Genomic DNA, 113,015 nt, shown 5'->3' on the forward strand with positions numbered 1-113,015 from the left:
GGAGCTGGCCAAGCTCATCAAGATCAAGCCGGGTGACCGCTTCTCGGCTGAAAAGCTGCAAGCCACCACCAAGGCGATCGTCGACAAGCTCGGCGAATACGGCTATGCGTTCGCCACCGTCAATGCGCAGCCGCAGATCGATCAGGCCAACCACAAGGTCGACCTCACGCTGCAAGTCGACCCGAGCCGCCGCGTCTACGTGCGCCGCATCAATGTGGTCGGCAACACGCGTACGCGTGACGAAGTGGTGCGCCGCGAAATGCGCCAGCTCGAAAGCTCGTGGTTCGATTCGAACCGCCTCGCGCTGTCGAAAGACCGGATCAACCGTCTCGGCTACTTCACGGATGTGGACGTGACCACGGTGCCGGTCGAAGGCACGCCGGACCAGGTCGACGTCGACGTCAAGGTGGCCGAAAAGCCGACCGGCGCGATCACGCTGGGCGCGGGCTTCTCGTCGACCGACAAGGTGGTGCTCTCGGCAGGCGTGTCGCAAGACAACGTGTTCGGTTCGGGTACGAGCCTCGCGGTGAACGTCAATACCGCCAAGACGTACCGTACCTTGACGGTCACGCAGGTCGACCCGTACTTCACGGTCGACGGCATCAAGCGCATTACCGACGTCTACTACCGCACGTATCAGCCGTTGTACTACTCGACGGATTCGAGCTTCAAGATCGTCACGGTCGGTGGCGACCTGAAGTTCGGTATTCCGTTCTCCGAAGTCGACACGGTGTACTTCGGTGCCGGCCTCGAGCAGAACCAGCTGGATATCGACGCGAACACGCCGCAGAGTTATATCGACTACGTGAACGAGTTCGGCCGTGTGTCGAACAACGTGCCGATCACGGTGGGCTGGTCGCGCGACGCGCGTGACAGCGCGCTGGTGCCGAGCCGCGGTTACTTCACGCAGGCGAACGCTGAATACGGCACGCCGATCGGCGGCACGCAGTACTACAAGGCCGACATCAACGCGCAGTACTATTATTCGTTTGCGCGCGGCTTCGTGCTGGGCTTCAACTTCCAGGGCGGTTACGGTAACGGCCTCGGCGGCAAGCCTTATCCGATTTTCAAGAACTACTATGCGGGTGGTATCGGTTCGGTACGGGGCTACGAGCCGAGCTCGCTGGGTCCGCGCGACGCCAAGACGAACGACCCGATCGGCGGCTCGAAGCTGCTGGTGGGTAACATCGAGTTGACGTTCCCGTTGCCGGGCACGGGCTACGACCGCACGCTGCGTGTCTTCACGTTCCTCGACGCCGGTAACGTCTGGGGTACGGAAGGCAACAGTATCGGCGCCAACGGCCTGCGTTACGGCTACGGTGTCGGTCTCGCGTGGATCTCGCCGATCGGCCCGCTCAAGCTCAGCTTGGGTTTCCCGCTGGTCAAGCATGAAGGTGACCAGTATCAGAAATTCCAGTTCCAGATCGGGACGGCATTCTGATCCGGCGGCGGACGGTTCCCGGCGGCCGGCCCGGCCAAACTACAGTATCGAGAGGATGACTTTGCTAACCGGTATGTTTTCGAAACGTGTGGCGTGCGCGCTGGCGCTGGCAATGACCTTGGGTGTCGGGGTTGCCCATGGGCAGGAGGCCAGGATCGCGGCGGTGAATTCCGACCGTATCCTGCGCGAATCCGCTGCCGCGAAGGCTGCGCAGGTCAAGCTCGAGGCCGAGTTCGCCAAGCGTGACAAGGACCTTGCCGACATGGCGCAGAAGCTGAAGTCGATGTCCGATTCCCTCGACAAGAACGGCGCGTCCATGTCGCCGGCCGATCGCGCGCAGAAGCAGCGTGATCTGTCGCAGCTGGACACGGACTTCCAGCGCAAGCAACGCGAGTTTCGTGAAGATCTGAACCAGCGCCGCAACGAAGAGCTGGCGGCGGTGCTCGACCGCGCCAACAAGGTGATCAAGCAGATCGCCGAGGCGCAGCACTATGACCTGATCGTCCAGGAAGCGGTGTACGTGAGCCCGCGCATCGACATCACCGATCAGGTGCTCAAGGCGCTGGCGGCGTCGGGTAACTGAACGGGGCTGACGGGCTGAGTGGTCCGGAGCAGGTAGACACAGGAGACAGGATAGGCATGGCATTTACGCTCGAGGACATCGTCCAACGGTTCGGCGGTGAAGTAGTCGGAGACGGTTCGCAGCGCGTCGGCGGTCTCGCGCCGCTCGACCAGGCAGGCCCGGACCAGTTGGCGTTCCTCGCCAATCCGAAGTACCTGTCGCAGGTCGAAACGACCCGTGCGGGCGCGGTGTTGATCAACGCCGACGACCTCGCCAAGCTCGCCTCCCGCGAGAATCGTAACTTCATCGTTACGCCGAATCCGTACGCTTACTTCGCGCGCGTCGCGCAAACCTTCATCGACCTCGCGGCACCCAAGGCGGCGCCCGGCGTGCATCCGAGCGCGACCATCGACCCGTCGGCACAGATCGCCGCAAGCGCGGTGATCGGCCCGCACGTCACGGTGGAAGCGGGCGCGGTGATCGGCGAAAACGTGCGGCTCGACGCCAATGTCGTGATCGGCCGTGGCACGCGCATCGGCGCGGGCTCGCATCTTTATCCCAATGTCGCGGTGTACCACGGTTGCAAGCTCGGCGAGCGCGTGATCGTGCACGCGGGCGCGGTGATCGGCTCGGACGGTTTCGGCTTCGCGCCGGATTTCGTCGGCGAGGGTGAGGCGCGTACCGGCAGCTGGGTGAAGATTCCGCAGGTCGGCGGCGTGTCGATCGCGGCAGATGTCGAAATCGGCGCGAACACCACCATCGACCGTGGCGCCATGGCCGACACGATCATCGAAGAGTGCGTGAAGATCGACAACCTCGTGCAGATCGGCCACAACTGCAAGGTCGGCGCCTATACGGTGATCGCCGGCTGCGCGGGCATCGCGGGCAGCACCACGATCGGGCGTCATTGCATGATCGGCGGCGCGGTCGGGATTGCCGGGCACGTCACGCTGGCCGACTATGTGATCGTCACGGCGAAGTCGGGCGTCTCGAAGTCGCTGCTCAAGCCTGGTATGTACACCAGTGCCTTCCCGGCCGTGAACCATGCAGACTGGAACAAGAGCGCGGCGTTGCTGCGCAATATCGACAAACTCCGCGATCGTATCAAGGCGCTTGAAAACGCCGCGGCAGAGAAGCAAGACAGCCCCGTGGCCAACGCAGCAAGCAAGGCCGCAGGCGACAAAGTCTGAAAATCTTAAGGCAACTGGCTAGGCATTTCGCAGGGCAACCTGCCGGCTCCGCGTAAAATGGCGGGCAAGCATCAGGAAGCAAAGTCGGTTGCCGTGACCGGGTGGCGCGGCCGCCGGGTCACGGCGAGCGCCGGCAGCACGCGTTACCAACCCACCTGCACCAGCATCCGCAGTCATCACCGCGCAGTCAATGCGTGAGCAGAAACACCATGAGCACCGAAAAAATCAATCTCGACATTCATAAGATTCTCACGCTGCTGCCACATCGTTACCCGATCCTGCTGGTCGACCGGGTGCTCGAACTCGAGCCGCACAAGAGCATCAAAGCGTTGAAGAACGTGTCGATCAACGAACCGTATTTCCAGGGTCATTTCCCGACCCGTCCGGTGATGCCGGGCGTGTTGATTCTCGAAGCGCTCGCGCAAACGGCGGCGCTGCTGACGTTTTCGGAAGAGCCGAGCGACCCGTCGAACACGCTGTATCTGTTCGTCGGCATCGACAACGCGCGCTTCAAGCGCGTGGTGGAACCGGGCGATCAGCTGATCCTGAACTGCACGTTCGAACGTCACATGCGCGGTATCTGGAAGTTCAAGGCGCGCGCCGAAGTGGATGGCGCGGTCGCGGCGGAAGCCGACCTGATGTGCGCGGTGCGGCACACGGACAAGGACGCTTAACGCGCTTAGCGCTTAAACCAGCGTCCGGGCGGTCGGCGGCGTCATGCGCGCGCCGCCCGCCCGCCAGATGCCCATCCAGACAACGCAACAGAATCAGAAGCGAGGACGCATGAGCAGGATTCATCCCACTGCGATCGTCGAACCGGGCGCACAACTCGACGAATCCGTCGAAGTCGGACCGTATGCCGTGATCGGCGCACATGTGACGATCGGCGCGCGGACCACGGTCGGTTCGCACAGCGTGATCGAAGGTCACACCACACTCGGCGAAGACAACCGGATCGGCCACTATGCATCGGTTGGCGGCCGTCCGCAGGACATGAAGTACAAGGACGAGCCGACCCGGCTCGTGATCGGCAACCGCAACACGATCCGCGAGTTCACCACGATCCACACCGGCACGGTGCAGGACGCGGGCGTCACCACGCTTGGCGACGACAACTGGATCATGGCCTACGTGCACATCGGGCACGATTGCCACGTCGGCAACAACGTCATTCTGTCGAGCAACGCGCAGATGGCCGGCCACGTCACGATCGGCGACCACGCGATCATCGGCGGCATGTCGGGCGTGCATCAGTTCGTGCGCATCGGCGCGTATTCCATGCTGGGCGGCGCTTCAGCGCTGGTGCAGGACATTCCGCCGTTCGTGATTGCCGCGGGCAACAAGGCCGAGCCGCACGGCATCAATGTGGAAGGGTTGCGCCGCCGCGGTTTCTCGCCGGACGCGATCTCGGCGCTACGCGCGGCGTATCGCGTGTTGTACAAGAACGGCCTGTCGCTGGAAGAGGCGAAGGTGCAGTTGCGCGAACTCGCGTCCGCGGGCGGCGATGGCGATGCGCCGGTGCAGACGCTGCTCGCGTTCGTCGAAGCGTCGCAACGCGGCATCATCCGCTAACCGATGGCATTGCAACCCAGTCCATTGCGCGTCGCGATGGTGGCCGGCGAGCCGTCCGGCGACCTGCTGGCGGCCTCGCTGCTCGACGGCCTCGCGAGCCGTCTGCCTGCCGGCACCCAGTACTACGGGATCGGCGGCCCGCGCATGATCGCCACGGGCTTCGACGCTCACTTCCCGATGGAAAAGCTGTCGGTGCGCGGCTATGTCGAGGCACTGAAGCACATTCCCGGCATCCTCGGCATTCGCAACGAACTGAAACGGCAACTGCTGGCCGAGCCGCCGTCGGTGTTCGTCGGCGTGGATGCGCCCGATTTCAACTTCGGGCTCGAACATCCGTTGCGCGATGCGGGGATTCCAACCGTTCACTTCGTGTGCCCGTCCATCTGGGCGTGGCGCGGCGGCCGTATCAAGAAGATCGCCAAGGCGGTCGACCACATGCTGTGCGTGTTCCCGTTCGAAACGGCGCTGCTGGAGAAGGCGGGCGTCGCGGCATCGTACGTGGGCCATCCGCTCGCGGACGAAATTCCGCTCGTACCGGACACGCTCGGCGCGCGCCGGACGCTGGGTCTGGCGGAAGATGGTCCGATCATCGCCGTGCTGCCGGGCAGCCGGCGCTCCGAGATCGACCTGATCGGCCCGACGTTCTTCGCCGCGATGGAAATGATGCAGCACCAGGAGCCGAGTCTGCGCTTCGTGATGCCGGCGGCCACGCCGGCGTTGCGCGAGATGCTGCGGCCGCTGGTCGATTCGCACCCCGGCCTCGTGCTGACGATTACCGACGGCCAGGCGCAGCTCGCCATGACCGCGGCCGACGCGATCCTCGTGAAGAGCGGTACCGTGACGCTCGAAGCGGCGCTGCTGAAAAAGCCGATGGTGATCTCGTACAAGGTGCCCTGGCTGACCGGTCAGATCATGCGCCGCCAGGGCTATCTGCCGTACGTCGGCCTGCCGAATATCCTGGCGGGGCGCTTCGTGGTGCCGGAGATCCTGCAGCATTTCGCCACGCCGCAGGCGCTGGCCGAAGCCACGCTGAAACAGTTGCGCGACGAGACCAACCGGCGCACGCTGACGGAAATCTTCACGGAGATGCATCACGTGCTGAAGCAGAATACCGCGCAGCGCGCGGCGGAAGTCGTGGCGAGCGTCATCGAAAAGCGGAAGGCGCGGCCGTGACCATGGCACGCGCACCTCGCCGCAAAACCGTCGCGGGAGCGGCGGCGCAACAGGTCGGCCTGAACTTCGAGACGCCGGACGACGTTGTCTGCGGTGTCGACGAAGCAGGGCGCGGCCCGCTGGCCGGCCCGGTCGTGGCCGCGGCGGTGATCTTCGACCCGTCCAGGCCGATGATTCGCGGCCTCGACGACTCCAAAGCGCTGAGCGCGAAAAAGCGCGACGAACTGTACGACAAGATCATCGACCGGGCGCTGGCTTACTGCGTCGCGTCGGCATCGGTCGAAGAAATCGATTCGCTCAATATCCTGCACGCCACCATGCTGGCCATGAAGCGCGCCGTGGAAGGCCTGTCCGTTGTGCCGACGCTTGTGAAGATCGACGGCAATCGCTGTCCGACGCTGAGCGTGCGCAGTGAAGCGGTGATCGGCGGCGACGCGCTGATCAAAAGCATCTCGGCGGCGTCGATTCTCGCCAAGGTCACGCGTGACCGGATGCTGCTCGAATTGCATCAGACGTATCCCGTCTACGGCTTCAACGCGCATGCCGGTTACGGCACGCCGCAGCATCTCGCGGCGCTGCGCGAGCATGGGCCTTGCGAGCATCATCGGCGCTCGTTCGCGCCGGTGCGTGAAGCGCATCTGCGCTTCGGCACGGGCGTGCCGCTACCGTCGGGTGAAGTGATCGTCGTGTCCGAAGTCATGTTCGACGACGACGCCTTCGGCGAACACCGCGCCAGCGCCGCCTGAACGTCATACGAGCGCCCCGTGAGCGCCGCGTATACCCCACCCTTTCCTTATTCTCACTGTCTTCGCTGCCTGTGAAAGCCATCACCTCGCGGGACAATCCGCTCTACAAGCGCCTGAAGGCATTGGCCGGCTCGACGCATCAACAGCGCAAGAGCGGCCACGCGCTGCTCGAAGGGTTTCATCTCGCGAGCGCGTATCTCGACGTCGCCGGGCAACCGGAAATGTGCATCGTCACCGACGGCGCGCTGCGCCACGACGAAGCGCAGGCGATCGTCTCGCGCATCGAAGATCATCGTCTCGTGACGCTGCCGGACGCGTTGTTCGGGCAGTTGTCGAATGTCGTGCACGGCGTGGGCATTCTGCTGCTGGTCGAGAAGCTCGACTCGCCGCTGCCCGACACGGTCGCGCAAACCTGCCTCGTGCTTGACGGCGTGCAGGACGCCGGCAATGTCGGCTCGATTCTGCGCAGCGCGGCGGCCGCGGGCATTCAACAGGTGTTCTGCGCGCCGGGCACGGCGTACGCGTGGTCGTCGAAAGTCTTGCGCTCGGGCATGGGCGCGCACTTCCTGCTGCAGATTCACGAAGATGTGGAAGCGCAGGGGTTGATCGAGCGTCTCGCGGTGCCGATCGTGATCACGGATTCGCACGGCGCCGAGGCGATCTACGATTGCGATCTGAGCGGACCGCTCGCGTGGGTATTCGGCAACGAAGGGGCGGGCGTCTCGCCGATCTGGCGCGATGCGGTTTCGTTGCGGGTGACGATTCCTCAGCCGGGCGGCATGGAGTCGTTAAACGTGGCGGCCGCGGCCGCCGTGTGCGTGTTCGAGCAGTGCCGGCAGCAGCGCGGCCGTAGTTGACACGAAAGACACGCGCGTTGCCGCGCGTGTCTCTGCTTCAAGCCGGCGGGCCCACATCAAGCCTCACGCGCGGGCTCAATAAGAAGGCCGGTCCAGCTTGATTTCCTGCAGAATCGTCGTCGCGATCTCTTCGATCGACTTGTGCGTCGACGACAACCACTTGATCCCTTCACGCCGCATCATCGCTTCGGCTTCGTTGATTTCATAACGGCAATTCTCCGGCGCGGCGTACTTGCTGCCGGGCCGGCGCTCGTTGCGAATCTCGGAAAGCCGCTGCGGATCGATCGACAAACCGAACATCTTCTGCCGATGCGCGAGTAGCGGCGTAGGCAATTTGCCGCGTTCGAAATCTTCCGGAATCAGCGGATAGTTGGCCGCTTTCACGCCATACTGCATGGCCAGATAGAGGCTCGTTGGCGTCTTGCCGCTGCGCGATACGCCGACCAGAATCACGTCGGCGTCGGCCAGATTGCGGTTCGATTGACCGTCGTCGTGAGCGAGCGAGAAATTGATCGCCTCGATCCGGTTCTTGTACTCCTCGGTGTCCGCGTTCTGGTGGCCGCGACCCATCGCGTGGCTCGACTTCAGTTCCAGTTCCTGTTCGAGCGGCTCGACGAACGTCTGAAACATGTCCAGCACGAGCGCATTCGAGCCTTTGACGATCTGATTCGACGCGCTGTCCACCAGCGTCGTGAAGACGATCGGACGGCGGCCGTCCTGCAGGATCGCTTCGTTGATCTTTTCTAGCGTGGCATAGGCCTTTTCCGTCGAGTCGACGAAGGGCACGCGAACCAGGCGGAATTTCTGGTCGAACTGGGAGAGGATCGAATGCGCGAAGGTTTCGGCAGTGATCCCGGTACCGTCGGAGACGATGAATACGGTGGGCGGCATCAGTGGGGCTGGGGAACGTGAGCGGAAAAAAGCGCTCGAAAGAAACATCGCTATGTCGACGACGCTGCCCGGTGGCTAACCGGAGACTGCAGCGGCACTCGACCAGCGCGCCGTGGGCACCGCAACTGCGCCCGGATGGCGGCGGGGCCTCGCAAAAGCCCGTCGGCCGGTCCGGGGCGCGATTCGAGGCGCAATTCTCGTCCGACTGTCACATTTTGAGAGTCGGCACGGTAGAATAGCGGCAACCTGTTGGATAAGCAATTGCAGGCGATTGGCGTCTAACTCACCGCGAACCGTCGTTCAACGCCTCGCTTTTGGCCGGTATTTTAGTCGCCAAGTTGCGGCGAACGTGGTGGATCGCTCGGTAAATTCGTCCATTCGCCTTCTTCGTCGCACATCGGGCGTTTCTGGCAATTTGCAGCGATTGCTTCTCCAACAGGTTGTGCAAGACGCGAGGTCACGCTTCCAATGGGCGTCTCGCGTTCGAGCCCACTTGCACAGCCGTGAATTTCTTTCACACTTAGGGGCTTGTATGACTAACGCAGTTACCGTCGCAAAGGATAAGGCGTATGTAGTTCCGTTTGAGCAGTTGCGGATGACCGACGTGGAAATCGTCGGTGGCAAGAACGCGTCGCTTGGCGAGATGATCAGTCAGCTCGCCGAAGCCGGCGTGCGCGTGCCGACCGGTTTCGCCACCACGGCGCTGGCTTTCCGCGACTTCCTGCATCACAACAACCTGACCGAACGCATCGCCAAACGTCTCGAGACGCTCGACGTCGACGACGTGAAGTCGCTCGCCGAAGCGGGCAAGGAAATCCGTCAATGGATCGTCGACGCGCCGATGCAGCCGCAGCTCGAGGCGGACATCCGCGCGGGTTTCGACACCCTGCAAAACAGCTCGCCTGAAGAGCTGTCGTTCGCCGTGCGTTCCTCGGCGACGGCGGAAGACTTGCCGGACGCATCGTTCGCGGGTCAGCAGGAAAGCTACCTCAACGTGGTCGGCGTCGAAGACGTGCTCGATCGCATGAAGCACGTGTTCGCGTCGCTGTACAACGACCGCGCTATCTCCTATCGCGTCCACAAGGGCTTCACTCACGCTGAAGTCGCGTTGTCGGCGGGCGTGCAGCGCATGGTGCGCTCGGACGTCGGCGCGGCGGGCGTGATGTTCACGCTGGACACCGAGTCGGGCTTCAAGGACGCTGTCTTCATCACGTCGAGCTATGGCCTCGGGGAAACCGTGGTGCAAGGCGCGGTGAATCCGGACGAGTTCTACGTCTACAAGACCACGCTCGAACAAGGCAAGTACCCGATCATCCGCCGCTCGATCGGCTCGAAGCTGATCAAGATGGAATTCACCAAGGCGGGGGAAGCCGGCCGCGTGAAGACCGTCGACGTGGCGCACGAGCAGCGCAACCGCTTCTCGATCACGGACGAAGACGTGATCGAGCTGGCCAAATATGCCGTCATCATCGAAAAACACTACGAGCGTCCGATGGACATCGAGTGGGGCAAGGACGGCCGCGACGGCAAGATCTTCATTCTGCAGGCGCGTCCGGAAACGGTGAAGAGCCAGGCCGCGGGCAAGGCCGAGCAGCGCTTCAAGCTGAAGGGTCAATCGAACGTGCTGGCCACTGGCCGCGCAATCGGTCAGAAGATCGGCGCGGGTCCGGTGCGCGTGATTCACGATCCGTCGGAAATGGACCGTGTGCAGCCGGGCGACGTGCTGGTCGCCGACATGACCGACCCGAACTGGGAGCCGGTCATGAAGCGCGCTTCGGCGATCGTCACGAACCGTGGCGGGCGCACCTGCCACGCGGCGATCATCGCGCGTGAACTGGGCGTGCCGGCGGTGGTCGGCTGCGGCGACGCGACCGACGTGCTGAAGGAAGGCGCGCTGGTCACGGTATCGTGCGCGGAAGGCGACGAAGGCAAGATCTACGACGGCCTGCTCGAAACCGAAATCACCGAAGTGCAGCGCGGCGAACTGCCGGAGATTCCGGTGAAGATCATGATGAACGTCGGCAACCCGCAGCTGGCCTTCGACTTCTCGCAACTGCCGAACGCAGGCGTGGGTCTGGCGCGGCTCGAGTTCATCATCAACAACAACATCGGCGTTCACCCGAAGGCGATTCTCGAGTACCCGAACATCGATCAGGACCTGAAGAAGGCCGTCGAAAGCGTCGCTCGCGGTCACGCATCGCCGCGCGCCTTCTACGTCGACAAGCTGACCGAAGGCATCGCCACGATCGCGGCGGCGTTCTATCCGAAGCCCGTGATCGTGCGTCTGTCGGACTTCAAGTCGAACGAGTACAAGAAGCTGATCGGCGGTTCGCGTTACGAGCCGGATGAAGAAAACCCGATGCTGGGTTTCCGTGGCGCGTCGCGCTACATCGCCGACGACTTCGCCGAAGCGTTCCAGATGGAATGCATCGCGCTGAAGAAAGTGCGCGAAGAGATGGGCCTCGACAACGTCGAGATCATGGTGCCGTTCGTGCGTACGCTGAAGCAGGCGGAGCGCGTGGTCGGGCTGCTGGCGAAGTACGGCCTGAAGCGCGGCGAAAATGGCCTGCGCCTGATCATGATGTGCGAAGTGCCGTCGAACGCGATTCTCGCCGAGGAATTCCTGCAATTCTTCGACGGCTTCTCGATCGGCTCGAACGACCTGACGCAGCTCACGCTCGGCCTCGACCGCGATTCCGGCATGGAACTGCTGGCGGTGGATTTCGACGAACGCGACCCGGCGGTCAAGTTCCTGTTGAAGCGCGCGATCGACACGTGTCTGCGACTGGACAAGTACGTCGGTATCTGCGGCCAGGGCCCGTCGGATCATCCGGATTTTGCGCAATGGCTGACCGATGAAGGCATCAAGTCGATCTCGCTGAACCCGGATACGATCATCGAGACGTGGCAGCAACTGGCGAAGTCGGCGAAGCAGTAAGGCGAACGGCATGCCGCTTTCTAAGCGGCATGCATAACGTGCGATGCGGCAGGTCAAGCGCGCGTCGAATGCACGTGAAACCGTGCTGCATCGTCCGTTGAAATGCGCTCGCTTCGTGCTATAAACACCCCGGTAGATCCGGGGTGTTTTGCTTTGTGGAGGTCGACGTGGCGCCAGGTGGACTGTTCTGGTGGATCGGGGCGGGTGTGCTGGTCGTGCTGGAGTTGCTCAGCGGCACTTTCTATCTGCTGATGATCGCGTTGGGCTGCGTGGCGGCCGCGATTGCGCACCTCGCGGGCGCCAGAGCGGACGTGCAGTTCGCGGTCGCGGCCGTGGTGGCGCTGGCGGCGGTCCTGCTGCTCAGACGTTCTCGGTTTGGCCGCAGAACGCGCAAGGAGGCATCGCGCAACCCGGACGTCAATCTCGACATCGGTCAAACGCTCATCGTGCCGGCGTGGCACGAGCGCCGGGCGCGCGCCGACTATCGCGGCGCGGCATGGGACGTCGAACTGGCCGCGGGCGAGCCGGAAGACGCGCCGCTCTACGAAATTACGGAACTGCGCGGCAGCTGCCTCGTCGTGGTGGCGGCGCGTCATTCAAACACCCGGGCCACCGCGGCCTGAGCATTCGCACATCACACACATCACAAACAACTATTCGAACTACGGACCGGAGGGTAGTAATGGATTCGACCATCGTCGGGGCGGTGCTTCTGATCATCGTGATCGTCTTGGCGGCGCAGATCATCAAGATCGTGCCGCAGCAGCATGCGTGGGTCCTGGAGCGGCTCGGGCGCTATCACCGTACGCTGACGCCAGGTTTGAGCTTCGCGTTTCCGTTCGTCGACCGGATCGCGTATAAGCACATCCTCAAGGAAATTCCGCTCGAGGTGCCGAGCCAGGTCTGTATCACGCGCGACAACACGCAGTTGCAGGTGGATGGCGTGCTGTACTTTCAGGTTACCGATCCGATGAAGGCGTCGTACGGGTCGAGCAACTTTGTCTTCGCCATCACGCAGTTGTCGCAAACCACGCTGCGCTCGGTGATCGGCAAGCTCGAACTCGACAAGACTTTCGAGGAGCGCGACTTCATCAACCACAGCATCGTGTCGTCGCTCGATCAAGCTGCGACGAACTGGGGTGTGAAGGTGCTGCGCTACGAGATCAAGGACCTGACGCCGCCCAAGGAAATCCTCCACGCCATGCAGGCGCAGATCACCGCCGAGCGCGAAAAGCGAGCGCTGATTGCCGCGTCGGAAGGGCGCAAGCAGGAGCAGATCAATATCGCATCCGGCGGCCGTGAGGCGGCGATCCAGAAGTCCGAGGGCGAGCGGCAGGCGGCGATCAATCAGGCGCAAGGTCAGGCGTCGGCGATTCTGGCCGTGGCCGAGGCCAACTCGCAGGCGATTCAGAAGATCGCGGCCGCGATCCAGTCGAACGGCGGGATGGAAGCCGTGAACCTCAAGGTGGCCGAACAATACGTGAACGCTTTCGGCAATCTGGCGAAGCAGGGCACCACGCTGATCGTGCCGGGCAATCTCGCGGACATGAGTTCGATGATCGCGTCGGCGCTGACTATCGTGAACAAAGGGAAGGGCGCGACTGAGGTGCGTTGAACGCGCTGAATGCTGCGACTGCGCTTTGACCTGCTGAATAGAGAAATGGCCCGCGGACAGTGCGGGCCATTTTCATTTGAACGCTTGGCGGGCCCGGTTGCGCGCCGCTTGCTATCCGGTCAGGGCGTTAGCGGCAACCGAAGCGTGGCATATCCGCACGCCCCCCGCCGCCAATCACGCCAATCCGCCGATCAGCTCGGCGAGCGCATCAAACGCGCCTTTTCACGTTCCCAATCGCGTTTCTTCTCTGTCTCGCGCTTGTCGTGCTGCTTCTTACCCTTGGCGAGACCAATCTCGCATTTGACACGGCCGCCCTTGTAGTGAAAATTCAGCGGCACGAGCGTGTAGCCGCGCTGCTCGACCTTGCCGATCAGTTTGCTGATCTCTTCGCTATGCAGCAGCAGCTTGCGCGTGCGCACCGGGTCGGGGTTGATATGGGTCGAGGCTTCGGGCAACGGGCTGATGTGCGTGCCGATCAGGAACAGTTCGTTATTCTTGATAACGACGTAACCTTCCTTGATCTGGCCGCGCCCGGCGCGCAGCGCCTTGACCTCCCATCCTTCGAGCACGAGCCCTGCTTCATAGCGTTCTTCGACCGAGTAGTCGTAGAAGGCTTTTCTGTTGTCGATGATGCTCATGAATGGAAAGTGCCCAACTCGTTTAAAATCACGATTTTAGCAAAGCGGGGCGAGGAAAGCCCGCTGCGCTCGTCCACCCTTGCCACGCGCTGTTCAATTTATGGCAGATGTCCAGAAAACCGTGTTGATCCGCCATTCGGCGGAACAGATGTTCGACCTCGTCACCGACGTCGCCGATTACCCCAACTTCCTGCCTTGGTGCGGGGGAGTCGAAATCCGCCGCCGGGACGAAACCGGTATGGAGGCGAAGATCGATATCAACTTCAAGGGCATCAAGCAGCACTTCGCCACGCGCAACAGCATGGAGCGGCCCACGCGCATCGACATGGAGTTCGCGGACGGCCCGTTTCGCAAGTTCACCGGTTTCTGGCGTTTTACGCCATTGCGCGCCGACGCCTGCAAGATCGAATTCGCGCTGCACTACGAATTCACCAACATCATCCTCGAGAAGATCATTGGACCGGTGTTCAACCACATCGCCAATACCTTCGTCGAATCGTTCGTGAAGCGCGCCGATCAGCGCTACGGTAAGGCATGAGCGCGCGCTTGTCGATTGAAGTCTGCTATGCGTCGGCTGGCGAGCAGGCGTTGATTGGCGTGGAACTGCCCGCAGGCGCCACGCTGCAGCAGGCGCTGGACGCGAGCGGCATCTTGCGGCGTTTCCCGCAGATCGATCTGGGCACGCAGAAAGTGGGCGTGTTCGGCAAGCTCAAGCCGCTCGACACGGTGCTGGCCGACCACGATCGGGTGGAGATTTACCGGCCGCTGCTGGTCGATCCGAAGGTGTCGCGTCAGCGGCGCGTCGAGAAGACCCGCAAGGCGGGCTCGATCGAAGGGCGTCGCTGGCAGAACAAGGATTCGCGGTAGGCGGCTCTTTGCGTGGCCAGGCAAGGCAGCTGCCACGAACTGCTTCTGTCAAGCCTCAGTCGAGCCGCGTCCACGCTCACGAACTGCGCCGTCAATCCTGACACAAGCCACGTCCCAGCCCACGTTCCGCGTCATGGCGCCGACACTTGCGGCTTTTTCTTCAACCGTGCGACCGTGGACGTGTCGTCGTCCGCATGCTGGCGCACCGACCAGCAGACGCCAGCCACCAGCAGCAGAATTGCCGCCAGTTCCAGCGGACGCGGCAGTCGCTGGTCATAAATGAACGCATAAAGCAGCGCGAAAAGCGTCTCGAACACGATCATCTGGCCGGAGAGCGTCAGCGGCAGCCGTTTCGATGCGGCATTCCACAGCCCGTTGCCGAGCCACGACGCGCCGATCGCGAGCCCGAGATTGAGCATCCAGAAGGTGTGCCAGCGGCCGTCGGCCAGTTCGCCTTGCGGGCCGCCCGCCGGCAGCACGGCGATCACGAGCCACAGCGCCGCGCCGAGCGCGCCCGTCACCACGCCCCACAGAACCGACCACTCATTGCCGCTGAAATGCGTCTGACGCCGCAAGTAGCGGGCGTTTTCGACCGCGAACCACGTCCAGCATCCGAGCGCGCCGACCGCGCAGGCCAGTCCGATCAGCTTGGTGACGACGCTCACCGGCGTGCTGTCCGCCACCGTAAACACATCGATGTTGATGCAGGCGATGCCCGCCATCACCATCGTCAGCGGCCAGGCGAGGCGGGCGAGGGGCACCGCGCCGTGATCGCGCCGGCCCAGCAGCGTCACCGTGACGGGCAGCACGCCGACGATCAGCGAGGCCGGCGCGATGCCGATCAGGTGCACGGCCGCCGTCAGCAGGAGGTAATAGAGGAGGTTGCCGGCCAAAGCCAGTTTCACCAGCGCGCCGAGATCCTCGCGGGTCAGGCGTTTGACGAGCGAGCGCGCCATCGGCAGCGCGGCGGCCAGCGAGACGATGCCGTACATCGTGTAGCGGCCCGCGCTCAGAAGCAGCGGTGAAAAGTCCGGCAGCACGCGCGGCACCAGAAAAACCATGCCCCATAAGGCCCCGGCCATTACTCCATATGCCACACCGCGCTGCATCGACTGCCCCTGCAAAATAACTGGAATGGTCGGCAGAATAGCCGGTTGGCGGGCCGGGCGTCTTGTTCGATTCTGCATTCCGGTGGTTTTTGTGCGCTTTGAGCACGCGTTTTCATGTGCTCAACAGAGTTCGCGCGCTCGGCCGGCGGACCGTGCGCCGACGCGAATGAGCGGGATTTCGGGCCGCCGACACCCCGCTGTGCCCGAACGCGCAAACGAAACCGGATCGAACCCGAGGCGAACAGCCAAGCGAAATCCAGGGGCCCGATGGCGCGAAAAAAACCGCCCGAAATTCGCTAAGCTGCTGTTCGTGCAGTGAAAACCAGGGAGGTATCGCGTATAATTCGCTTTTGCGCCTATAGGATTTGCCATGCGTCTGATCCAAACAGCACTCACGTTCGATGACGTGCTCCTCGTCCCGGCTTTCTCCGATGTTCTGCCGCGCGACACCAGCCTCAAGACCCGGCTGACCCGCAACATCTCCCTGAATATGCCGCTCGTGTCCGCCGCCATGGATACCGTCACCGAAGCACGCCTCGCCATTGCGATGGCGCAAATGGGTGGCGTGGGCATCATCCACAAGAATCTCACCGCGGCCGAACAGGCGCGTGAAGTGGCCAAGGTCAAGCGCTTCGAATCGGGCGTCGTGCGTGATCCGATCACGGTGCCGCCGCAGATGAAGGTGCGCGACGTGATCGCGCTGTCGCAGCAGCATGGCATTTCGGGCTTCCCGGTCGTCGAAGGCGCGCAACTGATCGGCATCGTCACGAACCGCGACCTGCGCTTCGAAGAGCGTCTGGACGAGCCGGTGCGCAACATCATGACGCCGCGCGAGCGCCTCGTTACCGTCAAGGAAGGCACGCCGCTCGCCGAAGCCAAGGCGCTGATGCACAGCCACCGGCTGGAGCGCGTGCTGGTCATCAACGACGCGTTCGAACTGCGCGGCCTGATGACCGTCAAGGACATCACCAAGCAGACCGAACACCCGGACGCGTGTAAAGACGAACATGGCAAGCTGCGCGCGGGCGCGGCGGTCGGCGTCGGCGCGGACAATGAAGAGCGCGTCGAACTGCTGGTGCAGGCGGGCGTCGACGTGATCGTCGTCGATACCGCGCACGGCCATAGCCAGGGCGTGCTCGAGCGAGTCAAGTGGGTCAAGCAGAACTTCCCGCACGTCGAAGTGATCGGCGGCAATATCGCCACCGCGGCGGCCGCGAAGGCGCTCGTCGAATACGGCGCGGACGGCGTGAAGGTCGGTATCGGCCCGGGCTCGATCTGCACCACGCGGATCGTCGCCGGCGTGGGCGTGCCGCAAGTCACCGCGATCTCCAACGTTTCCGAAGCGCTGAAGGGCACGGGCGTGCCGGTCATCGCCGACGGCGGCGTGCGCTTCTCGGGCGACGTCAGCAAGGCGCTGGCAGCCGGCGCGAATGCCGTGATGATGGGCAGCATGTTCGCCGGCACCGAAGAAGCGCCGGGCGACGTGTTCCTGTATCAGGGCCGCCAGTACAAGTCTTACCGTGGCATGGGCTCGGTCGGCGCGATGAAGGACGGCGCGGCGGACCGCTACTTCCAGGACAACTCCGCGAACATCGACAAGCTGGTGCCGGAAGGTATCGAAGGCCGCGTCGCCTACAAGGGTTCGGTCAACGCGATCCTGTTCCAGCTGATCGGCGGCGTGCGCGCCAGCATGGGCTACTGCGGCTGCCGCACCATCGCCGAGATGAACGACAAGGCCGAGTTCGTGCAGATCACGGGCGCGGGCTTGCGCGAGTCGCATGTGCATGATGTGCAAATCACCAAGGAAGCGCCCAACTACCACGTGGACTAAACGCCAATGAAGCCATTGCTGCGCGCTGTACTCATCCTCGATGCCTTGCTGTTGCTTGCGTTCGGCCTGCTGTTTTTGCTGACGCCGTGGACTTCGCTGTACAACGCGCTGCTTCTGGTGCAAACCCAGCCGGCTCTGGTCGGCCAGGGGTTTGGCGTGGCGCTGATCGGGCTCGCATGGCTGGCCTTTCACGCGTCGATCGACGGCGCGCTTACTTCCACGGTCGCCAAGGTGGTCGGTCATGTGAACTGGCTGACCGGCGTGCTGATGCTGATCTGGCTGCTCGGTCTGCACACGCCGGCGCTGACTGGTTTCGGGCAGATCGTCGCGGTGCTGACAGGCGTGGTGCTGCTGGTGATCGGCCTGGGTGGTGTGCGTTTGTCGGGCGCGGTGCGGCGGCGTGAAAGAGTGCGGCTCGCTGAAGCCGTCGCCGCCGAGCGTGCCGACAGGCAGGCGGCCAAAGACGCCGCGAAAGACGCGGCCAACCGGCGCGAGCCGGGCCATGTCACAGCGGGCTTCCCGGTCTATCACGCTGAGCCGGTCGTCGAGCCCGTCGTGCCGGTTACGCGGCCCGTCAGTGCCACAAGTCCTGTTGCAGGGGCACCGCTTCATCCGGTAGTCGACGAAGCCAGTCTGACGCCGTCCGAACGCGCAGCGCGGGCGCAAGCCGCGGCCGCGCGAGACGAAGCCCGCAACGGCGCGGCCGACGCGCCTGGCGCGCCCCGGCCGCCGTTTCATGGCTGACGCGTTGCGCGCCACGCCGTCCGCCGAAGCATTCGGATCTGGTTTGCGTGCGCCGCGGGCAAGAGCCTGCGGCGCCGCTCGCGCCAACACGCTGCATCGTTACGCTTCATGCTCGATCGTCCCCACGTGGACCGCTTTGAATTCAACGCCGCGCCCCGCGCGCGGCATTCCGTATCCGCTCACTTTTGACTCCGTCCGCTGCCATGCATGACAAGATCCTGATCCTCGACTTCGGTTCGCAAGTCACCCAACTGATTGCACGTCGCGTTCGCGAAGCCAACGTGTATTCGGAAATTCATCCGTACGACGTGGATGCGTCGTTCATTCGCGACTTCGCGCCGAAGGGCGTGATCCTCTCCGGCGGCCCGAGTTCGGTCACCGAAACGGATACGCCGCGCGTGCCGCAAGCCGTGTTCGAACTCGGCGTGCCGGTGCTCGGCATCTGCTACGGCATGCAGGCCATGGCCGAGCAGCTCGGCGGCAAGGTCGATATCGGCCACCTGCGTGAGTTCGGTTACGCCGAAGTGCGCGCGCGCAATCACACGAGCCTGCTCGAAGGCATCAGCGACTTCACCACGCCGGAAGGTCACGGCATGCTGAAGGTGTGGATGAGCCACGGCGACAAGGTGCTGGAAATGCCGCCGGGCTTCGCGCTGATGGCGTCCACGGAATCGTGCCCGATCGCGGCGATGGCCGACGAAACGCGCCATTTCTACGGCCTGCAATGGCACCCGGAAGTCACGCACACCGTGCAGGGCCGAGCCATGCTCGAGCGCTTCGTGCTGCAGATCTGCAAAGCGCAGCCGGATTGGGAAATGGGCCACTACATCGACGAAGCCGTCGCGAAGATTCGCGAGCAGGTCGGTAAAGAGCACGTGATTCTGGGCCTGTCGGGCGGCGTGGATTCGTCGGTGGCGGCGGCGCTCCTGCATCGCGCGATCGGCGATCAACTGACCTGCGTATTCGTCGATCATGGCTTGTTGCGCCTGAACGAAGCCGAGCAGGTAATGGCGACCTTCGCTGACCACCTTGGCGTGAAGGTGATTCACGTCGACGCAAGCGAAGTGTTCCTGCGCAAGCTGGCCGGTGTGACCGATCCGGAAGCGAAGCGCAAGATCATCGGCGCGGAATTCGTCGAAGTGTTCCAGACCGAAGCCGGCAAGCTGACCGATGCGAAGTGGCTGGCACAAGGCACGATCTATCCGGACGTGATCGAATCGGCCGGCAAGGGCAAGAAAGCCACGCAGACCATCAAGAGCCACCACAACGTGGGCGGCCTGCCTGAGACGCTGAATCTGAAGCTGCTCGAACCGCTGCGCGAACTGTTCAAGGACGAAGTGCGCGAACTCGGCGTCAAGCTCGGTTTGCCGCCGGCCATGGTGTACCGCCACCCGTTCCCGGGTCCGGGTCTGGGCGTGCGGATTCTCGGCGAAGTGAAGCGCGATTTCGCGGACCTGTTGCGCCGCGCGGACGCGATTTTCATCGAGACGCTGCGTACCTTCATCGATAAGGAAACCGGCAAGTCCTGGTACGATCTGACGAGCCAGGCGTTCGCGGTGTTTCTGCCGGTGAAGAGTGTCGGCGTGATGGGCGACGGGCGGACTTATGAGTACGTGGTCGCGTTGCGTGCCGTGCAGACGCTGGACTTCATGACCGCGCATTGGGCGCATCTGCCGCATGAACTGCTGGGGCATGTGTCGAACCGGATCATCAATGAAGTGCGCGGGATTAATCGAGTTGTGTATGACATCTCGGGTAAGCCGCCTGCGACGATCGAGTGGGAATGATTTAGACTGCTACGCAAAGGCAAAGCCAGCGCGCATCCATTCGATGCGCGCTGGCTTTCCTGTTTCAGCGGATCAATCAGATCGCCCAGCCTCCGTCGACTGCCACCTCGGCGCCTGTCATGAAGGCGCTTTCATCGCTAGCCAGGAAGCAAACGATAGCCGCCACCTCCTCGGCGGTGCCATGCCGCTTTAACGGCGCCGCGTCTGCGCCGAAACGATTCGTCTCGTCGCTGTTGGCCTTGAGCATATCTGTAGCGATAAACCCGGGGTGGACCGAGTTCACGCGAATGCCATGAGGCGCCAGTTCCGCAGCCGCGACCTTGGTCATTCCCCGCACCGCCCACTTGGTAGCGCCGTAGGCAATCGCATTGGCAAAGCCGCGCAGCCCGGCGCTCGACGAGATGTTCACGATGGAACCGCCGCCGCTTCTTTTCATCGGCTCGATGGCATGCTTCATGCCAAGCAGCGTCCCTAACTGATTGACGCGGAATGTCTTCTCCGCTAACTCTGGCGTCGTTTCGGCGATTGCGGCGGGTACATAGATACCCGCGTTGTTCACCAGCACGTCGCATCGGCCGAACGCGCGCTCGACTTCCTTGAAGAGCGCTCGCCACGAGTCTTCGCGCGTCACGTCGTGCGTGACATAGATGGCTCGTTTGCCCATCTTCGCGGCGAGCGCCTCACCTTCCGCGGACAACACGTCGTTCAATACGACATTGGCACCTTCGTCGAAGAAGCGCTGCGCTTCCGCGGCGCCCTGGCCGCGCGCCGAACCCGTTACGACCACCGTTTTTCCTTCGAATCTCGCCATCGTCAAATCTCCGGTTTGTTGCGCTGCATGCCTTGCATGAAACGGAATGGATTGGCTCAGTACCGGTCATCCGGAGCATGTCTAAGCCATGGATAGCGCTCTGTGTCAGCGCCCGCGTAATCGGGATCGAGGTAGATAAAGCAGCGCTGAATTCTGAAGTCGCGGATTTCAAAGACATCGCACCAACGGCCCGCATGCGAAGTGCCGGCTCGCCACGAAACGCCGTTCTTCAGCTTGCCGCGCGAGGCCGCTTCGACGACGACTGTATCGCCCTGCTGTACAACGTTGGCGTAGGTGACGTCGTGCGCGATTTCGGCAATGATGCCCATGAGGTCGCCAAAGAGGGTAGCGATCTGCTCTCGTCCACGCGCAATGCCCCACTTCGGGAAATAAACCTCCGCGTGTTCGTCGAATAGATCGAGAACATTGTCGCCGCGGTCCATTCGCTTGAAGTACTCAAGGGCAATCGCTTTGCGTTGCTCGTCGTTCATCGATTGAATTTGCATCTTGTCTCCATGGTTAAGGGGCGCGTCGAGACCGACGTGTGACCATGCTGGCCTCGACGTGTACTGAAAAGCAGATAGAAGGCGCGCCGGGACCGTGCCGGCTCCAAGGCTAGGCTTGGGTCGCTTCCGTCAGGAGCGCTTTATTCGGTTCGAGATGGGCGGTATTCGCGGCGCGATAGGCAAACGCGAGGATCGGACCAAGTGTTCCGCCGCCCGCCCAGTAGGCGCGCGCAGATGCGGACGCCACGCAATTCCCCACGCCGTACAGGCCAGGTATCGGTGCGCCGCTATCGTTGAGAACCTGGCCGTCACTGTTGGTCAAAGGACCGCCTTTCGTGTCCAGCGTGCCGCCGGTTACCAACGCCGCGTAGTAGGGCCCACTGTCCGCGAGCGGGAACATCGTCGGGTTTGGTGAGGCAGACTCGTTTTGGACAGCGCCGTTGAACATTTTTTCTACAAGGCGGTCACCGCGGCGAAAATCGGTGTCCACCCCTTCGCGGGCGAATCGGTTGAAGCGCTGAATGGTGTCCCGCAGATTCACCAGAAAATCGTCGGCAAGGCATAATTGGCCGGTGAGACGTTCGAAGGTCTCGAGTCGCCGGGCGAGCGCATCGGCGAGTTCCTCCAACGTATTGCCACTGATCAGATGCCCCTCTTGAGCCGCGTCGGGCCGGATCAGGCAGCCGTACTCCGTGCTTGCGCTATGGTCCTGGCTGCGCTGATCCCAGATGGCGACGAGAACCAGGTTCGGATATTCAGCAAGCTGCGCGTCCCACTCGAAGAACTTTTGCGCCAGTTCGTTGTAGGCGAGTTTCTCGTTGACCACCCGCTTTCCTTGTTTATTCACCCACAGCATCGAATCGCCGCCAACGGAAAACGTGCCCGTAAAATCATCGCGGCCAGCGACCAGGCGATCGAGTGACACCGGGCACATCCAGGCATAGTTCATGTTGCGCAACTGTGCGCGCAGGGGGCTCGCGATGTGAATGAAATCGCCTTCATTCGAGCGCGCGGCACAGCCACCGAATAGCGGCGCATGCAGGAAATTTTTCCGCAGGTCGTTGTTGTGTGTGAACCCGCCGGTCGCGAAGATGACCGCCTTCCGCGCGCCGAGGCGGACGTCGTTGCCTTCGACATCCGTGGCTTCGATACCGACTACTTCTTCGGCCTCGTTGAGAATCACGCGCTGCACACGCAGACCGGTGCGAACGTCGACGCCGTCGCGCTGGGCGGCAGCGTGCATGGATTGAATTGCCACCTTGCCGCCGTCGGACATCGACTCGCACGCGCCCGCGGGTATCAGCACTCGGCCTTGCGGCGCGGTGTTCTCTGGAAGCTCGGCCCAGTAGTCTGTGACACCGGGCAAATGCCGGTACTCGAGAGCGCCGCGCGCGTGGAGCAACTCAGCAGCAGGTGATGCGCTGTCATAGATTGCGCTGAAGGCTTCATATTCCCATGCATCGAGTCCGAGATTGGCATCCTCCGGATCATAGTGTTCGGGGCGGGCGAGGCGCGCCATGTAACGCAGGCAGTCCTCCTTGCGATCTTCGATTCCCGCTTCGCGCATCGGCCGGTTGTTGGGCACCCAGTACCAGAAAGCGGCTTTTTTCGCGGTTCCGCCCACGGTTCTGTCCTTCTCGACGAGCGCAACAGAATTGCCGAGCCAGCGGGAAAAGAGGGCGGTGGGAAATCCGCCTCCGCCGGCTCCGACGACAATGACGTCGAATATCGCGTCAAAGGCTTCAATTGAATGGCTGGCCAGCCGGTGTGTTGATGCGGGAGCCGCGCTCGCGCGGGATGCCCATCGCTCTGCGTTTTGCATTGTCTTCCTCCTTGTTTTTCGTTGCCTACTCCGTCGAAGCCCGTACGGCGGCTCGCGTGAGACAAATATATATAAAACAGAAAAATATACAATAATATAAAAACTATCGAGATGATAGGAATCGCGTCAAATGGGAGCGTGTTGTTCACGTCCGGCGCGAGCGCTGCTGCGCGCTAGGAGCGACGTACGCCGGTAGCGCGCTGAAGCGCAGTGCAGCTGCATGTCGCCGGCATAGCGACGGCGACATCTGCGAATCAGGAGGAGAGTGGAACGAGAAGACGCCTTACCGGCACGGCCGGCGCGGTGCTTGCCGTGCCTTTGTCGTTGGGGGCATTTGAACGGTGGAGGCGATGCGCAGAGAGTCTGTTGCAAGCGGATTGGCGCGCAGCGTTAGCGGCTTAAGCGCCGGCGCGACACGTTGCCGGTGAATCCACCTGCAATTCACGAATGGTCATGAACGGGCTTGCTACCCGGCTCCTTGATAGCGCGAATGTCATGCGTTTCATTCGGCCGGGATGAGTTGGGTTGGGTCAGGCAGCGCTGTTCAAGCAAAGCCGAGCGAGCGGTTCACACGGACGACGCGTTCTATTTCACAGCATCACGCAGTAGACCGCGCGCGCGCCCGACCTCGCGCTGTGCCTTCGCTCTTCGCGGCGTTGCCGCTAGCAATGTCCTCGAGCACCAGCTCAGTCGTGGCGGCGAAGTGCTGACGCAGCAGTTCGCACGCCCGGTCGGCGTCACGCGCGAGCACAGCTTTTACGATGTCCTCGTGCTCTTGCGCGAAATTGCGTGAAGCCGCGTGAGGGGCCTGGATCGACTGATGCCGGTAGCGGGTCGTCTGGATGCGCAGGGTCGCGGCAAAACGCTTGAGCCACTTTGATCTGCATCCTTCCAGCAGGGTGGAGTGAAACTTGTCGTGCGCGAGATCCCATGCCGGGTTGACGCGTTCTGGATTTCCGATAATGGGCGGTAGGCTGTTCACCTGGTGATAGGCCGCTAGCAACGCACCTTCCCATTCGAGGTTTCCACTCTCGATCGCGTCACGAAGGGCGTCGCATTCGATACGCTGCCGCACTGCCGTAATGTCTTCCAGGTCCGCGCGAGAAATTTTCGTTACGCGAAATCCGCGCTGGTCCTCGGCTTCAACGAATCCGCTCATTGCCAGTCGTGAAACTGCTTCACGCAGCGGAATCGCGCCAGCCTGGTAACGGTCCGCCAGTTCACGGATCTTCAGCTTCGAGCCAGGCGGCAGCACGCCGGTCACGATGTCCTGGAGAATCGTTTCGGCCAGCACAGATGCCATGGTTCGGCCAGTAGAGCCCGGCATGTCAAACATATCGTCCACAGAATCCTCCCGGCTGCACCACTATAGGTATCGAGAAATTATATCCAGTGTCAGGGTTAACATGCAAAGACGAAAATATATATATTTATTAAATTTGTATCAAACGTTGCGAGGCAACGAACGAACTCTTGAACCACCGTGGAGCCGTAATGAGATACGTACACTTTTCGCCCGATGGGCACCAACGTCTGCTGGGCGTGTTGCAGGGATCGACGATCACCTCTTTGGGTCACGCAACGCTTGAGGAGCTGCTGGCGTCGGGAACGAACCTGACGGCATATGCGAAGGCCGGAATTGTCAAAGGCACGGAGTATTCTGCTGACACCGTGAGGTGGCTGCCGCCTCTTGCTCGTCCGGGTAAGATCGTTTGCGTTGGCCTGAACTATGCGGACCACACTAAAGAAAGCCATTTCGAGCCGCAGAGCTACCCAACGTTGTTTCCCCGCTTTGATAGCAGTTTGATCGGACATCTGGCACCCATGATCCGTCCCCTCGTATCCGATTCGTTGGACTTCGAAGGCGAAATGGCCGTGATTCTTGGCGGCGGCGGTCGCCATATTCCAAAGGCCCGAGCCTTGGAATGCGTGGCGGGATATTCGATCTTCAACGACGGTTCGATCCGCGAGTACCAGTTCAAGGCGCCCCAGTGGACTGTGGGAAAGAATTTTGACGGCACTGGCGCTTTCGGGCCCACATTCGTGACCGCCGATGAGTTGCCCGCAGGCGGCGCGGGACTCAAACTGGAGACCCGGCTAAACGGGAAGGTCGTGCAGGCGGCCAACACGAGCGACCTGGTATTCGACGTGGCGACACTCATTGCGATCATCAGCGAGGCCATCACGCTTGCGCCGGGCGATGTCATCGTGACTGGCACGCCGGCCGGTGTTGGTTGGGCAAGAGAGCCGAAACTGATTATGCGCGACGGCGACGTCTGCGAGGTTGAAATCGAAGGGCTCGGTGTACTGAAGAATACTGTGCAAGACGAAAAGCCGGCGGACTGACAGCACGGCATAAGAGATCGGAGGAACTATGAGACAAATTCGCGTCCCCGTATTCGTTGTTGGCGCGGGCCCCGCAGGACTGACAACCGCCGCGCTGCTGGCGAAATACGGCGTGGAGGTGCTCGCTATTACCCGCTACCCTGGCACCGCACACTCGCCGCGCGCACACATAACAAATCAGCGTACCGTCGAAGTGTTTCGCGACCTTGGCATCGAAGATCGCGTGCGCGCGCTTTCCACGTCGAACAAGTTGATGACCAACAACGTTTGGGCAACGAGTTTCACTGGAACTGAACTCGGCCGCCTTCAAACCTGGGGGACGGGAGAACAGCGAAAGGCTGACTATGAGATGGCCAGTCCGTCCGAGATGTGCAACGCGCCGCAGCATTTGCTGGAACCGGCAATATTGACGGCCGCACGCGAATTCGGCGCGAAGGTTCTCTTCAATACCGAACTCGTATCGATACGTCAGACCGAGGAGGCTGTGTTTTCCCGCGTGGTTGATCGGCTAACGGGAGAGGAAATAGAGGTCATTTCAGAATACGCGGTAGGCGCTGACGGCGCACAGAGCCTGGTAGTCAAAGATATCGGCTTCGAACTCGAAGGAGAGATGGGGCTCGGTTACGCATTGAATTGCTGGCTTGAGGTCGATCTCAGTCAATACTGTGCACACCGTCCTGGGGTGCTGTACTGGATGTATCAGCCCGGCTGTGACTATTGGGTGGGAAGCGGGGTGTGGATCTGCGTGCGCCCGTGGAACGAATGGGTGATGGTATCGATGTATAACCCCGCCGACGGGGAACCGGATCTCAGTGAGGACGCGATCATCCGGAGGGCTCGCGCGACGATTGGCGACCCGGATATTCCGGTGCGTGTGAAGGCGGTATCGAAGTGGACGATTAACCGCATGGTCGCGCGCCAGATGGTGAAGGGACGTGTCGCAATCGCGGGTGATGCGGCGCACCGCCATCCGCCCGCCAACGGGCTCGGATCGAATACATCAGTGCAGGACGCATTCAATCTGGCTTGGAAGCTCGCCTTGATCGTCAAGGGACAAGCGGCTCCTTCGCTGCTGCAGACATACTCCGATGAGCGACAACCCGTGGCCGAGCAAGTGGTGAACCGGGCGATCAGGTCGATGACGGATATGTTGCCCATTTCACAGGCTTTGGGCTTCCGCGATGGCCAGGGAGCCGACGAAGGGTGGGCTTCACTGGACGAGCTTTTCTCCAATACGTCCGTGGGCCGCACGCGCAGGAAGCAATTGGCCTCGGCGATCGATCTGCAAAATTACCAATTCAACTGCCACGGCGTCGAATTGGGTCAGCGGTATACCTCCGCCGCGGTCGTGCGAGACGGCGCCCGCTTTCCCGAGCCAAGCCGGGACGCGGAACTGTATTATCACGCGACCACCACACCCGGCGCGTATACACCCCACGCGTGGATTCAACACGAGGGCAGGCGCGTCTCTACGCTTGACCTCGTCGGGCAAGGCTCCTTTGCGCTCTTGACGGGCATGGGCGGCCAACCCTGGGTCGAAGCACTCCGACAGGTCAGCAACGAATTCGGTATTTTCGTGAATGGGTGGGTCATCGCTCACGGCTCATCGACCATCGACGCTTATGGGCGCTGGGGAGAACTCCGGGAAATCGAGGACGGTGGTTGCGTGGTGGTTCGGCCGGACCGGTTTGTCGCGTATCGGGCCAATGATCTCGTCGCCGACCCATTAGGAACATTGCGGCGGGTATTCGCGCAGATACTCGGCCGGGAGCCGCAAAGCATGTCTGCCACGACGTCGCATAGCGCTACAGCTTCGACTCTTGCCGGGAGAGAATGACATGACCGCTTCAACTGTAAGCGTAGGAACAGCCGGCATACACTCGGTCGATCACTTCGCGCTCGAAGTTCCTCGACTCGACGAGGCGAGAGAATTCCTTACGGCCTTTGGATTCCGGGTACAGGAGGAGGAAGGTCAGTTGCTGCTGCGCACTGCCGGCAGTGCCCATGTGTGGGCGCGGATTTTTGCCGGCACGCGTAAGCGATTGGCCTATTTGTCTCTGAACTGCTTCGCCGATGACTTCTCGAAGATCCGCGCGCAGATCATCGAAGCGGGCGGACAAGAAGCGACACCTCGAATTGAGTCCGCCAAACATGAAGGGTTCTGGTTTGAAGACCCGGACGGCAATCTGTTACAGCTCAAGGCAGGGCCCAAGACGTCGCCAAATTTCAAGCCGCCTCGTGACGCTGAACCCGCGCTGCCTCGGCTACGCGGCGCAGTCGCCCGCGAGAACGCAGAGCCGGTTCAGCCGTTACGGCTTGCGCACGTCGTGATGTTCACCCCGGACATTCGTCGCACGGTCAGTTTCTATGAGCGTTCGGTTGGGGTGCGTCTGTCCGATGGCTCGGAAGGTATCGTCGCTTTCATGCACGCGCCTCACGGCAGCGACCACCATATGATCGCGTTTGTTCAGGGGGCGGCAAAGGGTTGGCATCACAGCGCATGGGACGTTCCCGACGTCAACCATGTCGGACTCGGCCAAATGCAGATGCAGCGCGCTGGATACCGCGACGGTTGGGGCGTGGGCCGGCACGTGCTCGGCTCCAACTACTTTCACTACGTGCGAGACCCGTGGGGTTCATTCTGGGAGTATTCGGCCGATATCGACTTTATCGCCCCTGGCGGCCAATGGGCCGGCGGCAATCATCCGCCTGATGATTCACTCTATCTATGGGGGCCCGACGTGCCGGGCTACTTCTTCGAGAACACTGAAGACGGAGTCTGCGCATGAGCAAAGTCATTATCACCTGCGCCATAACCGGAGCGATCCATACTCCGTCGATGTCGCCTTATCTGCCTGTTACGCCGGACGAGATCGCGCAGAGCGCCATTGAAGCAGCCCAGGCTGGAGCGGCGATCGTCCACTTACACGCGCGCGATCCCCTCGATGGCCGTCCATCCCAGGCACCGGAGTTGTTTCGCCGGTTCGTGCCCGCCATTAAGGAAGCCTCGGATGCGGTCATCAATATCACCACGGGCGGGGCGCCTACGATGACGGTCGAGGAGCGGCTGCAACCGGCACTTGAGTTGCGGCCCGAATTGGCGTCGCTCAACATGGGTTCAATGAACTTCGGGTTGTACGAAATGCTCGGGCGCTTCAAAGACAAGCTTAAATATGACTGGGAGCGCCCATATCTGGAAGGAAGCGACGATCGCATCTTCAAGAATACATTCAAGGATATCGCCTACATCCTGCAATCGTGTAGCGAGAACGAAACCCGGTTCGAGATTGAGTGCTACGACATTGGCCATCTTTATACGGCCGCGCACTTTCTCGACAGGGCGCTCGTTAAGTCACCCCTTCTCATACAGTCCGTATTTGGTCTACGCGGTGGCATTGGCGCACATGTCGAGGATCTCATGCATATGCGCCGTACGGCTGATCGATTGTTCGGGAAAGATTATGTCTGGTCTGTGCTCGGGGCCGGGCGTAGCCAGATGCCGCTCGCGGCGATTTCTGCCTCTGTCGGCGGAAACGTGCGTGTCGGACTCGAGGATTCTCTTTGGGATGGCCCCGGCAAGCTCGCAAGTAGCAACGCGACGCAGGTAAGGCGCGTTCGCACCATCATTGAAGCCCTGTCGCTTCAAGTGGCGACGCCCGATGAGGCTCGCGCCATGCTGAATCTCAAGGGACGCCATAGCGTCGGCTTCTAAAGAGACGTGTCTGCGATGCTTCGGCGTTGCCTGTGCCAGGGCAATGCCGGAGCTATTTCTGGTGTCGCGAGTAGAGATTCCCGCAGAGGCAATAGTCCGCATCGTTCGGAATGCGGATGGTCTCGTCTTCCACATCGATTCGATTGGTATTGCGACGGGCGCAGAGCCAGATACTCGGCCGGCGCTCTAGTGGCCACGACGAGTGACGTCGTTCTAAAGATCGTCGTCACTCCCGGAACCTGGACTCAAATGCACTCAGTCCAGCGTGGCTCGAGCGAGAAATGGGGCGAGGAGTTCCCGGGCGATCTCCGGCGTCACGACCTCGGAGGGTGCGAGCTTCTCGTAGGTGTAGCTCTCCGGGTCGTCGTAGATACGCTCCGCGATGAGCTTCGGCTTCGGCTCGTTCGTGTACGTGAAGATCTGGAAGAGGTGATGCGTCATCAGGTAGTGCGCCGCGGGGTCGGCGTCGATGCCGTGGTCCTTCAGGCACACGCCGGGCACGACGTGAGTCCATACGGCTTCCGTCGTGACGCCGTAGTCGTCGACGCCCATGTTCATGGTTCGTGCGCCCATCACGTTCTGGCGTGTTTCAGCGGCTTCGCGATAGAAACCTTCGACGGCCACCTTGCCCGTCAGGACGTGCATCTGGCGCCGGTCGCCAACGCGATACATCGGTTCCTCGACGGTGAGTTCAGGAACGATGATTTGATCCCAGTATCCCGCCACTTCCAGCAGCAAATGGCGCAAGTAGTTCTTTAACATGGCCCGATGATGCGGATTAGTCGTCTTGTGGAGAAATGCTTCGACTTCTCGGGGCCATTGGGTTACGTCGAACTTTGCGGGGACGTGCATCAACGTCAGCGCATCCGTTGTGGGCATTTCTCGGCCTGGCGCCGCCAGGGTGGCATATTTCATGACTAGCTCCTATGGGTTGCCCGTGGGTCTTCGGCCGGCGTCGTCGTACAGCGACAAGGGCGCAATGGATTCTGCCGTACCGTCGAATCTGATCGGTCGAGGTCACGAACGCAACGGCTACGTCGGCCTGTCAGAGACCAGTGATCGTGATTGAACTCGTTTCAAGTGATAGGAAGTATGGTTGCGCGCTGCATCCGCGTCCAACGATGAATACTGACATCGTGATCTCAAAGTCAGATCACGACGCCTCACTCCGGGTTGGCTGCCGGGCTTTTGTGCAGCGCAACCCTCACATTCAATATTGCGTCGTTGCCAGTGAGTGCCTCCCGAGTCTCGCGGCGAAAGTCTGGTCTTCGAGCGACGATCACCAACGCAGATCAAGCGCCCAATTTTTATCATTAGACAGTGATCGCGACCTCTCCGATAGTTTGTCGAAGCCACGTGCAAGGAACTTGGACGTGCAACCATTCCCGGAGACTGCCATGCAAATTCAACCAATGACAGACGAGCAGCGCAAAGCTATCGCGATAGAGTTCTTCAGACGCGTAGATCGTGGGGGCGACGTTCTTGAACTATTTGATGAGAAGGCCGAATTCTATTTTCCGAAATGGGGCGTCGCTCATGGTCGTGGAGAGATTGCCCAGTTTCTCGAAGACCTGAGCGGGATTCTCGCTGAGATTTCGCACGACATGGCCTATGCGAATTTTGTTCAGCAAGGCGATCGGGTGGTGGTCGAAGCCACGTCGTCCGGGAAGCTAAAGAGTGGCGCGGGGTGGCGTGCAGGGACCACACATGCCGGGCGATGGTGTGACGTATTAGAAATTCGCGACTTCCGGATTCAGCGCTGCTTCGTCTATCTTGATCCCGACTACGCGGGGGCCGACACGGAACGCTATCCATGGCTCGATGGCGAGCCCACGAGCCGATACTGAAGAGTGCTTGCTCTTGTCACGGGCTGCACGCTATCGAGGCTGGACGGTGCAAGCGCTGCAGTTTGCTATTTTCAACCGAGACGGAGGCAAGCTGGTTTGGCCTTAAGCACTTGACACGACGCTCGGAAGGCTATATTTCTCGACAGATACCATTCGGGAAGTCGATAAATGCTCGACGGCGTATCCATGGATCAGCTGCGTACTTTCATCGCTGCCGCGGACGAAGGAAGCTTCTCTGCGGCAGGACGCAAGCTTCGCAGGACACAGTCCGTGGTGAGCCAGACGCTCGCCAATCTGGAAAGCCAGATCAATGTGTCGTTGTTCGACCGCAGCGGTCGCTATCCGCGACTGACGGAGCAAGGTGCCGTATTGCTGTCACAGGCGCGGCTCGTCGTCGGCGGCATGGATGGTTTCAAGTCGACGGCGCGAGCAATCGCAGAAGGACTTGAACCGGAGCTTTCCGTCGTGGTGGACGTCATGTATCCGATGGACTCACTCACGGTGGCGGTTGGAGAATTCCGCGACGCGTTTCCTCACACTCCATTGCGGTTATATGTCGAAGCTTTGGGTGCGGTAGTGCAGCGAGTGCTGGAGCGCACGTGCAGGCTCGGCATTAGTGGTTCCATGCCGGCCGTGCCCGAAACGGTTGATGCCGAGAAGCTGCTCGATGTGCCGATGGTCACCGTTGCCGCTCCGAAACATCCGCTGGCATCGCTTAAGAGAGTGATCCGATCGCGCGAGTTAGAAGAGCATGTGCAGCTTGTACTGACGGATCGCACGCCGCTGACCGATGGGAAGTCGTTCGGGGTCTTCTCTCCGCAGATCTGGCGGTTATCGGATCTGGGCGCAAAGCATGCGTTTTTACGAGCGGGCCTCGGATGGGGACACATGCCTACGGCGATGGTGCATCCCGATCTGGCTTCAGGCGATCTGGTACCGCTGCGAATCGAAAACTTTCAACCCCGAACGCCGCCGATCGCCATGTATGCGATCTATCGCAGAGATACACCGCCGGGCCCTGCAGGCCGTTGGTTCCTCGGTCGACTAAAGCAAACCTCAAACGAAGACTGACGGTCGCGGCCGGGTGACGCCTCTTTATCACGGTTGTATTCCATCCAGGAACTCCACAAGCAGCGCGTTCACCATCTCAGGCGCTTCCTCTCATGAAGCCGCCCATTGACAAACCACCCAATACGGCCCGGTACTTCGAACTCAGAAAGTTCATCTGACGCCTGGACATTGTGTGGTCGATCGCATCTGCAAACCGCCGTGCGGAGATGTCCGTCGCAGGGAACCCATAAGTCAACACGATGGGTTCCATTAAAATATATAGGCTTCCGTTGGGGTAGGTCAGCATCTAACCTTCGGTCATGTCATCCTCAAAAGGAAATTGTCATGGCGAATGTGTCTGATCTACTGGAAGCGGACAATCCCGTTGTCCGGCCGGCTAGTCTTCCGCGCGCCATTGTGGCGCGTACTCAGGGGCGCCGCCACGGGCCGGTCACGCGCATCGTCAGTCCCGCCGAACTGGGCGAACTGATCAAGCCGTTCGTGTTCCTGGACTACTTCGATTTCACGCCGTCGAGCGACGCACTGTTTCCAATGCATCCGCATTCGGGTATCGCGACGATCACGGTCCTGCTCTCTGGCAACCTGAGCTACGAAGACACAACGGGCGCGTCGGGCGTGTTGTCCGCGGGCAGCGTTGAATGGATGAACGCGGGCAACGGCATCTGGCACGACGCCAGTCCCGCGGACCTCGAGCGCTTTCATGGTTACCAGATGTGGGTGGCATTGCCGCGCGAAGTCGAGAATGGGGAACCGCAAACCCAATATCTTCCCGCGCAGGCCATCCCGCGTGTCGGTCCTGCGCGCGTCATTCTCGGCAGCTACAGGGACACACACAGCCCGGTATTGTCTCCTGATGGAATCAACTATCTGCATGTACGGCTCAGGGCAGGCGAGCAATGGCGCTATGTGCCGCCCGCAGGACATACCGTGGCCTGGACCCATGTGCATCGGGGCGCGCTTTGCGTCGCCGGTGAGCGTCTGCGTAGCGAGCTCGCGGTCTTCGCCGAGTCCGAAGACGCTCTCGACTTCACCGCGGACACCGACTCCGAATTCATTTTCGCGTCCGCGGTAAAACACCCGCATGAGCTGGTGCTCGGCTACTACTCGGTGCACACATCAGAGGCCGCGCTGCAAGCGGGAGAAGCCCAGATCGCACGAATTGGCGAACAGCTTCGATTTCGCGGCCGCATCCGGTAGTCACCCAAGCAGTCCCCTTGGCATTCCTCTCTTTTTCTTAAACTTAAGGCATTCGTTATGAACTCAACCTCTGCAAATTCTTACCCGACTCTTCCGCTGATTGGGCGCATCCTCATCGCTGCCATCTTTCTCGTGAGCGGCCTTAGCAAACTCGCAGCGCCGGGAGCGACCATCGGCTACATCGGGTCGCTGGGATTGCCAGTGCCGCTACTCGGCTATCTCGGCTCGATGGCGCTTGAGCTGGTTGGCAGCGTTCTGCTGATCGTCGGCTATCGGACGAGACTCGTTGCCGTGCTGCTGGCCGTGTATTCGATTATTACCGCACTCATCTTCCACCACGCGCTTGGCGACCAGAACCAGATGTTCCACTTTCTCAAGAACGTCGCGATGGCCGGCGGTTTGATTCAGGTCGCGGCTTATGGTGCAGGCGCATTCAGCTTTGATAACCGTCGCGAACTGCCGGTGGCGGGTACCGCACAGTAACGACGCTCGGGGCGGCCCCGGGTCGTCGCGGTAATACATCTGTAGCACCCCTGCGGCGCCATGACGGTCCGCTTCATCACCCAAAGGAGATTGCGATGGCCAAGGTACTGGTTCTCTACTATTCGTCGTACGGGCATATCGAGCAGATGGCTGAGGCCGTCGCGCAGGGCGCCCGCAGTGCGGGCGCGCAGGTCGACGTCAAGCGCGTACCGGAAACGGTGCCTGAGGAGGTCGCCAAAGGCGCGCATTTCAAGCTCGACCAGGCCGCTCCGATCGCAACCGTCGCCGACCTCGAGAACTACGACGCGATCGTTGTGGGTACCGGCACCCGTTATGGTCGCATGTCGTCCCAGATGGCCGCGTTCCTCGATCAGACCGGTGGTTTGTGGATGCGTGGGGCACTTAACGGCAAGGTTGGTGGCGCCTTCGCGTCGACTGCCACTCAGCACGGCGGGCAGGAAACCACGCTTTTTTCGATCATCACGAACCTGATGCATCTCGGCATGGTTATCGTTGGCCTGCCTTATAGCCATCAAGGGCAGATGAACATGAGCGAGATCGTCGGCGGCGCGCCTTATGGCGCAACCACCGTCGCTTCTGGCGACGGGTCGCGTCAGCCGAGTGAAATCGATCTGGCCGGCGCACGCCACCAAGGCGAACTGGTGGCGAAGACGGCGGCGAAGCTGTTCGGCTAACGCTTTTCCTGGCAAGTCTTTGAATGAGCCACGCATTATCGCCCGACGAAACACGACAATATATCGTTATGCTAATGAAGAGTCCTATCAAGGATTGCGTGTGAGGAATCACCGTGGTCGCGAATAGCGCGTTGAGCCTGGCCGGTGGCAAGTTGCGTGATCGGCCAGATGCTGGTGGTCGACGGAAGGATGATCATTTGTGGCCTCGAGTTGCCGTGACCGGCCCCTGGAGTTGTGGACTGAAAACACTCGCATTTCAACTGTTCTGGAGCATCACATGACCCGTAGCAACCCAAGCGAAGAAGCAAAGGCTGTAGTTCGCCGCAATACCGAAGAGGTACAAGGCGGCGGTAACTTCGACGTATTCGAAGAACTGTTCGCGGACGACTTCGTCGACCACACGCCACAGCCGAACTGCACGCCAGATAAGAATGGCGCACGCGGCCTCTATCACGCGCTGCGTGCCGCGTTCCCCGACTTCCACGCGAATATCCATTGGCAGGTTGCCGACGGCGATCTGGTGACAACCTACAAGACGTATCACGGCACACACGAAGGCACGTTCCTCGGCGTGCCGCCCACCGGTCGAAAGATCCATTTTGAAACAGTCGACGCGATGCGCGTGCGCAACGGCAAGATCGCGGAGCACTGGGGTGTTGCCAACCTTTTCTCGGTGATGCAGCAACTCGGTGCTTTTCCTGCAGGCGAGACGAAGGCGTGAAGAACCGGCTGTGCCTACGTAGCGTCGTCATGATGCCCGCTACGCACCGCTAGACTGTCGGTTCAGTACATACAGCTAAGTTAGCGTATTTATAAGGATACCAAATTGAGCGATATTCTTAAGGACAAGGTCGTGCTGGTCACCGGTGCGGCTAGCGGAATTGGCCGGGCCATTGCGATTAGTGCAGCGCGGCATGGAGCGAAGGCAGTGATCGTCTCAGACGTCACTGAAATCCCGCACGAGGGCGGCAGACCGACCACCGCCGAGATTGAAGAACTGGGTGTGCGCACGCGGTTCCAGCGCACCGACGTGACGCAGCACGGTGAAGTCGACGCGCTGGTCGATGCGTCGGCTGAGTTCGGTGGAGTCGACGTGATGGTTTGCAACGCCGGCATCACGCTGCGCGAGGACGGTCCCGAGGTCGCCGAGAGCGACTACCGGAGGCTAATGGCGGTCAATCTCGACGGCGTGCTTTTCGGTGCGCAAGCGGCGGCGCGTCAGATGAAGGCGCGCGGCAAGCCAGGCAGCATCGTGTTGATGGCGAGCATGGGCGGTATCGCGGGCGCCGGAATGACGGTCGCTTACTCCACCAGCAAGGGTGGCGTCGTGCTGATGGCGAAGGCTCTCGCAGATGCACTCGGGCCTGACGGTATCCGCGTCAACGCGGTTTGCCCCGGCACGATCGACACGCATTTGCTGCGCACCAATCCCGGCATTGCCGCAGCCTCGGAAGGCTTTCGGCAACGCACTCCGCTGCGCCGTCTTGGGAAGCCGTCCGAAATTGGCGACGCCGTTGCGTGGCTCGGTTCGGACATGTCGAGCTATGTGGCCGGCATTGCGTTGCTTGTTGATGGCGGCCTGCTCTCGGTCATCTGATAAGTCACCGCGACTGTACATGTACGGTCGTTTAATCAGGAGTTACCTATGAAAGCTATACGTGCCTACGCCTATGGCGGGCCCGAGCGTTTGACGCTGGAAGATATCCCTGACCCCGTCCCGGGCGAGGGCGAAGTGTTGATCGACGTCGCGGCGAGCGGCGTCAACCCGGTCGATTGGAAAATTCTGGAGGGCAGGATGAAAGCCTTCCTGCCGCTGCCACTGCCTTATACACCGGGCGTCGAAGTGTCGGGAAAGATTTCTGCGCTTGGCGCCGGGGTCAAGGACTTTGCTGTGGGAGACGAAGTCTTCGGTTTCATCGGTATCGTCGGCGGCTATGCCACCAAAGTGGTTGCCTCTGCTGACCGCCTGGCTTCAGTGCCGAAAAAGCTCTCGCTGCTTGAAGCTGCAGGGGTGCCAGCGGCCGCTTTGACGGCATGGCAGGCGTTGCACGAGCACGCCGGTGTCAAGCCGGGTCAGCGCGTGCTGATTCACGGCGCCGCGGGCGGAGTGGGCAGCATGGCGGTGCAGTTGGCCAGAATCGCCGGCGCGGAGGTAATCGGAACAGCGTCGTCCGGCAATCTCGAGTACGTCAGACAGCTGGGTGCGATGCAGGTCGTCGACTACCGGAGCGAGAGCTTCGAAGAGAGCGTGTCGGCCGTGGACATCGTCCTGGATCTGGTTGGCGGCGAAACGCAGGATCGTTCCTGGTCGTTGTTAAAAGCTGGCGGCATCCTGGTGTCGCCGGTCAGCCCGCCAGACGCCGAGCGTGCCAGGTCAAGAGGTGTGGTAGGGAAGCATTTCGCCACCCGATCCGACGGCAAGCAGTTGGCTGCGATCGCAGCACACTTTGACTCCGGCGAAATCATGGTCGACGTCGAGACGGTCTTTCCGCTGTCGCGTGCCGCCGATGCGTTGCAAAAGAACCTGACCGGTCATGCGCGCGGCAAACTCGTGCTCGACGCGGCTCGCTAATCCCGCTTGGCCGCTCTACGGAAGCACGGCTACCGTCAATTGCCCGGCGGGCCGCCGTCTATTGGCCACGGTTCATCTCGTGGGGAAAGCGCCTGAAAGCGCGGACCTTCGATGGGACTTTCGCAACCTTATGTCGCTCTCTCATCATGGACCTGCGTAGACTTCGGTATTTCACGGCGGTTGCCGAAGAGCTGCATTTCGGCCGGGCCGCACAGCGTATGCACGTCGTGCAGTCAGCGGTGAGCCATCAGGTGAAACTGCTTGAAGAAGAGCTCGGATTTTCGCTGCTGGAGCGTTCACGCCACAACGTCAGGCTCACGGTTCCCGGCGAGATATTTTTACCTGAAGCACGCGATCTGCTGCGTCGGGCCGATGAAGCGATGCGCCGCGCCCGTGAGTCGGCCGATGGTACGGTCGGGCGGCTGGCGATCGGCTTCGTTGATAACGTACTGTGGTCCATACTGCCGCCGATACTCCGAGACTTTCGCCAGCGGTGGCCACAGGTCGAATTGACGCTGCATCCGCTCGATCGAAGCGCGCAAATCGAGGCGATTCGGACGTCAGCCATCGATATAGGGATCATGCCCTCGCCGTCGCCAGGCCATGCTCTCAAGTCTGCAAAACTTGCCACGGGCCCTTTGGTGGCGGCCATCCCGCAGGGTCATCCGCTCGCCGCACGGCCGACGCTTTCAATCGTCGAACTAGCGAACGAGCCGTTTGTTCTGTTTCCCCGCAAAATGAACAGCAGGATTCTGGAAATCATCGTTGCGTGCTGCGCTTCGGCCGGGTTTGCGCCTCGAATCGTCCAGGAGGCCGAACAGCTCCACACTCTGCTCGCGCTCGTTAGCGCGGGCCTGGGCGTTACGCTGGTGCCTCAGTGGGTTGCGCGGGTCCAGCAACCCGACGTCGTCTACATCCCTCTTGACGAACTGCTCACGCCTTATGAGCTGATCGTCGCATGGAATTCCAACACGGACAATCCGGCGGTCGCGAACTTTCGTGAGATCTCAGCCGGAATCGCCGGTCAGATGCTTCTCCAACCACAGGACCGATAGATCGTATCGGCCCTTTCTCCGAGTTTTGAATGCGGGTGATTAGCTATCGAGATCGCGTAGTTATTTTTAATCGTTAGACAGCGATCACCGCAACCCCGATAGTTTGCAGCAATGCGAAACGCAAACACGGAGGCAACAAAGTTCTGAAGCCTCCCCACGATTGACGCTTCGGTTCTGGCTTGAACCATCGGCGACAAAAGATTCTAAACCCTTAGATACCGGCATCTTGCAATGTTGGGGGGAATTCTTACGCCCGAAATTGAAGAATGTGGCGATGGTGTGCCTAAGTCATCAAGCAGGAGCGTAACTGATCCAATTTTCTTTTGAGGAAAATGGATTTCTAAATTCGTAGTGGTACTAAATAAAAAAGTTGACCACAGCTTCCGCGCGACGGAGAGTTCCCGCTAAAAAAAACGAAATACACGGGGATGCAAAGAGTTTCGAAATGGCAATTCTAAACGGAGGGGACTTTTGATGAAGAGGCAGATGTTCGCCGGCCTGGTGGCCGGGACGTTTGCGGTTTGTGGGCATGCCGAATCGAGTGTAACGCTCTATGGCATTCTCGACACCGCAATCGAGTTCACCAACCATTGGCCTGTCAATCCCGGCCAGTCGGGGACGAGCGGTGATCGCTGGTCAATGGCCGATGGGGCTCGCTCGGGTGGCTCACGCTGGGGTCTGACTGGCAATGAGGACCTTGGAGGCGGTCTGAAGGCGGAATTCCAGGTGGAAAGCGGGTTTCTGGTTCCTAACGGCGCTCTGATGCAGGAATTTTTTGGCCGTAGCGCGTGGGTGGGTCTGACATCGCCGAAGGCTGGCACACTTCGCTTTGGTCGGCAATACACATCGCTCGTGGATGCGCTTTACCCGTCGTCGCCGACGGACCTCTCGGGAACTTACGAGCCGGTCGTTGCGGAAGTGGGCTCCAATCTTTGGGAGAGCAATGTCGTCAAATACAAAAACTCTTTCGGACCAGTGACGCTGACGGGGCACTACTCCTTTAGCAATCTTGCAGGGCAGTTCTCGAATGGTTCGGGTTACGGCGGTGCGGCCGCATACGATAACGGCACACTCTCCGTAAGCTTGGGATATGACAACCTTCATCGTTCTGAGGGGATTGGCAGTAACTATGCGCGGTTCGAAAAGGCGGCTATCGGTATTACCTATTCGACCGCCGCGCTGAAGTTCATGGGGGGATACCGGTACGGAAAGAACGATCCGCTCGCCGGGTACGCCGCACGCGACGATTACTTCTGGGTGGCTACGCGCTACCTGTTCGCGGTCGACAAGATACTGACCCTTGCGTACTACTACGACCGCATTCAGACGGCGACCGGAGCGAATGGCGAGGTGACGAGGCCGGCCAGCCCGCAGCAAATTATGGCCATCGGCGATTACCTGTTATCGAAGCGCACCGACTTGTACGTCGTGGTGGGTTATTCGCGTCACTCAGCGCTTAACTTCGACTCATACAACGGCACGTCTGCAGCCTACCGGACGGCGTCCGCCGACAGCAGTCAGACCGGTGTGCAGATCGGCGTGCGGCATTCGTTCTAAGGCGAAAAGACGTCAGACCGGCCGCTTGACGAATGGCGGTCTGTATCGGGAAGGCGTTGCTGTGGCGGTGCCTCCCTAATGGACGGTATCGCCATTTGACTCGCGAGTTGATGGGTGAATCCAGGCAGGTCTCAAACATCTCCAACAAAGTGAAAAGCAAAATGAGAGCAATCGTACGATTTGGATTGGTGGCCGCGTTGTCAGCTGCCATCGCACCGTTGGCGGCATTTGCACAGGACGGTAACAACGGTGCAGCGGTCGCGTCGGCGGCTGCGGGCAGCGCATCGAGCGCAAAATCGATCAGGGCCGCTAATCGCAAGCTCGCCAAAAATGTGCGAACTGCAATGGCGAAGGCAAAGGGGATCGACATGACGCAGTTGTTCGTCTACGCGAAGGCTGGCGCGATAACGTTGTCTGGTTCTGTGCCGAAGAGTGATCAGGTGGATCGCGCTGGAGAGATCGCCAGGAGCGTGCCTGGCGTCTCTTCAGTCGACAATCGGCTCAGTGTATATGCGATAGAGCGGTAATCGCAGACCGGCCGTTGCTTGGCGCGCACCTGCCTTGGCTTTAAATGTCCGTAGTCCGACTATTGCGCGTCCGCCGAAACTCCCGGCTGGCCAGATTGCGATGAGCCGCTGGTCGACGGACCATAGTTGCTGGATGTTGCTTGCACAGCGACTTTCTGCCGGGCGACCTGAGCCTCCGCAGCCTGAAGGTTCGCGGGGTAGTAAGGACCGGTGGAGGCGCCCTTAAAACCGGCGGCCTCGAGTTGACCGAGTTCTGCACGCACCTGAGCACGTGTGACAGGCGGCGAAGATTGCTGGGCGAAGGACAGAACCGGAACGGCCAGAGCGGATGCGGCGATTAGCAGATTGATGAAGGGTTTCATGGAGGCAGTCTGGATGTTTTGGTTTAGCGCTGTAGACGTCCGTGTCTGCAGTCAGTGATCGTAGTGTAATAGGGGTTACCACTACCGCGCATCATTTCTTGCCGGGAAAGATCGTTGCGGTTTCGGCGCAAATCGAACGTCCCCGATAGGCCAATCCGGATCCTCCGTGTCAAACGGATATTAAAGATAGTTCGCATTACATAATTAGGATAGGGAGTGCGAGTTCGACCCGTTTGACTGGTAATCACTTATCGAGATCAGGCGGTCGATTTTTATCGTTGGACAGTGATCACGGCCGAGTCGATAGTTAGTAACAGCACAAAATCGAGTAGGAGACGAAGATGATCGATGTACTTTCGGCGGCGGGCATAGCCGCTCACGCATATCACAAGGGCGCGTCCAAATTCGCGAGCCGCTTTGACGGGATCTTGTGCGAAGTGGATCGCCAGTCGTCGCGTGTTGTTGATCCGGCGTCAGGCGATCCCGACTATAGGAGCGCATCGGGCAGATTCGACGCTGTTGTTGCCGACAAGTTGCTTCACGCGCAAATGCCGGCGTTCGTACGTGCGATGCCGTCCAACCAGAAGGACTTCCAATGAACATCACCCCTCCGCTGGCGCCCTCAACGGTAGCGCAGTCTCATGCTGAGTCGTCGAAAAGCTATGAATGGAAGGCTGTCACGCTGATGGCTCTCGGCATGGGCCTGGTCGGCATAGATCGCTTCCTGATTGTGCCGTTGATGCCGGTACTGATGCGCGATTTGAAGCTCGACTACCAGGACCTTGGGCATATCACGGGAGCATTGGCGCTCGCATGGGGCTTGTCTGCACTGCTGACGGGCAATCTCTCGGACAGGATCGGCTTCAAGAGAGTCATCGTACCGGCCATGGTCGGATTTTCGTTGCTGGCAGGTCTCGGTGGCCTGGCGACGGGGGTCGGCAGCCTGATTGCCATCCGCGCTTTCATGGGGGTAGCCGAAGGTGCCTTCACGCCTGCTAGCATCATTGCAACGATGGATGCGTCGCCACCGAGCCGGCACGGACGCAACGTCGGGATCCAGCAAATGATGCCGGCTCTGCTCGGGCTTGGTCTCACCCCGATCGTGGTGACGCAACTGCTCAAGGTGATGAGCTGGCCTTGGATTTTCCTGCTTGTAGCATTTCCGGGTCTCGTTGTAGCGTTCCTCGCGCAACGGGTATTGCGCCGACCGTCGCCGACTGAAATTGCGAAGCACACGGCGACGCACGATACTGGCCAGCATCGCTGGTATGAGGTATTTCGCTATCGCAATGTACCGCTTGGCATCATCTGTATGCTGTGCTGGCTCGCTTGCCAGATCGTCATTGCTGCGCTGTTCCCCAATTATCTCGTGGACTATCTGCATCTCGACATGCAGCAGATGGGTTTCATTCTTTCGTCGCTAGGCTTCGGCGGGGCGATCGGCGCTCTCGTGCTGCCGGCCCTTTCGGACCGCGTCGGCCGCAAGCCCGTCATGCTGCTTTCAACGGCGGGCGTATTTCTGTCGCTGTGGATTTTCCTGCGAACGGGGGCGGCGCCGGTTCCGTTGTTCATCTGCCTGATGATCGCTATGGGTTGTCTGTACAGCCTGATCACGCTGACCGTCGGTCCGGTCGCGGCGGAAGCCGTGCCGGTCCAGTTGATGTCCACGGCATCGGGCATGATCATCGGTATTGGTGAGGTCTTTGGCGGTGGTGTGGCACCTGCGTATGCCGGTTATCTGGCCAAGCATTTCGGCATCGAGCATGCGGTGACCATGCCGCTTTGGACAATCTGCGCTGGAGCCATTGCAGTCGCAGCGTTGAAGGAAACAGCTCCTGCGCGGATTTTCAATAAACGTGGAATCGATCCGGAAGAGAACGAGGGAAATGATGCCCGCCAACTCTGAAAAGATGAGTGTGATAGCGACGCCGGAGCGCGAGGCTTTCTACGAACGGATCGGCCAGAAGAACCTCGCGCCGCTATGGACGTCGCTGAATGAATTGATTACGCCCGAACCACGGAGCAAATGCGTGCCGGCTCACTGGCGTTTCGCGGACGTCCGCGCGGCCATGATGGAGGCGGGCGACATCATCACCGCAAAAGAAGCCGAACGGCGCGTGCTCGTGCTAGAGAACCCCGGCCTGCGTGGTGAATCGAAGATCACAACCGATCTGTATGCGGGGGTGCAACTGGTCCTTCCCGGTGAGGTCGCACCCGCGCACCGTCACGCGCAGACGGCGCTTCGTTTTGTGATGGAAGGCGGTGGCGCTCACACATCGGTGAATGGCGAACGCACAATGATGAACGAAGGGGATTTCATCATCACGCCGCCGATGGCGTGGCACGATCATGGCAATGAAAGCGACAGCCCGATTTTCTGGCTGGATGGTCTGGACATACCGGTGGTGAAGTTTGTGAACGCGTCGTTTGCCGAGCATCTCGGGGAGGACGAGCAACCAATTACGCGCCCCGTCGGCGACAGTGACGTCCGCTATGGGGCCAATCTGCTTCCGGTAGACCATCGTCCTGGCGGTGGAACCTCGCCGATCTTCAACTATCCTTATACACGGACACGCGAAGCGCTTGAGCGGATGCGCCGCGCGAACGCGTGGGATCCCTGTCATGGGTTGAAGATGAGATACGTCAACCCAAACAACGGAAAGTATGCGATGGCGACGATGGCTACCTTCATGCAGTTGCTGCCCAAAGGGTTTTCGACGGAGGCGTACCGTTCAACTGATGCGACAGTCTTTGTGCCTATCGAAGGGCGAGGCCGCAGTCGGATTGGAAACGACATCTCCGTGGAGTGGAGCAAGCGGGATATCTTTGTCGTCCCGTCCTGGCATCACGTGCGGCACGAAGCAGGCGAGGACAGCGTCTTGTTCTCTTTTTCCGACCGGCCCATACAGGAGGCGCTTTATCTGTTCAGAGAGGAAAGGGGCGCAGCCTGAATCGCCTCAGGCGAGAGTGCGTCGCGACGCGACAATGCCAGGTGTTTGTTAGCGATGCAGCTAGACCCGCCCTGCTAAAGATCGGCTGCGGATAGCTCTACCCGCTCCCCAGTCGCCGGCAACGTTTTTTGCTGGACTGCCTGCAATATTCGCAGTCTGCCGAGTTCGAAAGCGAGCGTCAGTTGCCTCGGAGTCTCGCTCGCAGCTCCGAGCTTTTCACGAACCGTTTCGGCAGGCAAGGCAAAGGCACAATATCCCCAGCCGAAGCCATAGGCGGAAAACCACATAGCCGCGTCGCGGGAAATGATAGGTGAGGTTAGGGCGGTACCGGGATGGTCCATGACAATATCCGTCATTTCGACAAGCGGAGCCTTATTCTCGCATGGCGTCGGTTTGTCGGTACGAAACCGCTTGAGACGCCGGGTCGCCAGCCGGTGGCTGCTCGGCGATGATTCGGCGTGGCCGCCAGCCGTCCTCCCTAAGCCTCCATGAATCGCGTGCTGATACATACCTTCGATATAAATGTCCATGCGTCTCGAGAACAAATAGACGGCTTGCACGTTGACCTGATTCCATTTCGGATCGGTGCCGTACGCGGTGTTCTTGCCATTACCGACGTGACCGTCGGTAATGGCGTCGCATGTGCGCGGTTTTGCAACAAAAGCTTTCCGCCGGCGAAATCGATATTGCCCTCGTCAAACGCGAGCCTGACAGTGGCGACTGCTTCGCATCGTGGCCGGAGACACTCGTGTGGGTGCGCGGTCGCGACGCTGATTGCAGAAACTGGATTCGGAGGAGCCTTTTGCGCCGGCGCTTTTCCCAGAAGGATGCATCTACCGGAAGCGCGCGATTCGCAGCTTCGACAAGGCAAAGCGCGCGTGGCGAGTCGCGTTCGGCAGTCAAAGGCTCACTGCGATTCAGGCTGCCGTTGCCGGAGGTTTGGCGATCTCGGTGTCACCCAAGTCGGCGGTTTTACCCGAGCATCGAATATGCTCTGATATGCCGTCAGTGCCACCAACAGAACTTGCGCTGGTCGGCGCAGGCGACGTGCTCGACACTGTACAGCAGGATCTGGTCGACTTTTTGATGAAGAAGGTTAGACGGGCATAACCTTGCTTACGATTGCGATCCGGCGCAAAGCGAGTCGTGGATACGTGCAGTGTTGAAATGTGCCAACCATACTCTTGCACCGGAGGTTGGGCAGGCGACACCGGACATACAGGAGGCCGGAACATATCAAAGCCGGAGTCATATGTCCGGTGCCCACCGCGAACCCTCTACAGATCTGTCGGCTGATTTCCCGTCGACGGGCGCATCCCGCTACTTTACCTGGCGTGCCGCCGAAATAATTGCAGCAGCGACCTCTTGAGGTTTCGACAGCATCGGTACGTGACTCGCATCGACATCGACGGCAGTCGCACCGATTTGTTTCGCCAATTTCATCTGGAAGTCGGTAGGGACTATACGGTCCTTCATCGAGACAACATACCAGGACGGCTTGTCATGCCACGCGGCGTGACCAATCTTTTCGGCGAGACAGCCCGAATACCACGGCCCCTGTGTCGCAGCGAGTAGAAGCGCTTGCGCGTGGGAGACATCGGGCGCGAAGTCTTCGACCATCGCCTTATCGGACAGCGTCAGGAAACCGGCAGCGTCCTGGTGCAGCTCGGCCGCCCACGAAGGCGCCGGCAGCCCTTTCTGAATGTCGTTGGCGGATTGTTCGCTGTCGGGTGCAAACGCTGCAACGTACACGAGCGCTTTGACCTTGTCGTTGTTACCCGCCTGCGTGATGACGGAGCCGGCCCACGAGTGGCCAACCAGCACCACCGGACCGTTTTGCCGGTCTATCGCGCGAGTCGTTGCCGAAACGTCATCGCCCAGTGATGTCAGTGGGTTTTGCACGGACGTCACGTGGAGGCCTTTTGCTTCGAGGAGAGGAATGACTTTATTCCAGCTCGAGCCATCCGCGAAAGCGCCGTGTACCAGGACAACGTTCTTGCCTGCAAGATCAGGATCGGACGCGGCCTGCGCAGTGGCGGCGGATATCAGACCAGCGGCGACGACGAGTAACGACAACCCTTGCTTGATCAGCGTATTCAAAATGGTGCCTCGTTAAAAAGTAAGAATGTAGGCGGCGTTACGTGGTCGAGAGTCACCTTTCTTCAGGCGAGGTGATGCGCCACATGCGCCGCGCAATATTTCATTTGCCGACTGAAACGGAAGCCGCCCGCGCAAGCGCCATTGCCTGCTCGCGTGCAGCCTGTCTTGCCGCGTAATCGACTTCAGGACCAAGGAGTGTTTTCTCGACCACAATCGATTTAACGTCGCTCACGCCGACGGATCGCAGCCACGCTTCCATGAACGGCCGCTGAAAATCGAACGAATGAGCGGGTGTGCTCGAGCCCACTGAATAGTCGAGGCCCCTCGCATAAATGACCACCGCCTTCTTGTCTTTCAGCAAGCCCTGTAGCCCACGCTCATCGAACGAGAACAGGATGCCGCGCTGCGACACGACGTCGATGAAATGCTTGAGCTTGTAGGGAATGGAAAAATTCCATAGCGGCACGGAGAACAGCAACGTATCCGCGTCGTGCAATCGCTGCGCGAGTTCTCGGATGTTCGTCCACGCCTGCTGCTGGTCTTCGCTGAGCGGTGTGCCGCTCAGGTCCGCATATTTGGCATCGAGCGCGTCGCCGTCGAACTCCGGCATCTCCACCGACCACAGATCCAGCACGTCGATCCGATGACCCGGATGAGCGTCGCGATAAGCATCCAGATACGCGCGTGCGACGTCGAGGGAGGCAGACCGCTTCTTACGTGGCGACGATTCGATATGCAGCAAGGTAGGCATGGGACTACTCCATGTGGGTTGGGAGTCGCCATCACAACATATTTCGATTCAAAATATAAACGAAGTATCATCGCCATATTCAGTTTGGTTTGCACTATATAAGCGAGGACCCCCATGTTCGATACCGTCCTGCTGCGATCCTTCGTGGCCGTGGTCCAGGAGGGCGGCTTCACGCTCGCCGCTGCCCGTCTCAATCTGACGCAGTCTGCCGTCAGCGCGCATCTGCGGCGTCTGGAAAAACAGACCGGCCGCGATCTGCTCGCGCGTACCACGCGCTCGGTCACGCTCACGGCCGACGGCGAACTGCTGCTGGGTTACGCGCGGGCGATCCTGGCACTCAACCATGATGCGCAGGCGCAGCTTTCGCGCGCACCGAGCGAGGGCGCGATCCGTGTCGGCCTTTCCGAAGACCTCGCCAACGTCAGGTTGATGAATGTCATGCAGACGTTCGCGGTGCGCTACCCGCGCATTGCGTTCAGCGTCAGGGTTGGCATTCCTGGCGAACTGCTGCACGCAATGGATCAGGCCGAACTGGACTTGGTGATTGGCGGTCGCTGCGAGGGTGCCCGTTCTGGACGCGTGCTCTGGCGCGAGCCACTCGTGTGGGCCGGTGCGGAATGGGCGTCGCTTACGCCTGGCGCTCCGGTGCCGCTTGCGGTGCTGCCAGAACCGTGTCCGTATCGGGAGGCTGCACTGGCCGCGCTCGCCCGCGCGGGCATCGACTACCGGATTGCGCTGGTGTGTTCGAGCGGCGCCGGTCTATGTGCCGCGGCGCAGGCCGGCTTTGCGGTGACGCCGGTCGTGCAGACGCAACTCGTACACGGCTTGCACGTAGTCCCGCCTGATGCAGGCTTGCCTTCACTGCCTGATGTCGAGTTCACGATTTTCACTGCGGCGGGTGCAGCCGCGCCCCTCGCCGACGAATTGGGAAACGCCATCGCGCTGGCATTCGCGAATAAGGGATGACGCGTAGCGAGCGCCAGGTGATCTGTCAAAGACCGAGAATCGAAACTTCCTCGGTCCACGCTAACCCATGAATCATGCGGCCGCGACCGGATTTGTTCCGCGCACGAAAAATAGTTTGTCCATGGCGGGTATTTGCTCGAAGCATAAATACACCTAGATTAGGCACGCATCGGAGCCGCCGGCCCGGTGGGCAAGAGAGCCCAATCCAAACTTCGAGGTTTGAATGAGCGCATCGCAAAAGGTCGTAGTCGTGACGGGTGCATCGCAAGGTATTGGTGCAGAGACCGTCAAAGCATTCCGCAAGCTGGACTATCGCATCGTCGCAACGGCACGCAGCATCAAGCCGTCGGACGACCCCGGCATTCTGACCGTGGCGGGTGACATCGCTGACCCGGCGACGGCGCATCGCGTCATTACGGAAGGTGTGGCGCGCTTCGGCCGCATCGACACGCTGATCAACAACGCCGGTATCTTCATCGCAAAGCCGTTCACGGGTTATACCGCTGAAGACTACGCTGCGATGACGGGTGTGAATCTGAACGGTTTCTTTTACATCACGCAGTTGGCGATCGCTGAAATGGAGAAGAACAAAAGCGGCCATGTGGTCAGCATCACGACCAGTCTCGTCGATCATGCCATCAACGGTGTGCCGTCGGTGCTGGCATCGCTGACGAAAGGCGGTCTGAACGCGGCCACGAAGTCGCTTGCAATCGAATACGCGAAGCGCGGCATCCGCGCGAACGCGGTTGCACCCGGCATTATGAAGTCGCCGATGCATGCGCCCGAAACGCACGCGGCACTCGGCGCACTCCACCCGGTGGGCCACATGGGCGAGATGAGCGATATCGTGAACGCGATCCTGTATCTGGATGCGGCGCCGTTCGTGACGGGCGAAATCCTGCACGTGGACGGCGGTCAGAGCGCTGGTCACTGAAGCATCGTCGGGCGCTACAGGTTGCGCCCGTTAACTGACTTATCGATAAGGAGTTGGCAATGTCGATCGAAAATGTTCTCTACCGTGCTCACGCAGAGGCTACTGGAGGCCGCGAAGGGCGCGCCGTGGCGCCTGAAAGTGGACTGGACCTGAAGCTGACGAGGCCGAAGGGGTTGGGCGGAAAGGGCGAGAAGGGCACAAACCCCGAAGAGCTTTTTGCGGCCGGTTATAGCGCATGCTTTATCGGTGCGATGCAATTCGTTGCTGCGCGCGACAAAATTGCTATCCCTACTGATGTGTCGGTGAACGGAATAGTGGGCATCGGACCGATCCCCAATGGCTTCGGCATCGAAGTCGAGTTGAAGATATCGTTACCGGGCATGGCACGAGAAGCGGCTCAGGACTTCATCAACAGGGCCCATATTGTGTGCCCTTATTCGAACGCAACGCGGAACAACATAGACGTGACGCTTACGCTCGTCTAAGCCGCAATTGTGTTCGATGATCTTCGGAACGCCCTGGCGATTGACGGCCTGCAGGACCGTTGATTCCGATGTACCTCGCGCCGGGCAGTCTTGAGTCGAGGTGCGACGTCTTTAGAGAGAAAAGCCGGGTGCGGTTGCCCAGCGTATCGCAACGCGCGCCATTGCCTTGCATTTCGTAGACGAGCGGTCTAATATCAGTGGGATGGATACGCATACCGCACCGCGCCGCAGAGGGCGCCCGCCGAAAGAACTCGCAGGCTATAGCGAAACCCGAGAGCTTCTCGTGCGCGCTGGGGTCGTTGCGCTCACGGAAAAAGGCTTCTCTGCAACCGGACTCGACGAAATCTTGCGCAGCGTGAACGTGCCAAAGGGATCGTTCTATCACTACTTCGGGAGCAAGGAAGCGTTCGGCCTCGAATTGATCGACCGCTACGCGATGTATTTCGCGAGAAAGCTCGATCAGTTCCTCGCGGACGAATCTATATCGCCCCTGAAGCGCTTGCAGGATTTCGTCTCGGACGCAGAGGCAGGGATGGGGCGTTACGGCTTTCGGCGTGGGTGTCTCGTGGGCAATCTCGGACAAGAAATGGCCGTACTCCCGGAAGCTCATCGTGTACGGCTGCGCGAGGTTTTTGCCGATTGGGAAGCCCGCACAACGAAGTGCCTGATGGAAGCGCAGGCTGCGGGTGAGATTGCGGAAGGGGCCGATTGCTCGCAACTTGCCGCATTTTTTTGGATAGGCTGGGAGGGCGCGGTGTTGAGGGCGAAGCTCGAAGGCGGGCCTGAAGCGTTGCGTACTTTTGCGAACGTTTTTTTCGCTGCGCTCGGTTAGGCGGCTTTTTTTCTGTTTTTATAGACGATCGGTCTAATTTAGATGGGCAGCGCTGGAAGCCGCTCGTGTGGACAAATAGGATGCACATGCAAAGTACGACATTTGACTTTATTGTGATTGGCGCCGGCTCCGCGGGCAGCCTGCTCGCGAATCGTCTGAGCGCCGACAAAACCAGAAATGTCCTTCTGGTCGAGGCGGGCGGCACCGATGACTACATGTGGATCCATATCCCTGTCGGCTATCTATATTGCGTCGACAATCCGCGCACGGACTGGCAATTCCGCACTGAGCCGGACAAAGGCCTCAACGGCCGGCAGATTCTTTATCCACGTGGCAAAACGTTGGGTGGTTGCTCCAGTATCAACGGGATGATCTACATGCGTGGCCAGGCTCGCGATTACGATCATTGGGCGGACCTGACGGGCGATCCGGAATGGAATTGGAGCAGCTCATTGAAGGACTTCAAGGCTCACGAAGACTTCTACAAACTCGATCCGAAGCAACGTGACCTGCTGAACAGCCGTGTCGACGCGATCGCAAAGGCTCACGGAAGCGGTGGCGAGTGGCGTGTCGAAAAGCAGCGTCTTAAGTGGGAAATCCTCGATGCGTTCGCCAAAGCGGCGGAGCAGGCGGGCATTCCTATCATCGACGATTTCAACACTGGTGATAATTTCGGCGTCAGCTACTTCGACGTCACGCAGAAAGACGGCTGGCGCTGGAATACCTCGAAGGCGTTCCTGCGTCCGATCAAACACCGGCCGAATCTCACGACGTGGACCAACTCCCATGTGAAGAAGCTCAGGATCGACCGTGACAAACACGGTGTGCTGCGTTGCACCGGTGTGGAACTTGTTCGCGATGGCGAACTCGTGTCGGTGAGCGCCGCGCGCGAAGTGGTGCTCAGCGCTGGTGCGATCGGTTCGCCGCATATTCTGCAGCACTCGGGCATTGGGCCGGCGTCTCTGTTGAAAAAACACGGCATCGATATTGTCCAGCACACACCGGGCGTCGGTGCGAACTTGCAGGATCACCTTCAGATTCGCGCGGTCTACCAGGTTGAAAACTGCGAGACGCTGAACGTTCTTGCGTCGAGCATGGTCGGCAAGGCGAAGATCGGCCTCGAATATGCGCTGCGCCGCTCGGGTCCGATGAGCATGGCGCCCTCTCAGCTCGGGGCCTTTACCCGGAGCGATCCGTCAAGGGAGCACGCCAACATCGAGTATCACGTGCAGCCGCTGAGTCTCGACGCTTTCGGGCAGCCGCTGCACACATTCCCGGCGTTCACCGCCAGTGTGGCCAATGTGAACCCCACAAGCCGGGGCACGGTGCATATCAGGAGCGGTAACTTCGAGGATGCGCCGGCCATTGCGCCGAATTACCTCAGCACGGAAGACGATCGCAAAGTCGCCGTCGACAGCCTCCGCTTGACGCGACGCATCGCGAGCCAGGCGGCCCTCGCGGAATACAGGCCGCAAGAGTACAAGCCGGGTCCGCAGTACGAATCGGATGCTGAACTCACGAAACTGGCCGGTGACATCGCCACCACGATCTTCCACCCCGTGGGTACTGTGCAGATGGGCACGTTCGCGGATCCGAATGTTGTCGTCGACAGCCATCTTCGCGTGCGCGGCGTTGCGGGACTTCGGGTGGTGGACGCGAGCGTGATGCCGACGATCACCAGCGGCAATACGAGCGCTCCTACGATGATGATCGCAGAGAAAGCTTCGCGCTGGATTCAGCAAGGCGTTTGACTCTATTCAACCAGGAATTGGCTATGACTGAGAACAAAACCGGGGTGAAGAAGCGCTTACCCCTCGAAGGAATCACGGTGATCGATTTCTCGCGTGTGCTGTCAGGACCGTACTGCGCGATGACGCTTGCTGACCTCGGAGCACGCGTCATCAAAATAGAGCGTGTGGGCACGGGAGACGATACTCGGGCGTTCGGTCCGTTCGTCGACGACGAATCGGCGTACTTCATGTGCTTCAACCGCGGAAAGGAGAGCATTGCGCTCGACTTCAAGTCTCCGCGTGACCGCGAACTGCTCGGCCGATTGCTGGACAAGGCTGACGTGGTGGTCGAAAACTTCCGGCCCGGGGTGATGGATCGGCTCGGCTACGGCGCAGAGCAATTGGCGAGGACGCATCCGCACATCGTCTACGCATCGATTTCGGGCTTTGGCCACACCGGCCCGTTCAAGGATCTGCCCGGTTACGACACCGTCGTGCAGGCCATGGGCGGAGTCATGAGTCTGACGGGGTGGCCCGACAGTCAGCCCGCACGGGTTGGCACAGCCTTCGGGGACCTCGGTGCAGCACTATTCGCCGTGATAGGCATCCTGGCGGGGCTCTACAAGCGCTCCAGAGATGCACAAGGCACGCACGTGGACATCGCGATGCTGGATTGCCAGGCCGCGTTGATGGAAACGGCGTTTGCCCGGTTCGATGTCGAAAAGAAGGTGCCTACGAGGACTGGCGACGCCCACCCGTCACTCGCACCGTTCGAAAGCTTTGCTGCCCAGGATGGGCGATTCATCATCGCCGCAGGCAACGATCAGCTTTTTCTTTTGATGGCAGACGCCCTGGGCGTGCCGGAAGTGGCCTTCGCCCCGTTGTTCCTGACGAACGATCTCCGCGTGCAAAACCGGCCCGCCATGATCGAGGCCATTGAGCGGGTAACCCGCTCCGCACCGGTCAGTGTCTGGCTCGACAAGCTGAACGAGGCCGGCGTGCCCTGTGCTCCGATCAACACGATCGACAAGGTCTTCGATCATCCGCAACTTCAGGCGCGCAATATGTTCATCCACGTCCAGGGTAAGTCCGAGCGGAAAGTGAAAACCGCCGGCAATCCGATCAAGATGAATACCTCACCCGACGAGGACGTCACGGTGGTCAGGAGAGCGCCGGCAGTTGACGAGCATCGCGAAGCGATTCTGGCTGAACTGATGGCTTCGTCGGGCGCCTACGCGTCGCAGGCTGAATCCGAATCAGGCGTCGATGAAATGAAGCGCTCCACGAGCCTTGCTGCATGACGCCGCAATTTTGAACTGACAGGTGAATATATGAAGACCGACGTTTCAGCAGTGCAGGAAGCATCCGCCAAGCAAACCAAGATGCAAGTGATCGAACCGAACGTGGGACCTGCTGTCGCAGGCGCGAATGCAGATGCCGTGGGAGCGGTGTCGGAAAACGGTGTGTACGAAACCATCAAGATCGATCGAAGGGAGCGCGTCGGCCTGATCACGCTCTACCGCCCGAAGAACCTTAACGCGCTCAATGTTCAGATGTCGCGCGAGGTGCTCGCGGCGCTTATTGCGTTCGATCATGACGATGGAATCGGCGCGATCGTGATAACAGGCAATGCGCGCGCATTTGCAGCTGGGGCGGACATCGAGGAAATGGTCGACAAGTCCTTCGCCGACTGGCACGCCAAAGACCTGTTCGCCGAATGGGATCGCATTCGAACCATTTCAAAGCCGGTCATCGCGGCTGTTGGCGGCTACGCACTCGGCGGCGGTTGCGAACTGGCGATGGCCTGCGATTTCATCATTGCGGCCCATGATGCCCAATTCGGCCAACCGGAGATCAAGCTCGGGATTCCGCCTGGTATTGGCGGTTCGCAGCGCTTGACACGTGCAGTCGGAAAGTCGCTTGCGATGGATCTGATTCTTACTGGCCGGAATTTGGCCGCTAATGAGGCATTTGCAGCCGGCCTCGTTGCGCGCGTTGTTCCGTCGGCCGATTTGCTGCAAACCGCGCTCGAGACAGCGCATACCATCGCAGGTTATAACCTGCCTGCCGTACGGCTTGCCAAGGAGGCGGTCAATCGTGCATTCGAGACACCGCTGAGCGAGGGTGTGCTGCACGAGCGTCGGCTTTTTCAGGCCGCCTTCGCCACCGAAGGTCAAAAGGAAGGCATGTACGCGTTCCTGGCCAAGCGCGCTCCTGTCTTCCGCCATCGATAAGCCACGACTTATCGTCAGTAATGGGCAGAGCGCGACGCAAATGCCTCGTTTAGAGTGATGCGCTCTCGCCCGACGAATTCGTCGTTTTGAAATCACCGCCGGTTTGACGGACCCGTTGTGGAAAAAAACGGTGTACCTTCGTTGCTGTCTATATATCCTGCGCGGCCGCGATTGCGTCTTCCAGCATCTGAGTACCGATCAGTGCACCGTGGATTCCGATAACACTCGCAATCTCGATGACCTCCATGATTTCCTCCGCGGTTGCACCGTGACGAAGTGCATTGCGCATGTGAATCCTGATACCCGGCTCGTAAAGATGGGTGGCGGCGACATCGAGCGCGCAAAGCACAAGCTCCTTGATTTTCGGTTCGAGAACTCCGTTCTGCCACGGAACCGACGAAAATTCGAGGTACGCCTCGAAGAAATCCGGATCGAGTTCCAGCGCATCGTCCCAGATGCGATCCCAAGGCCCCTGTACTTCGGTAAAGCGTCGCTTCAATGTTTGCCTGCGGCTATCCGCAGACACTGTCCGCTCGCGGAGACCATCTTCCTCAAGCACTTCTGCGAGGATGGGCATGGCAACATTGAAAGCGTGAATACCGATCGTACTGGTCAGCTCGAGCACTTCCATCAGTTCTTCACGTGTGGCACCAAAATCCACCGCCGCCTTCAGATGCATCTGGATGCCGGGAGCGAAGAGATGGGTCGAGGACGCATTCACGGCGATATAGATGAACTCCTTGACCTTGTCCTCCAGGTGGTTGTGTCGCAGTGGCACCGCTGACAGGTTAAGGTACGCATGCAGAAAATCACAGTCGACACGAAGAATACTTTCCCATTGCGGAGCCCACGTACTCCGCACGCGGATGAACTCGTCCTTGATCGATTGCTGTTTGTGGGTAAGTGTCATTGCTTCTCCGTTAGAGATATGTACAGGGGAAACTAACCATTAGAGCATCACGCATACAGTCAGGAGCATGATTGACGTCATACGCTCGCACTGTCCGGAGCGATTGACAAGCGAAGGGAAAATATACGGCTATCTGATTGATAGATAACGCTACGCCGGCAACGAACGAGACGACCCATCTGTGGTCCCGCACAAAGTTTGTGGGGCGCAACCGTCAATGGGTGATCGGGATAGCTCACAAAAAAAGCGCACTTCCGAGAATGTGCGCCGCGACAAAAGAAGGGCAGGGTAGGGTAGGAGGAACGTCCCTTCATGCCGCAAAAAGACCTATTACCCGATGGCCGAGGCGAACTGGCCAGCGACCATGGAATGTTTCATCAGGAACGGACAAATACGATCAGACGGTCACGGTCGATATGTCGTGCCACAGCTTGGCCACGATCACAAAGGAGCCGTTGACATACGCCCAGTTCAAGTGATCGATGAAAACCTTGTCGTGGATGCGCAGGTGAACTTTGGTGACTGCAATGTCGGTCGACAGAAAGTCTACCGAGATCAACGCATCGTCACGCCTTTGGCCTTTACTCATTGGCGACACACGTTCAGCGATGACCTCCCGGTAGTCGGCAAAGGGGACGACAGTCAGTTTTCCGTCGTCCGTGTCGAACAAGCTGCAACTCGTGTGGAAAACCCGATCAAACTTGTCCAGATCGCATTCGTGCAGTGCCTGAAAATATAGCTCGACGGCTTGGGCAAGTTCGGGCATTTTCTCGATAGACATGTTGATGTTCCTTATGGTTTGCAGGTATTAAGCGAATGCCTGACTGTGGTGATAGAGGCCAGAAATGACATCCGCTTGGGTCATCATCCCAACTAGCCGGCCTTGAGAGTCAACAACGGGTATGTGGTGATGTCCGTGCTTTGCGAACATCGGAACAACGGTCATCAGTAACGTCTTGGCTTCGACCGTTTCCGGTCTTGCTGTCATCAAACTATCGACCCGCGTCTCCTGGCTGGGAACGGTCCAGGGACCGAGACACGAATTGCAGGCCTCGGCAAGGCTGACAGTCTCTACGCGTCCGTAGACATCCGCCCACGTGACGATGCCAATAACCTGTTTCGATCCATCGGTTACTGGAAGAGCTTTAATGCGATGTCTGAGTAAAATGTCACGAGCTTCATTCAACGAGGTTTTTGCTGGAATACAGACGGCGGGACGTGACATAACGTCGCCACATGTCAGTTCGCCGAAGCTACGAGCGTAAGCCAACATCTGTGCTTCCTCCAGCAACGAGGCAAGATCATCGGTTCCTATATCCAGGAGTTCTCCGCGTCGACGTACGGCAGACTCCAGGTCAACACGCGAGATCTCTCGGCGCGACCGATCGACATCATTGATGACGGTGCCCTTGTGGCTAGCATGCGGATAACGGTGACCAGTGAGCGCGTGATAGATAATCGCACACACCAGCATGATCAACGATTGCACCGCTACTGGCGCGAACACGAAGCCATATCCAAGGGAGTGAATGCCGGGCCCTCCCAGCACGGCGGTGAGGGCGACGGCACCAGAAGGTGGGTGCATGCATCTAAGCGAAAACATCGCACATAGCGCGATGGGGACTGCGGCAGCTGCAGCGAGCACCTGGTCAGAAATAGATTGCGAACATGCGACGCCAATCGTGGCGGAAATCAAATTTCCGCCAATAAAGGACCATGGTTGAGCGATTGGACTTGCCGGCACGGCGAAGAGCAAGACCGCCGATGCCCCCATGGGCGCAACCAGGAATGGAACCAATACGCCGCTCTGAGTGAAGCTGCGCATGGTTAGCGCGGTGACCGTAATGCCGATCGATACCCCCACGCACGAACGAATGCGTTCAGACCAGTTGACAGAGATGGGTGACGGAACGAAGCGGCTGAGCCAATGGATCATGCGATATTCCCAGGCCTGCCGGAGCGTAGCGGCTTGCATTCCTGCGCGTCACCGTTCATGCGTGCAGATCGTGACGAACAGACGAGGAGCGCTTTGCCCACGTTGGGTCCAGCTTCTATCGAACCTGCGATGCTGATAATTTGCGAATCGTAAGCTCGTTGCCTTCGAGTTTGAATACCCACGATAGGCAAACACTCTTTCCCGGCGAGAACAAGTTAGGCGTGCAGTGAGCGGTCCCGCCGGGCGGCTAGCTGCCGATCGATTCCGCCGGAACTCCGCAGGAACTGTCGGTTATCTGTTTACGTGATACCCCTATCGCCATAAACCGCCTATGCGTATTGGAAACGTTGCTAAGCTGTTTCCTGCGCGATATGTCAACAATCTCAATGTAAGAACGTCGCTATATGGTTTGTCTGACCTTCGATGGATTTGTCGGCAATGATGGCAGCCTTCGGATCTTTACAGCCACGAAAGTTCCAGTCAGGGGATGTTTGCTTTGTGAAATTTATCAGCGAGGTAGGCGATGGATCAGCTATACATGTTGCGAGCATTCGTTGCAGTCGCACAGCATAGAAGCTTTAGTAAGGCGGCTGCATCGTTGGGCGTGACCACGGGCTCGATCTCCAAAGCTATCGCCAAGCTCGAAGAGAGCATCCAGACGCTGATCCTGCATAGAACAACCCGATCTGTTTCAGTGACAGATGCGGCACAGTCGTACTATCTGAGTTGCTGCCGTCTCCTCGAAGAACTTGACGAAGCGAATCGTCGGATCGCGCAAGAACGGGAAATCGATAGTGGAAGGTTACGACTCGTTGTGCACCCGATGCTGGTGAACAAAACCTTCTCGCGACTTTTGTCCGACTATCAAGCAATCGCTCCCAACGTGAATCTCATGGTTTCCGTTCGGGAAGAAGCGGTGAACCTGTATGACGGCCACTTCGATATGGCGATTCTTCCGCCTCACCTAGTGGAGCAGTCTGGGGTAATTCGCCGTACGTTGTCCAGGTCGCGGCACATTTTTGTCGCCGCACCAGGATATCTTGAACGATGCGGGACACCCGAAGCCGCTTCGGATCTGGCTAGCCATTTCCTTCTGTTGGACCCTGCGTCTAAACAGAAGGGCACGAATTTCATCGATCTTCTGGAAACAGGAAAACGAATGAGTGTGCTGCCGATGTCGTCCATGGACGGTAACGAGGTGCTGCTTCGGGCAGCGGCACTTACGGGAACCGGCATTGCGACCATATCCGAAGCTATGGTTCGTGAAGACATTGCCGCGGGGCATCTCACGCACATCTTACCGCAGTGCTCCACGTCAGAAAGCGGCGCGGAGGTATGTCTTTTCTACTCGCACCGGGAATTGCTTCCTGTGAGACTGAGGACCTTCGTCGATTTCTGCATTGATTTCTTCCGCTCGCTTCCCGGACCTATCCCTAATGCGATGGTGGCAATTTCACAGCGCCTGGACCGTGACGTAGATCATGCGCTAACAACGGTCTGAAGCCTGGGTGAAAGGGCGTCGCATTGCGTTACGCCATTCGTCATTTTCAGTGATCGATAGGATGCCGTCATGGAAATGCGTCAGTTGAGAATCTTCTGTGCTGTGGCCGAAGAGGGCAGCTTCACTGCGGCGGCGGACAAAGTGCACACCGTGCAGTCCAATGTCACCATGCGGGTGAAAGAGCTCGAGGCTGAGTTGAGTCAGCAACTGTTCATTCGGCAAAAGAGTGGCGTGGTGCTCACGTCGGCCGGACAGACTTTCCTCGGCTACGCACGCCGCATTCTGCAGCTCACGGAGGAGAGTCGCAATGCGCTGATGGATACTGCAACGCCCGCCGGGCACCTTCGACTCGGATCGATGGAAACGACGGCTGCGATACGACTGCCCCAGGTGCTGACGAAATACCGGGCAAAGCATCCCCAGGTCAAGTTATCTCTGTTGACGGGCACCACCGTCGAATTGATCAAGGCCATCGAAAGTTATCGTCTCGATGGCGCGTTCGTGGGCGGGTTTCACGAGAACACAGGTCTGTCCCAGGAGGAGGCGTTCGAAGAAGAACTGGTCCTGGTGAGCAGTTGTGAGTTTGACTCGCTGGCAGCGCTTATCCGCGTCATGCCTCAACAAACGGTGCTTGTTTTCCGGACGGGATGCTTTTACCGCTCTACACTCGAGCATTGGTTTCATCAGGGCGGGCTGGTTCCCAATCAGGTGATGGAACTGGGAACGCTTGATGGCATCCTGTCATGTGTCGCTGCGGGCATAGGCGTTACGTTGTTGCCGAAGACTGTCGTCGAAAGCTATGTATCTCGGCAGACGATCCGCTAGCATCGGCTGCCGCCCGAGATCGCAAATGTCAAGACCGTTTTCATTCGTAGGAGTGACACCTTGATCACCCCAGCATTGACCGCTTTCATTAGTCTGGCGCGAGATCAGTTCATCCGGGTAAACGAAGATACGAAAATCGTCGTGGAAAGAGTCGCGCCAGCGAAACATGCCGCTACCAACGCGCCGAAGCTCAACGTTCACTAGGGATCACGCGATTGCGCCGGCGGCCCAGCGTGTGAGGGGTAAGCGCCGCGATAACGAGGGGTAGCACGGCGTGCCTCTGCATGTCCGGGGTCGGCTATACAGACGCATACTCACCGACAGACGGTACGCTCAGAAGTGGTTGCTGATGCGATTCCGTGTGCGGCGAGTATGTTGACTGAAAGGCCGCTGCGGTTAGATCGCATTGCCTGCATCATGACAAAGTGGCGCCAATGCGTGGTGGTCGCTTGCATCATCGCCCCGCATTTCCGGGGCTGCGGATGACACAGGTAGCCCTTGGATGAGTTCAGCTACCCGTTCTGCCGCAGAGACGACACTGCCGATCTTTCCAACACCCTGTCCAGCGTAAAGCGACAGTTTCTGTGCCATCCGCGGCTTGTCAATCACGCGTGCTCCGCCGCCGATGAAGCGCAGCAAGTTCCATTTATCGCGATTTGGAATCACTCGGTGCGGGGTGCCGTACTTCCAGCCGAATGAGTAGCCCGTCCGATACTCAGTATCGTCCACGGTGGCTTCCACGATCTTTTGCTTGTAGAGCGGATGTGCGTTCGACTCGTGGCTTGCCACGAACGCCGTACCTACGAGGACACCCGCGGCGCCGAGCCCCATTGCGGCCTTGACGTCGTCGCGATTGGTGATGCCTCCTGCCGCCAGGACCGGCCGTCCTTGGGCGATTTTGCAAATCGCCGGTAGCAGCGACATCAGGCCAATGGTGCCCCGGTTGAGGTGGCCACCGCTCTCGCTTCCCTGCGCCACGATCATATCCGCCCCGCGCTCGATTGCCATTTCGGCGAGTTCGACTGTGCCAACCTGCACCGAGACCACCAGCCCGGCATCCTTGGCACGGGGAATCATCTCGACATAGTCCTCGGCGTAGAACAGCGAAAGCAGCCGCGGCTTCTCCCTGAGGATCACCTGAAACTGCGCTTCGAATACCTCAGGACCACCGAACGACGGAACGAGGTTGACTCCGAAGGGCATGTCTGTCAGTTCCCTTGTTTCCCGTATCCATTTGAGCAGGGCCAGCGGCGGCAGTCGCAGGCCGCCGAGCGTACCCATTCCGCCGGCATTCGCCACCGCGGCGACAAGCTTGGGGCCAGAAATTGCCGCCATACCCGCGAGAAAGATGGGGTACCTGACGCCGCAGAGTCGAGTGACCTCGCCCACGGCAAAATCCGATTTGACTTCGCGCATGGCTTCAAAGCTCCACGTGTTTTCCGATCATTCGTTTTAGGGCGTCATTCCGTAAAACCAGGTGATTCTTGAGCGCGCCGAAAATATGCAGCGCCAAGCCTAGGAGAAAGGCTGTCGCGCCGACGTTGAAAAGGATATCGACAACTCGCTTGACCTGCGCGTTGGGTTCAATGAGAGCAGGTATCGCGAATCCGCCTGGCAGACCAATACCTTCACCTGCGGCCGACTTTGAAAGCCATGCGGCGATCGGAAGCAGAACCATCGCCAAGGCTAGGGAAACTGCCACGGATCTGCTGACGATCACCTCAATGGGGTTCGGCGTGCCGACGGGCAGGGGATGATAGGAAGACATCCGCGCCCCGAATCGATAGATCGAGATGACGAACAATATGGTGCCGAGCAGGTTTTGGATCCGCGTCAAGCCCGCCCTTTGCACCTCGCCGGCTGTTTGGGATATGGCGATGTCGAAGCCGATAATCGAGAGTAGCAGAGCGGCCACGAGCCAATGCAGCGCGATAGTGACGGGTGAGAACCCGAGGCCATTGTCCCGCAGTTTCATACCTACCTCCTTGCGTGTGTTTTCAGACGACGGTCGGGCCATGAAGAGGGCTGACACCGGCAGGTCAAGGTCAGCCTTCAAGGCAGGCGCCAGCCGAAATCCAAGTGGGTTGCCGCTTCGGATGCGCCCGACATCGTCTGCGCACCAATCAGGCATTGGCCGTGACTGTACGACTCGATGTTAGCGATGGTGGTAAGGAGGAGTTGATGGGCGAGGTTCATTGGCTTATCCCCGCAATAGTCGTTGCGCTGGCCTGCCCGAGTTTGCAACCGGTGCATCGAATAGCCAGTTGAATCCGCACCGAATACCGGCCGCTGCAGTTGTTTCCATCAGTTTGTCTCCGTCCATGGAAGGTTTTTGATGCGTAGTCCCATCAGGAGATTGCTTGGTCCACCTCCCGGGCTGCAGCTTTCTGTTTCTTGAACGATATATGGACCGTTCAATCACTTCAAATGATGATTTGTGATGGTTGAAATCTCTTTTAGTGAATTGGGTCGGATGAGCAAACGGGTGATCGCCCAAGTCAGAGAAGTTTGGAGGAATCCAGAACATCTGGCGGTCATTTCCAAACAGTGCTTGCCATGTCTACACATATCCGGGTGGGAACCAGAATCGTGCATCCATGCTGAACCCAAGTAGAGAAGACATCATCTTTGCGACCTCCCATGACATTCTCTATTTACCAGATGTAAAAGGTGTTGTTCATGCCTTGGCCTTTATTCAGCGTCGTCGAAAACCTTATAGTTCCTACTGGAGGCTGTGGGTTGGCATGGGTCGGATGTGTCGACCGCAGACATAGTTTTGTCGGCGTCCGTTGAGACAGATCGCGCTTGCCGGAGCGTATTCCAGCTGTATCCCTCGTTGCAGACTCTTGCAATGCTACGCAGTTCCTCGAGGCCAAACCCGAGCGATTCGGCAGCGAATAATTCGAATGCCAACTACCTCCTGGCTGAACAAGGAAACTTCCATGACGTTGAAAGACGGTGCACCACCCGGCGTCCGTGTCGCGCCTGAAGATTACGAAACCGTTGAGGCAGGTCAACGCACCCAGATTGAGCGGCGTCGGTATCAGATGTATCCCCGTTTGACCGCAACCCGGATAGCCAAGGCGGCTCGCTTCGGGACGACGGAACATTGGAAAGCCGGCGACGTCATGTTTCGCGCCGGAGAGCAGAGCGACGGCATGAGGATCTTGACTCGTGGAACCGTGCATTTGATCGTACGAAACGGATTTGGGCAGTCGCGGCTTTTTCAGGAGGTTGGTGAGGGGCACTTTCTCGGAGAGACGGCCACACTCAGCGGCAAGCCATACCTCGTTGACGCGATTGCCATCACGGACGTTGATGCGTTCCTGATCGCGCCTGAGCGGCTCCGGGCGCTTCTGATTGCCGAAGCTCAACTCGGCTCGGAGATCATGCGCGCGTTCATTCTTCGGCGCGTCGGATTGATTCAGGATGGTAGTGGCCCGATCCTGATCGGATCTTCGACTGACGCGAGACTCATCGTTCTCGCAAATCTGCTGAGGCGCGCCAATCATCCACATCGGATCCTCGATCCGGCCACGGACGATGAGGCTCGCGATTTCCTTTCGAAGACACAGTGCGTAGAAAGACAGATGCCGCTAGCCGTACTGGTTGACGGCTCTATCCTGCACAATCCCGATGAAACGCTTCTCGCGTCGAAGCTCGGTCTGCTGCTCGGCTTCGATGAAGCCGGCACGTACGACACCGTCATTGTCGGTGCGGGTCCAGCCGGACTCGCTGCGGCCGTGTACGCCGCGTCAGAAGGACTTTCCGTGCTCGTTTTCGACTCAAAGGGCTTTGGTGGACAGGCCGGCGCAAGTACCAGGATCGAAAATTATTTCGGGTTTCCAACCGGCATCTCCGGTCATGTTCTGGTTAGCCGCGCATATGAGCAGGCTGTTAAATTTGGCGCGGAAATAGTCATACCGACCGAGGTGGAAAAGCTGCATTGCGCCGAATCGCCCTTCATGATCGAACTCAGGGACGGTCGTTGCGCCCACGCGAAGACGGTCGTTATAGCATCCGGTGCTGCCTATCGCCGCCCTCAAATCACGGGCCTCAATGAGTCCGAGATTCGCGGCGTCTACTATTGGGCGTCATCGATCGAGGGTCGTCTCTGTCAGGGTTCGGAAATCGTACTCGTGGGAGGAGGGAATTCTGCTGGACAGGCAATCGTCTTCCTGGCGAGCTATGCAGCACATGTCCATGTGCTGATTCGACGCGAGAGCTTGCACGAAACGATGTCGAGATATTTGATCGATCGCGTGAGCTCGTTCGCCAACGTGACGATTCATAGCAACTCTGCCATCGAATCTGTCGCATCAGACGAGGACGGCGTGACGGAGGTTCATTTTTGTTCGGACGGAAATCACACACGAATCCCGACTCGCCATCTCTTTCTCTTCACCGGCGCCGACCCTGCCACCGGCTGGTTGCGTGGATGCGGAGTGGAGGTTGATGACAAAGGTTTCGTTATTACCGACCGCACGGGTTCGACGGAGTCAACGACGGCCAATTTCGCATTTCAGACGAGTGTTCCGGGCGTTTTTGCAATCGGCGACGTGCGTTCGACTTCGATTAAGCGTGTCACGTCCGCCGTCGGGGAAGGTGCCGGCGTAGTGGCCGAAATACATTCGCTATTGACGGCCCAACGTTGAGGCAGTGCCCGATCGCGCCTCCCGACGTAATCGCGTGCGACACGACCCTGTGTAGACGGTCAATACGGTGTGCGTCATGTTTTCCCACCGATGTACGCGTCATCCTTTTTTGCGTGTGCTTCGTTTCCGTGCTGACGATCTGTGTGACTGAAATACGGTCATATCGTACAGGATGCGTTTGAGGATCTCGTCAGCTGCCTTGGAAAGAGGACGCCCGTTGCGCACGAGGACTCTGGCTTGCGCGGACGAAAACAGCGGATGGTCGACCGTTCTAGAAACCAAGGTTCCTGCCTCGAGCTCGGCGCGGGCAGCAAACTTGGTTGCGAAAATGACGCCACGTCCCGTCTTCGCGAACCTGATCAGCACACGCAGGGAATTAACAGTGAGTACTGGCGCGAGACGCAGATTCTCCGCGAAAGCGAGGGCCTGCATGAGCTGACCGAGACCGAAGGACACCGGCATGAGACCGATCGGATAAGAAAGTGCATGATGGACAGAGATCGGTGTTCGGGTATCGCCCTGTGACAGTGGATGATCTCTTGCGGCGAGTACGACGACGGGCTCCGGGGCGCTTGCAAGGTATCGGGTGTGTGGGGAGTTGGGCGGGTTGTACGCTATCCCGATGTGCGCGATGTCTTCTTCGACTTCTCTTACCACCTCGTTGACCGGTGCCACATTCATTACGACATCCAGCTTCGGGTACTGCGCCGAGAAACTGTTCAGCACTTCGTCCAGGAAGTCATCGACGAAGCCTTCGCTGATGGAGATCCGAACCTGACCTCGCTGCAACCCACGCAACTCATCTAGCCTGTCCTGAAGATGCTCCTGCTGTGCCTGGCAGGCTCTCCAGTATTCCAGCAACTGATGTGCCGCCTCGGTTGGTGCCACACCGCGGGATTGCCTTTCGAACAGGACCATCCCGACTTCATCTTCCAGCAGCTTGATCTGCCGCGTAATGACCGACGGCGCCGTGTTGACGCTGTCGGCGGCGCTGCGAATTGAGCCGTGGGTCAGCACTTCGTGAAAATAACGAAGCCTGCGTTGGTTTATTTCCCGCATGGCGTAAATCCCCGTGTTGCTCAAAAGACAACGATAGCGGTCCACGGTTGCTCTTGCAACCAGGTTTTTCTTGGGTAACGATGCAGACACCAGAACCGCCGGATCCGCTATCGAAACTGGAGCGAATTGATGTCTACACTGTCTTCCGCTGCGCTCTCGCATGGCAAGCGAGCTGTTTATCGTCGCATAGACTTGCATGTGTTACCGCTATTGGTGTGCTGCTATCTCTTCGCCTATCTTGATCGGATCAATATCGGCTTCGCGAAGCTACAGATGCAATCCGACATCGGAATCAGCGACGCGGCGTTCGGGGTCGGTGCAGGGATTTTCTTTCTGGGGTACATGCTCTTTGAAATCCCGAGCAACCTGCTGCTTCCTCGCCTCGGAGCGCGCAAAACGCTCAGCCGAATCATGGTGCTATGGGGACTCACATCCGCTGCCATGATGTTTGTTCACGATGTGCATTCGTTCTACATTCTGCGGTTCATGCTCGGAGTCTTCGAAGCCGGTTTCGCGCCGGGAATGGTCTTTTATCTGACATGTTGGTACCCACAGGCGCGGATGGCGCAGGTGATGGCTTTCGTGATGGCGGCCGCGCCTCTCGGTGGGATTGTCGGGGCACCTTTGTCGACAGGGATCATGGCCTTGCTTTCGGGTGCGCACGGGCTTGCTGGTTGGCAATGGATGTTTCTCCTCGAGGGCTTGCCCTGCGTTGTCCTCGGAGTCGTTACGTTCTTCTGTCTGGACGATCGCATTGAATCGGCGCGATGGTTGTCCAGCGATGAGAAGGCATCACTTTTGCAAGACATCGGAAGCCGGAAGGCGAGTCACGCGGGGTTCAGGGACGTCTGCACCGACGGTCGCGTCTACGTGATGGCATTCGCGTATTTCTGCCTTATATGTGGCATATACGCCGTCAGTTTCTGGCTTCCGACAATCCTCAAGTCAGGAGGCGTGTCAGATCTCATGACCATTGGCTTCCTGTCAGCCATTCCCTATGGTCTTGCGGTGATCGCGATGTGGGTGATAGGCAGAAGCTCTGATAAGCGGATTGAGCGTCGCTGGCATAGCGCGGTGCCTGCAATGGTTGGTGCGGTTGCGCTGGCCATTTCAGCATTTTCGATAGGCTCACTGTGGTTATCGCTCGCCAGCATTACGTTGGCGACGGCTCTCACGTGGGCTGCGTACACGGTATTCTGGGCCATGCCGTCAGAGCATCTGAAGGGGGACGTGGCGGCCGGCGGCATTGCGCTGATCAACACGATTGGGCTGGTTGGGGGTTTTATCAGCCCAAGCATCATTGGATGGGTAAAAAGCGCAACCGGGAGCATGCAGACTGCACTTCTGCCAACGGTTGCTCTGTTGATGGTGGGAGCGTGCGTTCTAGCGCTTATTCGATCCAAACGAGAGGCTTGAAGGACGCCACATCATGAAAATACTGATTGCCGGGTTCCAGCACGAGACAAACACATTTGCGCCGTCCAAGGCGGACTATGAGAATTTCGTCCGCGGGGAAGGATTTCCAGCTATGGTCCGCAAAGACGACGTATTCCAACTGCAAAACGTGAACATCCCGATCGGAGGATTTATCCAGGAGATGCAAGCGGAAGGACATCACCTGATCCCGATCATATGGGCGGCGGCGAGCCCTTCGGCCCACGTAACCCGATCAGCTTACGAGCGGATTGCTGGTGAAATCGTCGAAGCGGTCCGCACCACCAAGGTGGACGCGATTTATCTGGACCTGCACGGAGCAATGGTGGCCGAGCATGTCGATGACGGGGAAGGGGAACTGCTGGCACGCATTCGAAGTATTGTCGGTGGTGACCTACCTGTTGTCGCGTCACTTGATCTGCATGCGAACGTAACGGAGCAGATGCTGCGCAATGCAAGCGGTCTCGTGGCATACCGGACGTACCCTCACGTGGACATGGCCGATACGGGAAGGGCTGCGGCGCATCTATTGCGACGGCTGATAGCCAGCAAAACGCCGGTCACGATGGCCTATCGGCGCATCCCGTTTCTCATTCCGGTGAATGCGATGTGCACACTGCTTGAGCCGGCGCGTAGCGTCTACCAACATCTGACAGCTCAGGAAAATACCGCAGTACTGTCAATTTCGTTCACACCGGGATTCCCCGCTGCGGATTTTCCGGAATGCGGACCGATGGTCTGGTGCTATGCCACCGAACCAGACCACGCGGATGCGGCGGTGGCAGCCATTTATGACGACATCATCGAGCGGGAGTCCGAATGGGCGGTCGAATTTCTTAACCCGGACGAGGCTGTACGTGAGGCGCAGCGAATCGCTTCCCGCGCGAACCGCCCGGTGGTCATCGCCGACACGCAGGATAACCCTCATGGCGGCGCGGATTCAAATACGACGGGAATGCTCCGGGCACTGGTGCGCAACAAAGCTCAGGGCGCTGCACTGGGCCTGATGTGGGACCCTGAAGTCGTTCGAGTGGCTCACAAGGCGGGCAAAGGAAGTTACATCACAGTAGCGTTGGGCGGCAAGTCTGAGGTCGTTGGTGACTTTCCGTTCGAAGCGACATTCGAAGTTGAACATCTTTCAGACGGAAAATGTATCTTTGACGGTCCGATGATGCACGGAATGCACGTCGATGTCGGTCCGACTGCCTGCCTTCGAATTGACGACGTGAGAGTCGCGGTGAGTTCCGTTAAGGCACCGATGAACGATCGCAACCTTTTCAGAATGGCTGGTATTCAGCCTGAGAAGATGAGGATCCTGGTGAACAAGAGTTCCGTGCATTTCCGCGCGGACTTCGGTCCAATTGCCGAGCGTATTCTCGTAGCCAAGTCGCCTGGCCCGATGGCGGCTGATCCGGCCGATCTGCCCTGGAAACGACTAGGAGCCGGTACGCGTGCGCGCCCAACCGTGAGTTCAACCCGGCCACCCAACGACGACACTCTCCGTATCGACGAACGATCAACCAACTTGTGGGGTGATTAAATGACATTGCGAGTACCGGACCTTTCCCGGTTTCCCAAGGCGCAATTGCGCGACGGGCCTTCACCAATTCTGGCACTGCCTAGATTGAGTCAGCACTTAAGAGGTGCCGAGATCTATGTCAAGCGGGAAGATCTTGATGGCCTGGGAGGCGGCGGCAACAAGCTGCGCAAGCTCGAGTTTCTGATCGGGGAGGCGCAGGCGGCTGGCGCCGATACGATCATCACGGTCGGCGGCCGACAGTCGAATCATGCCCGGTTGACGGCTGCGGCTGCTGCGCGCTTCGGAATGAAATGTGAACTGGTGCTCTCGAGGCTGGTTCCGATCGAAGACGATGACTATGTCGAAAATGGCAACGTGGTACTAGATCGCCTCTTTGGTGCGGTCATCCATGATGTTCCAGGGAACGTTAATGCGCTGCAGGTTGCGGAAGAGCGGGCCGCAAAGCTGCGTGGCGAAGGCCGAAAAGTGTATGTGTGTCCGCTCGGCGGATCGAGCCCGGTCGGCTGTCTGGGCTATGTTTCCTGTGCAATTGAGATTCTCGACCAGTCGAGGAGCGGCGGAATTGACTTTGACTATATCGTTGTCGCAAATGGCAGTGGTGGCATGCAGGCCGGGCTTATAGCGGGGGCGATCGCTGCTGGTGTGTCGCCGATGAAAGTAGTGGGGTACACGGTTCTTGCGCCGCTCGAAAAAGCGTATGCCACCACGTGCGAAAAAGTGCAGCAGACGCTTGACTTGATGGGTTCTGGTCTCACGGTATCCGGCGACGACGTTGTTCTCCATGGTAACCAACTCGGAATCGGCTACGGATTGCCTACTCACTCAATGCGCCGGGCAGTCAATCTTCTGGCCAGTCAGGAAGGCCTTCTGTTGGACCCGGTATATAGCGGCAAGGCGTTCGCGGGTCTGATTCAGAGCGTCGAGAATGGAGCATTCGGTGCAGGGAAAAAGGTTCTGTTTCTTATGAGTGGGGGTACCCCTTCGTTGTTTGCATATCGCACCACGTTCGACTGACAGGGGACTTATCCGTCGGGCCTCTCAGAATTGATAGGAAACAAGCCTTTAAACCATTTTGTGAATGAACGATGTTGTTACTGCGGCTTACCGAGTGCGGGGCTAAAGCGGTGCACCCGAATCCTTTGTTAACGCGCCATGGCAGGCCACGGGGTGGGAGCCAGGCTGGCAATGCGGTCAGAGTGATCTGGAGCCCGTCAGGCAGCAGCGACCACGTTGTACGCGTGTCAAAGTTCGCCGGTTAAATACTGAGCGACGCCGTTCCCGAAGCTCCAGTCCGAGTCAGAGTTGGTGGTGATGGAAACGATCACATCATTTGAGCTCGTGCCACAGTTTGCCGCTAATTCGGCCGTAAGCTCACTATAGAATTTGCGCTTTGATTCGTCAGAACGTGGACGGGTGGTGACTGAAACCAGCGTCAGTTTTTCGGTACGTACGATTCCGAGCCCGGTGTCTTCCGCGACTAACCGGCGGAGATTGTGTTCCGTCAACACCTGATAGCGGTCCGTTTGGGGTACTTCGAAAGCCTTGACTACGGCTCGATGTACGGCATCGAGCAAGGAGTTGATTTCAGCCTCCGTTCTTCCTTGAAGGACATCGATACGAATTAGCGGCATTCTTTCCTCCGTGAATAAAAGAAACGGTGTCGGCGCGATGGCACGAGCGATGGGAATGATCCAGCCTGGATTCCCAGCCTGACAATGCGACCTTCGGCATGGATACCAGCCAAACGTATGTATAGGCGCTGGGCCTGGTGACCCTAACGATGCTGAGCATCAAGATGTGAAAGCTATCGCCGGCAAGCGCTTATCCTACTTTGCATTCCTCTTTCTTTGGCCGATACAGTGGCGTGGACACTTGAACACCGGCCAACAATTGAAATTCGCGCGGCGTCGCACGACCGGTGATGATGGCATCGCAGAATGGTTGACGCACAGGAACAATTGAATTACCACAGACTGCGATCATCTCGCATCGAAAGTCGTTCAGAATACGAGGCATCCCCATCACAGCCGAAACGTCATGGTGTCTCTTGACGTGGTCAGGCTATTCACATGAACACTAACCCGCAACACGCATCCGTGAAGATGACTCGTGGCAGTAGCGCCAGCCGCTCTGCCGACGGCCCGCCGGACCTTCCGTGCGCATTCGCCTGACGTTTGTCCCGCCCGGCTCTGGTGCTCGACGAACTCGCCACCCATGTCGTGTCGCGGTTTCCGACCTTGAGTGCGCCGTAATCGGGCGAACGATCCCGCAGGCATTCACAAATTCGGTTGTGCCTGTCTGTCTCTGTTGCCCTCGTATCGAGTCGTTCGCGTAACAGGTCATTTTCACCATGAAAGCAATGAAAAAACCACTCAGAATCGATTTTGTCTCCGACGTAGCGTGCCCGTGGTGTGCTATCGGTCTCTCCTCGCTGCAACTTGCGATCGAGCGCCTTGGCGAGGCCGTCGACGTCGAGTTAGTCACGCATGCCTTCGAACTGAATCCGCAGATGGGCAACGATGGCGAAGCACTCGTCGAACATATCGGAAAGAAATACGGGCGCACCCCGGAACAGATAGCCGAGGCACAGGTCGCGCTGCGCGAGCGTGGCGCGAATGTCGGCTTTACCTTTGGCCCGCGCACACGCATTTACAACACCTTCGATGCGCATCGCCTATTGCATTGGGCCGCTATCAAAGGCAAACAGTTACCGCTGAAAGAGGCGCTACTACGGGCCTATCACGGCGAGGGTAAGGCCCCGAGCGACCATGACGTTCTGGTCGACGCCGCGGAATCTGTGGGGCTCGACGCAGAGCAGACGCGCACCGTTCTGCAAAGCGGCGACTACGCCGATGAAGTTCGTGCGGAAGAAGAGAAATATCAGGCGATGGGTATCCATTCGGTGCCGTCAATCATCGTTGACAATCGCTATATGCTGACCGGCGCACAGCCTGTCGAAGCCTTTGAGGACGCCATCCGACAAATTCTGACGGAAGCGTGAGGCATCCTCCGCAGTGACTTCCGCGATGACTTTCGCGCCGCAATGTCGGTTCGTCGTCGACTTCGGAAATTTTTCATAGGGTAGCGTTATGGATGTTGCGGACCTCAGGGCATTTGAAGCGGTCGCTCGCCACGGGAGCATGAACAGGGCAGCCGTAGAGTTGCACACTGTCCAGTCCAACGTAACGGCCCGGATCCGTTCACTGGAAAAAGAAGTTGGTGTTGCGCTCTTTCAGCGGCATGTCCGCGGTGTGAGCATGACTCCGGCGGGGCAGCGCATGCTTCCTTACGCGGCGCGGATCGCCAAGCTCGTTGCAGACGCTCGCGTGGCGGCCATGGACGACGGACCTCCGGGTGGTTCCCTGGTGTTGGGAACCATGGAAACCGCTGCGGCGCTGCGGCTTTCACCGATAGTGAGCAACTTCGCGCGGATGTATCCGCAAGTCAGGCTGTCGCTGACGACCGGAACAAGCCGCAGCCTCGCGACGGATGTGGCGGAATGCCGTCTGGATGGAGCGTTCATAGCAGGTCCTCTTGACCACCCGGAGCTTCACAGCGAAAAGATTCTCCATGAAGAACTGGTGCTTGTGACCCCTCGGACCATAGACTCCCTGGAGTCTTTGGCGTCAATCCCGAACCTGAAAACGATTGTGTTCCGCGTCGGGTGCGCGTATCGGCAGCAGCTGGAAGCGCTGCTTGTCGAGATGGGGATTCTTGTGACGGCTCTCGAGTTCGGCTCGTTGGACGCAATCATTGCGTGTGTAGCGGCCGGTATCGGGATCACGTTGCTACCGCGAGGCGTGGTCGCGTCAGCGGCGCAGCAGGACATCATTGCCCTCCATGAGGTCTCACCTGAAAAAACACATGTCGAGACGCTTTTCGTCCGACGGCATGACGCATACATGTCGAGCGCCATGCGCGCTTTCGTCGAGGTCTCGCGCTCGGAGTTTGGGCCTTTGATGGCGGCGGCGTAGCGGCGTACCGGCGGAGAAACCTCATCGTCTGCGTATTCGAGGCGTTCACGACAGTCGTCAGCTTGAGCATGTTGCTGTCGTTGCCGGCGCCACCATTTTCTTCGCGGCTATTCTGACCGTAGTACTGGTTAAGGAAAGGGTATCTATTTTCTCGATACCCATATCGTCACAAACCGCTTATGCACTCTCGAAACATTGTTAAGCTGCTTTCTACGTGATGCGTCAACTATCCGAACGCAGGAACGTCGTTATACGTTCCGTCGGGTTTTCAAAGAGTACATCCGTGATGATGGCAACTGTCGCGAAACCTTCTCGTGTCGAGCAATACGCTACACGCGAGGCCGCTTCGGAGTTGGCGAATATCATCTAAGTTCAAATGGAGAGCTTGGGGATGACTGATGCACCTCTAACACTTGGCATAGACCACGTTGGTCTGACGGTCCGTAATCTGATCGTCACCCGGGACTTTTTCATCAACGTCCTGGGCTGGACACAGGTTGGCGGGAGGCCCGACTACCCGGCGGCTTTTGTGTCCGACGGGCACATCACGCTGACACTCTGGGAGGTCAAGGATCTGCAGAATTGCGTGGCGTTCGACCGCAAAACGAATGTAGGTCTCCATCACCTCGCGCTGCGGGTCGGTAGTAAAGAGGCTCTCGACGCAATCTTCGCACGGGTCTCCGGATGGCCAGGGGTAGTGGTTGAGTTCGCACCTGAGAACATGGGTGAAGGACCCAAGCGTCACACGATGTTGTACGAGCCGGGCGGCATCAGACTCGAGTTCGATTTCGATCCGCGAATTCAGCCTGCTTGAGTCGTGTTGAGTCATGGACGAAGTGGTTCAGGTAGCGCGTGGTGCAGACCTACTCATCGTATCTAGCGCCCGATTTCTTATCAAAGTAGCTGCTGGAACGGCAGTTCGAAGACTATCCAACGGGAGGTTCCAAACATGAGCCACGCCGCCCAGCGCATTTTTTTGATTACCGGTGCGAGTTCCGGTTTTGGTCGTGCCTTGGCGAAAGCAGCATTGGCCGCCGGCAACACGGTGATTGGCATTGTGAGGAGCGAGCGTGCGAAGGCTGAGTTTGAGGGATTGCATGCACATCACGCCCACGGTGTGATCCTCGATGTGTCTGATTTCGATTCAATCAATGCGACGATCGAGGAAGTCGCCGAGCGCGTTGGTGCAATCGACGTTCTCGTGAATAGTGCAGGATACGGTCATGAAGGAATCCTCGAGGAATCTCCGCTCGATGAACTCCGTCGTCAGTTCGATGTGAATGTGTTCGGCGCAGTCGCTATGATCAAGGCCGTGCTCCCGTCGATGCGAATTCGACGCACCGGTCACATCATCAATATCACGTCGATGGCGGGGCTAGTTACATTTCCCGGCATTGCATACTACTGCGGTAGCAAGTTCGCACTTGAGGGCATATCAGAGGCCTTGGAACAGGAAGTGCGCAGTTTCGGTATCAAGGTGACGGCTGTTGCTCCGGGCGCGTTTCGAACGGATTGGGCGGGCAGATCGATGGTGCGCACTGAGCACAGTATCGACGACTACGACCCGGTGTTTGCTCCGATCCGCCGCGCCCGTATGGCGAAAGATGGGAAACAGCCTGGGGATCCGGTGAAGGCGGCGCAGATCATGTTGGACCTGATCGACGAGGTTGATCCGCCGGTTCACCTCGTGCTTGGCGATGATGCGTTAAGTGTAGTCCGGGACAGAATGTCAGTGCTGAGCCACGAAATTGACGCTTGGGAATCCGTTTCGAAATCCACTGGCTTCTCGTGAAAACGTAGCGGCGCGAACGGCTATGGAGGAAATCCTTCAGCGAAAGTATCCCTCAGGTACGTGACAAACAGTTCGACAGCGCGCGGTACGTGCGGGGTGTATGGCCGGACCACATAGAGCTGCTCGGCAAAGGCGCCTATTGGCCGCCAGTCAGGCAGGAGAACAATGAGTTTTCCCGATTGAATCGCTGCTTGCGCCGTGAAATCGGGCAGCAGCGCGATGCCCAGATCGTCAAGGGCCGCGTCTCTCAAGGCTTCGCTATTGTTAGCGGAGAAGGGGCCGTTTACCGTGATCATCAAAGGAGCCGACTGCGTCCGCCGCGCGGCTCTGCGTTCGAACGACCAGATTCCGGACCCTAAAGCACGAGGATAGAACAGGCAATCGTGAGCGGAGAGATCCGCTGGCGATTCAGGGTAACCTCGACGCTCCAGATATGCGTGTGTCGCGACAATGACGGATTGCGTCTCGCACAGCTTCCAGGCGACATGGGTCTCAGGGACCTGAGAGCTATGTCTGACGGCAAGATCGAAGCCTTCCGTGGCAATCGAGGTCAGACGATCAGACGCTTCGAGTTGAACCCGTACTTCGGGATTCGCCCGCAGAAACGCAGACATCTTCGGCACCAACTGCTGCCGCGCGAACGCCACTGGAGCGGTTACCCTGATCAATCCGCGTGCAACGCCCGCCATTTCCTTAACCATCGCAAAACTCGTCGCAATGTGCTCGTACTCCAGACGTGTGTTGTCGACGAGTCGCTGCCCGGCTTCAGTGAGTCGTACGCTGCGGGTGTTACGTTGCACCAGTGCGACACCCGAGGCTCGCTCGAGTTCTGCGATGCGTTGGCTCATTGCGGCCTTGCTCACGCCAAGGCGCGCGGCCGCCGCAGTGTACGTGCCCTGTTCGGCAAGAACCGTCAGCCAGTGCAAATGAGTCCAAAGGCCTTCGACTTTTCGCGTATCCATATGTCTATTGTTCGCCGTTGGAAACGATCATTTCAAGTTTAACGCCTTTGCAAACGTAATGCCGACTCCTAGACTTTGTTCACCACCCATCAATCAAGGAAGCGAGATGCAAGCGTTCAACGACACAGCCGACGTCACCCACTTTATTCATGGCGAGCCAGTACGTGGGTCAGGAATGCGTACCCAGGCGATTTTCAATCCTGCGACCGGTGAACGCCCACGCAAACTCCTGCTGGGGGAGATCGCAGATGTCGACACCGCTGTCGCAAGCGCCAAGGCTGCATTTCCGAAGTGGAGCAACACGCCACCGATCCGCCGCGCCCGCGTCATGCTGCGGTTTCTCGAGTTGATGAACAGGCATCGGGATGAACTGGCCGCAATCATCACGGCCGAACATGGAAAGGTCTTCTCGGATGCTCAAGGCGAGGTGGCGCGGGGTATCGATGTCATCGAATTTGCCTGCGGCATTCCGCAGCTTCTTAAGGGGGACTATACCGAGCAGGTCTCAACGGGCATGGATAACTGGACAACGCGTCAGGCGCTCGGCGTTGTCGCGGGCATTACGCCGTTCAACTTCCCGTGCATGGTGCCTTGCTGGATGTTCCCTGTTGCGATTGCGGCGGGCAATGCCTTCATTCTGAAGCCAAGCGAGCGTGACCCGTCGGCGTCGTTGTTCATGGCAAGGCTGTTGAAGGAGGCCGGTCTGCCGGACGGCATCTTCAACGTGGTTCAGGGCGACAAGGTCGTTGTTGATGCTTTGCTCGCGCACCTGGACGTGAAGGCGGTGAGCTTTGTCGGATCGACGCCAATCGCCAATTACATCTACGAGACCGGCGCGAAGAGCGGCAAGCGCGTGCAAGCGCTGGGTGGGGCCAAAAATCATATGGTTGTGATGCCCGATGCCGACATCGATCAAGCGGTCGACGCGCTGGTTGGCGCTGGGTACGGCTCCGCTGGCGAGCGTTGTATGGCTATTTCGGTCGCCGTTCTCGTCGGCGATGTGGCTGACAAGATCATTCCGAAGCTTGCCGAACGTGCGCGTAGTCTCATTGTAAAGAACGGCATGGAGTCCGATGCGGAAATGGGCCCTGTCGTTACGCAACAGGCGCTCGAACGCATAGAAGGGTACATCGGGATTGGTGTCGACGAAGGTGCGAAGTTGGTCGTTGACGGTCGCGGCCTCAAGGTCGACGGTCATGAGGGCGGATTCTTCACGGGCGGTACGCTGTTCGACAACGTTACACCGGAGATGAGAATTTACAAGGAAGAAATCTTTGGGCCCGTTCTTGCCTGCGTCCGTGTGAAGGACTTCTCGGAAGCGGTCGACTTGATCAATGCTCATGAGTTCGGCAACGGCGTGGCGTGCTACACCCGCGACGGACACATCGCTCGCGAATTCGGGCGACGCATCGAAGTAGGTATGGTCGGCATCAACGTCCCTATTCCGGTCCCGATGGCCTGGCACGGCTTCGGTGGCTGGAAGCGCAGTCTGTTCGGCGACACGCATGCATACGGCGAGGAAGGTGTTCGATTCTATACGAAGCAGAAGTCGATCATGCAGCGCTGGCCGGAAAGCACGGAGAAGGGCGCTGAATTTGCAATGCCCACGGCGAAGTAAGCGAGCTGATTCGACAAAAGTGATCGGGCGTCGCGTGCGGCACGATGCGGCGTCTGATTTCTGTCTGTGTGTAGTTCCCCAGGCTGTGGCCTGCCGCGTCGTCTTCTCCTGTCACGGATCGTCGTGCAGGGCCCTTTCTGCAACGCATTTCTGGCGATAACTATGCGCTCCATCGGTGGCGATCCAGGAGCGACAGTGCGCGTCTTGCCGCGATGGAAAGAGTGTTTTTCTTGTCTACCGATTGACGGCACGTTCGGCCGAACCAAACACTCGTACTAGTGGCATTTTCGAGTGAGAAGCAAACTGGGGGCGAAATGAATTTCTCATCATTAGAAATATTTTGTGCCGTCGCCAGCGAGCAAAGCGTGACCCGTGCAGCACGCCATTCGGCCCGTGTTCAGTCAAATGTGGCGATGCGCGTAAAACAGCTTGAAGAGGAACTGGAGGTCCAGCTTTTCTATGAGGTGGAAAGCGGATGAGGTTGACGCCAAGCGGCCGCACGATGCTGGACTATGCGCAACGAATCCTGTACCTCGCGGAAGAGGCGAGACTTGCGATGAAACCTGAGCAGCAGTGCGGACGCTTGAGCATTGGCGCTACGAAATCTACCGCAGCGGCACACCTTGCGGCTTTGCTTTCGAAATACCATGGCAAGTGGCCCCGGGTGGAGTTGGCGGTTTCGATCGGTACATCGCGTTCACTTGTGGAAGACGTGGAGAGAGGCCATCTCGACTGCGTTTTTGTGCCGAGGTGACGGGTACGGTGACGACGAGACGTGCCTGAGAGAGCAGTTTGCGTCGGCACTTGCGCCTCGGACTTGGTCGGCTTTATTGGATGGAGTCTGTGCCGAAGTAGCACAACACGGATATGGCTATGCAACAACAGTTTGTACAGCATACAACTACGAAAACGACCAACCCAATCGTCGTCCGACTACTCGCGGCCAGTGTAGGTTCGAGTGCTCCGCTGGACGTGGGTAGTACCTCGCCAGGGATGGTGGTTAACTCCGGAATACGCAAAACCCCTGTCAGCGTGCTTCACGACCGGGCTTGTATTGAGGTCAAGAGGCTAGGGCTGGTCGGTGATGAGCAAGTAGACCTTAGCGTGCATGGAGGCCTCGAGAAAGCTGTTTATATGTATCCGGTCGAACACTACGAATGGTGGCGCGAACGCCGGCTTGAAGCAGGCGTAATGGGCGCGGACGATCCGCTGCCGTTTGCTGCGATGGGAGAGAATTTAACGACGAGTGGGCTGCTCGAAACTCAACTCTGGGTCGGAGATCGCATCTTGATCGATGAGGTCGAATTTCGTGTCGAGTCTCCCCGAAATCCCTGCTACAAGTTTGACGCCGTGATGGGATACGCGCGTGCTGCCAAACACATGATGGCCAGTGGGTACTCCGGTGTTTATTTAAGCGTGTTCAAAACTGGATTCATTTCCGCAGGTTCGTCGATTCAGGTAATTCCTGGCCCTCGGCAGGAGTCGATAAGCGCGATTCTGGACCGGCGGCGTGTCCGCGCACGGAGGGAACCGTAAGTCGGAAAGTACATCTGCGCCGTCGGGTGGCCTCTGCTCATGAGCCTTCGTGGGTGAAGCGTGTTCTTCGGCGACACTAATCTGACGCGAACTGCCCGTGCGTAACTGCTCAGTCGATTGGTCGCGGTGATCTCTCGATTCCAGCGACGAAATGATCCGAGAATCGGTTGACCGTTTAGAAGCAGCGCAACCTGAAAAGCACTTGAGCGGAATCCTACGAGCGACTCCGGGGCGCACTGGCCGGATGGGACAGGGGCCCGGAATGACTGGGTTATCTCTGAGATAGATAACCGTATTTAATACCTTCGCTTGATATCCAGCTCGAATGATGCGAGTTTGTCTCATTGGTTGGAGACACGGCAATGTCACATCGAAACCCGACTTCGGTAGGAGATGGCAGATGGCGGAGTCACTGCTGCTGGTTCAACGTCGCCGGGCAACGAAGCGAAATCGCGGCCCTACAGCTATAAGCGTGCGTAGACGGAAGGCGAAGCGCGTCAATTGAAAGAAATGCACGCGAGTCGCCAATTGAGAATCGGACTGCCGTTCGAGGCGATCCGGAAATTTTTGAGGGATAGATTTCAAATGAGTACACCCACGACTGCTCAGCGTATCGGCCGCTTTGCATACGACGCACGTGCAGACCATCTTACTCCCGGCGCGAGGGCAATTCTCAAGCGGAATATTCTTGACAGTCTGGGTTGTGCAATGGCAGCGCTGCCTGGTAAGCCGTTCAAGGCGCTTCGCGATCAGTTCGATGAGTACCGCGGCTCGGGGACATGTTCCTTGATTGGAGGTGGTAAGACTTCGCCCGATCAAGCCGCCTTGTACAACTCCGGTTTGGTCAGGTATGTAGACCTGCTGGACAGCTATATGTCCCCCGGTGGACTCTGTCACCCGAGCGATAACTTCGGCACCATTCTGGCCGCTGCTGAGCATGCGTCCGCAAGTGGCGAAGAGTTCATGCTGGCGTTGGCAACAGCCTATGAAATTGGCTGCCGTATTACCGCAATCGTGCCGGTTATGGCCAAAGGGTTTAACCACGCTATTCAGTTGGCGATCTCCGCCGCAGCCGGGTCGGGAAAGCTGTTCGGTCTCGATGCCGATCAGATTGCTAACGCGATTGCAATCGCAACGATCGACAATATTTCACTGACGTGCGTCCATTCCGAGCCGGTTTCACAGTGGAAAGGCTTTTCCCCCGGTATCACGGGCATGAGAGCCGTCTATTCTGCATCTCTTGCCAAGCGTGGATTCACAGGTCCAATTCGCCTTTTCGAAGGGCCCAATGGTCTGGTGCGAATGTTCGACCAACCACTCGACGTCGATTGGGAAGACCAGCGGCTTGAGGTCGTTCACGAGACGATCATGAAGAAATACTGTTCGCTCATTCATGGTCAACCTGTCCTTGAAGCGACGCTCGCGTTAAAGCGAAAACATGATTTGACGAGCGATGACGTGGACGAAGTCCAATGTGACATCTTCCAAAGCGGATTCGACATTGCCGGCGGCGGCAGCTTCGGCCCGAAGGATGACCCGCAGACCAAAGAACAGGCGGACTACAACCTCAAGTATCTGATTGCGGCTGCGTTGCTCGATGGCCAGGTCGGTCCGGCTCAGCTTGAACCCGAGCGTGTACAGGCACCCGATGCACAGGCATTGCTCAGAAGAGTGTCGGTGAAACCTGACGCTGAATTTTCAGCGCAATACCCACACGCTCTCAACACGCGCGTGACGATCAAATGCAAGGATGGTCGCGTGTTGGTCAGTGAGCATATCGGCTTCGAAGGCGGGCTGGACAATCCGTTCACGTGGGAACGCACCGTCGAAAAATTTAACTGGTTAAGCGAACAACACGCGGACAAGGAACTCCGAGACCAGATCATCGAGCTTGTCTCGGAGCTGGATGAACATCCGATCGAAGACTTAATGAACCTCTTGGCGAAAGTCAGTCCGGAGCCACGATTCCCGGCGATGCATCCGGGAATTCAATAATCCATAAAGGCATTTAGGAGCTATATATGGCACTCATTTCTTGTGACATGCGTTTTGGCCGGACCGACGAGCAAAAGCGGCAACTTGCCGCCGGCATACTCCGGGTGGTCAGCGCCGCGACAGGTGAAATGAAGAATGACATCTTTTTCGTGATTCGCGAGGGACGTGGAATCAATTTCGTCGAACACGGTGAGCATCTTCCGGAGTATGTCGAGGGTGCGGCGAACGATAAAGAACTGATTGAACGTCTTAAATAGATCTGACGGAGAAATATTGTGCCTTTCATCGAATGCCATATCAAGAGCGGTCTTACGCAAGAACGACGTGAACAACTCATCCGGGACATCATCCAGGTCACGCACGACTCGATCGGATCGGACCCCAAGATTATCAATGTGATCTTGCACGAACATCCGGCTGAAAATATCAGCATTTCCAGTCGGATCAATGGAGAGGACTTCAAGAAGTCCACCGGGTAGCCGCGCCAAACTGTGCGCTAAGTTCTTGTTCCGAGTTCCGCCGGGCGTGGCGTCCGGCGGCTGGAAGGCAGTGCATGCAGTGCATGCAGCACGATTGAAGATATGGATAAACCATAGCATTGTCTGTGTCAGGTCTGGTGAGAAACACGTTTTTTTGGAATATATAGTATGTAGTACAAAAGAATATGGAGGAGAAATGAACCGAGCGAAGATGGCGGTCGACGGTGTCGCTGCCGGAAGTGAGAAAGTGGGGCTGGCAATATTTTTGACGCTCGTCGAAGTGCTGATGTTCTTCGGGTTCATTACTCTTGCCGTCGTGTCGCCGACAACGCTCGCTTCGCCGGTGATAGATGGGTCGGAGGTTACGGTTGCGTTCCTATACGGAATAGTCATTCTGGTCGTTAGCGTGCTGCTTATCGGGTTGTATGTCCTGATCGAAAACGCAGCAGATTCGCGAAAATTTCGTATCGATTCCGCTGAATTTCAATCGTAAATTGCCCGGTGACCCGTTATGAACATTCTTCGACATGGCGCTTTTCTCGCGCTTTCAGCATCCGCATGCGTTGCGAGTACCGGATCCTTTGCTGCTGGGAGCGGCGTAGGTACCGGAAACGGCGTGGCGATAGCGTTTTTTCTTGCTTTCGTACTGGCGACGCTTGCTATTACCTACTGGGCCGCCAAGCGAACGAAGTCGACTGACGATTTCTACGCAGCCGGAGGTGAAATAACCGCATTGCAAAATGGTCTTGCAATCGCGGGTGACTTCATGTCAGCCGGTGCATTTCTTGGTCTGACAGCTTTGGTGTTCAGTAGTGGGTTTGATGGTCTTGTCTACGCGGTAGGGTATGCGACGGGGATGCCAATTGTTGTGTTTCTGCTGGCGACGAGACTGCGAAAACTCGGTAAATATACAGTCGCTGATGCGGTTTCCACGCGTCTTGGCGAGACACCGATTCGTATCTCCTCGGCTTGCGCATCGCTATGCATTGCTTCGCTATATCTCATCGCGCAGATGGTGGGGGCAGGGCAACTGATCAAGCTGTTGTTTGGTATTAACTATGTTTACGCCGAAATTCTTGTTGGCGCTCTCATGATGTTTTATGTGGCCTTCGGAGGGATGGTCGCCACGACTTGGGTACAGCTAGTGAAGGCGACGTTGCTGCTGCTCGGCACGATTGTGATGAGCTTTCTGGTGCTGCGAAATTTTGGCTTTAACTTCTCGGAATTGTTGCGGCGTGCCGTGGAAATTCATCCAAAGGGCAGTGCAATCCTCAGTCCACAGTTTCTGGTGAGAGATCCTGTGTCGGGATTTTCATTGGGTCTTGCGGTGATGTTTGGTACCTCGGGATTGCCGCACATTCTCATGCGTTTCTTCACGGTTCCCGACGCACGGGCTGCACGCGGCTCGGTATTTTGGGCAAGTGCATTTATCAACCTGTTCTTTGCACTCGTGTTTGTCATCGGGTTTGGATCTATCGCGCTGGTCGCCTCCAATCCGGACTTCCTGGATGGCGCGGGAAAACCGCTCGGCGGCGTAAATATGGTTGCTATCCACCTTGCAAAGGCGGTAGGAGGAAACGCGTTGCTTGGGTTTATCTCCGCAGTCGCATTCGCTACCATTCTTGCGGTTGTCTCAGGGTTGACACTCGCGGGTTCTTCGGCAGTTTCGCATGACCTTTACGCCCGTGTCTTTTGCAAAGGTGCCGCGAGTCAAGCCAATGAAGTACGGGTATCAAGGATATCGACTCTGGTTCTTGGGGTCATCGCGGTGGCATTAGGCATTGCATTCAGGACACAGAATGTGGCTTACATGCTTGGACTTACTTTCTCGGTCGCCTGTAGCTCGACTTTTCCAGTGTTACTGCTTGCCCTTTATTGGAAACGATTGACCACGATTGGAGCCGTTGTGGGTGGAACTGTCGGGTTGGTCTCTGCCATCTTGCTGACGGTCGCAGGCCCAGCCGTCTGGGTGCATGTTATTGGGAATGCGAAGCCACTTTTCTCGATCGATCCACCGACCATAGTGACTATGCCGCTCGCGTTTATGACGTGCTGGTTGATATCCATACTGGACCGTAGCAAACAGGCGGATACTGACCGGGCGCGCGGTGCGACTCTACAGGAGCCTCCGGTATTCGCGGGACCGATTGGTCATTAGATCCCGGAGTGGCGTACAGAGATTTTGTCGCAGTTAAGTGGTCGAACTCGCGAGGCTATCCGATGGAGTGGTCGACCACAGGACTAGGTCGCATAGCGCGTTACTCAGTTCGAGGGCGGATCGTCGAGATCCGCTCTGTACACTTTCGGGTCAGATAGAAGCAGGCACTCCTCCAAGCTCGGCGGTGCGCTGAACGTCGCACCGACGCTGCTCTGTTCCTGCGCTATTTCTCGCGTTTGCGAAGCGACCAAAGGGTACTGTTTGCCTCGAATGTTCAATTTCGCTTTGGTGTAGCATGCAAGATAAGTTCGCTGTGCAGCGCTGTGCGAACCGCCGTACGGTTCGTGAATTTTGGTTGCCTCCGACAGTTGCCGACGGTCTGCACTCTGTTCAATCAGTTTGTCGTGCAAGCGTCTGAATAAAACGAAGTTATCGAGCCGAAGTTGTTGATAGCTTGCCGCCCGGACATCGAAGCTTTTATCGAGGTTGTGGACATTTCATAGAGGTGCAAAGCATGGACGCTGCCGACCTCAAGGTCTTCGAAGCCGTAGCTCGTCATGGAAGTATGAACCGGGCAGCTACCGAGCTCAATACCGTTCAATCCAATGTGACAGCGCGAATTCGATCTCTGGAGAGAGAGGTCGGGGTCGCTCTCTTTCAAAGGCATGTGCGCGGCGTTAGCATGACCCCTGCGGGGCAGCGCATGCTTCCGTATGCCGCGCGTATTGCAAAGCTCATTGCAGATGCCAAGGTGGCAGCGCTGGATGACGGCGCACCGAGCGGCACTCTCACGCTCGGAACACTCGAGACGACTGTGGCGTTGAGGCTCTCTCCAATACTAAGTAACTTCGCTCGAATGTATCCGCAGGTTCGACTGTCTCTGACAACGGGCACGAGTTGCAGTCTCACGGCCGATGTTGCGGAATGTCGGCTGGACGGGGCGTTTATAGCGGGTCCGCTGGACCATCCGGACCTTTACATTGAGACAGTCTTTCATGAGGAGTTGGTTCTGGTTACGCCGCGTACCGTACGCACGCTCGAGGCGATCAGATCGGTGCAGGACCTCAAAACAATTGTCTTCCGTTCAGGTTGCTCGTACCGTCAGCGGCTCGACGCGCTGCTCGCCGAAATGGGGGTGCTCACGGCAGCGCCCCTCGAATTTGGCTCGATGGATGCGATCATCGCATGCGTTGCCGCGGGTATCGGTATCACGCTATTGCCCCGAGGCGTGGTCTCCGCGGCAGCGGAACAGGATCTCGTTACTATCCACGCTATATCGCCAGAGAAGGCGCAAGTCGAAACACTGTTTATCCGGCGGCATGATGCCTATGTCTCGAGTGCAATGCAGGCTTTCGTTGACGTTGCACGGTCTCAGCTCGGGCCGTTGATGGTCGCCGCGTAGACGGCGTACGGGAGTAACGTTACGCGGCGAGCCTGGGCGATTCGCGGTTCAGCCCGTCTGATTGAAGTCATGCAGTATTGATTTCCAGCGAATTCTGACCGACAGTTTTCATCTGGATTTGCGCTCCGGACAGCGTAGTGCAGTTGGCGGCGACGGCGTCGAGTTCTGCAGAAGTCGTATCGGCGTGGATCGCGACTGCCGCTTCAACTGAATCCAATGGCGTGCCGTTCGAGCCAGTTCAGCGGATCATCGCCGTTTCCAAGCCAGTTTGCCGCCTTCCCGCCGCGCGTCGTCTCCGAATTCAGAAAGTCAAAATCAAGTCCATCGGCCAGAAATCTTGCCTATGGACGCTCAATTGCGATTCCCTTCCCACGCTGACTCGGTGTCATTGTTGCATGGTTGGCAAAGGAATGGATAACCTGTTCACTTGCCATAGTCAAGTTACGCGGATAGGATGATCGCATGGACATCGCCGATAAAGCGACTGCGTCATAGAGAGATTCGTTAGTAATCCAGATGTAACTAGGCAGATTGTCGAGATAACGTTTCAGCGTTAGGCACATGTCCGTGCTCAACATCGCCGGCGGCGTGCCCCGAGGCGCTCCTTCTTCCAATACTGACCTGGCGCGATCCATCCCAATCTTTGCCCGGGTGATTTCGTCTTCCCGAACCGTCCAGACAAAGTGGATATACAGGCTGCCTTTTTGACTCTTACCAGACCAACCCAAGGAATCTGAATTGAACAAGAACCTGATTGCAGCTGGCATTCTGGCGCTGATCACGGGCGCCGCCATGGCGACCCCGACGACTTACGACCTCGACCCGAGGCACACCTATCCCAGCTTCGAAGCTGACCATTTTGGCGGCATTTCGGTGTGGCGAGGTAAGTTCACGAAAAGCAGCGGCGTCGTGACACTTGACCGCGCTGCGAAGACTGGCACGATCGACGTGTCGATTGACACCGCGTCGATTGACACCGGTAATGCGCAACTCGATACGCGCGTGAGGTCGGATGAATTTTTCGATGTCACCAGGTATCCGACCGCGACGTTCAAAGGCAATGCACTCCGCTTTGATGGCGACACGCCGACCGAGGTCTCGGGCGACTTCACGTTTCATGGGGTGACCAAGCCGCTGACGTTGAAGATTGATTCGTTCAAGTGCTTCGTCAACCCGCTGATCAAGCGTGAGGTGTGTGGTGCGGAAGCCAGCGCGCAATTCGACCGCGCCGATTACGGCGTGACTTGGGGCACTAAATATGGCTTCAAGACGCTGACTCGCTTGCAGATTCAAGTCGAAGGCGTGAAGGCGGACTAGGCTGTAGGCAGTCGTCGACAACTTACCAGCTAACTCCGGAATGACAGCGACAAACGACGGCCGTCCAGAAACCAGTTAAGGAAGGGAGTGGCGGACGCCCTCCGGCGCCCGCCAAAGGGCTCGATTTGTTGGCGTGCCGAGGGCTACTTGACGGACTGGTAATTGGTGAAAAATTCAACGACGCTCTGAGGCGAGTTGTCGTTGAAGAACAGCTTGAGGTTCCGTTCAGCCTCCGCAGCAGTGGACGCGCTGCGGGCAAAGAGGTCCTTTTCATAGGCGATGAGCGCAGCTTCAACATCACCGGGGTTGGCGGAGATGGCTTTCCCGAGTTCAGCGCCGTCGTACATCGCGAGGTTGGCCCCTTCACCAGCGAACGGTGACATCAGGTGCGCTGCATCGCCAAGCAAAGTTACGCCGGGCCCGCGATCCCATTTGTGCTCGACCGGCAGCGCATGGATAGTGCGAGGCACAGGGGCAGTCTCACCATCGGTTAGGAGCGCTGTGAGCTCCGGAGCCCAGCCGTCGAATTCCTCGGCGACGCGGGCTAAGGCAGTGGGCGGGTGGGAGAAGTCGATGCGAGCGATCCAATCCTCCGGCTTGATCAAGGCCACGTACGTGTGCAGCACATCATCGGACTCGCGATGTGCGAGGATGCCTTTCCCCGGCGCTAGCGCAAACAGCGCGCCATCGCCCACCGCTTCAGCGCTTGCCTTGTGACGGGTGTCGCCGTCAAACAGGTACATCTCAATGAATGAAACGCCGAGATATGCGGGCTTAGCCTTGGAAAGAAGCGGACGAACTCTCGACCAGGCGCCGTCTGCGCCGACGAGGAGGTCGGTAGTCACTGTCGAGCCATCGGCGAAGGTCAACACGTGCCGGCCGTCGCCGAGCGGACGGACCGCTGTGACCTTGTGTCCCCAGCGGATCGTGTCGGCAGGAAGTGAGTCAAGCAGAATCCGACGAAGGTCTCCTCGGTGTACCTCAGGGCGACCGCCTGTACCGTCGTCGGGCTCATTGATCAGGACATTGCCGTCCTTGTCGAGCACCCGGGTCGCTTCGCCGCCAGTTCGGATGATCTTGAGGAATTCGTCGAAGAGCCCCGCTGCCTTAAGTGCGAGCTGCCCGTTGTATTCGTGGATATCGAGCAATCCTCCCTGCGCGCGAGCGGTTGCCGAGGCTTCCGCTTCGTAGACCGTCGCTGCAATACCGTGAACGTGGAGAACGCGAGCGAGTGTCAGGCCGCCGAGCCCGGCACCGATGATTGTGACTGGAGTATTCATCCTGATTCCGTCCTTCACCAGCGAGCCGCGGCTTTTTGGAGTTCGCTGTAATCCGGGTCGTTGTCAGAGGCCCAGGCAATAATCCCATCAGGACGTACCAGTGCAGCGCTCAAGCCCGATTGTTCTTTCGCCCGGCCAGAAACGTACTTGATTCGATCGTCATCTGAGTTCGCCAAAGTTTTGAGCGAAGCGTTGCTGTGAAAATCAAGCAGTACGCCTCGGCCATCGCGCATTAGCTCACCGATTGTTGCGCCGTCTTCGAACTCAAAGTTGGGAACGCTATGGCCTACGAGGGGATGGCCGCCACCAAGATTGTAGTTTGTGAAAACGCCCCACACCCTTCCTGCAAAGTAGGTGGCACCATCGCGCGTGTTCATCAGGTCGCGGATAATTGCATTAAGTGCGCGGGCTTGTGGGTCGGGTCTCATGATTGCGACCTGGGCGCGTGACCAGTCCAGAACCCGTGCACCGATCGGGTGTCGTTCCGTCTGATAACTGTCCAACAAGCCTTCCGGCGCTTTCCTCTTGATGGTGGCGGCGAGCTTCCAGCCCAGGTTCATGGCGTCGCCGAGTCCAAGATTGAGCCCTTGACCTCCAAGCGGCGCATGAATGTGCGCGGCATCGCCAGCTAAAAGAACCCGTCCGTTGCGATAGGTTGTTACCTGCCGTGCCCGGTCCGTCCACGTGGCCGCGATGTGCAAGCCATTGATACTCACGTCGGTGGTCGAGATGCGGCGTAGAACTTCCTGCACGTGTTCTCGCGTGATTGGCGTTCCTGCGCTATGAAATGCGCCGCCATCAAAATCCTGCATCACCAGGTAACCTGGCTGCGATTGCAAGTACATGCCTGTGGGTGTCACGTTTCGGCCCGACTTGAGCTTCTCCGGATCGGCAATGTCGACTTTAGCCGTGTAGCCGGTGAATTCTGGCTCAGTACCGACGAATTCAAAACCGCCTGCCTTGCGAACAACACTGCGGCTTCCATCGCAACCCACGAGCCATTGACTTTCAAAAGTCTGGTTTCCGCACTGAACAGTGACTCCGTCCTCGGCTTGATGAAAGTCGGTAACGGGAAACCCGCGCTTGATTTCGACGCCCAAGGCTTCTGCGCGGCGAGACAGCACCACTTCAAGCTCTTCCATTTCGGATATCAAACTGGTTGCGGTCGAACTCAGCAGGTGATACGTCCACTGAGAGGTGTCAATATCGCCGTCATGAAACGGAATGCCGGCGAAGTGTCCGACCTGACGACGCGACCCTTCGCCAGAGTTTTGGTGGGGATTCTTGAGGCGTTTATGGATCTCAAGTTCCTGTAGCAATCCACGACGGTAAAGCGCTTCAATAGTTGGCGCGGAGATTCCGCGTATGCCGAAAGGCAGCTGCTTAAATGGCGAGTGCGGATCCTTCGTCTTTTCGAGTATCAGGACGGAACATTTGGCCAAGGCCAATTCACAGGCGAGAAATAAGCCTACAGGGCCTGCGCCGGAAATGATCACGTCGTGAATAGATCGATTCTGTGCGGATTGCTTGCGGTTGACCGTGACTGGATTATTCATCCTGCTTCCTTCGATGTTGGAGGCCGCCACCGGGAACCCCGCAGATAGTTATGGAACGTCATTCCACGATATTGGAACGACATTCCAAATGTGTCAAGATGCGGCATGACCAAAAAATCACGTAACACTCCACATAGCCCTCAGCGACGAGAAGAATCGCTCTCGCGGGATCGCATCATCGAGGCGTCGATCGCGCTGTTGGACAGCAGTGGAGAAAGCGGACTGACATTCCGCACCCTGTCCGAACGGCTTGCTACTGGTGCTGGCGCCATTTACTGGCACGTCGAGAACAAGAGCGATCTGCTGACCGCCGCCTGCGACGCGATCGTCGCTCGCACGATGGCGTCGTGCGTGGCCGGCGCGACACCGCAGGCGACAATTCGCGCCCTCGCGCTGGGCATGTTCGACGCGATCGACGCGCATCCGTGGGTTGGCTCGGCGCTCACACGTGTGGCGGGGCAGTTGCCCATGGTGCGCATTGTCGAATGCCTGGGTCAGCAGGTTCGCGCGCTTGATGTGTCCGATGAAGACCAGTGGGCAGCGGTGTCCGCGCTGCTGCACTACATTCTTGGCGTCGCTGGACAGAACGCCGCCAACACACAGTTCGCCCGGACGCGAGGCGTCGACAGAGCCGACTTCCTGGACGCGATGGCGACCGTATGGTCCCAGCTTGATCCGAATGAGTATCCGTTCGCACGCAGCCTCGCCGGACAGTTGCGCGTTCACGACGACCGGGTCGATTTTCTCGCCGGGATCGATCTCATCCTCAGCGGTATCGAGTCATCGCACGGTCGCTGACCAGGCGCTGACCCTGCGACTCGAGCGGGCGCTGGTGGACGTTCGCGTGCGCGACCTCCGCTCGGCTATCGAGTGCCATTCGTCTGAATCCGATCTTCATTTCAACAATCCTTGAAATATGGAAATGGATGATTTATTGTTCGGGCATGGACTCAAACCTCGTTGTACGCGCCCTGAGCGCGCTCGCCCATGAATCGCGCCTTGCGATCTTCCGTCTGCTGGTTGTGGCCGGCCCTGATGGCATGGCTGCCGGCGAAATCGCTCAGCAGCTTGGGCTTTCCCCTTCCAGCCTGTCCTTTCACCTGAAGGACCTGTCACATGCAGACCTGGTGAAGCCGCGACAGGAGGGGCGTTTCATCATCTACACGGCGAACTTCGACGCCATGTCGGGCTTGATCGCTTTCCTGACGGAGAACTGCTGCGCCGGTGCAACCTGTGCGGCAAGCAACATCGTCAGCTGCTGCGGAGACAAACCATGAAACGGATGCACATCCATGTGGAGTTGGCCGAGATGACTATGTGCTTTAGCGCAGCGCCACTGCGAGAAATGCGCGCGATTGGCGAGAAGTCCACAGGGGAAGCCAATGAGCGGCACTGATACGGCGAACGGCGGCGCACGGCCGACGATCGGATTTTTCGAGCGTTACCTCACGGTCTGGGTCGCTCTCTGCATTGTGGGCGGCATTCTGTTCGGCCAATTATTACCCCGGCTCTTCCAGTCGATTGGCGCAATGGAAGTGGCTCAGGTCAACCTTCCGGTCGGTGTGCTGATCTGGGTGATGATCATCCCGATGCTGGTCAAGATCGACTTTGCCGCCATGACCCAGGTTAAGAGTCAATGGCGCGGCATAGGCGTCACGCTGTTCGTGAACTGGTTCGTCAAACCGTTCTCGATGGCATTGCTCGGCTGGATTTTCATCCGCCACGTGTTTGCGCCGTTGCTTCCCGTCGATCAGATCGACAGCTATATCGCCGGCCTGATCCTGCTGGCCGCCGCACCCTGCACGGCGATGGTCTTCGTATGGTCGCAACTCTGCAAGGGCGATCCGTATTTCACGCTCTCACAAGTGGCGCTAAACGACTCCATCATGATAGTGGCGTTCGCGCCGCTCGTCGCACTCCTGCTCGGCCTGTCTGCGATCGCGGTGCCGTGGGATACGCTGATCATCTCGGTTGGTCTATACATCGTGGTCCCGGTCATCCTCGCGCAACTGCTGCGCCGCAAGCTGCTCGCCGAAGGTGACGCACATTTCCGCCAGGCGGTCGCGCGTCTCGGTCCCTATTCGATCAGCGCACTGCTCGCGACCCTCGTGCTGCTGTTCGCCTTTCAGGGGCAGGCGATCGTCGAGGAGCCGCTCGTGATCGCCATGCTCGCGGTGCCGATCCTGATCCAGGTGTTTTTCAATTCGGGCCTCGCGTACCTGTTGAATCGGCGGCTCGGTGTCGCGCACTGCGTGGCGGGGCCGTCCAGTCTGATCGGCGCGAGCAATTTCTTTGAGCTTGCGGTCGCCACGGCAATCAGCCTGTTCGGTTTCCGTTCAGGCGCGGCCCTGGCGACTGTAGTCGGCGTGCTGATCGAAGTGCCGGTGATGTTATTCGTCGTCGGCGTGGTCAACCGCTCGCAGCATTGGTACGAAGCGAAACACGGCATCAAGGGGCAAAATGTATGAGCGTCACGATCTATCACAATCCCGATTGCGGCACGTCGCGCAACACGCTGGCGATGATCCGCAATGCCGGGATCGAGCCCGAAGTCATCGAGTATCTCAGGACGCCGCCCGATCGGAAGACACTGAAGGGGCTGATTTCTCGCGCCGGCTTGACGGTCCGCGCCGCGCTGCGTGAAAAGGGTACGCCCTACGCCGACCTTGGCTTGGGCGACGCGTCCCTGAGCGATGAGCAGTTGCTCGACACCATGATGCAGCACCCGATTCTGATCAATCGTCCGTTTGTTGTTACGCCGCTTGGCGTGCGCCTGTGCCGGCCCTCCGAGGTCGTGCTCGAGATCCTGCCTGCCGGGCAGAGAGGCTCGTTCGCCAAAGAGGACGGCGAGCAGGTCGTCGATAGCGAAGGCCGGAGGCTCCTCAAATGACGCAGGATATGCCCAACCTCAGCGCACCGCACCTCGACTCGCCGGATCTGCAGAAACTCGAACCCCGCACGGTTTCGCAGCACCCCCCAAGAATCCTCCTGCTCTTCGGCTCGCTGCGCCCCACGTCATACAGCCGGCTGCTCGCGCTGGAAGCCGAACGCATCCTGCGCCATTTCGGCGCGCAAACGCGGGTGTTCGATCCGCACGGCTTGCCGCTTGCGGACAGTGTGCCAGCCGATCATCCGAAGGTGGTCGAACTGCGCCAACTCTCGGAGTGGTCGGAAGGGCAGGTGTGGTGCAGCCCGGAGCGTCACGGAACACTGACGGCCGTATTCAAGAACCAGATCGACTGGCTACCGCTTGAAAGCGGTGGTGTTCGCCCTACGCAGGGCCGTACGCTCGCGGTGATGCAGGTGTGCGGCGGATCGCAATCGTTTAACGCGGTGAACGCGTTGCGCATTCTCGGCCGATGGATGCGGATGGTGACCATTCCGAATCAGTCCTCGGTGGCGAAGGCGTGGCAGGAGTTCGATGCGGATGGCCGGATGAAGCCCTCGTCGTATTACGATCGCGTCGTCGACGTGATGGAAGAGCTGTACAAGTTTACGCTACTGATACGTGACCGCTCCGACTACCTGAACGATCGCTATAGCGAGCGCAAGGAAGCGCACCCGGAGCTTGCAACGACGCTGGCAGCCGCCGCCATGAATCAGGAAACGGTGACCGCGAATGCGGACACCGACGACAGCGAAACTGAGTGACATCTGCGAGGATCGCGAAGAACCGATGCCGGCGCCAGGCAATCCCAGCAGCCGTTGCCTTCAATCGAGATCAGAAAAAGGTATCCAACTCGTAATCCCGTTCGCCGGAAAATCCCATTGGATAGACGGAGGCGATAAATAACTCGCCGCCGATTTTGCGAATATTGATCGCAGCGCTCGTAACCTGTTTAGGTACGTCGCCGTTTTGCTCAAACCCGTAAATTGTGCCGTCTGTTACCGGAATGTTTTGGATCCATTTCTGCGGGTTGCCGACGTTATTGTCCAACTCGTCGAGCGCTTGTTGTCCCTGTGTGCTGTTCAGCAGATATTGAGTGAGCCGGGCGGACGTATACCGATTCTCGGTACGGCTCTTTTTCAGCATATTCTTTTGGAGCGGTTTAAGCGCAACGAGGCCTGACGGGTGGTCGCCACTATGATTTCGTTGCTCGATGTGTCCCCGGTGCATGTATTCATGCCCTTGCTTTTTTCCGGTATTGTTGTAAGGGATTCGACCGTCAGGTACTTGTCCGACAGGGCGGGGTGAGCCTGGCCCGTTTGTCAGTTCGTGACCGTTGCTACGATCAATCGCTCCCATGGCTTCTTCTATCGTGTAGTGCTTCTTCACATTCGGCATTTTTGTCACCCAGCGAAATGGATATGAACTTTAGGCGAGGATTGAGCGCTCCGTCCAAAACGAGACGGTATCTCCTGAAGCCTCGACGTTAACGGAACACTCGAGGCGTCTGTTTATTCCAGGTGCGCTGCTTTAAACCGATCGCTCGTCCTCAACTACATTCATGGCGCTCACGGCGTGGGCTGAAAAAGGAACCACCTGGCATTGCGCATCGCAGAGGGATTTCGCACGAAGAAGATCGACGCGTGCAATCAACTCTTTTTAGCCTGCGCCAGCCACTGGTCAAGCCCGACGCGGCCAATCCGCGCGTCGCCGAGCGGCACGAGCGATTGTTCCTCGACGAGGCCGCCGTAGTACCGCGCGGCGCGATCCGTCACCACCGGGCGCGCGTCGCCCACCGATTTCAGATAACGCGCGATGATTTCCGCGAAGGGTGCGCGGTCCGGGCCGGCGATGTCGACCGTGCCGTTCAGCGGCGCGGCGAGTGCGACCTGCGCGAGGTTCGCCACGACATCGTCGACGGCGATCGGCTGAAACAGTCCTTCGCCGATGCGCACGGTGCCGCTGTCCGTGCTGAAATCCGCAATACCGCCGATGAATTCCATGAACTGCGTCGCGCGCACGATCGTGTACGGCACGCCCGCGGCTTTGATCACCTCTTCCTGCGCGACCTTGGCCGTGAAATACGCGTTCTCCGGCGAGCGGTCGCAGCCGACGATCGATAGCGCGACGTGATGGCGCACCCCTGCGGCTGCTTCGGCGTTGCCGAGGTTGCGCGCCGAGGTGCGGAAGAAGTCGAGTACCGCTTGCGGCTCCCATGACGGCGCGTTCGTCACATCCACGACGACGTCCGCGCCCGCGAGCGCGTCGCTCAGGCCGTCGCCCGTCACGCTGTTCACGCCGGTACGCGGCGACGCGGGGAGTGCTTCATGGCCCGCCTCGCTGAGCAGCGCGACGAGACGCGATCCGATCAGGCCGGACCCACCGATTACGACGATTTTCATGGCAAATTCTCCAGAAGGGAGTAAAGGAACGCGCGGGGCGCCGGGCGAGTGGCGTATCGCGTAAAAGTGTTCGTCGCCGTCGCATCGCGTGAGGCCATTGTGGAAGAATCATGCTCGATCGAAAAGTGCCAAGAATTATCGACCCGACTAGTCCAGCCCGTTTGCCGCTCACCTTGCCCGCGAGACCGTCATGACCGTACCGACTCCCGCTTTGACCATCGAAATCGATCGACAGCAGCAGTTGCCGATCTATCTGCAGATCTGCGAGCGCTTCAGGACCGCGATCGCCGCCGGGCATCTGCGTCCCGGCGATCGCGTGCCCGCGCTGCGCGGCCTCGCCACGCAGCTGAACACGGCGCGCGGCACGGTCGAGCTCGCCTACACCATCCTCGTCGACGAGGGCTACCTGCAGATGCGCGGCGCGGCGGGCACGTTCGTATCGCCGTCGCTGCCGGCATCGGTGATGCGCTCGTCGCGTGCGCAAGGTGTTCAGGATGCTCGCGGCAGTCAAGGCGCTGAAGGTGCCGCGACGCCGCGGACGCCAATTGAATCGCGCGATGGTCAAGTGGCGGCGCGCCAGCTGGCCGTCACCGTCACCATGAGCGGCGAGCCAAGGCCGTTGCAACCCGGGCTGCCCGCGCTCGACGCGTTTCCAACCAAGGTCTGGAACCGGCTCGTTGCGCAGCGCGCGCGCAGCGGCGCACGCGCGATGCTCGCGTATCCGGACCCGGCCGGCTACCGGCCGCTGCGCGAACATATCGCCACCTATCTCGGGCTGTCGCGCGGCGTGACCTGCCTGCCGGAACAGGTGTTCGTGACCGGCGGCTACCGTGCGACGCTCGAACTCGTGTTGCGCAGTCTCGCCCGCCCGAACGATCGCGTGTGGTTCGAGGATCCCGGCTATCTGCTGGCGCGCGGTTTTCTCGCCGAGACCGGCGTGCAACTCGTGCCGGTGCCGGTGGATAGCGAAGGGATCGACGTCGAGCGCGGCACACTGCTGGATGCGCAGGCGCGCTTCGCCATGGTCACGCCGTCGCATCAAAGCCCGCTTGGGCACACGCTGTCGCTCGCGAGACGCATGGCGCTGCTGGACTGGGCAGGGAAGGCGTCCCGCTGGATCATCGAGGACGACTACGACAGCGAGTTCCGCTATCTGGGCCGGCCCTTGCCGGCTTTAAAGAGCCTCGACCGGCGCGATCGCGTGATCTATTGCGGCACGTTCAGCAAGGTGATGTTTCCCGGATTGCGGCTCGCGTATGTGGTGGTGCCGGAGCGGGCCGTCGAGCGCGTCGGGCGGGTGGCGCGCAGCATGAACGCCGGATCGCCGACGCTATTGCAGGCCGCCGTCGCGGATTTCATTGGGCAGGGGCATTTTGCGCGGCATCTGAAGCGCATGCGCGCGTTGTACGCCGAGCGGCGCGTGCTGATCGTGCGCGCGCTAGAGCAGGCGTTTGGCGAACGGCTGATTGTCGATTTGCCGCCAGGTGGAATTCAGTTCGCAGTGCAGTTCGCCGAAGGCCCCAATGGCCCGGTCGACGATGTCGCCGTCGCCGCGCGCGCCCGCGAGGCGGGGCTCGCGGTGCTGCCGCTTTCGATCTGGTACGCGAATGGCCGCGCGCGGCGCACGCTGCGCGGCCTCGTGATGGGCTTCGCTAACATTACCGATGCGGATGAAGCAGGCCGTCTCGCGCGAACGTTGCGTGCGTGTCTGGACGGCTGACGCGCGGGGTATGTCTCCAGATCGCGAATTGGCGCGGCGCGGCACGCCTTCGCACGATGCGACAAGAGCGCTCTCGGAACGCTTTCCGTCCGCGTGCTCTATGCGCTCCGCGCAGCCGGACCAGCCGTCGCCGTCGCTTCGCCGGCCGCCAGCGCGGCGAGCGAGGCGAACACTGCATCTCCGGTAAGTTGGGCGCGCGCCGCATCGAGCGCTTCGGCCACCGTTGCTTCGCCCATTACGAGCCCCTGCAGGAGAAGAAACTGCACGCTTTGGATGCCGATCGAGCCGAGCGCGTAGCGCAGATACGGTGTCAGGAAATCCGGCTGCCGCGCGCGTTCGCCGCTATGCACGCCGCCCGAACCGACGATCACGATGCTCGGCCGGTCGCGCATCAGTCCGACCTTGCCTTCCGGCGTAGAGGCGAACGTGCGATGAATGCGCAGCGTGTAGTCGATCCACAGCTTGAGCGCTGCCGGCACCGTGAAGTTGTGCATCGGCGTGTTGATAATGAGTGCATCCGTCGTTTCGATTTCACCGATCAGTTGCTCCGAGACGTCGAATTGCGCGTTATCCGGCGTACGCGACGTGACAGCGCGGGCATAGTCGCGGGCGACCGGCGGCAGCGGTGCGGCTGCCAGGTCGCGTTCGATCACCTGGATGGCCGATGCAGCGGGCGTGGCGTGCCGGCGCAGCATGCCGACGATCTCGTCGGCGAAACGGTAGCCGTGACTCGCCTCGCCATGCGGGCTGGCATTGAGCAGCAAAATTCTCATGACGTTAGTCCGGCAGGATGGGAAAGAGAGGCGAGCGGTTCGACGAAGTGCATGCCGCGAGCGAGTAGCCCATTGCGGAAATAGAAGCGTTGCGCAAGCGGCATGTGCAGGCCCGTGTCGAGCACGAATTGCGCGCAGCCGGCTTCGCGCGCAATCTGCCGTACCGCGTCGAGCAGTTGCGCGCCGACGCCGCCACGCTGCAGGCTGCCATCGACAACCAGATCGTCGACATAGACGAAGCGGCCATACAGCAGATTAGTCAGCGTGCGATAACCGGCGAGGCCGACGATGCTGCCCGCGTCGGACGCAGCGAGCAGGCGATAGCCTTCGGCATGCTGTCTGGCCACCTGCGCGGCGAACGAGGGCGCGTCCGTCAGGTGCGGGCGCAACTGGCGCATGACGTCGAATGCGGGCAGCAGCGCATCGGGCGTGTCGAGGTGAACGAAGCGAAGCGAGGCGGGCATGTGTGTCTCCACAGGGAACGATGCTCACGATACCCCGCTCACGGCTCGGTCAACAGAGCCAAGAATCCACAATTCGACCGAGCCATCCGGCGCATGCGGTGTGCCGCCAGGTAACCGGACGGCGTCCATATCTGCGGCACAGCGCACACACATGGCGGAAGTTTAGTCATCCGGCGCACATTGTGCTGCGCATCGCCTCTGTAGAACTCAAGACTGGGTGACGGCGCAATACGGGTACCGGCTCGGTGCGCGTCCCCGAAAAAACCAAATCGAAAAAACAAACGGGGAGTAACACATGTTGACAACATGGGGACACGGCATCTCACTCGCGATCATGCTCGCGGCAAGTGCTGCCGCGCACGCCGATGTGGACTGCGACGGCGGACGCAGCGGATACCGCTTTCAAACATCGGATGGCTGGTTTCAAAGCGACAAGCTGAAGCATTTCGCGGTCTCGGCGCCTTTCGGTGCGCTCGGCGCTTATCTGACACGCGACACCGAGCATCCCGTCATTTACGGCACACTCATCGGCACGGTACCTGGGCTGATCAAGGAAGGCATCGACGGCACCTGCCGTAGCAGCGGCTTTTCCTACAAGGATCTGGTTGCGGACCTGGCGGGCGCGTTGTCGGGGGCGTTGCTGACCAACTGGGCCATTACCCTCAGTCGCGATACGCGCGGCCACACCGTCGCGATCTCCTATACCAATCGCTTCTGAGTGACGAGGCGCAATCACTTCCCTCCGTGACGCCTCCCTTTTGCGGAGGCAGGTTCGTCGAACGGGCGAGCATTTTCTTAGGCGCCGCTGGCATTCGCGAGGCCAGTTACGGCACCCGCGAACGCTCGATCACGCAGCGTCGAGCCAGGCAAATTCCGCAAAGCGGTAGCCCATCAAGCGTCCCGAAGGCGAACCGGCCAGCCCTTTGACATGGCTGCTATGCGCGTCGATGAAGTTGATGAACGCAGGAATGATGATGCTGCCTTTCTCGTAGACGATGGTCTGCATATCGCCGTACATCTGCTTGCGCCTGGTTTCGTCCTTCTCCTGGCGCGCCTGCACCAGAAGCTCGTCGAACTGCGCATTCTTCCAGCCCGACTCGTTCCACACGGAATCCGACTTGAAGAATTGCGTGTAGAGCAGATCGAGCGTCGGCCGCGGCAGGATCGAGCCGTAGGTCATTGGATGCTTCATCCAGTGCGTCGACCAGTAGCCGTCAGCGGGCACGCGGCGCACGTCGAGTTTGAGGTCGGTCTGCATCGCGGCTTGCTGCAACATCTGTGCGGAATCGAGTGCGGATTCGATCGAAGGCGGCGCCACCATTTCCGCCGCCGTGCCGGACAGATTGGCTTTCTTGATGAGCGACTTCGCGCGGTCGGGGTCGTAAGTGCGCTGCGGCAGTCCTGCGAGATAGTACGGGTGCCACGCGGGAACCGGATGATCGTTGCCGATGGTCGCATAGCCGCGCAGCAGTGTCTTCTGAATGCGCTCGCGATCATGCAGGGACTTGATCGCCTGGACGAACTCGGGGTTGCGGGTGGGCGTCGCGTCCTGACGCAGGATGAGATCGGTGTAGAGACCCGACTGGCTTTCGAGCACGCCGAAGCCGCCGGCGCGCTTGAGGCGCTCGACGTCCCTGGCGGGCACCGGCGAGACGAGCTGAATATCGCCGGCGAGCAGTGCGTTCAGACGCGCGGCATCGTCGACGATGCCGACGAGCTGCACTTCGTCGAGATACGGCAGTCCCGGCTTCCAGAAGTTCGGATTGCGCGTGCCGACGCATCGGCCGCCCGGCATGAATTCCTTGCAGACGAACGGACCCGTGCCGTTGCCCTTGGAGAAATCCTTCGTGCCGGCGGCGACGATGACAAAATGCGGCACGGCGAGCAGCGCGGGCAGATCGACGTTGGGCGCGTTCAGCACGATCTCCACTTGTAGCGGCCCTGTCGCCTTGACAGAGTCGATGGCATCGGCAATCGATTTGGCTTTCGACGCCGTCATCGGGTCCTTGTGGCGCGAGAGCGAGAACACGATATCGTCCGCCGTGAGCGGCTTGCCGTCGTGAAAATGCACGTTCGGCTTGAGCTTGACGGTCCACCGCTTGTGATCGCTGGTGTCGAACGACTCGGCGAGTGCGTTCTGCACCTTGAAGTTGCTGTCGAACTCGGTCAGGCCGCTGTAGAAGATGAACATGCGCGAGTAGTCGGCGGTATGCGAGGCCTTCGCGGGATCGAGCGAATCGGACTGCGACTGGTTGGCCGTCGCGACGCGCAGGATGCCGCCTTGACGCGGCTTCGCAGCGGCGGCCGCAGTCGCGGTCGTGGCCGCGCCGGCCCATGCGGACCAGCCTGCGGTTGCGGCGGCGCCGGCCGCGAGAAGCGTTTTCACGGCACGCCTGCGTTCGAGGTCGGGATTATCGCTGTCGGGAGGCATGGCCATGGTCTGTCCTTTGAGTTCTGATCGAGCGGGAAGGGTGTTCGCCTACATCGCGACGCAGAGGCGATACGCGTCATAGATCGCTGTATGGATGTCGCGCGACGCCACCGCGTCGCCGATCCGGTAAAGATGGAACTGCGCGTCGCCGTTTGCCGCCTGCAAGACCGGCTGCGCGTTTCCGCGTGCGAATGCGGCGAGGTCAATCTGGCCGTCGTTGACCGAGTGCACGCGGGCGGCCTCGAAGAGATCGTCCACGGCGAGGGTCCCGCGTTCGACGACCACATGCTCCGCTTCCAGCTCCACGAGTTCGTCGGTCAACTGGTGCCTGAAGATCGCGCGCAGCATGCCCGCGTTGTCCTGCTGCACTTCGCGCCGCACTTCGACCAGTTCGAGATGGGCGCGCATCGGCACCTGCCACTTTTCGAGGTTGCGCATCCACACGAGGTCGTCGCCCTTGCCGCCGGTTTCCTGCGCGGGCAACGCGTCGAGCAGGGCGAGGCGCACGTCGAGTCCCGCCGACACGAAGCGCTCGGCGCATAGATAGGCGTTGTGACGGCCGGTGCCGTCGTAGACGAGCACGCGGCCGGCTCTCGGCGGTGTATCCGACAACGCATCGACCACCGAGCGGCACGATTCGCCGCCCGGCAGCGCGTCGAGATCGGGCGTGCCGCCGGTCGCCACGATCACCACGTCCGGGCGCTCCTGGAGTACGTCGCCGAGTTCGGCGTACTGGTTGTAGCGGATGTCGACCCCAAGCCGTTCCAGTTCGGCGAGACGCCAGTCGACGATGCCGATCAGATCCTTGCGCCAGCTTCCCGATGCCGCGAGCAGCACTTGTCCACCTGCGCGGTCGGCCGCTTCGAGCAGCGTGACCCGATGGCCCCGGCTCGCGCACACACGCGCCGCTTCAAGTCCGGCCGGCCCCGCGCCGACGATCAGCACATGGCGAGGCGCCGCAGCCGGCGCAATGTCGTGCGGCAGGAAGGTTTCGCGCGCGGTCGCCGGGTTGTGGATACAGGTCGCCTTCGTATTGCGGCAATGCGAGCCGCCGACGCAAGGGCGCGCGGCCTCCTCGCGGCCCGTCTCGATGAGCCGCACGAGATGCGGCTCCGCGATGTGCGCGCGCGTCATGCCCACCATGTCGATGAGGCCCTCGCCGATCGCATAGCGCGCGGTGGCGAGATCGGCGATCTTGGCGGCGTGAAAGACCGGCAGCCGCACCGCGCGCCGGAACGCGGCGGCCTTGGAGAGCCACGGCGCGGACGGCATGAACATGCCGGGCATGCTGTTGACGACCAGCGACATCTTCGTGTCCATGCGTCCGTAGACCACGTTGAAGAAGTCGAAAAGCTCGCTCTGCTGCAGGATGCGGGCCATTTCCAGACTTTCTTCGAAGCTGCAGCCGTCTTCGAGCGCGAAGCGCAAGCCGACTGGATAGGCATCGCCGACTTCCTTGCGGATCGCCTCGTGAACCTCGATCGCAAAGCGGCACCGGTTCGCGGCCGAGCCGCCATAGCGGTCGCTGCGCAAGTTGACGGCCGGGTTGAGGAACTGCCCGATCAGATGGCCGCCCGCATGCGTCTCCAGGCCGTCGAGCCCGCCCTCCAGGCAGCGGCGCGCCGCGCGTCCGAAGTCGGCCACGATGCGCTGGATGTCGTGCTCGCTCATCGCTTGCGGGATCGCGCGATGCAGCGTTTCGCGGCGCGGCGACGGCGCGAGCATCGGCAGCCACGGTTCGGCGTACGGATCGCCGCGCCGGCCGAGATGGGTGATCTGACACATCAGGGCGGCACCGTGGGCGTGCACGCGTTCGGAGAAGTGTCGCAGATGCGGGACGACTTCGTCGACGCCCATGTTGATCTGCTGGAACGTGTTGGGACTGTCGATGCTCACGTTCGACGAGCCGCCGAACATGGTGAGCCCGATGCCTCCCTTGGCCTTTTCCTCGTGATAGCGTTGATAGACTTCTTGCGGAAATTCGTTTTGAATGAGACGGCTCGCGTGGCTCGTGCTCATCACGCGGTTCTTCAGCACCAGGTGCTTGAGCGTCAGCGGTTGCAGCAGGGGATCAGACGAAGCGGCTGGCCGCGCTTCGTCCGCGTTGTGCTCTGTCATGTCGGGACTCTTTCGATGGGTCTGCCGACAAAGTAGAGTTGCCCCGAAAGCGCGTCAATTTACATGTTCGTCAACGTGGATAACATGGTGTTAGCAGATGGGACTTAGACTTCCTTCGCTTCAGGCGTTGCTCGTTTTTGAGGCCGCCGCGCGTCACATGAGCCTCACGCGTGCGGCGCTCGAACTGAACGTGACGCCGGTCGCGGTGAGCCGCATGGTGGCGCGTCTCGAAGACGCGCTCGGCTTCCAGCTGTTCGCGCGCACAAAAACCGGACTGGCCCTCACCGACGAGGGCGCGAAACTGCACGTCGCGGTGGCCTTGGGTTTCGGCCAGGTGAGCGACACGATCACCGAACTGAAGAGCCGCAAGGAAGAGAGCGAGACGGTCACGCTCTCCATCTCCAGCGGGTTCGCGTCGCAGTGGCTGCTGCCGCGCCTCGAGCGCTTTCAGCATGCGTTTCCTTCGGTGAACCTGCGCTTGCAAGTGATGGCAAGCCGCCTGTACGGTCCGCTCGACGGTGCCGATCTCGGCATTCGTTTGCATAAGCCCGGTTCCGAGCACGATGCGCTCTGTTTCTGTCCGGAGCTGATCATCGCCGTGTGCAGCCCGGGCTATCTCGCGGAGCACGGCCCCCTCGACGCGCCGCGTCAGGCGGGCGGTCACACGCTGATTCACCTCGAGCCGACGACGCATACGTGGGCCGACTATTTCGAGCTGACGCGGGTGATGAACCATGCATCCGCGAAACACGCCAGCTACTCCGATCCGGGCCTCGCGCTGCAGGGCGCCATGCTCGGGCACGGGGCGCTGCTTGGCTGGCTTCTCGCGGTCGCCGCGCCGCTCAATACAGGGGCGGTCGTGCCGGCGTCGGACCGGTTGGTGGAGACGGGTTGCAATTACGTGCTGGAATGCCGTACGCGCGAGCCATCGGGATCGGTGCGCAAGGTGTCCCAATGGCTGATCGACGAGATGCGCGCAGAGCTGGCGAAGGTCGCGCCGATACTGGCGTCGCTGGAACGGATAAGGAGTGGCGCATTGAATTGATGCTGGCAGCACGGGCCGAACGTGAGAGTCGATCAGCGCCCGTGCGGCGAATGACGGCGTTTCGTCGAACTCTCGGTAACCCGTTATCATCGTTTTTCGTCCTCAAGGAGAAAGCGATGGGTCGCCCCGATTTCATCAAACACTGGACCGAACTGGAAGAACCCCATGCGCATTGCTATCGCGGCGATTCCGAGCCGATGGGCCTTGACGCGCCACTCTCCGCCGCGATGGGTATTACGCGGATCGGCATTCATCATGTGAGGCTTCTGCCGGGTCGGCGCACTTCATATCCGCACGCCGAAAGCACCGAACAGGAGTTCGTCTACGTGCTTCATGGCAAGCCCGATGTCTGGATCGACGGCGTTCTGCATGCTCTTGCCGAAGGCGACTCGGTGGCGTTTCCGGCCGGCACCGGTATCTGCCACACCTTCATCAACAATACTGAAGACGAAGTCAGGCTGATGGTGATCGGTGAGCGGCCGCGCGAAGACAACCGTATCCGGTATCCGCTCAACGAAGCGCACGAACTGACGCGCGCGGACCGCTGGACGGACTGGCCGATCAGGCCGATCGGTGATCACAACGGCATGCCGGACTGACCGCGTGCGTGCTGGGCGGACGGCACGGCATTGCCTCAAGGTCGATCGATTCGAATCGCCGGGTAGGCGAGACCGCAGCCACGGCACAGGGCAATCCCGGCCCATCAGCGCGACTATGCGGAAACGATGCAGGAAAACACCAGGGTCGCTCCTGACGCTCGTCAGTATACTGGCCAACTGCCGGACGCCGTCACTTCGGGAAGGTCAGAACGAGTCAGGTCAGGCGCCGTTCGTCGGACTCAACAGGAGGAAGACTAAAATGAAGCGCATCGTTTCCCACTATCTGATTGCACTTGCAACGATCGTTGCATCTTCGCTCACGGGGCCGGCTTATGCGGATGCCGCGCATCCCGTCGTCGCGTTGCTGCCGGGCGTCACCGATCCTTTCTACTTCACGATGCACCGCGGCGCCGAGCGGGCCGCAAACGAAGAACACGTCCAGTTGTTATTCCAGGTGCCGAAGGCATGGAACACCACCGAGCAGGTGCCGATCCTCAAGGCGTTCATTGCCAAACGCCCGGATGTCCTGCTGGTTTCACCAGTCGACAAGCAGCAACTGATCGGACCGCTGAAGGAAGCGGCCGACGCCGGCATCAAGGTCATCACGGTCGATACGTATATCGGCGACGGCCACTATCAGACCGGCAAGGGCGACGCGGATTTCCCGTTGTCCTACATTGCTTCGGATAACCTGGAAGGCGGGCGCGTGGCGGCGCGCTCGCTCGCGAAGGCCATCGGCGACAAGGGCACGGTCTATTGCGAAAACAACAAGCCGGGCATATCGAGTACCGATGCGCGTGCCGAGGGTTTCCTGGACGAGATGAAGAAGCACCTGAACATCAAGGTGCTGCAGACGCAATATAACGAGGACGATGCGAACCGCGCTGCATCCCACGTCGCCGCGGTGCTCGCGCGCAACCCCGACCTTGCCGGCGTGTTCGGTGCCAACACGTTCTCCGGCAGCGGCGCCGCCCAAGGCGTCAAGGCGGCCGGCAAGCAGGGCGTTGTCAAGGTGGTGGTGTTCGACGCCGTGCCTGGCATCGACCAGCAGATCAAAAGCGGCCTCGTGGATATCGCGATCGCGCAGCGCCCGGATGAAATCGGCTATTACGGCGTGAAGTTCGCGGCAGACGTGATTCGCGGCAAGAAGATTCCGCCCTTCAAGAGCACCGGCTTCGTGGTGCTCGACAAGACGAACATCGATCAGCCGGACATGAAGAAGTACATCTATTCGAACTAGACAAGCGCTGTCGAACGAGGACCTATCCCGGCGTGCGCCGCAGCGCGCACGCACGTCATTTCCGATTTCCCGGACGACTCGATGGACAACTCACGGCTCGACAGGCTCGCACTGATCAGCAGGCTCTGGCCCTGGCTTTTCCTGTGTGCGCTACTGGTGTTTTTCGAAGTCTGGGCGCGGATAGCGGATCATCGCTCGTTCATCTTCAACGCCTACAACCTGCAGTCGATCGGACTGGCGGCCAGCGCGCCGCTACTGCTCGCGATCGGCCAGACGTTCGTGATCATCACGGCGGGCATCGATCTGTCGGTAGGTTTTGTGATGGGACTGGCTGCCGTGTGTGTCGCGCAATTCACGCTACTGGGCAGCGGCTCGCCGTGGATCCTGCTGTTCTCCATTCCACTGACCGTCGGGGTATGCGCGATTCCGGGGCTCGTCAACGGCGTACTGATTGCGCGGCTCGGTGTGCCCGCCTTCATCGGCACGCTCGGCATGTATGGTGTCGCACGAGGTGTGGGTTTTCTGGCGGCGGGCAGCGGCATGACCGTGGCGGTGGACAATGCCGGCCTCGCGTGGCTCGGGCGCGGCTGGACCCCGGTGGCGCTGACCGCCGTTTTGCTGGTCATCATGCATGTCGTGCTGTCGAAGACGCGGTTCGGCCAGTACACCTATGCAATCGGCGGCAATCCACAGTCGGCGATCCGCGCCGGCATCAATGTCAGGCGTCATCTGCTGGTGATCTATCTGATCGCCGCTGCGTTTGCCGCTGTCGGCGGCATCGTCTATACGGCGCGCTTTGCCGCGGGCGCTGCCAACGCCGGGGAGCCAATGCTGCTCGACTCGATTGCAGCAGTCGTGATCGGCGGGGCGAGTCTATTCGGCGGGACCGGCAATGTCATCGGCACGCTGATTGGCGCACTGATCATCGCGGTGATCGAGTTCGGACTGGTATTCATCGACGTCAACGCGTTCTGGCAGTTCATCGTGGTCGGCATCGTCATCATCATGTCGGTGCTGATCGATCAGTACAAGGAACGTCTCGGAGGCGCCCAATGAGCACCCCGATCCTCGAGGCGCGCGATATTTCGATCCGCTTCGGCGGCGTGGAGGCGTTGCGGCGCGTCTCGCTGCAACTGATGGCGGGCGAAGTGCTCGCGCTCGCCGGCGACAACGGCGCGGGCAAGTCGACGCTCATCAAGATCCTCTCCGGTGTCTACCATGCCGACGCAGGCCACTTGCTGTTCAACGGCTCACCCTTGCAACTGCGCGACCCGCAGGACGCTCGCGCGCAGGGGATCGAGACGATCTATCAGGATCTCGCGCTCGCCGACAACCTCGATGTCGGCAGCAATATCTTCCTCGGACGCGAGCCGACGCGCCGGCAATTCGGGCTTCAGGTCATCGACCGGCCGCGCATGGCGCAGGTCGCACGCGAAGTGCTCGAGCGCCTCGATATCGTGATTCCCGAGCGCAAGCTCGGCGGCCCGGTGAAGATGCTCTCCGGCGGCCAGCGGCAGGCGATTGCGATCGGCCGCGCCATTTACTGGAATGCGCGTGTTCTGATCATGGACGAGCCGACTGCCGCGCTCGGCGTACCCGAACAACGCAAGGTCATGGAATTGATCGCCGCGCTGAAAGCCCAAGGCGTGTCCGTGATTCTGATCTCGCATAATCTTCACGACATTTTTGCCATTGCCGATCGCATCGTCGTGCTGCGGCGCGGTGAGGTCGCCGGCGAGCGGCTCGTGGCCGGGACTAACGGCGATGAGATCGTGCATCTGATCGTCGGCGATACGTACGCGAGCACTAATACGCGGGGATCGGGCCACTGAGCGATGCGCCGGCCGACAAATCGGCGCGGATCGGGCGACACATTCCCGAATCCAGAGAGACGACAGTTTCGTTATTGAGTCGCTCGCTACGGCAGCGGGAGGTTATTTGATAATGGAAAAATCATTCCATTGGATAATTGATTTATAGCGGAATATTTGAGTTGTCGGAATTCAATGGAATATAAAAGTTTCTCGTTTGCCAAAACGGAATCGCGACTGTTCCAAGTTTAGGCTCGGGGCGTGCCAGTCGCGGAGCAGCTGTCATCGACCGACGATTGGATACGCAGTCTACGGCGTATAGCACTTCATCTATTTCCTCAGACAATACGATCGTCCTTTTTTATTTCGCCAGAAACAATAAACTTTTTGCGAGGTTTGTCGTTAAAGCATTGCGCGACCTAAGAAACGCCCGGCCCGTTACTTTCGGTGCACTGAGAGATTCGCGTTCGCCTGTGCAGTGTGAAAATGAACCATGGATCGAACAATTTACGCCACGAACAGCATCAGATCCTCCCGCCACGCGCTCGTTCTGGTGCCCGCGCTGACCGTTCTGGTCCTCGGCATCTTGTGGGTAACCATACTGTTGCGCTTGCAGGTCGAGAAAGCATCCGTGATGCGCGACACACGCGTGGCTGCCCGCACGCTGGCCGATGCTTTAGAAACCCATACGTTGAAGACCGTCCACGATGTCGACGAGATCGCGTTGCTGGTCAAATACGGATACGAACGTACGCCGCAAACCTTCGATCTGGCAGCGTATCGTGCCTACGGGCTGATTACCGCGGACACGGCACTACAGGTCACCATTGCGGGTGCCGACGGCCGCGTGATTGCATCGACTTTGCCGTTTTCGGGGACGGTTGATCTCAAGGACCGGGAACATTTCCGGGTCCACCTTTCCCCTGCCAACATCGGGCTCTTCATCAGCCAGCCTGTGATCGGACGTATTTCCAGGCAATGGTCCGTCCAGGCAACCCGCCGTATCGATCGCCCCGACGGAGGTTTCGGCGGGGTAGTGATCGTCTCGGAAGATCCGGCTTATCTGACCGATGGCTTCTACAACAATGCCGCGCTGGGCGAGCGGGGCATGATTGCCGTTTTGTCGGGTCGTGGGTTCATATTGTCGCGTCGTGCGGGTAATTCACCGAGCCGGTCTGGCGAGGCGCTGCCGAGTAGCTATGTTCCACTCGGCAAGACGGTGCTGGCCGACTTCTCCGATCCGATCGATCATGTCGAACGTGTGGTAGCTAGCCGCCATCTCGAGAAATATGGTTTGACCGTCGTCGCCGGCCTTTCCGTCGACGAGGCGCTGGACGATTACTACAGGATGCGTCGCGTGTATGTGACGATGGCCTCGACCATCACGGTGATGCTCGCGGCACTATCGGCCTGGATTACTGCTCTGATCGTCAAACTCCTCAACGGTAAAGAAGAATTACGGCGTCTTTCTCAAACGGACCGGCTGACGGATTTACCGAACCGCGGCAAAATTGTGGACCTGCTCGACGAGGCGATCGCGGCACCGGGCGCGGTCGGAAAAGTCGCTGTCATTTTTGTCGATCTGGATAACTTCAAAGACCTCAACGATACGTACGGCCACCAGTGCGGCGACGAAGTTCTGGCTATGGTGGCGGCGCGCCTCCAGGCTACCGTACAGGAGCGTGGCGTAGTAGGGCGCCTCGGCGGAGATGAGTTCCTTCTTGTACTCACGACTGACGCTATAACCGACGTAGTCGAACAGATGGTCACCGAATTGACTGCTGCTCTGCAGGCTCCCCTGAATTCACGTTGGGGTGTTGAGACGGTCGGTGCGAGCTTCGGTATTGCTATTCTGAATGCGGGTGAGGACTCGTGTGAACTCATCAGGAAGGCGGACTTTGCGATGTACCAAGCCAAGAATCGCGATCCCGCTTATCGAATAGATTCAAGCACAGACCGCATTTTTGCCGGGTGAGTTTTCCATTGCGCGGGCAAGAGGGACCGACTCGAAGACCACGCGAGGCCGCCGTGAGTTTTTTCGAGGGAAGACTTAATCAAGTCGTGCATGCTGGGTATCTTTCTGGATCGGCCCTTCGAAGCGGGCGATCCATCGCCAGCGCAACCTTATTCGATTGCTCGTTAGGATCACGAAGCTGAGATGGATCGCCGTTCATGGCAATGCTTACTTGCCTTGAATCAGCATGCCAAGCGGAGCGAGCGGGCCGACGGGCAACAGATCGAACTTCATCAGCTCAGAAGCGGTGAGCGGCAACGCATCCACTGCCGCCTTGGCGTGTTCGACCGACTGGACTTCCATGAGAAAGATCACGCCGGCCGCGTTCTCACGGAACCAGAACTGTTCGATCTTGCCATCGAGGTAGAGCTTGAGCGTGTCGGGAACTTCCTTCGGCATGATCTGCTGGCGCTGGTCTGGCGTGAGCGGCTGAACGAGCGATCCAATAGCGAAAACTTTCATGAGTGACCTCCTGAGTCAATCTTCATTGGGATGTGCAACGGGGATCACTGTAGCGGTCGGGCAGAAAAACCGGTATCGTCGTAAATGCCAACTTTAGGGTCGTTTACGCCATGCGCATTTCCATACTTGCCCTTGATGGATTGTTCGACACCGGGCTCACCGTCCTGCTCGACGCGTTCACGCTCGCCAATAAATTTTCAGCCCTGCAAATGGGCGGAACACCTTATTTCGATGTGTCGATCGTCGGCGTGCGAAAGAGGGTTCGGTCCGGACAAGGGTTGGTCATACCCGTGCACGCAGTCACCGCGGACTTGAAGCCGGACTGGGTCATCGTTCCTGCACTGAATACCGGAACGCCGGAGCAGCTGATCCCAGCTCTCGATCGACCGGACGTGAGGAAAGCCAAGGCGCAACTGGTGGAATGGCATGCTGAAGGCGCGCGTATCGCCGCGTCCTGCATCGGGACGTTCCTTCTGGCGGAAACCGGACTGCTCGATCACCGGGAAGCGACGACGAGGTGGTGGCTCGGTCCGCTATTTCGGCAACGCTATCCAAATGTTTTGCTCGACGAGTCTCGCATGCTGGTGCCGACAGACGTGGGCGTGACGGCCGGCGCGGCGATGGGGCATCTCGATCTCGCCCTGTGGTTGATACGCAAGGCTAGCCCCGAACTGGCGACCGTCGTCTCCCGTTACCTGCTTGCCGATATTCGCTCCTCGCAGGCGCCTTACATCATTCCCAACCATCTGGCGCAGGCGGATCCGCTTATTCTTCGCTTCGAACGGTGGGCACGAGACCATCTCAAGGCCGGGTTCTCGCTGCAGGAAGCCGCCAACGCGCTGGCGACGAGCGCGCGGTCATTGCAACGCCGGTGTCAGGAGGTGCTCGGCAAGTCGCCGCTGGCCTACTTCCAGGATCTACGTGTCGAACGTGCGCAGTCTCTCCTGCACGGCAGCGGTCTCGGCCTCGACGCCATCGCTGCCGAGGTAGGTTACGTCGACGGAGCGACGTTACGAACACTTTTGCGTCAGCGCCTGGGACGGGGAGTGCGCGATCTTCGCGCCGACCTGCGCTGACGGCGCTCACTTCGGTATTCGAGGTGGAAATCGCTGTGGTTCGGGCGGCCACGCACCGTCGTGGGTCAGAGTCCGCTTGCGGCGCGGTAACGTTCCGCGCGCCGCTGCTGTTGTGCGCTTCTGCGTTACCCCAACGAGTTCGCCAGAGCGCGCAGCGTTTGGCTCGGATCATCTTCGATGGGTGAACCGTGCGACACGAGAATGCGTTTCAGCGACGGCAGTTCCGCCCACTCCAGAAGCTGAGCGCGCAGCGCCTCTTTATCCGCGACGAGGATCAGCTTCACCGGCTTCGGAATATGCGGTTCGTCGCCCGCGAACCCCATCATGCGCAGGAACCAGCCGCCGAACCCGGATTCATGGCGAATGTTGCCGACCAGATCGTTCAATACCAGCGTCGTACCGTTCTGCGTGCGGATGACGAGCGCCGCCTCATGTCCACGCGTTCCAGGGACCGTGACGAACTGCACGTTCGGATCTCCGAAGCCGGGGTCCGTCGTGTCGACGTGCACCGCTTCTTCCACCTTCGCCCGCGACCCTTCGGGCGCAACGACATGCATTAACGGGTAGCGCTCTTTCCAGATTTTTGCGTCCAGCCGATGATGGTCGTTGGGCACCACCAGAAAGGCGGGGCGCCCGTAGTCTTCGAGCGCTTGCATCTCGAGTTCATCGAGCGCAATTGCGCTGAATATGACCAGTCGCGAGTCGTTCAAACGCGCCACCGTCATACGTCGCGGGAGGTCGGTGAGCGGCATATGGAGTTCGCCGGTCACGGTGAGAACGTTTTCGTCGACTTCTGTGAGCTTGTCGTGCGGCAAGACTTTCCACTGCTGAAAAGGCTTGGTCATGGTTGGTCTCCTTTGCTGGAGGCAGTCACCGTAGATATGCAGTGTGCGCGCAAATAGAGTACCGTCAAGCGGATGATGTGAATGACGCGTGTGCTCTCCGCGTCCATCGCACACAGGCTCTGAGCCCATGTGAAGCGGTCCCCAACCCGGTCAGAACGGCAACAGTTTTCGAACCTGATATTGCGGCAGGAACTATTCGGAAATTCCCTTCGCCTCCATGCTGCAACTGCGATGTACACTTTCCAGCAGGGGCATTCCACGGTTTCAGGGCCGGGCAGAACACGCAGGATCATCAATGAAAAGAATCTACGGGTACAAAGGCTTTGAGGTCACCGTGGAGCTGGAGCCGGTGTGGGAGACCGCGGGCAGCGTCACGCTGCTGCCCCCGCGCGGCTTCGTCGCCGTCGTGCAGGTCAGAACGATGGGCGCGGTGGGCGCAACGCGCCCCGTGGTTGCTCCGATCCGCCTCGGGGCAACCATCCAGCAACCCTTCCCGACACAGGCCGAGGCGCTCATGGCAGGGTATAGCGCCGGGCAGCGCGTAGTGGACGACACGTTCGCACGCTGACGACGGTTCGTTACTGAACAGTTCTGATTGGCGGATTGTTCCTGTGGCGGCCCTTTGGTATCGCCTGTATCGCCTGTATCGTCTGTACCCTCGAAGTCAAAGCCGCCGGACGACTCGTGCAAATGCTGGCGAGATTCGTGAACGAAAAAAAAGCCGCAGACATCGCTGCGGCCTGAAAACACACGCCGCGCATGGAGCGCTGACGTTGATTCCATCCTACACATCCGCGTTTCTGAAGCAATCAGGTGTCTCGTCTGAGTATTTGCGAGCGGCCGTATTGCCGCGTCTGCCGTGTAGCGAGCCTGGGTCATCGCTGGCGACGGCGTTGCGCAATGGCCACAGGGCCAGTCAGTCGTCCGGCATCAGAACCACGGTATGCGGAGTTTCATCTGGCCGGGGCCTTCGCCGACATATCGTTCTGCCGGCTCAATGAAGCAGCCTTCGTGACGGTGAGGTTATCGTCGCGCGCGTCGATCCAATCGATCGCCCATTGCCGCGCGACCTCGATTGCCTCGTCTTCGGTTTCGAACCAGGCGAGATTGCGCTCGATGTGCATTTCCGTGTCCACATCGTCGTCAGGCGACGCCCGGATGATCCGCGCATGCGCGAAGAACTGACCAAGCGAAAAATCCGGGGTTGCGTCAATGACCCAGCCGCCGTACTCGTACTTCATGATTGCCTCCAATACCTGCTAAGCGCGATTCGAACAGACAACGCATGGATTCGTCAGGCTGTATTCGCTAAACCTCCGCGGGTGAATTGCCGACTTCGGGGTCGGTTGGCCGGGCAGCACGCAGCCCGTCGACTCCGCGACGCCATATCGTTATAGATCATTCGTGGTCGAACTGGCCGCGCGGAGCAGGGGCCAGCGATATGCACAAGGGTATCCGTGAGACTTGTCAGCGATGCTTCTGGTTCTGGAAAAGACGCCAGGTTTGCAAAAAAAATTTAGTCCGAGCGATCTCCGACCTGGCCGTTCGTTTCGCCGACTGCAACGCACGTCCACGTGCGGATCCTGAAGTGGCCGCCGCGTTGTAATTGCCGCCGAGCTCTGCGTGCTTGTCCAGGTCGGCTCAATGGAACGCGGCGGGTGGCATTACGCCTAACCCACAGGGCGCTCAATTGTCATCCGACCTGGGCGGCAGATGCTCGTGCGGCACCGGCTCCGCTTCCGCGGCATCCGGAAGATCGACCTTGGTGCGTGGCGCAGGTTTAGGAGCCGGCGACCGTGTGCCCGGCGTAACCCCGCGGACGGGATGGTCCGGAATTCCTGGCCGGTGAATGGGGCGTGTGGTCGGGGTTGAGGGCATGATTTCCTCCTACGCGGACGTGACCAGCAACAACCATGATACCTCTGTCGGAGACACAGAACGTATCCGCTCAAGCCAGTATTTGACTCTCTCAGCGAAGCCACAGACGGCCGACATGGCCTGCCGAGCGCTCCGAGCGATAGCCCATCTTGTACCCCGGCGCAACGAGCCAAATCCGTGCGCTGTAATAAATATTTCGCAATTCTGGAGTAATGATAACAATAGGCTCGCGGCCTATAAATACGATATTCACATATAAATCGATCAATAGATTTCCGTTGAATTGGTGTTGTTAAGTAAGTGAGCTATTAAAACTGTAATATGCATTCCTGATAAATGCAATCCAGGCCGGTCGGGCTTCTCCGCGGTGACATTGACCGACAGAACATGCGGCGCGTTGTCCTCCGATATAAAAATAAAACCGATGGCCGTAAAAAAAGCATTTCACATATTGCGTTCAAAAATTGAGCGGTTATGATGGCGTCTCCGTGATTCGATTTCTCGCATGATTGCGTCACGGAGGGGGCGGCAGGAATATTTGCCGGCATTCACGCAGGAGAGGTAATTGATGCTCTCCGCGCAGAGAGACTAAATCGAGGAGACGCCATGTTGAGTCCCCATGAATTCGCCACCTTGATGCTCGTCAAGGACGCGCCGGACCAGCTCGAACTGGGCCGCGCTGAACTCGATACGCTGCTGGAGCGGCAACTCATATCACTGGAAAACTTTGCCTCAGGACGCCCGCGTGCTCAAGTCACAAGCGACGGCGATTCCATTCTCAAGGCCGTCGCCCGGATGCGCTAGCCATCTGCGGCGTGCGCCTCCCGGCGAACGCGCCGACGAAACAGTCATGAACGAAACGTCTCAGTTGCGGGTTGGTTTGTAGTGCCTGTTGATGTAACGACCGTCGAAGTTCTCGCGACGCATTCTGCCTGACAGGCGTCCTTGCGCTTTGATTTATCCACCATCGCGATCCGTCGCAACACACCCGTCCGACCGGGGGTTTCGTGCATCGGATCGAATTTTGAGGAATTCAACCATGGCTCTATCGAGTCCCGAGCAAGCCGCTGCCGCCAAGGCCAGCCTCGACGCATTCTTCGGATTGACCGGGAAGGTCTTTGAAGGCGCTGAAAAACTGGCCGCGTTGAACCTGCAGGTCGTCAGGTCCACGCTGGCCGAGGCGCAGGAGAATATGACGAAGGCGCCCGGCACGACAGACCCGCTGCAGTGGTTTGCACTGCAATCAGGTTTCACCGGACCTTTCACGGAAAAATCGCTGTCGTACGGCCGGCAAGTGTTCGACATCGCATCGACTACGCAGGCTGAAGTCACTCAATTCGCACAGGCGCAGTACGAGCGTTACAACGCCCGTGTGCAGGCATTCGTCGAGGAAGCGGCGAAGAATGCTCCGGCAGGTTCCGAAGCGGCGATCGCTGCGTGGAAATCCGCGATCGGCGCCACCACGACTCTGTACGAAACGCTGCAGAAGACCGGGCAACAGGCCGTGCAGGTCGCCGGAAATAATTTCGATGCGGTTACAGCCACAGCGTCAAAGGCCGCGCGACGCAACGCCGAGCAGGTTCCCGCAGCCGCCGGCGCGAAGGGATAAGGCCGACGCGGGCAGCGATGCCCGCGTTGCCGCACTCGATTTATATGAAGGAATACTTAGGGAGTGGCGGAATCCGGTTTTTCCAATACATCAAGTTCTTGACTGAATGCAGTGTGGCTCAAGTTATCTACGAGGCCAATTTTTTGCGAGGACGATTCGATGGCAAAGCAGATCGCGGTGGTGACGGGTGGAATGGGCGGACTTG

At 59.4% G+C, this 113,015-nt stretch carries 112 protein-coding genes and 1 pseudogene (1 of these 113 running past the window's edge); 82 read left to right on the forward strand and 31 right to left on the reverse strand.

Annotated features, from left to right (window positions below; all coding sequences use genetic code 11):
• From bamA to P0D96_RS00040, 8 genes are all read left to right on the forward strand, one after another.
• Nucleotides 1–1,441 (forward strand): outer membrane protein assembly factor BamA (bamA, locus tag P0D96_RS00005; protein ID WP_408310618.1); only part of this gene is annotated, 1,441 nt, incomplete at its 5' end.
• Between the two features lie 61 nt (nt 1,442–1,502).
• On the forward strand, nt 1,503–2,024 hold the full coding sequence (locus P0D96_RS00010; protein WP_181916899.1) for an OmpH/Skp family outer membrane protein: 522 nt from the start codon (nt 1,503–1,505) through the stop codon (nt 2,022–2,024).
• A gap of 56 nt (nt 2,025–2,080) precedes the next feature.
• On the forward strand, nt 2,081–3,193 hold the full coding sequence (gene lpxD / locus P0D96_RS00015) for a UDP-3-O-(3-hydroxymyristoyl)glucosamine N-acyltransferase (RefSeq protein WP_408175954.1): 1,113 nt from the start codon (nt 2,081–2,083) through the stop codon (nt 3,191–3,193).
• A gap of 209 nt (nt 3,194–3,402) precedes the next feature.
• A complete protein-coding gene (fabZ, locus tag P0D96_RS00020; protein WP_020065638.1) occupies nt 3,403–3,867 on the forward strand; it encodes a 3-hydroxyacyl-ACP dehydratase FabZ in 465 nt (154 codons plus the stop codon).
• 109 nt (nt 3,868–3,976) lie between these two features.
• Nucleotides 3,977–4,765, forward strand: a complete 789-nt coding sequence (gene lpxA / locus P0D96_RS00025) for an acyl-ACP--UDP-N-acetylglucosamine O-acyltransferase (protein ID WP_132373934.1) — start codon at nt 3,977–3,979, stop codon at nt 4,763–4,765.
• Between the two features lie 3 nt (nt 4,766–4,768).
• Nucleotides 4,769–5,938, forward strand: coding sequence for a lipid-A-disaccharide synthase (gene lpxB / locus P0D96_RS00030; RefSeq protein WP_408282608.1), 1,170 nt, complete (start codon nt 4,769–4,771; stop codon nt 5,936–5,938).
• The gene (gene rnhB / locus P0D96_RS00035) at nt 5,935–6,684 is read left to right on the forward strand and encodes a ribonuclease HII (protein ID WP_408175957.1); all 750 of its coding nucleotides are present in this window, start codon (nt 5,935–5,937) and stop codon (nt 6,682–6,684) included. Before lpxB ends, rnhB begins: the two co-directional genes overlap by 4 nt.
• Nucleotides 6,685–6,755: 71 nt before the next feature.
• Nucleotides 6,756–7,541 (forward strand): TrmH family RNA methyltransferase, encoded by a 786-nt coding sequence (locus P0D96_RS00040; RefSeq protein ID WP_408282605.1) that lies wholly within the window; start codon nt 6,756–6,758, stop codon nt 7,539–7,541.
• Between the two features lie 75 nt (nt 7,542–7,616).
• Here the strand turns inward: P0D96_RS00040 and ppsR are convergent, their stop codons facing one another.
• Complete coding sequence (gene ppsR, locus P0D96_RS00045) at nt 7,617–8,432, reverse strand: posphoenolpyruvate synthetase regulatory kinase/phosphorylase PpsR (protein WP_041725110.1); 816 nt, start codon at nt 8,430–8,432, stop codon at nt 7,617–7,619.
• A gap of 532 nt (nt 8,433–8,964) precedes the next feature.
• On the opposite strand from ppsR, the gene ppsA reads away from it, so the two are divergent.
• From ppsA to P0D96_RS00060, 3 genes are all read left to right on the forward strand, one after another.
• Nucleotides 8,965–11,370: a phosphoenolpyruvate synthase gene (gene ppsA / locus P0D96_RS00050; RefSeq protein WP_132373938.1), complete on the forward strand. Its 2,406-nt coding sequence runs from the start codon at nt 8,965–8,967 to the stop codon at nt 11,368–11,370.
• Nucleotides 11,371–11,537: 167 nt separating this feature from the next.
• Complete coding sequence (locus tag P0D96_RS00055) at nt 11,538–11,993, forward strand: NfeD family protein (protein WP_408310622.1); 456 nt, start codon at nt 11,538–11,540, stop codon at nt 11,991–11,993.
• A 59-nt stretch (nt 11,994–12,052) separates the two neighbouring features.
• Complete coding sequence (locus P0D96_RS00060) at nt 12,053–12,985, forward strand: SPFH domain-containing protein (RefSeq protein ID WP_168794362.1); 933 nt, start codon at nt 12,053–12,055, stop codon at nt 12,983–12,985.
• Between the two features lie 191 nt (nt 12,986–13,176).
• On the opposite strand, the gene smpB is transcribed toward P0D96_RS00060, so the two are convergent.
• The gene (gene smpB, locus P0D96_RS00065) at nt 13,177–13,623 is read right to left on the reverse strand and encodes an SsrA-binding protein SmpB (RefSeq protein ID WP_042323149.1); all 447 of its coding nucleotides are present in this window, start codon (nt 13,621–13,623) and stop codon (nt 13,177–13,179) included.
• Between the two features lie 100 nt (nt 13,624–13,723).
• On the opposite strand from smpB, the gene P0D96_RS00070 reads away from it, so the two are divergent.
• Together P0D96_RS00070 and P0D96_RS00075 are read left to right on the forward strand one after the other, a co-directional pair.
• Complete coding sequence (locus P0D96_RS00070; RefSeq protein ID WP_012433427.1) at nt 13,724–14,161, forward strand: type II toxin-antitoxin system RatA family toxin; 438 nt, start codon at nt 13,724–13,726, stop codon at nt 14,159–14,161.
• Entirely contained in the window at nt 14,158–14,490 is a 333-nt protein-coding gene (locus P0D96_RS00075; RefSeq protein ID WP_132373941.1) for an RnfH family protein, read from the forward strand. The genes P0D96_RS00070 and P0D96_RS00075 overlap by 4 nt, the downstream gene beginning before the upstream one ends.
• Nucleotides 14,491–14,621: 131 nt before the next feature.
• On the opposite strand, the gene P0D96_RS00080 is transcribed toward P0D96_RS00075, so the two are convergent.
• A complete protein-coding gene (locus tag P0D96_RS00080) occupies nt 14,622–15,599 on the reverse strand; it encodes a DMT family transporter (protein ID WP_408310625.1) in 978 nt (325 codons plus the stop codon).
• A 370-nt stretch (nt 15,600–15,969) separates the two neighbouring features.
• Between P0D96_RS00080 and guaB the strand changes: the two genes are divergently transcribed.
• From guaB to guaA, 3 genes are all read left to right on the forward strand, one after another.
• Nucleotides 15,970–17,430, forward strand: coding sequence for an IMP dehydrogenase (gene guaB, locus P0D96_RS00085; RefSeq protein ID WP_012433424.1), 1,461 nt, complete (start codon nt 15,970–15,972; stop codon nt 17,428–17,430).
• A gap of 6 nt (nt 17,431–17,436) precedes the next feature.
• A complete protein-coding gene (locus tag P0D96_RS00090) occupies nt 17,437–18,174 on the forward strand; it encodes a hypothetical protein (protein ID WP_408175962.1) in 738 nt (245 codons plus the stop codon).
• A 203-nt stretch (nt 18,175–18,377) separates the two neighbouring features.
• The gene (guaA, locus tag P0D96_RS00095) at nt 18,378–19,961 is read left to right on the forward strand and encodes a glutamine-hydrolyzing GMP synthase (protein ID WP_408175964.1); all 1,584 of its coding nucleotides are present in this window, start codon (nt 18,378–18,380) and stop codon (nt 19,959–19,961) included.
• Between the two features lie 76 nt (nt 19,962–20,037).
• On the opposite strand, the gene P0D96_RS00100 is transcribed toward guaA, so the two are convergent.
• The 4 genes from P0D96_RS00100 to P0D96_RS00115 form a co-directional block, all read right to left on the reverse strand.
• Nucleotides 20,038–20,772 (reverse strand): SDR family NAD(P)-dependent oxidoreductase, encoded by a 735-nt coding sequence (locus P0D96_RS00100; RefSeq protein WP_408310629.1) that lies wholly within the window; start codon nt 20,770–20,772, stop codon nt 20,038–20,040.
• 56 nt (nt 20,773–20,828) lie between these two features.
• On the reverse strand, nt 20,829–21,278 hold the full coding sequence (locus P0D96_RS00105) for a nuclear transport factor 2 family protein (RefSeq protein WP_132374064.1): 450 nt from the start codon (nt 21,276–21,278) through the stop codon (nt 20,829–20,831).
• A 109-nt stretch (nt 21,279–21,387) separates the two neighbouring features.
• Nucleotides 21,388–23,100, reverse strand: a complete 1,713-nt coding sequence (locus P0D96_RS00110) for an FAD-dependent oxidoreductase (RefSeq protein WP_408310632.1) — start codon at nt 23,098–23,100, stop codon at nt 21,388–21,390.
• Nucleotides 23,101–23,698: 598 nt separating this feature from the next.
• On the reverse strand, nt 23,699–24,436 hold the full coding sequence (locus tag P0D96_RS00115) for a GntR family transcriptional regulator (RefSeq protein WP_408311635.1): 738 nt from the start codon (nt 24,434–24,436) through the stop codon (nt 23,699–23,701).
• A 158-nt stretch (nt 24,437–24,594) separates the two neighbouring features.
• Here P0D96_RS00115 and P0D96_RS00120 point away from each other — a divergent pair, with 158 nt between their 5' ends.
• From P0D96_RS00120 to kce, 4 genes are read left to right on the forward strand one after another with little or no spacing between them, the layout of a single operon-like run.
• On the forward strand, nt 24,595–25,446 hold the full coding sequence (locus P0D96_RS00120; protein WP_408282589.1) for a fumarylacetoacetate hydrolase family protein: 852 nt from the start codon (nt 24,595–24,597) through the stop codon (nt 25,444–25,446).
• 28 nt (nt 25,447–25,474) lie between these two features.
• The gene (locus tag P0D96_RS00125) at nt 25,475–27,283 is read left to right on the forward strand and encodes an FAD-dependent oxidoreductase (protein WP_408310635.1); all 1,809 of its coding nucleotides are present in this window, start codon (nt 25,475–25,477) and stop codon (nt 27,281–27,283) included.
• Between the two features lies 1 nt (nt 27,284).
• Nucleotides 27,285–28,235: a VOC family protein gene (locus P0D96_RS00130; RefSeq protein WP_408310638.1), complete on the forward strand. Its 951-nt coding sequence runs from the start codon at nt 27,285–27,287 to the stop codon at nt 28,233–28,235.
• Complete coding sequence (gene kce / locus P0D96_RS00135; RefSeq protein WP_408175977.1) at nt 28,232–29,158, forward strand: 3,5-dioxohexanoate:acetyl-CoA acetone transferase; 927 nt, start codon at nt 28,232–28,234, stop codon at nt 29,156–29,158. The genes P0D96_RS00130 and kce overlap by 4 nt, the downstream gene beginning before the upstream one ends.
• A gap of 255 nt (nt 29,159–29,413) precedes the next feature.
• On the opposite strand, the gene P0D96_RS00140 is transcribed toward kce, so the two are convergent.
• Nucleotides 29,414–30,073, reverse strand: a complete 660-nt coding sequence (locus P0D96_RS00140) for a hypothetical protein (protein WP_132374069.1) — start codon at nt 30,071–30,073, stop codon at nt 29,414–29,416.
• A 482-nt stretch (nt 30,074–30,555) separates the two neighbouring features.
• On the opposite strand from P0D96_RS00140, the gene P0D96_RS00145 reads away from it, so the two are divergent.
• From P0D96_RS00145 to P0D96_RS00195, 11 genes are all read left to right on the forward strand, one after another.
• Nucleotides 30,556–31,005 (forward strand): nuclear transport factor 2 family protein, encoded by a 450-nt coding sequence (locus tag P0D96_RS00145; protein WP_408175980.1) that lies wholly within the window; start codon nt 30,556–30,558, stop codon nt 31,003–31,005.
• A 168-nt stretch (nt 31,006–31,173) separates the two neighbouring features.
• The gene (locus P0D96_RS00150; RefSeq protein WP_132374071.1) at nt 31,174–32,076 is read left to right on the forward strand and encodes a LysR family transcriptional regulator; all 903 of its coding nucleotides are present in this window, start codon (nt 31,174–31,176) and stop codon (nt 32,074–32,076) included.
• 324 nt (nt 32,077–32,400) lie between these two features.
• A complete protein-coding gene (locus P0D96_RS00155; RefSeq protein ID WP_408310640.1) occupies nt 32,401–33,273 on the forward strand; it encodes a pirin family protein in 873 nt (290 codons plus the stop codon).
• Between the two features lie 57 nt (nt 33,274–33,330).
• On the forward strand, nt 33,331–33,756 hold the full coding sequence (locus P0D96_RS00160) for a DoxX family protein (protein ID WP_408176185.1): 426 nt from the start codon (nt 33,331–33,333) through the stop codon (nt 33,754–33,756).
• 95 nt (nt 33,757–33,851) lie between these two features.
• Nucleotides 33,852–34,451 (forward strand): NAD(P)H:quinone oxidoreductase, encoded by a 600-nt coding sequence (gene wrbA, locus P0D96_RS00165; protein WP_408310643.1) that lies wholly within the window; start codon nt 33,852–33,854, stop codon nt 34,449–34,451.
• Nucleotides 34,452–34,728: 277 nt separating this feature from the next.
• Nucleotides 34,729–35,172, forward strand: a complete 444-nt coding sequence (locus P0D96_RS00170; RefSeq protein WP_408175986.1) for an ester cyclase — start codon at nt 34,729–34,731, stop codon at nt 35,170–35,172.
• A gap of 105 nt (nt 35,173–35,277) precedes the next feature.
• Entirely contained in the window at nt 35,278–36,048 is a 771-nt protein-coding gene (locus P0D96_RS00175; RefSeq protein ID WP_408310646.1) for an SDR family NAD(P)-dependent oxidoreductase, read from the forward strand.
• Nucleotides 36,049–36,096: 48 nt separating this feature from the next.
• A complete protein-coding gene (locus tag P0D96_RS00180) occupies nt 36,097–37,023 on the forward strand; it encodes an NADP-dependent oxidoreductase (protein ID WP_408310649.1) in 927 nt (308 codons plus the stop codon).
• Between the two features lie 146 nt (nt 37,024–37,169).
• Nucleotides 37,170–38,078, forward strand: coding sequence for a LysR family transcriptional regulator (locus P0D96_RS00185; RefSeq protein ID WP_408282574.1), 909 nt, complete (start codon nt 37,170–37,172; stop codon nt 38,076–38,078).
• A 474-nt stretch (nt 38,079–38,552) separates the two neighbouring features.
• On the forward strand, nt 38,553–39,635 hold the full coding sequence (locus P0D96_RS00190; protein ID WP_408282571.1) for a porin: 1,083 nt from the start codon (nt 38,553–38,555) through the stop codon (nt 39,633–39,635).
• Nucleotides 39,636–39,745: 110 nt separating this feature from the next.
• Nucleotides 39,746–40,162 (forward strand): BON domain-containing protein, encoded by a 417-nt coding sequence (locus tag P0D96_RS00195; RefSeq protein ID WP_408282568.1) that lies wholly within the window; start codon nt 39,746–39,748, stop codon nt 40,160–40,162.
• Between the two features lie 59 nt (nt 40,163–40,221).
• Here P0D96_RS00195 and P0D96_RS00200 read toward each other — a convergent pair whose 3' ends face one another.
• Nucleotides 40,222–40,524, reverse strand: a complete 303-nt coding sequence (locus tag P0D96_RS00200; RefSeq protein ID WP_408282566.1) for a DUF4148 domain-containing protein — start codon at nt 40,522–40,524, stop codon at nt 40,222–40,224.
• 341 nt (nt 40,525–40,865) lie between these two features.
• On the opposite strand from P0D96_RS00200, the gene P0D96_RS00205 reads away from it, so the two are divergent.
• The 3 genes from P0D96_RS00205 to gtdA all read left to right on the forward strand — a co-directional run bounded on the left by P0D96_RS00205 (nt 40,866) and on the right by gtdA (nt 43,475).
• Nucleotides 40,866–41,123: a hypothetical protein gene (locus tag P0D96_RS00205; protein WP_408282563.1), complete on the forward strand. Its 258-nt coding sequence runs from the start codon at nt 40,866–40,868 to the stop codon at nt 41,121–41,123.
• A gap of 86 nt (nt 41,124–41,209) precedes the next feature.
• Nucleotides 41,210–42,430: an MFS transporter gene (locus tag P0D96_RS00210; protein WP_408310652.1), complete on the forward strand. Its 1,221-nt coding sequence runs from the start codon at nt 41,210–41,212 to the stop codon at nt 42,428–42,430.
• Nucleotides 42,411–43,475 (forward strand): gentisate 1,2-dioxygenase, encoded by a 1,065-nt coding sequence (gtdA, locus tag P0D96_RS00215; RefSeq protein WP_408282557.1) that lies wholly within the window; start codon nt 42,411–42,413, stop codon nt 43,473–43,475. The genes P0D96_RS00210 and gtdA overlap by 20 nt, the downstream gene beginning before the upstream one ends.
• 74 nt (nt 43,476–43,549) lie before the next feature.
• Here gtdA and P0D96_RS00220 read toward each other — a convergent pair whose 3' ends face one another.
• Nucleotides 43,550–44,005 carry a hypothetical protein gene (locus P0D96_RS00220; protein WP_408310654.1) on the reverse strand — a complete coding sequence of 152 codons (456 nt, stop codon included), beginning with the start codon at nt 44,003–44,005 and terminating at the stop codon, nt 43,550–43,552.
• A gap of 110 nt (nt 44,006–44,115) precedes the next feature.
• Here P0D96_RS00220 and P0D96_RS00225 point away from each other — a divergent pair.
• A pseudogene (locus P0D96_RS00225) lies at nt 44,116–44,585 on the forward strand (LysR substrate-binding domain-containing protein); the annotation flags it as partial.
• Nucleotides 44,586–44,795: 210 nt separating this feature from the next.
• On the opposite strand, the gene P0D96_RS00230 reads toward P0D96_RS00225, so the two are convergent.
• Together P0D96_RS00230 and P0D96_RS00235 are read right to left on the reverse strand one after the other, a co-directional pair.
• Nucleotides 44,796–45,575 (reverse strand): alpha/beta fold hydrolase, encoded by a 780-nt coding sequence (locus P0D96_RS00230; RefSeq protein WP_408282548.1) that lies wholly within the window; start codon nt 45,573–45,575, stop codon nt 44,796–44,798.
• Nucleotides 45,576–45,675: 100 nt separating this feature from the next.
• Nucleotides 45,676–46,326 (reverse strand): FMN-dependent NADH-azoreductase, encoded by a 651-nt coding sequence (locus P0D96_RS00235; protein WP_408282545.1) that lies wholly within the window; start codon nt 46,324–46,326, stop codon nt 45,676–45,678.
• Nucleotides 46,327–46,440: 114 nt separating this feature from the next.
• Between P0D96_RS00235 and P0D96_RS00240 the strand changes: the two genes are divergently transcribed.
• The 7 genes from P0D96_RS00240 (at nt 46,441) to P0D96_RS00270 (ending at nt 53,507) form a co-directional block, all read left to right on the forward strand.
• The gene (locus P0D96_RS00240) at nt 46,441–47,292 is read left to right on the forward strand and encodes a LysR substrate-binding domain-containing protein (protein WP_408282542.1); all 852 of its coding nucleotides are present in this window, start codon (nt 46,441–46,443) and stop codon (nt 47,290–47,292) included.
• Between the two features lie 223 nt (nt 47,293–47,515).
• Nucleotides 47,516–48,226 carry an SDR family NAD(P)-dependent oxidoreductase gene (locus tag P0D96_RS00245; RefSeq protein ID WP_408282539.1) on the forward strand — a complete coding sequence of 237 codons (711 nt, stop codon included), beginning with the start codon at nt 47,516–47,518 and terminating at the stop codon, nt 48,224–48,226.
• 59 nt (nt 48,227–48,285) lie between these two features.
• Nucleotides 48,286–48,711, forward strand: coding sequence for an organic hydroperoxide resistance protein (locus tag P0D96_RS00250; RefSeq protein ID WP_408282535.1), 426 nt, complete (start codon nt 48,286–48,288; stop codon nt 48,709–48,711).
• Between the two features lie 202 nt (nt 48,712–48,913).
• Complete coding sequence (gene acuR, locus P0D96_RS00255) at nt 48,914–49,543, forward strand: acrylate utilization transcriptional regulator AcuR (RefSeq protein ID WP_408282532.1); 630 nt, start codon at nt 48,914–48,916, stop codon at nt 49,541–49,543.
• 86 nt (nt 49,544–49,629) lie between these two features.
• Nucleotides 49,630–51,294: a GMC family oxidoreductase gene (locus P0D96_RS00260; RefSeq protein ID WP_408310657.1), complete on the forward strand. Its 1,665-nt coding sequence runs from the start codon at nt 49,630–49,632 to the stop codon at nt 51,292–51,294.
• Nucleotides 51,295–51,317: 23 nt separating this feature from the next.
• Entirely contained in the window at nt 51,318–52,574 is a 1,257-nt protein-coding gene (locus P0D96_RS00265) for a CaiB/BaiF CoA transferase family protein (RefSeq protein WP_408176013.1), read from the forward strand.
• Nucleotides 52,575–52,604: 30 nt separating this feature from the next.
• A complete protein-coding gene (locus P0D96_RS00270) occupies nt 52,605–53,507 on the forward strand; it encodes an enoyl-CoA hydratase-related protein (RefSeq protein ID WP_408176014.1) in 903 nt (300 codons plus the stop codon).
• A gap of 148 nt (nt 53,508–53,655) precedes the next feature.
• Here P0D96_RS00270 and P0D96_RS00275 read toward each other — a convergent pair whose 3' ends face one another.
• The 3 genes from P0D96_RS00275 to P0D96_RS00285 all read right to left on the reverse strand — a co-directional run bounded on the left by P0D96_RS00275 (nt 53,656) and on the right by P0D96_RS00285 (nt 56,392).
• Entirely contained in the window at nt 53,656–54,417 is a 762-nt protein-coding gene (locus tag P0D96_RS00275) for a carboxymuconolactone decarboxylase family protein (RefSeq protein WP_408176015.1), read from the reverse strand.
• A gap of 397 nt (nt 54,418–54,814) precedes the next feature.
• Nucleotides 54,815–55,198: a nuclear transport factor 2 family protein gene (locus P0D96_RS00280; RefSeq protein ID WP_408176016.1), complete on the reverse strand. Its 384-nt coding sequence runs from the start codon at nt 55,196–55,198 to the stop codon at nt 54,815–54,817.
• 27 nt (nt 55,199–55,225) lie between these two features.
• Nucleotides 55,226–56,392 carry an HPP family protein gene (locus tag P0D96_RS00285; protein WP_408176018.1) on the reverse strand — a complete coding sequence of 389 codons (1,167 nt, stop codon included), beginning with the start codon at nt 56,390–56,392 and terminating at the stop codon, nt 55,226–55,228.
• A 484-nt stretch (nt 56,393–56,876) separates the two neighbouring features.
• Between P0D96_RS00285 and P0D96_RS00290 the strand changes: the two genes are divergently transcribed.
• From P0D96_RS00290 to P0D96_RS00300, 3 genes are all read left to right on the forward strand, one after another.
• Nucleotides 56,877–57,854 carry a LysR family transcriptional regulator gene (locus P0D96_RS00290; RefSeq protein WP_408176019.1) on the forward strand — a complete coding sequence of 326 codons (978 nt, stop codon included), beginning with the start codon at nt 56,877–56,879 and terminating at the stop codon, nt 57,852–57,854.
• A 69-nt stretch (nt 57,855–57,923) separates the two neighbouring features.
• A complete protein-coding gene (locus tag P0D96_RS00295) occupies nt 57,924–58,679 on the forward strand; it encodes a LysR family transcriptional regulator (protein ID WP_408310661.1) in 756 nt (251 codons plus the stop codon).
• 60 nt (nt 58,680–58,739) lie between these two features.
• The gene (locus P0D96_RS00300; RefSeq protein WP_408310664.1) at nt 58,740–58,883 is read left to right on the forward strand and encodes a hypothetical protein; all 144 of its coding nucleotides are present in this window, start codon (nt 58,740–58,742) and stop codon (nt 58,881–58,883) included.
• 192 nt (nt 58,884–59,075) lie between these two features.
• Here P0D96_RS00300 and P0D96_RS00305 read toward each other — a convergent pair whose 3' ends face one another.
• Both P0D96_RS00305 and P0D96_RS00310 read right to left on the reverse strand, forming a co-directional pair.
• Nucleotides 59,076–60,095 (reverse strand): NAD(P)H-dependent flavin oxidoreductase, encoded by a 1,020-nt coding sequence (locus P0D96_RS00305; protein WP_408310667.1) that lies wholly within the window; start codon nt 60,093–60,095, stop codon nt 59,076–59,078.
• Between the two features lie 4 nt (nt 60,096–60,099).
• Complete coding sequence (locus P0D96_RS00310) at nt 60,100–60,654, reverse strand: cytochrome b (RefSeq protein WP_408310670.1); 555 nt, start codon at nt 60,652–60,654, stop codon at nt 60,100–60,102.
• A gap of 967 nt (nt 60,655–61,621) precedes the next feature.
• Between P0D96_RS00310 and P0D96_RS00315 the strand changes: the two genes are divergently transcribed.
• Nucleotides 61,622–63,334 carry an FAD-dependent oxidoreductase gene (locus P0D96_RS00315; protein ID WP_408310673.1) on the forward strand — a complete coding sequence of 571 codons (1,713 nt, stop codon included), beginning with the start codon at nt 61,622–61,624 and terminating at the stop codon, nt 63,332–63,334.
• A 99-nt stretch (nt 63,335–63,433) separates the two neighbouring features.
• On the opposite strand, the gene P0D96_RS00320 is transcribed toward P0D96_RS00315, so the two are convergent.
• Nucleotides 63,434–64,393: a LysR family transcriptional regulator gene (locus P0D96_RS00320; RefSeq protein WP_408176186.1), complete on the reverse strand. Its 960-nt coding sequence runs from the start codon at nt 64,391–64,393 to the stop codon at nt 63,434–63,436.
• Nucleotides 64,394–64,522: 129 nt separating this feature from the next.
• On the opposite strand from P0D96_RS00320, the gene P0D96_RS00325 reads away from it, so the two are divergent.
• From P0D96_RS00325 to P0D96_RS00335, 3 genes are read left to right on the forward strand one after another with little or no spacing between them, the layout of a single operon-like run.
• Nucleotides 64,523–65,809: an MFS transporter gene (locus P0D96_RS00325; protein WP_408310676.1), complete on the forward strand. Its 1,287-nt coding sequence runs from the start codon at nt 64,523–64,525 to the stop codon at nt 65,807–65,809.
• Between the two features lie 13 nt (nt 65,810–65,822).
• The gene (locus P0D96_RS00330) at nt 65,823–67,367 is read left to right on the forward strand and encodes a M81 family metallopeptidase (RefSeq protein ID WP_408310679.1); all 1,545 of its coding nucleotides are present in this window, start codon (nt 65,823–65,825) and stop codon (nt 67,365–67,367) included.
• Entirely contained in the window at nt 67,368–68,381 is a 1,014-nt protein-coding gene (locus P0D96_RS00335) for a D-cysteine desulfhydrase family protein (RefSeq protein ID WP_408310682.1), read from the forward strand.
• Between the two features lie 227 nt (nt 68,382–68,608).
• Here P0D96_RS00335 and P0D96_RS00340 read toward each other — a convergent pair whose 3' ends face one another.
• Entirely contained in the window at nt 68,609–68,998 is a 390-nt protein-coding gene (locus P0D96_RS00340; RefSeq protein ID WP_408310685.1) for a tautomerase family protein, read from the reverse strand.
• A gap of 728 nt (nt 68,999–69,726) precedes the next feature.
• On the opposite strand from P0D96_RS00340, the gene P0D96_RS00345 reads away from it, so the two are divergent.
• The 4 genes from P0D96_RS00345 to P0D96_RS00360 all read left to right on the forward strand — a co-directional run bounded on the left by P0D96_RS00345 (nt 69,727) and on the right by P0D96_RS00360 (nt 73,133).
• Nucleotides 69,727–70,368: a DsbA family oxidoreductase gene (locus P0D96_RS00345; protein WP_408311638.1), complete on the forward strand. Its 642-nt coding sequence runs from the start codon at nt 69,727–69,729 to the stop codon at nt 70,366–70,368.
• 88 nt (nt 70,369–70,456) lie between these two features.
• Nucleotides 70,457–71,341, forward strand: a complete 885-nt coding sequence (locus tag P0D96_RS00350) for a LysR substrate-binding domain-containing protein (protein WP_408310688.1) — start codon at nt 70,457–70,459, stop codon at nt 71,339–71,341.
• 391 nt (nt 71,342–71,732) lie between these two features.
• Nucleotides 71,733–72,155, forward strand: coding sequence for a VOC family protein (locus P0D96_RS00355; RefSeq protein WP_408310691.1), 423 nt, complete (start codon nt 71,733–71,735; stop codon nt 72,153–72,155).
• 135 nt (nt 72,156–72,290) lie between these two features.
• Nucleotides 72,291–73,133, forward strand: a complete 843-nt coding sequence (locus P0D96_RS00360; protein WP_408310694.1) for an oxidoreductase — start codon at nt 72,291–72,293, stop codon at nt 73,131–73,133.
• 20 nt (nt 73,134–73,153) lie between these two features.
• Here the strand turns inward: P0D96_RS00360 and P0D96_RS00365 are convergent, their stop codons facing one another.
• Nucleotides 73,154–74,095, reverse strand: coding sequence for a LysR family transcriptional regulator (locus P0D96_RS00365; RefSeq protein ID WP_408287606.1), 942 nt, complete (start codon nt 74,093–74,095; stop codon nt 73,154–73,156).
• 106 nt (nt 74,096–74,201) lie between these two features.
• Here P0D96_RS00365 and P0D96_RS00370 point away from each other — a divergent pair, with 106 nt between their 5' ends.
• The 11 genes from P0D96_RS00370 to P0D96_RS00420 all read left to right on the forward strand — a co-directional run bounded on the left by P0D96_RS00370 (nt 74,202) and on the right by P0D96_RS00420 (nt 84,600).
• Nucleotides 74,202–75,713: a CoA-acylating methylmalonate-semialdehyde dehydrogenase gene (locus P0D96_RS00370; RefSeq protein ID WP_408310697.1), complete on the forward strand. Its 1,512-nt coding sequence runs from the start codon at nt 74,202–74,204 to the stop codon at nt 75,711–75,713.
• A 314-nt stretch (nt 75,714–76,027) separates the two neighbouring features.
• The gene (locus P0D96_RS00375) at nt 76,028–76,192 is read left to right on the forward strand and encodes a LysR family transcriptional regulator (RefSeq protein WP_408310699.1); all 165 of its coding nucleotides are present in this window, start codon (nt 76,028–76,030) and stop codon (nt 76,190–76,192) included.
• A 77-nt stretch (nt 76,193–76,269) separates the two neighbouring features.
• On the forward strand, nt 76,270–76,467 hold the full coding sequence (locus P0D96_RS00380; protein ID WP_408311641.1) for a LysR substrate-binding domain-containing protein: 198 nt from the start codon (nt 76,270–76,272) through the stop codon (nt 76,465–76,467).
• A gap of 119 nt (nt 76,468–76,586) precedes the next feature.
• Nucleotides 76,587–77,249, forward strand: coding sequence for an MOSC domain-containing protein (locus P0D96_RS00385; protein ID WP_408310702.1), 663 nt, complete (start codon nt 76,587–76,589; stop codon nt 77,247–77,249).
• A gap of 585 nt (nt 77,250–77,834) precedes the next feature.
• A complete protein-coding gene (locus P0D96_RS00390) occupies nt 77,835–79,244 on the forward strand; it encodes an MmgE/PrpD family protein (RefSeq protein ID WP_408310705.1) in 1,410 nt (469 codons plus the stop codon).
• 26 nt (nt 79,245–79,270) lie between these two features.
• Nucleotides 79,271–79,501, forward strand: a complete 231-nt coding sequence (locus P0D96_RS00395; protein WP_408310708.1) for a tautomerase family protein — start codon at nt 79,271–79,273, stop codon at nt 79,499–79,501.
• Between the two features lie 18 nt (nt 79,502–79,519).
• The gene (locus P0D96_RS00400; protein WP_172162416.1) at nt 79,520–79,723 is read left to right on the forward strand and encodes a tautomerase family protein; all 204 of its coding nucleotides are present in this window, start codon (nt 79,520–79,522) and stop codon (nt 79,721–79,723) included.
• 196 nt (nt 79,724–79,919) lie between these two features.
• Nucleotides 79,920–80,216, forward strand: coding sequence for a DUF485 domain-containing protein (locus P0D96_RS00405; RefSeq protein WP_408310711.1), 297 nt, complete (start codon nt 79,920–79,922; stop codon nt 80,214–80,216).
• An 18-nt stretch (nt 80,217–80,234) separates the two neighbouring features.
• A complete protein-coding gene (gene actP, locus P0D96_RS00410; protein ID WP_408310714.1) occupies nt 80,235–81,881 on the forward strand; it encodes a cation/acetate symporter ActP in 1,647 nt (548 codons plus the stop codon).
• A gap of 514 nt (nt 81,882–82,395) precedes the next feature.
• Nucleotides 82,396–83,283, forward strand: coding sequence for a LysR substrate-binding domain-containing protein (locus tag P0D96_RS00415; protein ID WP_408310717.1), 888 nt, complete (start codon nt 82,396–82,398; stop codon nt 83,281–83,283).
• A 792-nt stretch (nt 83,284–84,075) separates the two neighbouring features.
• Entirely contained in the window at nt 84,076–84,600 is a 525-nt protein-coding gene (locus P0D96_RS00420) for a YceI family protein (protein WP_408287625.1), read from the forward strand.
• A gap of 143 nt (nt 84,601–84,743) precedes the next feature.
• Here P0D96_RS00420 and P0D96_RS00425 read toward each other — a convergent pair whose 3' ends face one another.
• Nucleotides 84,744–85,880: an FAD-dependent oxidoreductase gene (locus tag P0D96_RS00425; protein ID WP_408310720.1), complete on the reverse strand. Its 1,137-nt coding sequence runs from the start codon at nt 85,878–85,880 to the stop codon at nt 84,744–84,746.
• Nucleotides 85,881–85,894: 14 nt separating this feature from the next.
• Complete coding sequence (locus tag P0D96_RS00430) at nt 85,895–87,436, reverse strand: FAD-dependent monooxygenase (RefSeq protein ID WP_408310723.1); 1,542 nt, start codon at nt 87,434–87,436, stop codon at nt 85,895–85,897.
• Between the two features lie 105 nt (nt 87,437–87,541).
• On the opposite strand from P0D96_RS00430, the gene P0D96_RS00435 reads away from it, so the two are divergent.
• The 5 genes from P0D96_RS00435 to arsH all read left to right on the forward strand — a co-directional run bounded on the left by P0D96_RS00435 (nt 87,542) and on the right by arsH (nt 91,087).
• Nucleotides 87,542–88,234 carry a TetR/AcrR family transcriptional regulator gene (locus P0D96_RS00435; RefSeq protein WP_408310726.1) on the forward strand — a complete coding sequence of 231 codons (693 nt, stop codon included), beginning with the start codon at nt 87,542–87,544 and terminating at the stop codon, nt 88,232–88,234.
• A 146-nt stretch (nt 88,235–88,380) separates the two neighbouring features.
• Nucleotides 88,381–88,713: an ArsR/SmtB family transcription factor gene (locus P0D96_RS00440; protein WP_132374118.1), complete on the forward strand. Its 333-nt coding sequence runs from the start codon at nt 88,381–88,383 to the stop codon at nt 88,711–88,713.
• Nucleotides 88,714–88,818: 105 nt separating this feature from the next.
• Nucleotides 88,819–89,904, forward strand: a complete 1,086-nt coding sequence (gene arsB / locus P0D96_RS00445; protein ID WP_408310729.1) for an ACR3 family arsenite efflux transporter — start codon at nt 88,819–88,821, stop codon at nt 89,902–89,904.
• Complete coding sequence (gene arsC, locus P0D96_RS00450; RefSeq protein WP_408310732.1) at nt 89,901–90,326, forward strand: arsenate reductase (glutaredoxin); 426 nt, start codon at nt 89,901–89,903, stop codon at nt 90,324–90,326. The genes arsB and arsC overlap by 4 nt, the downstream gene beginning before the upstream one ends.
• A complete protein-coding gene (gene arsH / locus P0D96_RS00455) occupies nt 90,323–91,087 on the forward strand; it encodes an arsenical resistance protein ArsH (RefSeq protein ID WP_408310735.1) in 765 nt (254 codons plus the stop codon). The genes arsC and arsH overlap by 4 nt, the downstream gene beginning before the upstream one ends.
• A gap of 70 nt (nt 91,088–91,157) precedes the next feature.
• On the opposite strand, the gene P0D96_RS00460 is transcribed toward arsH, so the two are convergent.
• Together P0D96_RS00460 and P0D96_RS00465 are read right to left on the reverse strand one after the other, a co-directional pair.
• Nucleotides 91,158–91,721: a hypothetical protein gene (locus tag P0D96_RS00460; RefSeq protein ID WP_408176062.1), complete on the reverse strand. Its 564-nt coding sequence runs from the start codon at nt 91,719–91,721 to the stop codon at nt 91,158–91,160.
• A gap of 251 nt (nt 91,722–91,972) precedes the next feature.
• On the reverse strand, nt 91,973–92,725 hold the full coding sequence (locus tag P0D96_RS00465) for an SDR family oxidoreductase (protein WP_408310738.1): 753 nt from the start codon (nt 92,723–92,725) through the stop codon (nt 91,973–91,975).
• A gap of 190 nt (nt 92,726–92,915) precedes the next feature.
• Between P0D96_RS00465 and pdxR the strand changes: the two genes are divergently transcribed.
• Nucleotides 92,916–94,445 carry a MocR-like pyridoxine biosynthesis transcription factor PdxR gene (gene pdxR, locus P0D96_RS00470; RefSeq protein WP_408310741.1) on the forward strand — a complete coding sequence of 510 codons (1,530 nt, stop codon included), beginning with the start codon at nt 92,916–92,918 and terminating at the stop codon, nt 94,443–94,445.
• Nucleotides 94,446–94,543: 98 nt separating this feature from the next.
• Here pdxR and P0D96_RS00475 read toward each other — a convergent pair whose 3' ends face one another.
• On the reverse strand, nt 94,544–95,218 hold the full coding sequence (locus P0D96_RS00475) for an FMN-dependent NADH-azoreductase (protein ID WP_408310743.1): 675 nt from the start codon (nt 95,216–95,218) through the stop codon (nt 94,544–94,546).
• Nucleotides 95,215–95,682 (reverse strand): GNAT family N-acetyltransferase, encoded by a 468-nt coding sequence (locus tag P0D96_RS00480; RefSeq protein WP_408176069.1) that lies wholly within the window; start codon nt 95,680–95,682, stop codon nt 95,215–95,217. The genes P0D96_RS00475 and P0D96_RS00480 overlap by 4 nt, the downstream gene beginning before the upstream one ends.
• Nucleotides 95,683–95,977: 295 nt before the next feature.
• On the opposite strand from P0D96_RS00480, the gene P0D96_RS00485 reads away from it, so the two are divergent.
• Nucleotides 95,978–96,400, forward strand: a complete 423-nt coding sequence (locus P0D96_RS00485; RefSeq protein ID WP_408176071.1) for a hypothetical protein — start codon at nt 95,978–95,980, stop codon at nt 96,398–96,400.
• A gap of 129 nt (nt 96,401–96,529) precedes the next feature.
• On the opposite strand, the gene P0D96_RS00490 is transcribed toward P0D96_RS00485, so the two are convergent.
• Together P0D96_RS00490 and P0D96_RS00495 are read right to left on the reverse strand one after the other, a co-directional pair.
• On the reverse strand, nt 96,530–98,119 hold the full coding sequence (locus tag P0D96_RS00490; protein ID WP_408310747.1) for an ABC transporter substrate-binding protein: 1,590 nt from the start codon (nt 98,117–98,119) through the stop codon (nt 96,530–96,532).
• Nucleotides 98,120–98,161: 42 nt separating this feature from the next.
• Nucleotides 98,162–100,231 carry an oxidoreductase gene (locus P0D96_RS00495; protein ID WP_408310749.1) on the reverse strand — a complete coding sequence of 690 codons (2,070 nt, stop codon included), beginning with the start codon at nt 100,229–100,231 and terminating at the stop codon, nt 98,162–98,164.
• Between the two features lie 97 nt (nt 100,232–100,328).
• Here P0D96_RS00495 and P0D96_RS00500 point away from each other — a divergent pair, with 97 nt between their 5' ends.
• From P0D96_RS00500 to P0D96_RS00525, 6 genes are all read left to right on the forward strand, one after another.
• On the forward strand, nt 100,329–101,276 hold the full coding sequence (locus P0D96_RS00500) for a LysR substrate-binding domain-containing protein (RefSeq protein ID WP_408176075.1): 948 nt from the start codon (nt 100,329–100,331) through the stop codon (nt 101,274–101,276).
• Between the two features lie 116 nt (nt 101,277–101,392).
• Nucleotides 101,393–101,875: a cupin domain-containing protein gene (locus P0D96_RS00505; protein WP_408176076.1), complete on the forward strand. Its 483-nt coding sequence runs from the start codon at nt 101,393–101,395 to the stop codon at nt 101,873–101,875.
• A gap of 259 nt (nt 101,876–102,134) precedes the next feature.
• Nucleotides 102,135–103,115, forward strand: coding sequence for an ABC transporter substrate-binding protein (locus P0D96_RS00510; protein WP_408310753.1), 981 nt, complete (start codon nt 102,135–102,137; stop codon nt 103,113–103,115).
• An 81-nt stretch (nt 103,116–103,196) separates the two neighbouring features.
• Nucleotides 103,197–104,171 carry an ABC transporter permease subunit gene (locus P0D96_RS00515; protein WP_408176079.1) on the forward strand — a complete coding sequence of 325 codons (975 nt, stop codon included), beginning with the start codon at nt 103,197–103,199 and terminating at the stop codon, nt 104,169–104,171.
• The gene (locus tag P0D96_RS00520) at nt 104,168–104,947 is read left to right on the forward strand and encodes an ATP-binding cassette domain-containing protein (protein ID WP_408176081.1); all 780 of its coding nucleotides are present in this window, start codon (nt 104,168–104,170) and stop codon (nt 104,945–104,947) included. Before P0D96_RS00515 ends, P0D96_RS00520 begins: the two co-directional genes overlap by 4 nt.
• Before the next feature lie 472 nt (nt 104,948–105,419).
• Nucleotides 105,420–106,901, forward strand: coding sequence for a diguanylate cyclase domain-containing protein (locus tag P0D96_RS00525; RefSeq protein ID WP_408310756.1), 1,482 nt, complete (start codon nt 105,420–105,422; stop codon nt 106,899–106,901).
• Nucleotides 106,902–107,108: 207 nt separating this feature from the next.
• Here P0D96_RS00525 and P0D96_RS00530 read toward each other — a convergent pair whose 3' ends face one another.
• Nucleotides 107,109–107,402, reverse strand: coding sequence for a hypothetical protein (locus tag P0D96_RS00530; RefSeq protein ID WP_408176085.1), 294 nt, complete (start codon nt 107,400–107,402; stop codon nt 107,109–107,111).
• Nucleotides 107,403–107,512: 110 nt separating this feature from the next.
• On the opposite strand from P0D96_RS00530, the gene P0D96_RS00535 reads away from it, so the two are divergent.
• Nucleotides 107,513–108,478: a GlxA family transcriptional regulator gene (locus P0D96_RS00535; protein ID WP_408310759.1), complete on the forward strand. Its 966-nt coding sequence runs from the start codon at nt 107,513–107,515 to the stop codon at nt 108,476–108,478.
• 125 nt (nt 108,479–108,603) lie between these two features.
• Here the strand turns inward: P0D96_RS00535 and P0D96_RS00540 are convergent, their stop codons facing one another.
• Nucleotides 108,604–109,323 carry a hypothetical protein gene (locus tag P0D96_RS00540; RefSeq protein ID WP_408287529.1) on the reverse strand — a complete coding sequence of 240 codons (720 nt, stop codon included), beginning with the start codon at nt 109,321–109,323 and terminating at the stop codon, nt 108,604–108,606.
• Nucleotides 109,324–109,618: 295 nt separating this feature from the next.
• Here P0D96_RS00540 and P0D96_RS00545 point away from each other — a divergent pair, with 295 nt between their 5' ends.
• Nucleotides 109,619–109,891 (forward strand): hypothetical protein, encoded by a 273-nt coding sequence (locus tag P0D96_RS00545; RefSeq protein WP_132374139.1) that lies wholly within the window; start codon nt 109,619–109,621, stop codon nt 109,889–109,891.
• Nucleotides 109,892–110,276: 385 nt separating this feature from the next.
• Here P0D96_RS00545 and P0D96_RS00550 read toward each other — a convergent pair whose 3' ends face one another.
• Nucleotides 110,277–110,564 (reverse strand): hypothetical protein, encoded by a 288-nt coding sequence (locus P0D96_RS00550; RefSeq protein WP_408176089.1) that lies wholly within the window; start codon nt 110,562–110,564, stop codon nt 110,277–110,279.
• A 1,243-nt stretch (nt 110,565–111,807) separates the two neighbouring features.
• On the opposite strand from P0D96_RS00550, the gene P0D96_RS00555 reads away from it, so the two are divergent.
• From P0D96_RS00555 to phbB, 3 genes are all read left to right on the forward strand, one after another.
• Nucleotides 111,808–112,005: a hypothetical protein gene (locus tag P0D96_RS00555; RefSeq protein ID WP_132374142.1), complete on the forward strand. Its 198-nt coding sequence runs from the start codon at nt 111,808–111,810 to the stop codon at nt 112,003–112,005.
• A 235-nt stretch (nt 112,006–112,240) separates the two neighbouring features.
• Complete coding sequence (gene phaP / locus P0D96_RS00560) at nt 112,241–112,810, forward strand: TIGR01841 family phasin (RefSeq protein WP_408176191.1); 570 nt, start codon at nt 112,241–112,243, stop codon at nt 112,808–112,810.
• A gap of 159 nt (nt 112,811–112,969) precedes the next feature.
• A protein-coding gene (gene phbB / locus P0D96_RS00565; protein ID WP_132374144.1) for an acetoacetyl-CoA reductase crosses the window boundary here: on the forward strand, nt 112,970–113,015 show its 5' portion. Its footprint extends 698 nt past the window's final position; only the first 46 of its 744 coding nucleotides appear in the window; its start codon is at nt 112,970–112,972; the stop codon falls past the right edge of the window.

Source organism: Paraburkholderia sp. RL17-347-BIC-D (assembly GCF_046027915.1).
Taxonomy (GTDB): Bacteria; Pseudomonadota; Gammaproteobacteria; order Burkholderiales; family Burkholderiaceae; genus Paraburkholderia.

Coding starts and splice junctions, on each gene's coding strand:
- lpxD (WP_408175954.1), top strand. CDS start 2,081: ATGGCATTTACGCTCGAGGACATCGTCCAACGGTTCGGCGGTGAAGTA.
- fabZ (WP_020065638.1), top strand. CDS start 3,403: ATGAGCACCGAAAAAATCAATCTCGACATTCATAAGATTCTCACGCTG.
- lpxA (WP_132373934.1), top strand. CDS start 3,977: ATGAGCAGGATTCATCCCACTGCGATCGTCGAACCGGGCGCACAACTC.
- lpxB (WP_408282608.1), top strand. CDS start 4,769: ATGGCATTGCAACCCAGTCCATTGCGCGTCGCGATGGTGGCCGGCGAG.
- ppsR (WP_041725110.1), bottom strand. CDS start 8,432: ATGCCGCCCACCGTATTCATCGTCTCCGACGGTACCGGGATCACTGCC.
- ppsA (WP_132373938.1), top strand. CDS start 8,965: ATGACTAACGCAGTTACCGTCGCAAAGGATAAGGCGTATGTAGTTCCG.
- P0D96_RS00060 (WP_168794362.1), top strand. CDS start 12,053: ATGGATTCGACCATCGTCGGGGCGGTGCTTCTGATCATCGTGATCGTC.
- smpB (WP_042323149.1), bottom strand. CDS start 13,623: ATGAGCATCATCGACAACAGAAAAGCCTTCTACGACTACTCGGTCGAA.
- P0D96_RS00070 (WP_012433427.1), top strand. CDS start 13,724: ATGGCAGATGTCCAGAAAACCGTGTTGATCCGCCATTCGGCGGAACAG.
- P0D96_RS00075 (WP_132373941.1), top strand. CDS start 14,158: ATGAGCGCGCGCTTGTCGATTGAAGTCTGCTATGCGTCGGCTGGCGAG.
- P0D96_RS00080 (WP_408310625.1), bottom strand. CDS start 15,599: ATGCAGCGCGGTGTGGCATATGGAGTAATGGCCGGGGCCTTATGGGGC.
- guaB (WP_012433424.1), top strand. CDS start 15,970: ATGCGTCTGATCCAAACAGCACTCACGTTCGATGACGTGCTCCTCGTC.
- P0D96_RS00090 (WP_408175962.1), top strand. CDS start 17,437: ATGAAGCCATTGCTGCGCGCTGTACTCATCCTCGATGCCTTGCTGTTG.
- guaA (WP_408175964.1), top strand. CDS start 18,378: ATGCATGACAAGATCCTGATCCTCGACTTCGGTTCGCAAGTCACCCAA.
- P0D96_RS00100 (WP_408310629.1), bottom strand. CDS start 20,772: ATGGCGAGATTCGAAGGAAAAACGGTGGTCGTAACGGGTTCGGCGCGC.
- P0D96_RS00105 (WP_132374064.1), bottom strand. CDS start 21,278: ATGCAAATTCAATCGATGAACGACGAGCAACGCAAAGCGATTGCCCTT.
- P0D96_RS00110 (WP_408310632.1), bottom strand. CDS start 23,100: ATGCAAAACGCAGAGCGATGGGCATCCCGCGCGAGCGCGGCTCCCGCA.
- P0D96_RS00115 (WP_408311635.1), bottom strand. CDS start 24,436: ATGTTTGACATGCCGGGCTCTACTGGCCGAACCATGGCATCTGTGCTG.
- P0D96_RS00120 (WP_408282589.1), top strand. CDS start 24,595: ATGAGATACGTACACTTTTCGCCCGATGGGCACCAACGTCTGCTGGGC.
- P0D96_RS00125 (WP_408310635.1), top strand. CDS start 25,475: ATGAGACAAATTCGCGTCCCCGTATTCGTTGTTGGCGCGGGCCCCGCA.
- P0D96_RS00130 (WP_408310638.1), top strand. CDS start 27,285: ATGACCGCTTCAACTGTAAGCGTAGGAACAGCCGGCATACACTCGGTC.
- kce (WP_408175977.1), top strand. CDS start 28,232: ATGAGCAAAGTCATTATCACCTGCGCCATAACCGGAGCGATCCATACT.
- P0D96_RS00140 (WP_132374069.1), bottom strand. CDS start 30,073: ATGAAATATGCCACCCTGGCGGCGCCAGGCCGAGAAATGCCCACAACG.
- P0D96_RS00145 (WP_408175980.1), top strand. CDS start 30,556: ATGCAAATTCAACCAATGACAGACGAGCAGCGCAAAGCTATCGCGATA.
- P0D96_RS00150 (WP_132374071.1), top strand. CDS start 31,174: ATGCTCGACGGCGTATCCATGGATCAGCTGCGTACTTTCATCGCTGCC.
- P0D96_RS00155 (WP_408310640.1), top strand. CDS start 32,401: ATGGCGAATGTGTCTGATCTACTGGAAGCGGACAATCCCGTTGTCCGG.
- P0D96_RS00160 (WP_408176185.1), top strand. CDS start 33,331: ATGAACTCAACCTCTGCAAATTCTTACCCGACTCTTCCGCTGATTGGG.
- wrbA (WP_408310643.1), top strand. CDS start 33,852: ATGGCCAAGGTACTGGTTCTCTACTATTCGTCGTACGGGCATATCGAG.
- P0D96_RS00170 (WP_408175986.1), top strand. CDS start 34,729: ATGACCCGTAGCAACCCAAGCGAAGAAGCAAAGGCTGTAGTTCGCCGC.
- P0D96_RS00180 (WP_408310649.1), top strand. CDS start 36,097: ATGAAAGCTATACGTGCCTACGCCTATGGCGGGCCCGAGCGTTTGACG.
- P0D96_RS00185 (WP_408282574.1), top strand. CDS start 37,170: ATGGACCTGCGTAGACTTCGGTATTTCACGGCGGTTGCCGAAGAGCTG.
- P0D96_RS00190 (WP_408282571.1), top strand. CDS start 38,553: ATGAAGAGGCAGATGTTCGCCGGCCTGGTGGCCGGGACGTTTGCGGTT.
- P0D96_RS00195 (WP_408282568.1), top strand. CDS start 39,746: ATGGGTGAATCCAGGCAGGTCTCAAACATCTCCAACAAAGTGAAAAGC.
- P0D96_RS00200 (WP_408282566.1), bottom strand. CDS start 40,524: ATGAAACCCTTCATCAATCTGCTAATCGCCGCATCCGCTCTGGCCGTT.
- P0D96_RS00205 (WP_408282563.1), top strand. CDS start 40,866: ATGATCGATGTACTTTCGGCGGCGGGCATAGCCGCTCACGCATATCAC.
- P0D96_RS00210 (WP_408310652.1), top strand. CDS start 41,210: ATGGCTCTCGGCATGGGCCTGGTCGGCATAGATCGCTTCCTGATTGTG.
- gtdA (WP_408282557.1), top strand. CDS start 42,411: ATGATGCCCGCCAACTCTGAAAAGATGAGTGTGATAGCGACGCCGGAG.
- P0D96_RS00220 (WP_408310654.1), bottom strand. CDS start 44,005: ATGGACATTTATATCGAAGGTATGTATCAGCACGCGATTCATGGAGGC.
- P0D96_RS00235 (WP_408282545.1), bottom strand. CDS start 46,326: ATGCCTACCTTGCTGCATATCGAATCGTCGCCACGTAAGAAGCGGTCT.
- P0D96_RS00240 (WP_408282542.1), top strand. CDS start 46,441: ATGTTCGATACCGTCCTGCTGCGATCCTTCGTGGCCGTGGTCCAGGAG.
- P0D96_RS00245 (WP_408282539.1), top strand. CDS start 47,516: ATGAGCGCATCGCAAAAGGTCGTAGTCGTGACGGGTGCATCGCAAGGT.
- P0D96_RS00250 (WP_408282535.1), top strand. CDS start 48,286: ATGTCGATCGAAAATGTTCTCTACCGTGCTCACGCAGAGGCTACTGGA.
- acuR (WP_408282532.1), top strand. CDS start 48,914: ATGGATACGCATACCGCACCGCGCCGCAGAGGGCGCCCGCCGAAAGAA.
- P0D96_RS00260 (WP_408310657.1), top strand. CDS start 49,630: ATGCAAAGTACGACATTTGACTTTATTGTGATTGGCGCCGGCTCCGCG.
- P0D96_RS00265 (WP_408176013.1), top strand. CDS start 51,318: ATGACTGAGAACAAAACCGGGGTGAAGAAGCGCTTACCCCTCGAAGGA.
- P0D96_RS00270 (WP_408176014.1), top strand. CDS start 52,605: ATGAAGACCGACGTTTCAGCAGTGCAGGAAGCATCCGCCAAGCAAACC.
- P0D96_RS00275 (WP_408176015.1), bottom strand. CDS start 54,417: ATGACACTTACCCACAAACAGCAATCGATCAAGGACGAGTTCATCCGC.
- P0D96_RS00280 (WP_408176016.1), bottom strand. CDS start 55,198: ATGTCTATCGAGAAAATGCCCGAACTTGCCCAAGCCGTCGAGCTATAT.
- P0D96_RS00285 (WP_408176018.1), bottom strand. CDS start 56,392: ATGCAAGCCGCTACGCTCCGGCAGGCCTGGGAATATCGCATGATCCAT.
- P0D96_RS00290 (WP_408176019.1), top strand. CDS start 56,877: ATGGATCAGCTATACATGTTGCGAGCATTCGTTGCAGTCGCACAGCAT.
- P0D96_RS00295 (WP_408310661.1), top strand. CDS start 57,924: ATGGAAATGCGTCAGTTGAGAATCTTCTGTGCTGTGGCCGAAGAGGGC.
- P0D96_RS00305 (WP_408310667.1), bottom strand. CDS start 60,095: ATGCGCGAAGTCAAATCGGATTTTGCCGTGGGCGAGGTCACTCGACTC.
- P0D96_RS00310 (WP_408310670.1), bottom strand. CDS start 60,654: ATGAAACTGCGGGACAATGGCCTCGGGTTCTCACCCGTCACTATCGCG.
- P0D96_RS00315 (WP_408310673.1), top strand. CDS start 61,622: ATGACGTTGAAAGACGGTGCACCACCCGGCGTCCGTGTCGCGCCTGAA.
- P0D96_RS00320 (WP_408176186.1), bottom strand. CDS start 64,393: ATGCGGGAAATAAACCAACGCAGGCTTCGTTATTTTCACGAAGTGCTG.
- P0D96_RS00325 (WP_408310676.1), top strand. CDS start 64,523: ATGTCTACACTGTCTTCCGCTGCGCTCTCGCATGGCAAGCGAGCTGTT.
- P0D96_RS00330 (WP_408310679.1), top strand. CDS start 65,823: ATGAAAATACTGATTGCCGGGTTCCAGCACGAGACAAACACATTTGCG.
- P0D96_RS00335 (WP_408310682.1), top strand. CDS start 67,368: ATGACATTGCGAGTACCGGACCTTTCCCGGTTTCCCAAGGCGCAATTG.
- P0D96_RS00340 (WP_408310685.1), bottom strand. CDS start 68,998: ATGCCGCTAATTCGTATCGATGTCCTTCAAGGAAGAACGGAGGCTGAA.
- P0D96_RS00345 (WP_408311638.1), top strand. CDS start 69,727: ATGAAAAAACCACTCAGAATCGATTTTGTCTCCGACGTAGCGTGCCCG.
- P0D96_RS00350 (WP_408310688.1), top strand. CDS start 70,457: ATGGATGTTGCGGACCTCAGGGCATTTGAAGCGGTCGCTCGCCACGGG.
- P0D96_RS00355 (WP_408310691.1), top strand. CDS start 71,733: ATGACTGATGCACCTCTAACACTTGGCATAGACCACGTTGGTCTGACG.
- P0D96_RS00360 (WP_408310694.1), top strand. CDS start 72,291: ATGAGCCACGCCGCCCAGCGCATTTTTTTGATTACCGGTGCGAGTTCC.
- P0D96_RS00365 (WP_408287606.1), bottom strand. CDS start 74,095: ATGGATACGCGAAAAGTCGAAGGCCTTTGGACTCATTTGCACTGGCTG.
- P0D96_RS00370 (WP_408310697.1), top strand. CDS start 74,202: ATGCAAGCGTTCAACGACACAGCCGACGTCACCCACTTTATTCATGGC.
- P0D96_RS00375 (WP_408310699.1), top strand. CDS start 76,028: ATGAATTTCTCATCATTAGAAATATTTTGTGCCGTCGCCAGCGAGCAA.
- P0D96_RS00380 (WP_408311641.1), top strand. CDS start 76,270: ATGAAACCTGAGCAGCAGTGCGGACGCTTGAGCATTGGCGCTACGAAA.
- P0D96_RS00385 (WP_408310702.1), top strand. CDS start 76,587: ATGCAACAACAGTTTGTACAGCATACAACTACGAAAACGACCAACCCA.
- P0D96_RS00390 (WP_408310705.1), top strand. CDS start 77,835: ATGAGTACACCCACGACTGCTCAGCGTATCGGCCGCTTTGCATACGAC.
- P0D96_RS00395 (WP_408310708.1), top strand. CDS start 79,271: ATGGCACTCATTTCTTGTGACATGCGTTTTGGCCGGACCGACGAGCAA.
- P0D96_RS00405 (WP_408310711.1), top strand. CDS start 79,920: ATGAACCGAGCGAAGATGGCGGTCGACGGTGTCGCTGCCGGAAGTGAG.
- actP (WP_408310714.1), top strand. CDS start 80,235: ATGAACATTCTTCGACATGGCGCTTTTCTCGCGCTTTCAGCATCCGCA.
- P0D96_RS00415 (WP_408310717.1), top strand. CDS start 82,396: ATGGACGCTGCCGACCTCAAGGTCTTCGAAGCCGTAGCTCGTCATGGA.
- P0D96_RS00420 (WP_408287625.1), top strand. CDS start 84,076: ATGGCGACCCCGACGACTTACGACCTCGACCCGAGGCACACCTATCCC.
- P0D96_RS00425 (WP_408310720.1), bottom strand. CDS start 85,880: ATGAATACTCCAGTCACAATCATCGGTGCCGGGCTCGGCGGCCTGACA.
- P0D96_RS00430 (WP_408310723.1), bottom strand. CDS start 87,436: ATGAATAATCCAGTCACGGTCAACCGCAAGCAATCCGCACAGAATCGA.
- P0D96_RS00435 (WP_408310726.1), top strand. CDS start 87,542: ATGACCAAAAAATCACGTAACACTCCACATAGCCCTCAGCGACGAGAA.
- P0D96_RS00440 (WP_132374118.1), top strand. CDS start 88,381: ATGGACTCAAACCTCGTTGTACGCGCCCTGAGCGCGCTCGCCCATGAA.
- arsB (WP_408310729.1), top strand. CDS start 88,819: ATGAGCGGCACTGATACGGCGAACGGCGGCGCACGGCCGACGATCGGA.
- arsC (WP_408310732.1), top strand. CDS start 89,901: ATGAGCGTCACGATCTATCACAATCCCGATTGCGGCACGTCGCGCAAC.
- arsH (WP_408310735.1), top strand. CDS start 90,323: ATGACGCAGGATATGCCCAACCTCAGCGCACCGCACCTCGACTCGCCG.
- P0D96_RS00460 (WP_408176062.1), bottom strand. CDS start 91,721: ATGCCGAATGTGAAGAAGCACTACACGATAGAAGAAGCCATGGGAGCG.
- P0D96_RS00465 (WP_408310738.1), bottom strand. CDS start 92,725: ATGAAAATCGTCGTAATCGGTGGGTCCGGCCTGATCGGATCGCGTCTC.
- pdxR (WP_408310741.1), top strand. CDS start 92,916: ATGACCGTACCGACTCCCGCTTTGACCATCGAAATCGATCGACAGCAG.
- P0D96_RS00475 (WP_408310743.1), bottom strand. CDS start 95,218: ATGAGAATTTTGCTGCTCAATGCCAGCCCGCATGGCGAGGCGAGTCAC.
- P0D96_RS00480 (WP_408176069.1), bottom strand. CDS start 95,682: ATGCCCGCCTCGCTTCGCTTCGTTCACCTCGACACGCCCGATGCGCTG.
- P0D96_RS00485 (WP_408176071.1), top strand. CDS start 95,978: ATGTTGACAACATGGGGACACGGCATCTCACTCGCGATCATGCTCGCG.
- P0D96_RS00490 (WP_408310747.1), bottom strand. CDS start 98,119: ATGGCCATGCCTCCCGACAGCGATAATCCCGACCTCGAACGCAGGCGT.
- P0D96_RS00495 (WP_408310749.1), bottom strand. CDS start 100,231: ATGACAGAGCACAACGCGGACGAAGCGCGGCCAGCCGCTTCGTCTGAT.
- P0D96_RS00500 (WP_408176075.1), top strand. CDS start 100,329: ATGGGACTTAGACTTCCTTCGCTTCAGGCGTTGCTCGTTTTTGAGGCC.
- P0D96_RS00505 (WP_408176076.1), top strand. CDS start 101,393: ATGGGTCGCCCCGATTTCATCAAACACTGGACCGAACTGGAAGAACCC.
- P0D96_RS00510 (WP_408310753.1), top strand. CDS start 102,135: ATGAAGCGCATCGTTTCCCACTATCTGATTGCACTTGCAACGATCGTT.
- P0D96_RS00515 (WP_408176079.1), top strand. CDS start 103,197: ATGGACAACTCACGGCTCGACAGGCTCGCACTGATCAGCAGGCTCTGG.
- P0D96_RS00520 (WP_408176081.1), top strand. CDS start 104,168: ATGAGCACCCCGATCCTCGAGGCGCGCGATATTTCGATCCGCTTCGGC.
- P0D96_RS00525 (WP_408310756.1), top strand. CDS start 105,420: ATGGATCGAACAATTTACGCCACGAACAGCATCAGATCCTCCCGCCAC.
- P0D96_RS00530 (WP_408176085.1), bottom strand. CDS start 107,402: ATGAAAGTTTTCGCTATTGGATCGCTCGTTCAGCCGCTCACGCCAGAC.
- P0D96_RS00535 (WP_408310759.1), top strand. CDS start 107,513: ATGCGCATTTCCATACTTGCCCTTGATGGATTGTTCGACACCGGGCTC.
- P0D96_RS00540 (WP_408287529.1), bottom strand. CDS start 109,323: ATGACCAAGCCTTTTCAGCAGTGGAAAGTCTTGCCGCACGACAAGCTC.
- P0D96_RS00545 (WP_132374139.1), top strand. CDS start 109,619: ATGAAAAGAATCTACGGGTACAAAGGCTTTGAGGTCACCGTGGAGCTG.
- P0D96_RS00550 (WP_408176089.1), bottom strand. CDS start 110,564: ATGAAGTACGAGTACGGCGGCTGGGTCATTGACGCAACCCCGGATTTT.
- P0D96_RS00555 (WP_132374142.1), top strand. CDS start 111,808: ATGTTGAGTCCCCATGAATTCGCCACCTTGATGCTCGTCAAGGACGCG.
- phaP (WP_408176191.1), top strand. CDS start 112,241: ATGGCTCTATCGAGTCCCGAGCAAGCCGCTGCCGCCAAGGCCAGCCTC.